A 115,343-nucleotide genomic window follows, 5' to 3' on the forward strand; every position below is an offset into this window, starting at 1 on the left:
TGTCGGCCGTGGCAGCCTGATCACCTTCGGACCCTGCCGAGGACCAGCGCTCATACACCACGTCACGGGACACGACCCACGAAGGCGCCTCATCAAATCAGAAATCTGTGCATCATTCGCGGCGGAAAGGTCCGGCCGATGCGAGCGGGCGACCAGTTCCGCTTCGTTGGTGTCGAGCAATCGTTGCTCACGGCGGCGAGATACGGACATGCACATTCCCTCTGCTGAGACTGTTGCGTCGCCAACAGAATCGCGAGCAATCCGTTGCCTCTTCTTGGCAGCCCAATGACACCGAGGTGCAAGTGCACACAATGAAATCTCTGCCGTGGGATGAACCTGCTTGATCAGCCGTATGACGCCAGCCCGCCCTCGCTTCTGAGATAGTTCAATGGATTACTTTCAGTATCTGATGGTAAAACGAGGATCTAGGTTACAAAACAATCGTGCTTATTGGGGATTTGCCCTCAATTGCCGGCGTAGACAAGCGCGAGAGCTGCCGGCGGCGACAGTCTTATGACGGCGCTTCGTGTGGAGGGAAGAAGATGCCGCTCGGTGTCATCGATTACAAATCCTGCTTCCGAAGCACAGTGCTGCCATCACGCAGCATCACTTCCGGGGCGCTTACGGTGGAATTTTGGATTTCACTTTTGCGCTTCCGATAGGCTGATTCCGTTAAGCCTTAGCGCCGAAGGGTGTCAGTCTTTGATGCGAACACACGGTCATGTTCCGCACTGTCTCTTGCCTGACGGAGCAGCATACCGGCTGGGTGGTGCCGCTCGCGGCGCTCGTCTGCTGGGTGTCGGTCCACACCGCCCTGCGCCTTGTCCGACAATCGCGCGAGGGACGCGACGCCGGTCGCTGGCTGTGGCTCGTGGCGGCCGGCTTCTCGGCCGGCGCCGGAGTTTGGAGCACGCACTTCATCGGCATGCTCGGCTACGATCCGGGCGTCGTGATCGGCTACGATCCGCATCTCACGCTCGCCTCGCTGAGTGTAGCCGTCGTGACGGCGGCAGGCACGTTCGTTCTCTTGAGGCAGGCCACGAGCCCGGCGCACGGGGCGGTTGCGGGTCTCTGCTTCGGCCTCGGTGTCGGGGCCATGCACTTTTCCGGGATGGCAGGGGTTGAGGTTCCCGGTGCCCTTGCCTGGACCGGGCCTCTCGTTGTCGCCTCCCTCCTGATCGGCACCGGCATCGCTGCCACGGCCTTTGCCGTGTTCGCGAACCCGCGGGTGAGGCATTCGAACGCCATCGCCGCCACGCTCCTTTCGGTCGCGATCGCCGGATTGCACTTCACCGCCATGGCGGCGGTCGAGGTGATCCCGGGGTTGAATCACCCGAGCCCAGAACCGGGTCTCCCGCGCCTCGCGCTCGCCTTCGGCGTCGCCGCGGTCATGCTCACCGTGCTCGGCTTTGCGGTGCTCGCCCTATTCGCCGACCGGATGCGCCGGGCCAACCAAGCGCTCAGTGTGAGCGAGCAGCGCTTCCGGCTGCTCGCCGAGAACACCACCGACGTCATCATCTGGTGCCATCTCGACGGCACGCGGGAATATGTCTCGCCCGCTGCCAAGGGGCTGCTCGGCTACGAACCGGGGGAACTCGTGGGCACCCGCCCACTCGACTCCGTGCATCCGGACGAGGCGGACGACTTCCGGGCCGTCCTGAGCGACCTCAGGCACGGCCGCGTCGAGCAGACGACCTGCCAGAAGCGCTACCGGCGCAAGGACGGCAGCTACGTCTGGGTCGAAATCTCCTTCAGCCGGACGAAGGAGGGCGCGACCGGCGGACCGAGTGGCTGGGTCGCCTCGCTACGCGACATCTCAGCCCGCAAGGAGGCCGAGCAACAAATCACTCACATGGCCCTGCACGACGCCCTAACCGGCCTACCCAACCGCCTGGTGTTCCGGGACCGGCTCAACCAAGAACTCGCCAACGCGCGGCGCTACGGCGGCAGCTTCGCGGTGCTTGCCTGCGACCTCGATCGGTTCAAGGCGGTCAACGACACGCTTGGCCATCCGGCAGGTGATCAACTCCTGCGCATCGTCGCCGATCGGCTGATCTCGGTGGCCCGCAATGTCGACACCGTCGCGCGGCTCGGCGGCGACGAGTTCGCGATCATCCTGTCCTGGCTCGAGGAGCCGCAGGTCGTGAGTGCCGCCGCGGAGCGCATCATCGAGTTCGTGGGCCTGCCGATCGATCTCGACGGCAACACCGCCTGCATCGGCATCAGCATCGGCATCGCGATGGGGACGGTGGAGACCGAGGATGCCGACGCCCTGTTCAAGAACGCCGACATCGCGCTCTACCGGGCCAAGGCCGCGGGACGGAACACGCTGAGCTTCTACGAACCCGGAATGGACGAGATCGTCGCCGATCGCAGCGCGCTCGAACGCGACCTGAGCAACGCCGTGCGCGAGGGCGGGTTCGTCCTGCACTACCAGCCGATCATGAACCTCGCGGCCGACAGGCCCAGCGGCTTCGAAGCGCTGATCCGCTGGCAGCATCCCGTCCGGGGCATGGTCTCGCCGGCCGACTTCATCCCGCTCGCCGAGGACACCGGCCTGATCGTGCCGCTCGGCGCCTGGATCCTCCGGGAAGCCTGCCGAGAGGCGGCGGGCTGGCCAGGCGATCTGCGCGTGGCGGTCAACGTGTCGGCCATCCAGTTCCAGAAGCCCGGCTTCGAGCAGGCCGTCATGGGCGCGCTCGCGGCCTCCGGCCTCGCACCGCAGCGGCTGGAACTCGAGATCACCGAGAGCGTCCTGGTCGCGGACGCCGAGGCGGTGATCGCCTGTCTGCACCGCCTGCGGGCACTCGGTGTCCGGATCGCCATGGACGATTTCGGCACGGGATACTCGTCGCTGAGCTACCTGCGCCGCTTCCCCTTCGACAAGATCAAGATCGACCGCTCCTTCATCCGCGACATCGCCGACCCGGATGCGGCGGCGATCGTGCGGGCGATCGTCGGCATCGGCACGCAACTCGGCGCGTCGATCACGGCCGAGGGGGTCGAGACGGACGAGCAGCTCGCCCGCGTGCGCCAGGAGGGCTGCAGTGAGGTGCAAGGCTTCTACTTCAGCCGGCCGCTTCCGGCCCGGGACGCGCTCGCCTTCGTCGCCAAGCTGGCCCAAGCCGCGGCGTAGAGGATTCTATCGCATCGACGCGGGTGAACTGCTCCAAAGGTCAGGCTCCCGCTCGAATCAGGTCAATCATCGACTGCCAGATAGCGAACAACTGCTCCCGAGCAGTCGGCTCCTGAAGCAGTGAAAGCGGCACGTAGGGCTCGCCATCCACCGCACGCTCCCCGTAGCGCTGCCCGAAGGCCTGCTCGATTGACCTGAGCACGTCGCGACGCGCCTCGACATCGTCGAAGGGTGGGCTTTTCCTGATGTAGCACAAGGCCGTCGTCACCCGGCCGTTCGTCCGCATGATTGAGGGCCAGCAATGGCCGCCCCCGTGGACGAACTTGACGATCATCGACGGCTTCTGCGCGGACGTGACCTCGTATCGTCCGCCGCGGGCGACCCACCAGTCGCGGATTTCACGGGCGATCGCCGCCTCGACTGGCCCGCGCTGCTCAGCGAACCAGGAGAACCATTCCTCCTCCGTGAGCTGCGGGCGGGAGTTGGCCGTGGACGAGCCCGAGACGCCCTTGCGTCGCTCGGCTTCCGCCGTGCGTCCGATGAGCCGGGGGACCAACGTCCGCAGGCCTTGTCCGGTGTAGTGCTTGATCTCGAGGGCGATGACCTCAGCCGGACTCATCTGGGCGTTCAGGAACTCGACGATCCGCTTGAGTTCCGGGTAGATCACGTCCGCGACGAACACCATGCGAATGCGGCCCGCCCGAAGGTTCACGTCGACCTTCCGCCAGAACTCGTCCAGATCAGCGTCGATGCGCCCGAGGTGCTCGCGCAGCGCCTCGTCGGCATCGCGCTCGCTCGCCACACAGGTCCGCTCGAACTGCTGCCGGATCACCTCGACCGGCCAGTAGACGACGCCGTTGGCTGCATAGTCGAGCATCTGGGCGACGACCTCGCGGCGCCCCCTCGTGTCGCTCGCGCGCTTGACCTCGACGAGCGTCGGCACGCCGTCCTGATCGACGAAGAGGTGGTCGAGCGACCAACGCCCGGCCCCACCTTCCTCCCCCGGCACAGCCTGCTCGCGCGCGATCAGAAGCCAACGGCGCGGGTTCGTCGGATCGACGGCATCTCCGGCAATCAGGCTCGGATGGGTCGCGAGGAGCTGCTGAAGCAGGTCTTCGCTTTCGAAGGGGCTCGACCGCATCTCGACGAGCGCGTTGTCGTTGCGGACGATGAAAACGCCGTCGGTCATGGGCACCTGCTAAGGGAGATTGTTAAGAATACAAAATTGGTCTGACAGCTCGATATGTTAGGAGCTGCCGCAGTGCCGCCACAGACGGCTCAGGCACTCCTTGTTAGATTTTGGGCATGAAGACCGCTCTCCTCGCCCTCATCGCCGTCCTGAGCCCGCTCTGCGCATCCGCGGCCCCTTCTGTCGAGAAGCCCGGCCCCTACACGCTCAAGCGGGACCAATATGCCTGCCAGAACCTGGCCGACATGCAACAGCTCTACGAGTCGACCGGCCACAACCAGGTCGCCGTAGACGGCTTCCTGCGGCGCCAGGACAACGCGGAGGCCGAAAGCGTCGGCATGGCCTGCACCAAGCTCCCCAAAGGCGCCACGGTCATCGTCCGCAAGCGCTGGATCGCCTTCGAGTGCGTCGAGGTGAAGGGCCGGCCCTCGAGCGCCTGCTTCTACACGGAAAAGGTCTCCAACGTCCGCTACGACGACAAGTCGTCCTGGATCTACGGCGACTACTAGGCCATGCACCCGGCCCGGCTCCGCGCGATGGTGAGCACGGGAAGCCCAGGCCTGATCGACCACGCCGTCAAGATCGCGCTCCGGCACCTCGACGACGAGAAGCCGAGAGCACGTCACTGCAGCCTCTATGCCATCCCGGTCATCACGCATGGCATCGAGAACGCCGATACCATCCTCAACCGCTCCATCTGGCTCCGGCAGGCCTACAGGTCATAGGACACAGCCCGGACAAGATGTCCGCCGGTCGTCCGGCGCCTGTCCAATACGAACGATCCCTCCCCAAGTCGATTTGTCCGCCTAGTGTCTAGTAGACGTCCTACTGGCGTCCGGTTCCTGTCCCTCGCTCCAAGCGAAAGCGCTCGCGAAGGACAAAGTCGCGGGATTCGCTTACACAGTGTCGGCATACGCGCTGAGCATCATTGAGAACGCGCAAAGACAACGAATATGCTTACAGTTATGAGTTGTGGCTCTACGAAGGCAGAGCGTCAGCACGAAGTTTCTCCCATTGATGAGAGGAAATCAGATCGTGCGGGCACCTCCACAATGAAGCCCGCGATATCCATCCACAGCATGCGGGTCGGACGGAAGCACGGGAACGTGGCTGCCGTGCGCCAAACCCGTGTTGCCCTCCCAAAATCCGGAATTCTCCTTGGCGGCGCGCTCGCGGCGTCCTTCAGTGCAGCGCTCGCACGAGGACACCACGACGATGGCGACGATCCGGAAGCTCAGAGGCCGCTGGCAGGCAGCTGTTCGCCGGCGAGGCATGGCGCCTCGCTCGAAGAGTTTCGACAGCAAGGTCGATGCCGAGCGTTGGGCGCGCAGCCTGGAGGCGGAACTCGATCGAACCGGCGAACTGCCAGACACGCGTCCCGCCGAGAACACAACTCTCGCTCAGATCCTCACCCGCTACCGCGACATCGTCTCGCCGACGAAGCGCAGCTCGGTCACTGAGATCGCGCGCATCAACGCCATCCTGCGACGCCCTCTCTGTCACCGGACGTTGACTCGGCTCTCGACCGCAGACCTCGCCGCCTATCGCGATGAGCGACTCAAGATCGTCGCGCCAGCAACGATCATCCGCGAGTTGAATACGATCTCGCATGCAGTCGACACTGCGCGCCGGGAGTGGAACATTCACCTCGCCCAGAACCCTTGCAAGCTCGTCCGTAGGCCTTCACCGCCAAAGGGACGCACGCGGCGTCTGGAAGGCGACGAGGAGCAGCGACTGCTCGCGGCTGCTGATAAGGGCCGAGTGCCGTATCTGCGTCCCTTGATCGAGCTCGCCGTCGAGACCGGCATGCGGCGCGGCGAGCTGTTGAGCTTGACCTGGGAGCACGTGGACCTGGATCGACGCGTCGCCCACCTGCCGCTCACGAAGAACGGATCGAGCCGCGACGTGCCGCTATCGACGCGAGCTGTCGAGACGCTCACGAGGCTCAGGACGGGCGAGAGCGTGAAAGTGTTCAGTGCTGCCCCAAACGCCGTCAGGCTCGCCTGGGAGCGCCTGAGGCGACGCGTGGGGCTCGAGGACCTGCACCTGCACGACCTGCGGCACGAGGCGGTGTCCCGACTGTTCGAGAAGGGGTTCAACGTCGTCGAAGTCGCGTCGATCTCGGGTCACCGCGAGTTGCGCATGCTGCAGCGTTACACCCACCTTCGGGCCGCTGATCTCGCCGAGCGCCTCCGTTAAGCTGGACGCACGCTGAGAGCGAAGTCTTAGAAGGACTCGCGGTGCACCTGCCCCATACCATCTGTGCCCACGAACGCCTCGCTTCAACCCTTGGCGAGCGGGACTGGTCTCGGCCAGCGGCCATTGGACCCAAAGTGAGTGCCCCTGAACCCCGGCGATCGTGAGGTGCCTAAGCTCCGGGCCCAAGTCCAGCGGCCTCACCTCGACCGCTGTCAAGTTCATACAACCTCGTGACTTTTTGGAGAGCCGGGGCGGTTCTTTTGCGAGCAGCCTTCAGGGATCCGGAGCTTCTTCTCGGAGCGCTTCTTCATGTTCCGGGACTCATCCTCATCCCGGAGCCTGGGGTTTGTAACGCGCTCTATAAATATAAATACCTTTGAGAAGCATAATACATTTAGAGAGCGTTACATCGGCGGGAGGAGTCCGACGGACTGCGTTCTACGGGGTCTGAAGGCCTCGGCGAGATCCCCGGCTCTTTGCGCCTATGCGGCCTTGGCAATGGCTCCGGCTACCGGATCACTCGCTGCAGCCTCCGTCAAGCGCTTCTTCTCGCGGTGGCGGCGCACGCGCTCACGCCCAAGCTCCCGGCGATGATGCAGCGTGGGATCTGCCGATCCATAATGCTCCACGACATCGGCGAGCACGTGCTCCGACGCCTTCCGGCACTGGTCCGCGAGCGGACACTTGTTACAAGGCTCGGCTGCAACGTCGAACGGCGCGGGCAGCCCAAAGCAAGAGGGGATGAGCTGCTCCGGCTCGAGCAGTTCGACAGGAGCCGGCCTCCCGATACCCATGCTCCTCTCGCGGGCACGGGCGACGAACTCAGCGCCATGCACTGCCTCGGCCGTCTCGACCGGCAGAACGCGCAGTTCGTCGATCGCCATGCCCAGGGCGAGCGCGCCGTTCGACCGCTTGCGGACCCCGTGTGCCACGTGCTCCTGATGGGCGAACTGAGCGGGCAGCGCGCAATGATTCTCACCGCGATAGTGCGGCAGCTCAGATAGCCAACGGCTGCCGGCGAGTTCCTCCTCCCACCGCTTCTCGATCGCCTGGATGCAGTCGGCCCGGCGCATCTGGCCCGCCCTCAGCAAACGCTTCTGCTTGGCCCGCCGAAGGGCGGTCTCCATCGCGGTGGAGATGTAGACATCGTAGCGCACACCCATAGAGTCGGCATGCACACGAGCATTCCAGAATTCGCTGAACTCCTTGCGGCTATGGAACAGGCCGCCGGTAGCAATGCCACGCTTCTTGCCTGCGTCGGTGGAGTCGAAATGCCGCCTCCACTTGAGACGGAAGACGCGCTGATATTCATCGACGTAGTGGAGCGTCGCCTGAACGGGGGAGAGGAAGCGGTAGTCAAACCACTTCATCTGCGCTAAGTCGCGCTCGACGAGCCAGCACGACGGAGACATATAGAGGGAAGCCGCGAGGATAGCCTCTGCCCGCTGCTCGATAGCACTCTGCTGAAGAAGGTCGAAAGCGCGCACGGGGGTGCATTCAGATGAATGGGTCATCTGTTGAGGTCCTTGTCGAGGTGATTTCGGAGACGCTGCTAGCGTCACGCTCTCTATAGGGACCGGTGCTCGGCTCTTCACAAGAAAATCGCCGTTCCTCGATTAGCTGCGGGCGATTCGCTGGGAGGCTCGCTGGCAGGCGTCTCGGTGTGGGGCCAAACCTCTATCGAGCGGCCCTTTAAGGCGCTCAGCGACGTTCCTGCGGCGTTCTACAGGGTGCTAAACTTGGGGGCGTGTGTTGGGCGTGCGCGCCGTCTGCCCCTACGCCACCGCGCTCCGGTTCAGCGCCTCGATAATTTCGAACAGTCGGCTCGTCTTCACGTCGTCGAAGACCTGCTCCGCCCCATTAGGTGCTACGTCGGTGAGGGAGCTCTCGTAGGGCAGGCCCGGCTCCATGAGGCCCTGGGCGGTGAGGTGATCGACATGGCGAATAGTCCGATGCCGGCACTCTAGATCGTGTCGGCGACGGATGCGCTCGCAGAATCACGGCGGCCACGCTATCGTTGATTGAAGACAGGGCAAGCAGACGATGCGGGGGGGGAGGCAGATGGGAGGGCCAGTTCGCATGCAGCAGCAAGAGGTGAAAGGCTTTCGTGTCCCTAACTCCACCTCCAGGATCGCGGTCTCATCCGTATCATGAGCTACGGCGTTCGGCTGCACGTCTGGGGCGAGCGGGCCTGCTTCACACGGCCCGAGTTGAAGGTCGAGCGCGTCTCCTACGACGTGATGACGCCGTCGGCCGCCCGCGGCATCCTTGAGGCCGTGCTGTGGAAGCCACAGATCCGTTGGATTGTCGACCGCATCCACGTCCTGAACCCCATCCGGTTCCAGTCCTTCCGCCGCAATGAAATCGGCGCCAAGGCCTCCGCTGCCAATGCCGAGCGGGCGATGCGCGCCGGCGCGACGGTCGGGCTCGGGATCGTCGTCGAAGAGCACCGGCAGCAGCGCGCCGCCACGCTTCTGATCGAGGTTGCCTACGTCATCGAGGCCCGCTTCGCCCTCACCGACAAGGCCGGCCCCGACGACACGCCGGCCAAATACCTCAGCATGTTCAATCGGCGCGCCGCCGCCGGCCAGTGCTTCCACCGCCCCTGCCTCGGCACCCGCGAATTCCCGGCCGACTTCGCGCTGCTGCTTCCCGATGCGCCGCCACCGGAGAGCAGGTTGCCGCCCGACCAGCGCGAGCGCGACCTCGGCTTCATGCTGCACGACATCGCCGGGCCGGAGCGGGTCTCGCACTTCTTCAGGGCGCGGCTGACCGGCGGCGTGCTCGACGTGCGTGTCTGCCTCGGCGAAGGCACCGTGACGTGACGATCCTCCAGGCCCTCGACCGCTACTACGACCGCATGGCCGCCCGCGGCGAGGCCGAGGAGGCGGGCACGTCCCGCGAGAAGATCGGGCTGTGCGTGTGCATCGCCTCTGACGGCGCAGTGAGCGAGATCATCGATCTGCACGAGCGCAGCGGGCGCAAGGCGCAACCGCGCCTGCTCGCCGTGCCGGCGGCGGTGAAGCGCACCGTCGCCATCCTGCCGAACCGGCTCTGGGACAAGACCGCCTACGCCCTGGGCCGCACCGCGGGCGCGGGCAGCCGCACGGGCCAGGAGCATGCGGCCTTCAAGGCGCTGCATCGCGACCTCCTGGCCGGCACGAACGATCCGGGTCTCGTCGCCCTCCTGCGCTTTATCGAGACCTGGGACCCGGCCGACCTCGACCGCTTCCCCCATGCGCTCGCGGCACTCGACGCCAACGTCGTGTTCCGTCTCGGCGACGAGCGCGCCTTCCTCCACGAGCGCGAGGCCGCCCGAACCCTGCTCGCGGGTGCCGTGGCCTCGACATCCGCGCAGATCGGGACGACTTGTCTCGTGACGGGGACGACGGCCTCCGCAGCGCGGCTCCATCCGACGATCAAGGGGGTCGCGGGCGCGCAATCCTCCGGCGCCGCGCTGGTCTCGTTCAACCTCGACGCCTTCACCTCCAACGGCAAGGTCCAGGGCGACAACGCCCCCGTGAGCGAGGCGGCCGCCGCCCGCTACGGCGAGGCGCTCAACCGGATGCTCGACCGCGGCAGCCCAAACCGTCTCGCGCGATCCATCGGCGACGCCACCGTGGTGTTCTGGGCCGACATCACGGAGGCCGTGAAGGAGCACGCGGCCCGCGCAACCGAGGATTGGTTCGCCGCGATGCTCGATCCGCCGCCCTCCGACGCGGGCGAGGCGGCCAAGATCGGCGACCGGCTCGATCAGGTCGCCCGCGGGCGCCCGGTCGCCGAGGCGATCCCGGACGTTGTGCCCGGCACTCGCTTCCACGTGCTCGGGCTGGCGCCGAACGCGGCCCGGCTGTCGGTGCGCTACTGGCTGGACGATTCCTTCGAGAGCTTCGCGATCCGGCTCGCCGCCCATCATGCGGCCCTGCGGATCGAGCCCCTGTCCAAGGATTGGGGCGGCGCCCCCTCCATCGCCCGCCTGCTCGTCAAGACGACGGCGCTGGGCGAAAAGTTCGAGAACATCCCGCCGTTGCTCGCGGGCGAGGTCGCCCGCGCCGTGCTCGGCGGCGGTCCCTATCCCCGGACCTGGCTCGCGGCCATCGTCACGCGCCTGCGGGCGGGCGACCGGCCCACGGGCTGGCACGCGGCGGCCCTGCGCGCCGGCCTGACGCGCGGCTCCCTCAGCACAGGAGACATCCCGGTGAGCCTCGCCAAGGACGATCCCCACCCCGCCTACCAGCTCGGGCGCCTGTTTGCGGCTCTGGAGACGGCCCAGCGCCTCGCGCTCGGCCGCGTCAACGCCACGATCCGCGACCGCTATTTCGGCGCCGCCTCGGCCACGCCCGCGGGTGTCTTTCCGCTGCTGCTGCGGGGCGCGCAGAGCCATGTCGGCAAGCTGCGCAAGGAGGGCAAGGACGGCTGGATCGAGCGCGAGATCGCCGAGATCGTCGCCCACCTGCCCTCGTCCCTGCCGCGCAGCTTGAGGCTTGAGGCGCAGGGGCGCTTCGCCATCGGCTACTACCACCAGCGAGAGGCCCAGTTCGCGGGTCGGCCCGCCCTGAAGGCCCAGGTCGAAGCCGAGGCGGATGCCGGCACGGAAGGGGAGAACGGGGATGTCTGAGGCCGTCGCGCGCCGCCACGAATTCGTGCTGTTCTTCGACGTGACGAACGGCAATCCGAACGGCGATCCGGATGCGGGCAACCTGCCCCGGCTCGATCCCGAGACCAACCAGGGTCTCGTCTCCGACGTCGCCCTCAAGCGCAAGATCCGCAACTACGTCGCGCTCGCCCGGCCCGAGGCGCCCGGCCACGAAATCTACATGCGCGACGGCGCGACCCTCAACGTCGAGCACAAGCGCGCCTGGGCGGCGGTGATGCCGGAGATCACCAAGGCGGAGGATCTCAAGAAGGGGCCGAAGGAGGCCGACAAGGCCCGCGCCCTGACCCGTTGGATGTGCGACAACTTCTGGGACATCCGCACCTTCGGCGCCGTGATGACCACGGGGGTGAATGCCGGGCAGGTGCGCGGGCCGGTGCAACTCGCCTTCGCCCGCTCGGTCGAGCCGGTGCTGCCGCTGGAGATCGCGATCACCCGGCTCGCCGCCACGACGGAAGCCGATGCCGAGGCCAAGGGCGGGCGCACCATGGGCCGCAAGCACATCGTGCCTTACGGCCTCTACCGCGTCCACGGCTTCGTCTCGGCCCCCCTCGCCTCGCACCCGATAAAGGGCACCGGCTTCTCGGAGGCCGACCTCGACCTCCTGTTCGAGGCGCTGTCCAACATGTTCGACCACGACCGCTCGGCCGCCCGCGGCGAGATGGCCGCGCGAAAACTCGTGATCTTTCGCCACGCCTCCGCGCTCGGCAACGCCCCGGCCCATACCCTGTTCGAGCGGGTCAAGACGTGGCGCACCTACCAGGGCACCCGCCACGCGATCGGCGCGCCCGAGACCGACAACTGGCCGGTGGCGCGGGATTTTTCGGATTACGCGATCACGGTCGAGCGGGAGGGGTTGCCGGAAGGCGTGGAGGTGATCGAGCGATAGGGGTTATGCCATGCCGCCCCCTGACCCCGCGGCCGAAGACGCCCTCATCCCCCTCTCGGCGCTCCAGCACCACCTGTTCTGCCCGCGCCAGAACGCGCTGATCCATGTCGAAGGGCTGTGGGCGGAGGATGCGGCGACCGCCGAGGGGCGGCTGCTGCACGAGCGGGTCGATGCCGGCGGGGGCGAGGGGCGGCGGGGCGTTCGCGTCGCCCGCGGGCTGGCCCTGCGCTCCTTCGCGTTGGGCGTGGCCGGCAAGGCCGATGCGGTGGAGTTCCGCAGCGAGGGGAGGGGCAAGCCCGCGCGGCCTTTCCCAGTCGAATACAAGCGCGGCAAGGCGAAGGCTCACCGGGCCGACGAGGTCCAGCTCTGCGCGCAAGCCATCTGCCTCGAGGAGATGTTCGGCGGCGCCGTCCCCGAAGGCGCGTTGTTCTACGGCACCACTCGTCGGCGGCAGGCGGTCGCGTTCGATGCCGATCTGCGCCGTCTCACCGCACAGGTCGCGGCGCAGGCTCGCGCCGTCATCGCGAGCGGGATCACCCCGCTTCCGGTGAAGACGCCCGCTTGCCGCCGCTGCTCGCTCGAAGCCCTGTGCCGGCCGGATCGCTTGGCCCGCCCGCCCCAAGTCGCCCGCTGGCTCGCCGCGCAGATCGCCGAGTGAGGACCGCACCATGCGACGGATGCGTAACACCATCTACGTCACCAGCGAGGCGGCGTGGCTGCGCAAGGACGGGGCGAACCTCGTCGTCGAGGTGGAGGGCGCGGAGCGCGGCCGGGTGCCGCTCCACCTCATCGAGGGCGTCGTCACCTTCGGGCGCGCCGGGGCTTCGCCGACCCTGCTCGCAGCCTGCGCCGAGGGCGGGATCTGCGTCTCGCTGCTCGATCCGAACGGCCGCTTCCTCGCCCGCGTGGAGGGCGCGCGCAGCGGCAACGTGCTCCTGCGCCGCGCGCAGCACCGGGTCGCCGACGATCCGGCCCGCGCCGTGCCGATCGTGCGCGGCATCGTGGCCGCCAAAGCGGCCAACCAGCGCGCGGTGCTGCGCCGGGCCCTGCGCGATCACGGCGAACGCATTGGTGCTGCCGGGGTCGCGGCCCTGGAAGCGGCGGAGCGCCGGCTTACCGACGCCGCCCGGCGCACCCTCGCGGCCGAGACGGTCGATGGCCTGCGCGGCATCGAAGGCGAGGCGGCCTCGGCCTACGTCGCCGCCTTCCCGCACTTGGTCCGAGTCGAGGATCAGGCTTTCGCCTTCGACGGGCGCTCGCGCCGTCCACCGCTCGACCGTATCAACGCGCTGCTCTCCTTTCTTTACGCGATGCTTGGCCACGATTGCCGCTCGGCGCTGGAGACGCATGGCCTCGACCCGCAGGTCGGCTTCCTGCATGCCGACCGCCCGGGCCGAGCCGGGCTCGCCCTCGATCTGATGGAGGAGTTACGCCCGGTGCTGGCCGACCGTCTCGCACTCAGCCTCGTCAACCGGCGCCAGCTCACGGCCGCCGACTTCACGGTCGAGGAGGCCGGCGGGGTGCGGTTGATGGAGGAGGCACGCAAGCGCGTGCTGGTGGCGTGGCAGGAGCGCAAGCGCGAGGAGTTGCGCCATCCCTTCCTCGACGAGATGATGCCACTCGGCCTCGTCGGCCACGCCCAGGCCCAGATGCTGGCGCGCCACCTGCGCGGCGATCTCGACGGCTACCCGGCCTTCGTCTGGCGCTGAGGCGATGCGATGCTGATGCTCGTGGCCTACGACGTGAACACCGAGTCCCCCTCAGGACGCCGCCGCTTGCGGCGGGTCGCCCGTGCCTGCCTCGATTACGGCCAGCGGGTGCAGAACTCGGTGTTCGAATGCGAGGTCGAGCCGGCGCAATGGACGGCGTTGCGCGCCCGGTTGGTGGCCGAGATCGACCCGCAGCACGATTCCCTGCGCTTCTACCGCCTGGGTGCCGAAGGACGCCGCCGCGTCGAGCATGTCGGCGCCAAGCCGACCCTCGATCTCGACGGCCCGCTCTTGTTCTAACCGCGGTGACGCGAACCGGGAGCGAGCAGGCCGTTCATCGATGGTTCGCGCAGCCCGTAAGCTGCTGGAACCTCTCGGAATTCGCCCCAGCTCCACAGACGCAGATCCAACGCCCCACGCCGTTTCTAGGCGGTTCGCGCAGATCTCTCGATTTCCTGAACCTGATCAACTTGTTACGATGAGGCCGTCGCTCCCTCACGGGGGCGCGGATCGAAACTTGCCGGGCGCCGGCTGGTAGTACGGCTCCGCCGTCGCTCCCTCACGGGGGCGCGGATCGAAACTCGTTGGCTGCCGCGGCCTGCGCGGTGATGCGGGTCGCTCCCTCACGGGGGCGCGGATCGAAACGTCGGGGAGGAGACCTTCCTGGAGATCGTGTCCGGTCGCTCCCTCACGGGGGCGCGGATCGAAACATGGGTGCGCCTCCTCGCGCATGAGCGGCCGCGGGTCGCTCCCTCACGGGGGCGCGGATCGAAACACGAAGCGATGAAGCGGGTCGTAGGTGCGGAGGGTCGCTCCCTCACGGGGGCGCGGATCGAAACTCGCTCCTCGAGACGGCGCTGCGCCTATCGGGTGGTCGCTCCCTCACGGGGGCGCGGATCGAAACTTGGCCATCGCGGCTACGCCCTCGTAGACGCCATGTCGCTCCCTCACGGGGGCGCGGATCGAAACCTACGTGCGGATGGCCACTGCGAGGCCCCCGGCGTCGCTCCCTCACGGGGGCGCGGATCGAAACCCCTGATCCCAAAGCTGGTCGGAACCCGCTCCAGTCGCTCCCTCACGGGGGCGCGGATCGAAACTTCGTATCTCACGAGCAGGGCGGCGACAGACAGGTCGCTACCTCACGGGGGCGCGGATCGAAACTTGCAGAGATAAAGCCGCCCTTCCCGAAGCCGGGTCGCTCCCTCACGGGGGCGCGGATCGAAACTCCGCGACCTTCTGGACGAGCACAGCAAGAGCGTGTCGCTCCCTCACGGGGGCGCGGATCGAAACAGGCTCATAGCCAAGCCGTGAACGGGCTGCCGGCGGTCGCTCCCTCACGGGGGCGCGGATCGAAACGCTATGCAGATCGGGCTTGGCCGCACCGTCAGCGTCGCTCCCTCACGGGGGCGCGGATCGAAACTATCGCCTCGTCCTCAAGGACAAGGCTGATGTCGTCGCTCCCTCACGGGGGCGCGGATCGAAACGCCGAACAAGCCGGCCGACGAGTCCAAGGCGCCGGTCGCTCCCTCACGGGGGCGCGGATCGAAACTTCGCCAGCCAATCCGAGACGCGGAGCGCCTCCGGTCGCTCCCTCACGGGGGCGCGGATCGAAACGCGCTGGGCGGCAGGCCCGTCGGCCCGGTGACCGCGTCGCTCCCTCACGGGGGCGCGGATCGAAACACGAAGGCCTTGAGGCTTTCCCCGAGAGCCGTCACGTCGCTCCCTCACGGGGGCGCGGATCGAAACGCGCTGATCAACTCCAACCTGACCCGATCCTCGGTCGCCCCCTCACGGGGGCGCGGATCGAAACTGCCCGAGCACGTCGCTTGCCATGCGGATGGCTGTCGCTCCCTCACGGGGGCGCGGATCGAAACACCGATCTGGTCCTGAAGGAGGAGCGCTTCCGCTGTCGCTCCCTCACGGGGGCGCGGATCGAAACTCCTGCTTGTCGCTGATCGTGAAGATGGCTGCGGTCGCTCCCTCACGGGGGCGCGGATCGAAACAAAGTCGCCGAGCATCGCCGTGAAAGGGCTGCGGGTCGCTCCCTCACGGGGGCGCGGATCGAAACTTGTTGAGGTAGACGAGGGCGCCGAGCGCCAGCGGTCGCTCCCTCACGGGGGCGCGGATCGAAACACGGTGGCCATCAGACCGGCCGGCCTCGGATCGTGTCGCTCCCTCACGGGGGCGCGGATCGAAACGAGGGCTATGGCGCCGTGTTCAACACGGTGGACAGGTCGCTCCCTCACGGGGGCGCGGATCGAAACCACATGACAGAAGCTTGAACGGCCCCCATCGCGGTCGCTCCCTCACGGGGGCGCGGATCGAAACACGTCCGATCGCACCTCGGGTGAAAACCTCGGCGGTCGCTCCCTCACGGGGGCGCGGATCGAAACTAGCGGAACGGGATCGTCTGCTAGATGAGCATGGGGTCGCTCCCTCACGGGGGCGCGGATCGAAACGATGAAGCCGGCCGGGGCTTGAGAGGACCAACCCTGTCGCTCCCTCACGGGGGCGCGGATCGAAACAAGCTGCTGCGCATCACGGGCGGCTCGCTGCGCACGTCGCTCCCTCACGGGGGCGCGGATCGAAACAGCTCGAACCGGGCCAACTCCAGCCTAGTGATCCTCGTCCCCTCACGGGGGCGAGGATCAGACGTAGATCTCTGCGGCGGGGAGTGTCTTCCCGCCGCCATCGCCTCTCACCGGGCGCGGATGCGACGGAAGCGAACGGCCCGTCAGCCAATGATGTTGTCCTCGGCCGCCCGGTCGAGGCTGCCGTCGAGGCGCAGCCCAGTTCGGGCGTCGTAGAGGTCGGGTTCGGTCAGGCGCAGCAGGGCGTCGCCGGTCTGCGGATGCACGGGTGCGAGGGTGCCGCGGGCGAGCCAAGCTGCGCGCGTCTTGGGCGGGATCGGCACCATGTAGCCCTGCAGGCGGCGCAGGTCCGCGGCGAGCGGTCGATCCATCGCCGCAATGCGCTCCAGCAGATCTTCGGCCTCGTTGTCCTCGGTTGAGGCCCGCCAGGGCACGATCACCGGCTCCATCGCCGCATCGATGAGACGAAAAGTGCGAGCGATGGATCCGAAGGGAAACGCACCCGTGCTCGCGCGTTTCTCAATCTCCGGAAGGATCGGCCAGACCTGTCCTTCGAGGATCCCGTTATCGAACGCCTCCGCCCCCTTGCGGAAGTAGAGTTCGCGGAAGTAGTCGCGCATGGTGTCTGCCGCAAGCGGATCCTGCGCCCGCCGCAGGATCGGGGCGGCGGCGCGCCAGAACGCCTCGAGGTCGCGCGGCATCCGATGTTCGGCCGGCTCGAATACCACCATCCGTCCGCGCTCGCCACGTCCCTCTCGGTTGCAGCGCCCGGCCGCCTGCGCCACCGCGTCGAGCCCGGCGCAGGCGCGCCAGACCTCGGGCAAGTCGATGTCGACGCCCGCCTCGATCAGCGAGGTGCTGACGATCCGCACCGGCGCCTCGGCCATGCGCAGGCGTTCGCGGGCCGCCTCGAGCACGGCGCGGCGATGGCGCGGGCACATGAGGGTCGAGAGATGGACGGCGCCCGGCAGATCGCGGATTCGCTCAAAGACGGCTGCCGCATGCGCTCGGCTGTTGACGATGCACAGCATCCGCGGGGCCTGAACGAACTGCGCGGCGATCACGGCGTCCTCGACCGGGTCGGCCTTCGTCTCCACCGTCACCCGCCGCAGGGCCGCGTAGAGCCGCGGCGGATCGGGGGCGAGTTCGCGCGTGTCGTCGATCGGCAGACCGTTCGGGAAGCCATCGATGCGGCGCAGGGCCGGCTGGGTCGCGGTGCAGAGCACGATGCTGGTGCCGTAATTGGCGGCCAGTTCTTCGATCGCCGCCAGGCAGGGCCCAAGCAGACGCAGCGGTAAAGCCTGCGCCTCGTCGAGGATGACGACGCTGCTGGCGATGTTGTGCAGCTTGCGCGCGCGCGACGTGCGGTTGGCGAACAGGCTCTCGAAGAACTGCACCGCCGTCGTGACCACCACCGGCACATCCCAGTTCTCGGCGGCCCGGCGCAGGCGCGAGGCGCCATCCGTCCCGAAGCCGGTATCGCCGCCTTGTCGATCCAGGGCTTCCCAATCGAAGCTCGCGTGATGCTCCAGCACGCCCGCATCCGCACCGAGCGCCCGCCGGAACACGGCTGCCGTTTGCTCGATGATCGCGGTGAAGGGCGCGACGTGGATCACGCGCCGTAGGCCGTGCGCCGCAGCATGATCGAGGGCGAAGGCGAGCGAGGCCAGGGTCTTGCCGCCACCTGTCGGCACGGTGAGCGTGAACAGCCCCGGTGGCAGGCCGGCCCGCGCCCGCACATGCGCGAGCACCTCCGCTCGGATGGCGTTGACCCGGCTCAGTTCAGCCCTGTCCCGAAGAGCGCCGAGATGCGCCTCCAGCCGCGCCCGCAGGACGGCGAGATCAGGGTATCCGCCCCGCGCGACCGCTCCGCCCGCGTAGAAGCGCTCCGTCTCCAGGAAGTCGGCATCGACGAGGCAGGAGAACAGCATCCGCGTCCGGAAGGCCCAACTAAAGCCAGATCCGTAGGGTGCGACAGGTTGCCGGGTCGGCCGCAGCGCGGCGACCGGCGGCAGCGGACCGGCCTGGGACGGCCACGCCGTAGAGTCGGGAATTGGATGGGACAGATCGAGCCGGCGATCGAGATCGGCGCCGTCGCTCAGCCCGGCATGATGCCCCGCGACGATCGCCGCGATCATCCGTCCGAGCAGAGTCGGGTAGAGCGCCGCGCCCACCCGCGCCCCGGCGGTGGAATGGTCGCGGCTCGGCCCCTGCCCGTGCAGATAGGCTTGCACCTCGGCCGAGGCTTTGCCGATGTCGTGCAGGAGCCCGGCGGCGCGGGCGGTCTCGGCCCAGCCGAAAAGGCTCGCGAAGGCTGCGGCCCTCGCGGCGACGGCGGCGAGATGATCCGGCAGCGGCTCCCACTCCGCCTCCGGTCGGCCCGGGACGGAATGCGCGTAGAGGATCATGCGAGGCGCCCCCGGAAATCGTCGCCTTGCCAAGACATCATGTTTCGCTCCGCGCCCACAACCTCCAAGCCGAGTCCCGTCGGCCAGAGTGGCGTTTGGTGCGGGGGAAGCCCAACTTTCAGGGCTCCGGCGATGGCACGCCGCGACCGAGCCTATCTGCCATCCAGAACGCGCACGGCGCTCTACCGGCACATCAGCGGCACACGCCGTGCGCCGCCTCCGCGCTGCAACCGAACTCTCCTCGATCGCCGCCCGCTCATTGCGACGGACCCGCGCAGTCCGACACGATTCGAACGGGTGACCGTTGCCTGAGGAGGGCCACGCGTTCATCCCTTTGAGCGGTCAGGATTTTCATTTCTCCCGCTCAGCGGCGTTGCGCGGTAGGGCCGATTGGGCTACTGACGTGGCGGCTTAGCACCCGTAGCTCAGCTGGATAGAGCGTTGCCCTCCGAAGGCAAAGGTCACACGTTCGAATCGTGTCGGGTGCGCCAATATTTTCAATGACTTAGCAGTGTGCTAGCGCCTCGGGCTGAGGCCGGGGCTACAGCGCCGGCGCGTAGCCCTGGCGGCTTGTTGCGGCTCCGCTCGAGCCGTACCTGGATCGCTTCGCCCTGGCAGCCTTCTCCATGCTGGCGGTAAAGTCTGCGCGCACGCAGCCGAGCTGGCGCATGACGTACCCTTGGCTATGCCAGCAACGTCCCCGATGCGCTGGACACCTGGGGCGAACAGGACGCGCGCGAGCCTCTTTCTCTCGGCACCACAGCGGGCGCCGAGCGGATCGCAGGTTAGAGGTGACCGCTTTGAGCCTCGGCCACGGTGTTCCGAGGTGGCGGCAAGCGGGACAACGATGCAGATCGGTCCATGGTGGAATACGTCGGTGGCACTTGTTACGCGGCACCCAGCCTGACGATCTCCGGATCACTTAACGCCTGCGCCCCGCTCCGCGTCGTCCACAGACCGATGCCCACCGAGGAGTGGGATTGCCCCGTTTTTATGGACGGTCAGGGGACTTGGCTGAGTAGGTCTGGTTTTACCGCCTCTGAGGCAGTGTCCTGCTCGTAGACGATGGGTGATCGATAGCCGAGCGCTGAGTGACGGCGCAGCGGGTTGTCGAAGCCTTCGATGTCGCGGAAGACCGCCATCCGGGCCTCTGCCTGCGAGCGGAAGCGCGGCGGACAAGCAGATCGCATTCGAGGGTGGAGAAGAAGCTCTCGGCCATCGCGTTGTCGTAGGCGTCGCCGACAGAGCCCATCGAGGGCCGGACGTCGGCCTCCCGGCATCGGTTGCCGAAGGCCAGGGACGTGTATTGGGAGCCCTGGTCCGAGTGATGGATCACGTCGCGTGGCTTGCGCTGCGTGACGGCCATCTCAAGCGCGTCCAGCACCAACTCCGAGCGCAGATGGTTGGCCATGGCCCAGCCGACGATCCGGCGGCTGAAGGCGTCGAGCACCACCGCGAGGTAGAGGAAGCCGGCCGCGGTGGGCACGTAGGTGATGTCGGCCACCCAGAGCCGGTTCGGCGCCTGAGCCGCAAAGTTGCGGTCGACGGAGATCGGGGGCGGGCCGCACCTCTTGGTCGCGCCGCGTCGTGATGGGGCCACCGCGCCGGTGACTGGCTCCAACAAGGCCGGCCTCACGCATCAGCCGGGCGATGCGTTTGCGAGAGTGCCGCTCATCCTGCTCGCGCAGTTCGGCGTGGACGCGCGGCGCACCATAGGTCTGGCGCGAACCGAGATGGACGGTGCGGATCCGCTTCAGCAGCGCGGCGTCGGCAACGGCCCGCGCCGAGGGCTGCCGGCTGGCCCAGGCGTAGTACCCGGCCTTCGACACGCCGCGCGTGCGCGCCATGACCGTGATCGGGAAGTCGGCCTGGTTCGCGCTCATGAACCGGAAGATCCCGACGGCAGAACCCCGGTCTCCCGCGCAAACCAGGCTGTTGCGCGAGAGAGAATGTCGCGCTCCAGCTTCAGTTGCCGGTTCTCACGGCGCAGCCGGACGAGTTCGTCGCGCTCGGCTGTCGTCAGGCCAGGATCGGCCGTCGATAGCTTGGTCGCCCGCCGGCCCTCACTGCGGTCGGCCTCGGACACCCAGTTGCGGATGGCCTGTGCGGAGGGCTCGAACTCGCGGGCCAGATCGGTCGGATCGCGGCCGGCGCGAACCAGCTCGACCATCTGGCGACGAAACTCGGCCGGGTAAGGGGGACGGCTCCTGGGCGTTGGGAAAACACCTCACGCGAAAGCGCTCTCGGTGTCCACCAAACCGGGGCAATCCCACTCTAGAAGCGTGCCCGAAAGCGGACGCGACAGCGCGGTACGGCTTCAGCCGCTTCCCCATCATCCCGGGCGTGAGGGTATACAGATAGCGGGCCCTCCCGATGCCCTGGACGATCCCCGAGCGGACTCCCGGACCTGCGAGGGCCGCTGCTCGTTGGGACTAGTTGGACCTCGGTAAGGGCGCTTAATGATCAACGCCACTCGGTGCGGCAGCGGCCGCAAGCTCCTCCTGATCCACGGCCTAGGCGGAAGCCAGCGCTCGTGGAGCCCGATTGTCCACGCCCTGAGCGCGGAGCGCGAGGTGATCGCGATCGACATGCCCGGACATGGTGCAAGCCCGCCTGAACCTGATAGCGGCACCTTCGCCGGCCTTGTCGGTAGCGTGCAGCGCTTCATCACCGAGAGCGGCCTTGCCGGCGTCGATCTCGTCGGAAGCTCCATGGGCGCCCGCATCGTGCTCGAGCTTTCCCGGCGTGGTAGCGGGGGGAATGTCGTCGCGCTCGATCCGGGCGGCTTTTGGCGTGGCTGGGAGCGCAGCTATTTCAAGGTCACGATCGGCGCCTCCGTCCGCCTCCTCCGCGCGCTCCGTCCTGCCTTGCCGACTCTGAGCCGCAACACGGCCTCGCGGACGGCGCTTTTGGCGCAGCTCTCGGCGCGACCTTGGGCGCTCGATCCGAACGTCGTCGTAACCGAGCTGAAGAGCTTTGCCGCGACCCCGACCTTCGACGCGCTCGTCGGGGACCTCGCTCACGGACCCGAGCAGGAAGGACCGGCTGCCGCTCCCGAGAACCGGATCACGATCGGTTGGGGCCGGCAGGATCGGCTCTGCCTGACCGGCCAGGCCGCACGCGCCAAAGCGGCGTTTCCGGCCGCGGAACTTCACTGGTTCGAGCAGTGCGGCCATTTCCCGATGTGGGATCAGCCTGCCGAGACGATCCAGCTTATTCTCGCCAGGACTGGGTGACCGCAGTCGCCCTGACACCAGCTCACGTGCCGAATGGGCGTCTGACCGAACGCTTTCGGACGGCGGCATCCCGCCCGGCACGGACGAGCGCTGGTCGAATACACTTGGTTCCGGGTCGCGCCGCGAGCGGTCATTAACCCTTTGCCTGGAAGCAGACGTTCTGCTTTCGACCCCATCCGGACTCTGTGAAACAGCAACCCAGATGTCTGCTTGCGGTCCAGGCTGTGTGAAAACGCGTTGATCTGGTAGAGTAATTTCCGATCTTGGGAGGTCGGGAGGAAGCGCTTCATCGCAGGCGAGGATCGTCAGCAGATCACGCTCCTTCGCGACTGCCTGGACGATTACATCACCGCCGACAACCCGGTTCGCCTCGTCGAAGTGTTCGTCGATGAGCTCGATCTGAACGCGCTCGGCTTCGCGGGCGCGGTGCCGGAGGCGACGGGCCGTCCAGCCTACCATCCGGCGACCCTGCTCAAGATTTACCTCTACGGCTATCTCAACCGGATCCCGTCGAGCCGGCGCCTCGAACGCGAGAGCCAGCGCAACGTCGAGCTGATCTGGCTCACCGGCCGCTTGATGCCCGACTTCAAGACGCTGGCCGACTTCCGCAAGGACAACGGCCCGGCCATCCAGGCTGCTTGCGCGCAGTTCGTGGTGCTGTGCCGTCGATTGAACCTGTTCGGCAAAGCCGTCGTCGCGATCGACGGCAGCAAGTTCAAGGCGGTCAACAACCGCGACAAGATCTTCACCGCCGCCAAGGTCGAAGCCCGGCTGGCGCAGGTCGAGACGAGCATCGGCCGTTATCTTGCGGCGCTGGATCGGGCCGACCGCGAGCCGAGCGACATCGCCGAGGCGCGCACGGTGCGGCTCAACGAGAAGATCGCGGGCCTGCGCGAGCAGATGCAGGCGCTCCAGGCGATGGGTCGGCAGGTCGAGGCCGCCCCCGACGGCCAGGTCTCGCTGACCGATCCCGACGCGCGCTCCATGGCGACCAGCGGCAAGGGCACCGGCATGGTCGGCTATAACGTCCAGGCCGCGGTCGATGCCGAGCATCACCTGATCGTGGCCCACGCCGTGACCAACGTCGGCAGCGACCGGGCGCAGCTCGCGCCGATGGATCTTCTGGCGCAGGCGGCGACGGGATGCGCCACGCTCACGGTGCTGGCCGACCGGGGCTACCTCAGCGGGGAGCAGGTGCTGGCCTGCGAAGGCACCGGGGTGCTGCCCTGCGTGCCCAAGACCCTGACCTCGGGCCACGCCAAGCGTGGCCTCTTCACGGGACAGGACTTCGTCTACGATGCCGAACGGGACCACTACACCTGTCCCGCCGGCCAGCACCTGACCAAGGGGGCCACCCGGTCCGATCGCCGGGCCGAGGGCGACGCGATGGACCACTACCGCAACCTGACGGCCTGTCTCGACTGCGCGCTCAAGCCCCGCTGCACGCCGACGGAGACGCGCCGGGTCAAGCGCCGGGTGCACGAGGGCGTGCTCGATGCGATGCAGGCGCGGCTCGACCGGATGCCGGATGCGATGAAGATCCGTCGCCAGACCGTGGAGCACCCGTTCGGCACGCTGAAGGCCTGGATGGGCGCCACCCACTTCCTGACCCGGACCTTGGGGAAGGTCAGGACCGAGATGAGCTTGCAGGTTCTGGCCTACAACATGAAGCGGACGATCCAGATCTTCGGGGTCGGTCCGCTGCTGGCGGCCATCCGGGCCTGAAGCTCGCCAGTTCGATCTGCCACGCTGCTCCACGCAAACGACCCAAGCCTGACGCATCGGCGTTCTCACACGGCCTAGGTCAGGAGTTAGCATGCCGACTGGTCGGCTACGCGCCATCGGCGGGCATCTGACTTTACGTACGCGAAGGTCCGCTATCGACGTATTAGCAGAACTTGACAACAGTGCGCCGGGATTTAGCGATAACCAAGAGCCAATCACATACTCAGCAATCTGGATAGACATTGCCTAATCGCCATAAATCCGGCCTAAAATCAGCGTGACGACAATAGTCTCTTGTATCTCATTATGGCATGGCGCGGCGTGTTACTATCTCCGCCAGCAAATTACCATCCTCCGTCGATAGGAGCGCACGGTGGCAACAACTCGCCTCGTCGCCCGAAGCCAGTATCCGCACCGAGAGACGGTCACCTATTTCGACGTTCGCGTGGAACAAAGCTCGACGGACACGGGTGGCGTAGTTGCATGATCGCTTTCCGAGGAAGCGCCACTCGGCCCGATCTACGGCTGCGACGAAGCTGCTGAAGTACAAAAGGCCGGCCCCGTTGAAGTCCAGATGGGGACATGGCTCGACGACCAGGGTTCCGAGCTCGCACTCGTCCGGCGCCGCGACAGCCCCCGAAAAGACGTGCTCGATGATGGAAGGCTGACCGAGCAGGGCCGCGAAAGCGGGCATGGCGTGCCCCCGGTCCTCGATTCTTATCCGAGCGATGGAACGGTTCACGCCCTCGGCTTGGCGCCTCACAAAGACGGAGGTCATCTCTACGTCTGCAACCAGCCGGTCCCGGCACGTCGCAAAGTGCCGGCTGATGACCCGGGTCTTCGAGAGGTACGTCACCATCGAGCGCACGTCCAGCGCGTCGTTCTCGCGAACGCCACCGAGGTCGCCGCCCTGCAGGGAGATCCTCCGGAACGCCGCGTAGACGGGCGGCTCGCCCGCCGGCCCGAATCCGGCCTCGGCTCTCCCGAAAGCCTTGGCGATCAAACCCCAGTGGCGGTGCCCCAATTCCTTCCAGAGCCAGTTCTCGGAAAGGCCGCTCGGGCAGAGATGCGGCATGCCCAGGACATGGCAGCTATCATCCTTCAGGGGCTGACTGACCCCTTTTATCCTCATGTGCAGACTCAACGCTCATCTCCTTTGAGAAAGGACGGGACCAGGCGGCGATAGCTGTCGAGACTTGGCCATCCAGTCCCTGTCGAAGTGGACCCTTGGGAAAAAGTTCACCCCGTTCTCGGTCGGGCTCCCGGCGTTACCTTCGAGAGGAAGCCGGGGCCGCGGCATCTGTCGTCAATACTTCCGCACCAGCGCGACCGGCTCGACCACGGCGGCCTTCGGCGGGGTGTAGAGCGGGGCGATGAGGCGGATGAAGCCGTCGGTCGATTCGGTGCCGTTGGTCCGGACGGCGACGTCGCGGGCGACCATGAGTTGCGCGGTGAACGGCCCGAAATCGTAGCCGACCAAGCCGCCGACCGCGAAGCGTCCGGCCCGGGCGTAACCCTGCGCCGCGGCGCGGGCGAAGTCCGCTCCGCCAAGCGGTAGGTCCGTCACCCCGTAGGCCACCGCGCCGATCTCGAACTTGCCGAACTTCTTGGTCGCCGTCAGATCGAGCAGGAGGGCGTCGGCGAGGTAGAGCGGGCCGATCGCCTGCCCGATGGCACCCTCGAACCGGCCCGGGGAGTCATAGAAGTTGTGGGTGAGGTTGGCTGTGAGGTTCCAGCCATCGGCGGTGTAGCTGGCCGCGAAGCCCTGACGATAGGTGTTGGAGGAGAATTGCGGCAGGGCGCGGCCTGCGTTGAGGTCGTTCAGGTGGACTGCGGCGAGGTAGCTGACGCCGAAGCCTCCACCCAGGTCCCAGGCGAAGATCGACCCAACCAGAGTGCCGACGTTGACCGAGAAGTCGCGGTTCGGCACGCCCGGTGGGTTGTTGGGAAACGCGAACACGGTCGGCTGGGCTAGTAGGGGCTGAATGTTGGCGCCGAAGATCTTGTAACCCGTCGACCAGACTAGGACCGGCACGTTGATCGCCGTATCGGTCGAGAACCGCGTGTCGTTCCGGCGGTAGATGAAGGTGTCGATGGCGTAGATGCCCTCGGGCAGCGGCGCGCCGACGGCAAGGCCGACCTGCTCGCCGGGGATCGTAGTGGCCTGGGCGTACGAGGCGGTCGCGCTCAGGGTGACGGCGGCGAACGCTCCCGCCGCGGTCGCGAACTTCTTCAGCATCATCGGTTTCCTTCTCGGACATCGGCCAGCCGCGTCCGTTCACCGAGAAGCATCGGTGGCAAGGGTGCGCGAGCGAGATTTTATGTCTGATTGTCTTGATTGCATGGAAATACATACAATCTGTATGTATTTCCATCAATGCTTATATTCTGCACCGTAACATCACAGAGTCTACTAGTGAATGCTTCAGAGGCTCTCGAAGGGATATCTTGTTGCATGAACGGCACAGGCTTCGACCTACCGGAGCGGTCCGGATTGATGCCGCCATGGAAGGGGCCCGAGCGAGACCGGGTCAGACCACGAATTTCAGGGCGGGCCGCTCGGTGCCGAGGCGCTTCTGGATCACCCCCACGACGTACTCGGCGTCGCGGCCGACGGCGCCGAAGCGGCCTGATCCCCAGGTGTTCAGCCAGGGCAGGCCGATGAAGGAGACGCCCGGCTCGCTCGTGACGCCGCGCTTGTGCTTGGGGCTGCCCGCGCCGTTGAAGACCGAGGCGTCGAGCCAGCGAAAATCCGGCGTGAAGCCGATGCACCAGACGACGCTCGTGATGCCCGATCCCTCTAGCCGGAGGCTGAGGATTGGTTCGCCCGGCACCCAAACTGGGCTGTAGTGCTCCTGTGCCGGGGCCTCGATGCCATTATCAACGATGTATTTGTCGATGGCAGCGTTGATGCCGTTGTAGGTTCGGTCGGCCGAGTCCAATGAGCGTTTGAGGTCGTCCCGGAAACGCAAGCTGCCGTCTTCGTAGTCCTCCATCAGGCCGTAGAGCTTCATGCCCTCAATGGCGAAGCGGCGCAGGTCGATGTCGCGACCGCCGTCGCGGCCGGTCACGTAGTGGTTGGTGTTATCGCGGACGCCGTCGCGCAGCGGATGTTTGTCGACGGTCATCTCGTAGTAGCCCATGTCGGCGAGCCAGGTGACGACGTCGCGACCGCGATAGAAACGGGCGCAGCGGGGCGCGTCGCCGACCGCCAAGTGCACCTTGCGGCCGGCGAGGTGCAGATCCTCGGCGATCTGCGCGCCCGACTGGCCCGAGCCCACCACCAGCACCTCGCCCTCGGGCAGCTGTCCCGGGTTGCGGTACTGGTTCGAGTGGATCTGCGTGATCGAGCCCGGCAGTCGCTCGGCCATGCGCGGGATGATCGGCGTGTGGTAGCCACCGGAGGCGACGACGACCTCATCCGCGGTAAAGTCGCCCTCCGAGGTCTGGACCGAGAAGGTGCCATCCTGGCGCCGCTCGACGCGTGTGACCGCCACACCCTCGCGGATCGGCGGGTTCACCTTGGCGACGAAGGCCTTCAGGTAGGCGACGATCTCGTCCTTCTTCATGAACCCGTCGGGGTCTGGCCCATCGTAGGGGTGGCCGGGCAGGTCGCACTGCCAGTTCGGCGTGACAAGGCAGAAGGTGTCCCAGCGCTGCGTCGCCCAGGTGTGCGCGGCGGTGTTCTTCTCGAAGACGAGGTGCTCGATGCCGCGCTGCTTGAGGTGGTAGCTGACCGAGAGGCCGGCTTGGCCACCGCCGACGACGGCGACGGGGACGTGACGGGTCTTGGGGGGCATGGCTCAGGCTCCGCGAGGGTCCGGAAGGGGCGTCGGCTCAGGATTCGAAGGACTCGACGGTGACTCGGCCACCGGGCGCTTGCCGCTTCGCGGCGGCCTCGATCCGGGCGAGTTGGTCCATCGCGGACGAGCACGCGAAGCCGTACTTCTCGCGCACCCGCTCGCTCGCGATGTTGAGGGCCGTTCGGGACTTCTCGACGAAGTCGTCGAGGGCGTAGCTTTCCCCCGGGGTGAGGAAGTCCTTCACGACGAGGGAGGGCGAGTAGCAGGCCTCTTGCCGGCCGTCGGGCCAACGGACGTGGAAACGCATCTCAGGCATGGATCAACTCCTGTCGGGTGCGGGCGCAGGCCGCGTAGGTATCGAGGTGGCGTCCCGCGCAGGCCCGCCACGAATGGGCGGAAGCCCGCACGAGGCCCGCCGCCCTCAACCGGTCGCGAGCCTGCGAGACAAGGGCCGCCGCCATGGCGTCGGCGATGGCGCATGGGTCTGCTGGATCGACGAAGAGCGCGTCCGTTGCCGCCAGGTACTCGGTGAAGGGTGGCTGCCGGGACACGATGGCGGGCGTGCCGCAGGCCATCGCTTCCAGCACGCAGAGGCCGAAGCCCTCCATCCAGGACGGGAAGGCCAGCATGTCGGCGACCCGATAGAGGGCGGGCATGTCGGCCTGCGGGAAAGGGCCCGTCTCGATGACCGCCGAGCCCCGCCCGACCGTCAGGTTCGCCGATGCCAGGGCTGCGCGGCACCGCGTATGGTAGGCGGTGTGGTCGAGGAGCGAGGCGCCACCGGCGACGACGAGCTGCGCCTGGGGGTGGCGCGCGCGCAACCGGACGAAGGACTCGATGATGCCCAGCGTGTTCTTGCGCTCCTCGAAGCCGCCGACGCTGAGGATCACCGGCCCCCGATCGAGGCCCCAGCGCTCCCGCACAGCCGTGTCCGCCTCTGTTGGTTCATTGCGATAGAACGAGAGGTCTACCCCGTTCCCGACGACGTCGGCCTCGGCCCCGAAGTCGTCCCGGATCCAGTCGGCCCAGGTACGGCTGACGCAGAGCAGGCGCGCGGCCTCGCGGATCGAGCGGTCTTGCCACTCTGCCAACTGCGGATCGGAGAAGCGGTCGACGTGATGGACCGTTCGCACGAAACCCGGGATCAGGCGACGGTGCTTCAGGGTCGCGAGGGCATTGCCGCCAATACCGTCATGGGCGTGGAAGACGTCGAAGTCGCAGGCCGCCGGCGTCGAGAAATGGCGCAGGTAGTCGTTGATGCGGGCCCGCACGAGGTCAACGGTGGAACCGCCGACCGATTGAGCGACCACCGACACGGTTGGGCAATCCGCGTTCCGGAAGAAGCCGCGGCCGCCAGGATCAGGCGCATGCACCACCGCCTCGTGCCCGAGGGCGCACAAGGCCTCGGCGAGCGCGAGGCAGTGGGCGACGCCGCCGCGCGGGTTGATGGAGTGCGTCAGGATGGCGATGCGAAGGCCCGTCATGATGCGTGCCCGCCATCCTTCCCGCAGCCGATGAGCGGGTTGGCAACGAAGTCCCAGACCACGGCCTCCGCACCGGCGGCATCGCACACCCGGGCGACCCGGCTCGCATCGAGCCGGCCGATCGATGCGGCTGTGATGCCGCGTTCCGCGAAGCGCGCGCATACGGCTGGCGTGCGGTCAGGGTGGACGCTGAGGAGGTAACCGAAGCTCGGGAAGGCCGTCAGCCAGCGCGCGAGGGGAACGGGCTCGGGCCTCGGGATCGCGTCGAGGTCGATGACGCCGCCGACGTTCGAACATTCGAGAAGCATCAGCGCCGTGCCGACGACGCCCGCCATGCTGATGTCCTTGGCGGCCCGACACAGGCCGTCCTCAGCGAGCCCGGGCAGCAGCGCGAGGTCGCCGCGCAGCCGCTCACCCGGCGCGCCGGTGGAGGCGTCCCAGTAGGGATGCGGCTCGCGAAAGCGACCGCGCAGGTCGATGGCGGCGACGAGGTCGTCGCCAGGCGTCGCATCGAAGCTCGTCAGCAGGCGCGGCCCCGCCCGACCGAGCACGGCGACCGCGAGGTTGCCGGCATCGGCGCGCCTGTTGGTGTGGCCGCCGACGACCGGCACGCCGTAGAGCGCGGCCGCGTCGGAGAGGCCGGCCAGGATCGCGTCCGCCTCAGCCGCGTCCCGGCTCCAGAGTGCATCGACCACCGCGAGCGGGTGCCCGCCCATGGCGGCCACGTCGCTGAGGTTGACCATGATGCCGCAATAGCCCGCGAAGTACGGGTCGGCGGCGACGAAGCTGCCCAGGAATCCCTCGATGGCCAGCAGCAGGTGGCCGTCGCCGTCGGGAATGGCGGCACAGTCGTCGCCGACCGGAACTGCGGCGTGCCGGCTGCCGAGCCCCAGCCGTGCCACCACGGCGTCGATATCGCGCTTGTGCGCGACGCCTCGCGCGTCCTGGATCTGACGGGCGAGCGCCTGGATGTCGACGGCGGCCGTCATCACGCTGCCCTGCGGAAGGTGACGAGCCCGTGCTCGGGGTCGTGCATCGGCGGGTAGGCGGACAGATCCGCCTGCATCAGGTGATGCGCCCGCCCATGAAGGTCGACGGCGTCGAGGCGTGCCCAGTGCAGGGCCTCGAACAGCGGCACGTTCCGCTCCTGCACGTGGGCGAGGAAGCGGATGCAGCCTCGGGCATGGGCCGAGGCGACCGCGACCTGGATGAGGCCGGCCCCGAGGGCGGCCGTGCCGCGGAAGGCCCTGGCGACGGCGAGCCGCGAGCCCCACCACTCGCCGGGCCGCTCCGCGACCTCGTGGATGCGCACGGTGCCGACGACGCCGTCGGCTTCGCCGCCCATCGTCGAAAGGGCGCAGATCGGGATGGCATGCGCGTCGACGGCGTCGCGGTCGTCGTCGGTGAAGATGCCCTGCTCGGTGCAGAACACCTGCCGGCGAAGCGCCGCGCAGGCGCGCCGCTCCCAGGGCGCGACCGCGAACTTCACGCGGAAGTGGCTCGGCCGATAGGGCGGGACGGGGTCGAATATCATGCTGCCAACCCCGCGCGCTCGTAGGTGGAGAGGGCCGAGCAGGCACCGCAGCGCCCGCAGCCGGCCTTGATGTCGGCCGAGCGCAGGTTCGCTTGCGCCAGCATGTCGGCGAGCGGCTTCAGGATGGCGTGCATGAAGTCCGGGCCCGGTGCCGGGTGACTCTCCAGCGGCGTGCCCGAGATCGGCACGAACGGCACGACGAAGGGGTAGACGCCCATCCCGATCAGCCGCTCGGCCATCGCGAGGATCGCCTCCGGCGTGTCGCCGAGGCCCGCCAGGATGTAGGTCGAGACCTGGCCGCGACCGAAGACCGGCACGGCGGCGGCGAACGCCGCGTCGTAGCGTTCCAACGGCACGCTGGCCTTGCCGGGCATGATCCGGGCGCGCACTTCGGGCGTCACGGCCTCCAGATGCATCCCGAGCGCATCGATGCCGGACGCCTTCATCCGCTCGAACCAGCGGTCGTCGTCGGGCGGCTCGCATTGGGCCTGGATCGGCAGATCGACCGCCGCCTTCACGGCAAACGCGCTCTCGCACAGCACCGCCGCGCCGCGGTCGGTGGCATTCGGCGTGCCGGTGGTCATCACCATGTGCTTGACGCCGTCGAGGAGCACGGCGGCACGGGCGACCTCGGCGAGTTGCTCGGGCGTCTTGTGCGCGACCGTGCGGCCGGCCGCCAGCGACTGGCCGATGGAGCAGAACTGGCAGGTCTTGGCGCGGCTCTGATAGCGGATGCAGGTCTGCAGCACCGTAGTGGCGAGCACGTCCCGCCCGTGCAGCACGGCGATCTTCGAGTAGGGCACGCCGTCGAAGGTCGAGAGGGCGTAGAAGCGCGGCTTACCGGGGAAGGTCGCCTGCCCGATCACCACGCCGTCGTGCTCGATCACCGAGACCCCGTCGGCGTCCGGGCGGCGCACGAGGAAAGGCGAGGCGAAGGCGGTCTCGGTGTGCACCGGCACCATCACGGTGCGGCCCGCGATGGTCATCGCCTTATGATCGGAGGGTCCGGCTCCGCCGCGGCGGCTCGGGGCCCCCGCGCGGCTGTCGGCCAGCCTAACGCCGTAGGACTGCAACGCGTTGATCAGGCGCTCCGTCGGCATCCCGACCAAGCCCGCCACGACCGGCGGACACGAGGGTTGGTTCGTCAGAAGCGGGCTGCTGCTCATGGTCGAGGCTCCGGGAATCGGACGTTGAACGGACCGGCTGGTGCACGAATGAGGCCGGACGGTCGTCGTGGAGGAGGCTAAGGAGTTCGGGCCGAGCGTAGTGGCCGACCGAGTCCATCATCCGCTTGCGCTTGGTCACGAGCGCGAGGTCCATGTCGGCGATCAGGATGCCCTCGCCGGGTCCGAGGGGGGCGGCGAGGTGCTTGCCTTCGGGCGAGACGATGGCGGTGCAGTTACCGCCGCGGCAGGCGCCGCGCAGGCGCTCGTCCGGGCAGACCTGCGCCACCTGGGCGTCCGTCAACCAGCCGGTGGCGTTGACCACGAAGCAGGCCGCCTCCAGGGCGTGGTGGCGGATCGTCACCTCCATCTGGTCGGCGAAGATTTGGCCAACGAGGGAACCCGGAAACTGCGCCGCGTGGATCTCCTCGTGACGCGCCATGAGCGCGTAGCGGGCGAGCGGATTGTAATGCTCCCAGCAGGCCAGCGCGCCGACGCGGCCGGCCGCGGTCTCGACCACGTCGAGCCCGGCGCCGTCGCCCTGACCCCAGATCATCCGCTCGTGGTAGGTTGGGGTGATCTTGCGGCGCTTCAGCTTGAGCGACCCATCGGCGTCGAAGATCAGCTGCGCGTTGTAGAGCGAGCCGTGGTCGCGCTCGTTGACGCCGAGCACGATGACCGCGCCGTGACGGCGGGCTGCCGCCGCGACCGCCTGCGTGACCGGGCCCGGCACGGTGACCGCGCGCTCGTAGAGCTTGAGGTGCTCCGCCCCCTGCATCGCGGGCGGCAGCACGAACGAGAAGTACGGGTAGTAGGGCAGGAAGGTCTCGGGGAAGACCATGAAGCGCGCGCCTTTGCCGGCAGCTTCGTCGATGGCGTTGAGCACGCGCTCTAGGGTGCCGTCCGGCCGGTCGAGGTCCGGCGCGATCTGGACGGCGGCAGCCCGCACGATCCGGTTCTCTGACATGGGTGATCCTCCGGCTGCGACGGCGGCCGCGTCGTGCGCGGCCGCCAGATGCGATGCGCGCGCGTCAGACGGTCCAGGTGTCGAGGATCACCGCGTTGTCGCGCTTGTGCAGGAGGATGCAGTCGAGCACGTCGAGAGGGTTGATCATGCGGATGCCCTCGATGAAGGCGGCTTCGCCGTGGCCGTAGAGCGCCTGGGTCGAGAACCGGCAGGCATAGACCTTGCCGCCCTCGGCCATGAATTTCTCCAGCTGGTTGTTGAAGTTGAGGTGGCCGGGAAACGCCTCGTCGCCGAGCCGCGGGAATCCGCGCTGGACGCCGAGCGTGATGCCGGGGCCGTAGAGCAGGATCGAGGTGTCGAAGCCTTTGCGCTGCAGGCGGGTGGCCTGGAGCAGGTTCACGAGGCCGATCGAGCCCTCGAACGCGACGGTGTGGAAGGTGACGAGCGCCTTCTGGCCCGACTCCGCCTTCACGTCCTCGAAGACCTTCTCCTCGTAGTCGACCAGGAAGTCGCCCTTCTTGTTATGTTCGCGGTTCACGGCAGGCATGGATCTCACTCCTCGATGGATTGGACCGCGGAAGCCTGGCTTCAAGCGGTCACTGGACCATCAGCGCAAGCGGCGTGCCAGAAGTCTGCCGATCAATGTGTCGGTCAATTTGCCGAAGCAATATGCATACAATTACACGATCAATAATCCGAGCCTCGCTGTCACGCATCAATTCGGCCGGCGCTCGTTTTGGAAGCAATTCGTGCGCGTTTCGTGACCACGAAAGGCACGTTCGAGGCGCGGCGATTGCTGGTATTGTATGGATTGCGCGAGCGCTACTTCCGAGGCATCGTTGCGGCATGGCGCTTGCTAGCCATACAATCGAACATTGATCGCATATTGATGGTGCAGGCGCGGAGCGGATGAAGGCGACGAAGAGAGGAGGGACGACGAGCCCTCATGAGGTCACGGCCGGGCACTGGACGCCGGACCTCAAGCGCTGGGGCAAACCGCATTATCTGGCCATCGCGGAGGCCCTGGCGGACGATATCCGGACTGGGCGCCTGACGCCCGGCACGCGCCTGCCGACCCAGCGGGCGCTGGCCGATGCGCTCGACCTGAACTTCACGACGGTGTCCCGCGGGTATGTCGAGGCGCACAAGCGCGGCCTGATCGAGGGTCGTGTCGGCCAGGGCACCTTCGTGGTCGATCCGGCCCTTCCTTCCCGTTCAGGCGCCGCCGGTGCGCCACGGGTGGGGCCGGTCGACTTCACCATGAACCTGCCGCCCGAGCCCGACGCGCCTGCCCTGCAGGCCCGCATGCAGGCATCGTTTTCGGAGCTGTCCGGCGATCTTGCCAATCTTATGCGCTACCAGGGCTTCGGCGGGACCGACGCCGACAAGGAGGCGGCGCTGAAATGGCTGAAGGGCCGCGGAGTCGACACGAACCGGGAGCGGCTGCTGATCTGCCCTGGCGCCCACAGCGCCCTGTTCAGCGTGCTCGGTCAGGTCGCCCGCCCCGGTGACACCATCTGCGCCGAGCGCATCACCTACCCGGGCATCCGCGCGCTCGCGGCGCATCTGGGCTTGCGCCTCGTCGACCTTCCCATGGACCGGCACGGGGTCGACCCCGACGCTTTCGCGGCCGCCTGCACCAAGGTCGCGCCGAAGGCGATCTACCTGAACCCGCTGCTGCAGAACCCGACCACCGCGACCCTCTCCCGCACGCGGCGGGAGGCCATCATCGCGGTGGCGCGGCGCTACGCGGTCAGCATCATCGAAGACGACGCCTACGCGCGCATCTGCCCGGCACCGCCGCCGAGCTTCGCCGAACTCGCGCCGGAGATCACCTACTACGTGGCAGGGGTGGCCAAGTGCCTGGGCGCCGGCCTTCGCCTCGCCTTCCTCGTCGCCCCGAGCGCCCGGTCCACCCTGCCGGTCGCGGGTGCGCTGCGAGCCGCGACCGTCATGGCCTCGCCAATCTCGACCGCTCTCGCGACGCGCTGGATCGTGGACGGCACGGCGGAAGCCATCGTGCAGTTCGTCCGTGAGGAATCGGCCGCGCGCCAGCGCATCGTGGCCTCGCTTCTTCCGGCCGAGACCTACACCGCCGATCCGCACGGCTTCCACGTCTGGATCACGCTGCCGGATGGCTGGACACGCTCGGCCTTCGCCAGCCAGGGGCGGTCGGCGGGGCTTGGCGTGGTCGGCAGCGATCCCTTCTGCGTGGCAGGGACACCGCCGGAGGCGGTGCGCCTCTGTCTCGGCGGCCCCTCAACCCGGCAGCAGATCACGCACGGTCTGGAAGTGCTCGCCCACGCACTCGAAGGGTCGCCGGCACTTGCCTCGACATACATCTGAAACATTCCGGGCACTTACGCTGGCCATCCAGCCTCAGGCAGTTTGTGGCATCAGGCCGAGTAGCATGGATCGACCCGTGCAGGCATCAGGCGGCCATTCGAGGCGCCGCCGATTAAAGTCCGGACAGGGTCAGGAGTTCGCCCCCACCTTGTTCCGTGCCGTCAGGTCCGCGACAGACATCACCAGCCTCGTCGCGCGCCGGCACGTTGGCTGTCCGATCTCCCTCACAAGGAGAGATCGAGCTGCCGTGCTTCGTCATCACCGAACGGCCCCTGCAGCGACGAGAGCGCCGCACCGATCAGCCGCACGCTCCGGCGCAAGGGAAACGCCTCGCGCAGCAGGCCGAGGCTGACCCCCTCCAGCGTCGCGCGGTCCGCTAGCGCGACCGGCAGCGAGCGCGCCCGGGTGATCTGGGTAAAGTCTGAGAACTTCAGCTTCAGCGTCACGGTGCGGGCCACCACCGCCTTCGCGGTGGCCACCGCCCACACCTTGTCGAGGCATGGCTGCAGACGTTCGGCCAGCACCGCGTACTCGCTCGTGTCCTGCGAGAACGTCGTCTCCGCGCCGATCGATTTGCGCTCCCGGTGCGCCCGCACCGGCCGCTCGTCGATGCCACGTGCCACTGAGTGATAATGGTCGGCCGCGCTGCCGAACGCCGCCCGCAGTTCATCGAGCGAGCGTGCCTTGAGATCGGCACCGGTGTGGATGCCCAGGCGCCGCATCTTCGCTTCGGTCGCTGGTCCGACGCCGCGGAACTGACCAATCGGCAGGGTCTCGACGAAGCCCGGCCCCATCGCTGGCGTGATGACGAAGAGCGCGTCTGGCTTCCTGTGGTCGGATGCCACCTTCGCGAGGAACTTGTTGTAGGACACGCCCGCCGAGGCAACGAGCCCCGTTCGCACGAGGATCGTGGCGCGGATGTCCCTTGCAACCTCGGTCGCGGTCGGCAAGCCCTTCAGGTTCTCGGTGACGTCGAGATAGGCCTCGTCGAGCGCGACCGGCTCGATGATGGGCGTGTGCGCCTCGAACACGACGCGAATCTCGGACGAAACGGCCTTGTAGGCCTCAAAGCGTGGGCGCACGAACACGAGGTCGGGGCAGAGGCGGCGCGCGGTGGCCGAGGGCATGGCCGAGCGCACACCGAAGGCCCTCGCCTCGTAGCTCGCCGCCATCACGACGCCGCGCTCCCGCGAACCACCCACCGCGAGCGGACGATCACGCAAGCTCGGGTCGTCGCGCTGCTCGACGGAGGCGTAGAACGCATCCATGTCGATGTGGATGATCTTGCGCATCGGCGTCGAGCTGAGACCACATCCCCTGCAGGCCGCCCACGCGCGGCGCCACCTGCTTCGCGGTTCAGCGTTTGTTCCCATCCGGGCAGGCGTGGTCAAGGGACGCAGACCAGCATCCCCTGCGTTGATCGAGGTGCCCGAGCCCGTCACGGTCGTCGGAGGAGGCGCGGCCGAGAGAACACATCGGCGCATCCCTGCGAAGGGAGCCGGGGCGAGGTGATGTTTCGCGGCTGTCGCCACCACTACATGACGTTCCAAAATCACCCGGCGGACGAGAGGATGAGGAAGCGGCCATCCATCCGCCACAGGCCACACGCCGCCGGCCGCCGGCATCCACCAGCCTGACAGACCGCCGACCAGACGTGCAGCCGACACCCCGCCGCCGCCCGCCGGCTGTGCCGACCCGCCGCCCCACGACGCCCACACGGCCCTGCCGCCCAACCGGACTGACGCCCCCTGACCTGCCGCCGCCCCGGACCCGTGTTCATCCGGATGGACCTACACATCGCGGCCCCTTGACCGGCCGCGGGGGGAGCACAAAACGCGTTGACCGACGCCCCTTCGTCGCCCCGCCTGACAGTTCGCTGGCCGCCGCTGCGGCTGACAGGGACTCGTTTCCCCCAGACCGGTGGCCCGACCAAACCGGCACCACCCACAACACTGCATCACCGTAAGCTGGCCGGTTCCGGCAGCGCCAAGTGTTTGAAACTTGAGCGGTCGCGTCTTGGCCATCAAACACCTTACCCGCCCGCACGGAGCGTATCAGAGGTGTCCGTGAAACCGGGGGAGGATCAGTGCAGAAAACGACCGCTTTCCGCACACGAGCTAACAGCCGCTCCCGGACCCAACTCGGTCATCTCGTGGCCCAACAGCGTCTCCCCAAAGCGGAAGTTGGTCAGTCCCGTTCTTCGACCGGCAGACGGCCGATGGCTGCAGACTGCTGGAACGCCCCCAAAGAAGCAACTTGACTGATCGTTCCAAAACAGCCTAAACACAGCGAATGGCAAGGCCGAAGGCATTCGATACGGAGATCGCGCTCGATGCGGCGATGGGCGTTTTCCGTGAACACGGATACGAGGGCACCTCGGCCGAGATGTTGCTGGATGCGATGAAGATCGGCCGTCAGAGCCTGTACGATACGTTCGGGGACAAGTGGCGGCTCTATCAGGCCACGCTCCGTCGATACTGCCAGCTCGAAGGCCATGGTCACGTTACTGCACTGCGGGGGCAGGACAGAGCTTTCGACGGAATTCGCGCCATGATCGATCGGGTCGTGGCCGATCCTCGTTCGCCCTGTCTAGGCGTGAGTTCTGCCTGCGAGTTCGGACAGACCAAGCCGGAATTGGACGCCATCAAGGTCGCAGCGGACCATGTGCTGCGAACGGCGATGGTCGCGCGCATACAGGAAGCACAGGCTGACGGAGACGTTTCGCCCGACCTGCAAGCTAACGAGATCGTCGATTTTCTCTACGCCTCTTTCGCAGGCATCCGCATCGCCGCACGAAGCGGCGCAGATCATCCGCGGCTGGAGGCGTTGGGAAGGACTACTCTACGCGCGCTTAGATAGGCCGCCCCTTTTTTTGCCCTATTTTTGACCAATCGTTCCAGAAAGCGATGCCGTTATGACACCTCATGTGACACGTCCTTCGAATTCAAAGCGAACTGCACTCGTTTATGGCGGATCGCGTGGTATCGGCGCCGCCGCTGTTCGGCGATTGGTATCGGACGGCTATGCCGTCGCCTTCACCTACGTCTCGCGAGCCGACAAAGCGTACAAAGTCGTGGAAGAGGTCGCAGCCAAAGGCGGAGAAGCCTTGGCAATACGAGCTGATAGCTCCGATCCGGCAGCAATTTGGTCGGCTGTAGCTCAGGCCATCGAGCGCTTCGGGACGATCGACATTGTCGTCGTGAATGCCGGAATCTTTAAACTCGGAGCGATCGACGCCGTCTCGCTGGATGACCTCGATCAGATGCTCGCGATCAATGTTCGTGGCGTCTTTCTATCAATCCAGGCGGCCGTCCCGTATCTAGCCGAAGGTGGCCGGGTCATCACGATCGGAAGCAATACGGCCGTCAGGACGGGCCATGCTGGGGCCAGCGTCTACCAATTCACGAAAGCTGCCGTCGCCGCGATGGTGAAGGGCATTGCTCTCGATCTCGCGCCCCGGCGGATCACGGTCAACAACATCCAACCTGGTCCGACCGTAACCGACATCACAGCAGACTTGGTGGACACGCTTGCTGAGCGGAGCCCGATGAAGCGGATCGCCGATCCTGCGGAAATCGCCGGGCTCGTCTCATACCTTGCACGCAGCGAGGCTGGCTACATCACCGGCGCGAGCCTCACCATTGATGGCGGCTTCTTACTCTGAACCGTCGCGTCTAATTTAGCCGGTTTTTTAACTAGTCCTCCATGACAACCTAAAATGCGGAGGTACTTGCATGTCTGAATCTACGTTATGGGATCGCCGAACGTTGCTGGCGGGTGCTGCAAGCCTCGCCGGGCCGGGACTGACCCTGCTTTCTAGTGCACGGGCCTTGGCAGAAGGGTCTTCCAGCAAGGCTCAGGATACGTCGACGGGTTCAGGCGGCTCGTTCGGATCTCTAAAGCAAGTTCAAGCGGGAGACCTGAATATTGCTTATGCAGAGGCAGGTCCTGCGGACGGAAAGTCTGTCCTCCTTCTGCACGGCTGGCCCTATGACATCTACAGCTATGTCGATGTCGCTCCCGTTCTGGCGGCGGCGGGATACCGGGTCGTCATCCCGTATCTCCGCGGCTACGGCGCGACGCGATTTCTGTCGGAGTCGACTCCGCGCAACGGCCAGCAAGCCGCTCTGGCGGTTGACGCGAAGAACTTCCTCGATGCGTTGAACATCGAAAAGGCGATTGTCGCCGGCTACGATTGGGGCGCGCGTACGGCTTGCATCCTCGCTGCCCTCTGGCCGGAACGCTGCAAGGGATTGGTCTCGGTCAGTGGCTACCTGATCGGGAGCCAAGCTGCGAACGCGATGCCGTTGCCACCAAAGGCCGAACTGCAATGGTGGTATCAGTATTACTTCGCGACCGAGCGTGGCCGGGAAGGGTATGGTCTCTACACCCGCGACTTCGTCCGGCTGATCTGGCAACTGGCATCCCCGCAATGGCGCTTCGACGACGCGACCTTTGCGCGGTCGGCACCGGCGTTCGAGAACCCCGATCACGTGGCGATCTCGATCCATAACTACCGCTGGCGACTGAAGCTGGCGGAGGGCGAAGCCCGCTACGACGAGATCGAGCGCAAGCTGGCGGCTTTCCCAACCATCTCTAGCCCCACGATCACGATGGAAGGCGACGCCAACGGTGCCCCCCACCCCGAGCCGTCTGCTTACGCCAAGAAATTCTCGGGTCGATATGAGCATCGCCTCGTGAGTGGCGGTATCGGACACAACCTCCCACAAGAGGCACCGGGTGCTTTTGCGCAGGCGGTGATCGACGTCGATGGCTTCTGATCGCCGGGCGGCCTTTGCCATCTCTACCGGAGTGCTCGCGCTGGCTGGCTCGATCATAGCGGCGTCAGGGGTTGCGCAATCTTCAGACAAGCCCGCTTCGCCGATCTACGGGGCGACGATCCCCGACGGCTACCGTGCGTGGCAACTCATTGCGCCAGCGCTGGAAGACGCACCGCTGAACGAGTTGCGCGCCGTTGTCGGGAACGAGGTTGCCGTCAAGGCTTACAGCGCCGGGACGTCGCCATTTCCGGACGGAACCATTCTGGTGAAACTCGCATGGGAACGCGTTCAATCGTCGGATTTCGAGTCTGCGACCATCCCGGGGCGAGCAACAACGGTGCAGGTCATGGTCAAGGACACGAAGCGCTATCCCGATACCGGTGGCTGGGGCTTCGGACGCTTCATTGACGGCAAACCGGTCGATGAGGCCCAACATCAGACCTGCTTCGCTTGCCATGAAGCGCGGGTGAAGGATCGTGACTACGTCTTCACGCGGTATGCTCGCTGACGTGCTTGGTCCAACTCAAAGCTGACGATGGGATCGGCTTCCGATTGGCTGAGCAAGAGGCCGATCCTATCCTCAATAGCTCTCGTCCGCGGGACGAAACCGGGCGGGGCCGCCACGTCTGCTTCTCTATCTTGTCGCCCGAAAGCAGACCAGCGGAAGACCACCCCGAGCAGCCATTCCACCTTTCGCCCCCATGTGCAGAAAACGACCGTTTTCCAGCGACTTAAACGCATGCAGAAACTCTGTGGGGAAATCAAATTCTGGGGCACGCAAACGTTTTGTGGCAGGAGCTGGCTCTCGGCCCATGGGCTCGAACCGCTGCTTACGACCCTACTCGGAGCTTCGGATTGTCTGCTTCTCGGCCGTTTTCGTGGACGCAAGCGCAACAAACACGGTTGTCGGTAAGCAGACCGTCCGCTCCTCGTTTGACCTCAAGCTGCGGCGGCGAGCACGCCCCGGAGCTGATCGTCCAAGTCAGCTGCGACGGCGTCGACCTCCCGATTGCTGAACTGTCCGAAGGTGGTGGCCGGGCGGTCGTACTCGAACGCGACGCCGCCCTCTTCATCCTCGCGCAGGAGCACCCGGATCGGCGCGTAGAGGGCGGCGGAGAGGGCGTGCCGGGTCATCCGCGCGGCCGTCAGCGGATTGCCGATGTCGTACTGGACGGCCTTGCAGCTCAGCCCGGCGGTGAGGAGCAGGCCGCCGTGGTCGCGGGCGCCGAAGATCGAGAGCGGCGCCTGCCGTTCGAGGAGATCGCGCGCCGCCTCCACCTTTCCGTCGCGCAGCAGCCCGGCATAGGCGTGGTCGAGGGGCGGCACCGCCGCCTCCAGGGCGGCGCGCACCGCCTCGAAGGTTTTCTGGGACCGCAGCGTCACGTGCTCGACGGTGATGCGGGTCGAAGTGATCTGTTCAGGCATGGTGTCGATCCTCGCTTCTCAGGGGGATGTAGGGCCGCCCCTCAACTGACGGCCGAGAGCTTCGGCTTCACTGTGCGGGCGAGGATGATGTCGGCCCAGGCCTCCGGACGCTCCAGGGCGCTGAAATGCCCCGTCCGCTCGAGAGTGATGATTTCGGGCGAGGGGAGGGCCGCCGCGACCCCGGCGCGGTCCTGCGGATTCGCCCAATCCTTGTCGCCCCAGACCAGCGTGACCGGCGCGGTGACAGACCGATACCGGGCGCGGGCCGCGACGAAGCTCGGAAGCGCCTTGAGCAGCGTCCGCGCCGCCCTGCTGTAGCCGGCCCGACCACCGACCCGGGCATACTCGTCCAAGAGGTCGGAGGGCAGGCTGCGGGGATCGTGGAAGCCGCCCTTCATGATGCCGCCGGTGATCGACCGGTTCTCCAAAGCCGCGAAGATCGGGCCGAGGAACGGCGCCCGCACGCTCTTGATGATGATTGAGGCGAGCAGGTTCGAGCGCTCCAGCCCCGGCAGATAGTCGTAGGTGTTGAAGGCGAAAACCCGCTCGACCGCGTCGCCGAGTTCCGCGGCCAGCGAGAGCGATAGCGTCGCGCCGATGGACTCGCCCGCGAGGATCGGGCGCTCGATGCCGAGGGTCGCGATGAACTCGCGCAGTGCCACCCGCAGGGTGGGCTCGTCCTTTCGGGCGTCCGGCTTCAGGTCCGACCAGCCGAAGCCCGGCAGATCGAGGGCGTAGACCGTAAAGTGGGGCGCGAGCAGCGGGATCACACGCTGGAACAGGTCGAGCTGCGTCCGCACGGTGTGGGTCAGGACGAGGTTCGGCCCGCTTCCGGCCCGGACGTAGCGGATGCGGGTCCCGTCCCGCAGCGTCGCGACGGCGATCTCGCCAGAGGCGAGCCAGCGGCGTGTGTAGTCCTCGGCGTCCCGGCCAAGGGTGGCAATGCTTTGCGTGGTCATGGGACAAACTCCTGCGCGACGGGGCCGGCGCGGTGTGTCGCCCACGCCTGTGCCATCGAACCTAGACGCGCCCCGTCATATCCCATATGTCGAACACCCCACCTTTTCGGACATTCGAAGCGAGTTTCGCCATGCCGTCCATTGGTGTCGTCCTCTTCCCCGGGTTCCAGGTGATGAACCTCGCGCCCCTGACAGCCTTTGAGTTGGCCAACCTGGAGCTCGGCCAGGACTTCTACGACGTGACCTTCCTGTCAGAAGGGGGCGGGCCGATCCGGACCTCCATCGGAATGGTCATAGAGACGGAGCCGTTCTCCGGCCGTCGCTTCGACACGGTCGTCGTGGTGGGCTCGGTCAGGGTCGATGCCTCGTCGCCGGGCCTCGTCGAACGGCTGCGCGAGACGGCGGCCAAGGCGCGCCGCGTCGCCGCCACCTGCACGGGGGCGTTCCTCCTGGCCGAGGCGGGCCTGCTCGACGGAAGAAAGGCGGCGACCCATTGGGCCCATGCCCGCGACCTCCAACGGCGCCATCCCTCAATCAAGGTCGATGACGACCGCATCTTCGTCTCGGACGGCAACGTCTGGACCTCGGCCGGCATGACGGCCGGGATCGACCTGACGCTGGCCCTGGTCGAGGACGATCTGGGGCCCGAGATGTCGAAGGGCATCGCAAGGATGCTCGTCGTCTACCATCGCAGGACAGGCGGCCAGTCGCAGTTCTCCGCGCTCTTAGAGCTGCAACCGCGCTCCGACCGGGTCCAAAAGGTCTTGGCCCATGCGAGGGCCAACCTGAGAAACGAACTTTCGGTGGAGGAACTGGCAGAGGCCGCCCATCTGAGCCCGCGCCAGTTCAGCCGCATCTTCCGGGAGGAGACCGGCCAGTCACCGGCGAAGGCGGTTGAGAACCTCCGCCTGGAGGCCGCCCGGACGATGCTGGAGGACGGCCGGCATTCGCTCGACACGGTGGCGCAGGAGACGGGTTTCGCCGAACGGGAACGGATGCGGCGGGCCTTCCTGCGGGCGTTCGGTCAGCCACCCCAGGTCATCCGACGCAACGTCCGTCATCACGAGCCCGGCCCGACTGCTTGAGCCGTCGATGGGATAGAGTGCGCTGGAGGTGCGGGCCTCTCACTCCAGCGGCTTGCGAGCCGGTGTCGCTAGCCGCCTCGCGCCTTTCTGCCTGAGTTTGCGCCGACTGCTACTCCTCGGACAACCCACCGTTCTTGCAGGCAAACGTCCGCTCACGGGCTCGGCGGCAAAGCCCGCTTTCCACCCTAAGCGGTCCCTCAGCAGTTGTGACTGAGAAACGCGTAACCCGGTCGTACGCCTCTCCCGCCTGCGCCTTCCACGCACCGGCCCAGGACCACCCACGACGCCCCTTCCGCATCTGCCTCCTGCTTCGGACCACGCTAAGTGCCTGAAACTTGAGCGGTTGCGTTGCCCAAATGCTGGCCGGATGGCAGCTATCCACGCCGCCGCGAGCTGTCGCTCAGCCCAACGCACACTGCCGCCCCTTTGCTGTGCGGTTCACCACACCCATCCGGGAAACCCGTTCACGAGGCCGCCCCCTTCGTCGCGGCCGCAACGGAGCCCACTCGGCCATGCCCGCCGACCTGCACGCGCGCGTCACCGCCACCATCCTGCAGCAACTCGACACCGCGGACCCCAACGCCTGGACCCCACCCTGGCATGGCGCCGACCCGCTGCCTCGCAATGCGCTCACGGGCAAACGTTATCGCGGCCTCAACATCCTGGCGCCGTGGTGCGCGGCGCAAGGACACGGCTACGCTGACGCCCGCTGGGCGACCTACCGCCAGTGGGCGGCACTCGGCGCGCAGGTTCGTCGTGGCGAGCGCGGTACCCTAATCCTGTTCTACAAGGACCTGCCAACCACCAACCGAGCCGACACAACGCACGAAACCGGCGCCGACAACGACGCGACCACAGCCCGCTTCGTCGCCCGTGCCTCGACCGTGTTCAACATCGCCCAGGTCGACGCCGCGCCCCAGGCGAGCGCGCCGACGGGACCACCGCCCGCCCCGCAACCCACCTTCGTCACGGTCACGGGCTCCACCATCAACAACGGCGGCACCCGCACCTGCTACATCCCGACCACCGACACGATCCGGATGCCGCCGCGCAGCGCCTTCCGCTCGGCCGAGGGCTACGCCGGCACGTTGGCGCACGAACTCGTACACTGGACGGGCGCCCCCCCCCACCGCCTCGCCCGTGACCTGACCGGCCGCTTTGGACGCCGTGCTTACGCCGCCGAGGAACTGATCGCCGAACTCGGCGCCGCGTTCGTGCTGGCCGACCTCGGGCTCGCACGCACCTCACACCCGGACCACGCCGCCTACCTTGCGTCCTGGCTGCCACGGCTAACGACCGACCCGCGGGCACTGGCGACAGCCGCCGCGGCCGGCTCACGGGCCGCCGACTACCTTGCCGCCCTGCAGCCGCCGGACAACGCGACCCGCGCCGCAAGGCAACACAACGGACAACACAACCCCGCCACCCCGAACTTCATCGCTGACCAACAACCCACAACCGCGACGCCGATCGCTGTACAATCCACCGCCGCGAGTGTGGCATGACCGCGGTGCCGCCCCTCTCCCGCCGCGTGCTCACCGCCCTGCACCCGACCGCGTCGACGACAGGACCGGACAGCGCGGAGCCAACACCGGTCGCCCGCGCCTTCGTGCGCATGGAGGCTGCCCTGGAGGCGCACTTTACCGCCTGGGCCGCCCTCGACCGGATCGAGGCGGCGGTGGTGACCGCCCACGGCTATCCGCGTGTCCCCCTGCCGAACCGGAGCGGGATGCCGGATCACGCTGCCGACGCAGGCGCGATCATGCGACGCCTCGGTCCCGGTCCGGCCGCGCGCCGCCTCACCGCGGAGCTGCGCCGTCGGCAGGCCACCTTCGTGCAGGCCGCGGCAGCGGCCGGCATGGGCATGGCCCGGGCGCAGGAGGCGCGGACCGCGCGGGAACTCAGCGACGCGGCCAGCCACCTTCTGTTGGCACCGACGGAGGCCCACGCCGACCTTGCGCTGAAGCTCACCGTGCTGATCGCGGCCGGCGAGGCGACGGCGGACGACGCGCTGACCTTCCCCTGGCGCCACCTGCGCGCCCTGCATGCCGACCTTGTTGGCGCACCGATATTATGAGTGTTGGGTCGTGCGGTTCGGGGGGGGGCGCCCAGGGGGCAGGCGGTCTCTCAAAACAGGACAACGAGGCCATTCAGCTCATCTTGCGCTGCGTCATCCGGTGTGCATTCAGCGGCCTCCGACGGGAATCGGGTTCATGAGGCAGCGCTACCACACCCATGGGTCCTGTTCTCGCTTTCCGGGCTTCGAGCGACTCAGCTGGACGCCGAACACTTTCTCGACTTCCATCAGGTGCTCGCACTCCAAGCAGAAGAGCGCGAAATCCTCACGATCACCCGGACTCTCGTTAATGGAAGCATCGTGGTCCGTCTTGCATCTGCTGCAGGTGTAATCTGCCATTGAGGGTCACCTGTCTGACACCCCGACCATCACGGTTGTTCAAAGGTTCGGCAAGACCACCCTTGAGCCGCCGACATACAGGCCGAGCCCTGATCAGTCCCCGCTTCGAGGAGCAAGGAAAGCTGAGACGAGATCCGAGACATGGTCGGCGGCGGCCCGCGCCGGATCACGTGCGATGTGGGCGTATCGCTGCGTCGTGTTCGGATCCCTGTGTCCGAGGATCGCGCCGAGCAGGGGCAGACTGCTTCCGGAGGAAGCTCCGACGCTGGCAAAGGAGTGACGGAGATCGTGAAGTCTCACATCCGGGAGGCCGGCGCGCGTTCGTATGCGCTCCCAGACCTTCGACAACTCGACGAAGTGATAGCCTGCGACACCACCAACGAAAACGTGCGGATTTTGATCAAGTCGCGGCTGTGCATCGATCAGGGCCAGTGCCGCCGCTCCGACGGGTATCGCCTTCGCACCCGTCTTGCTCGCCGGAAGGCGAAGGTACCCGTGCTCCCGATCAACATGGGTCCACTTGAGCTGGAGCAGCTCGGACTTCCTGGCCCCGTGAGGAGCAGCCGGCGGATGGTGCCCGTGGCGTACGGGTTCTCCGCATGAGATGAGGCCACAGGTGGTCTCCCATGCCTGCCCCCGGCTTCCCATGCTGCCAGCGCAGATGCGTGCTGGCGCCATGCCTCGTCCGATGCGGCGAGGACCAGCCCGAGTGCCTGCAGTTCCCCTCCCGAGAGGAAACGCTCGTTGCGCCCGTCCTTGAAGCGCTGCACCCCCCGGACCGGATTGTCGGCGCGCATCCGTTTCCGGACGGCGTATGCGAATGTGTAGGGCGGTGACAAAACCATCCACTGGAGCGTCAGCGCAGAGCTGATGCGGGCGGTATAAAAGCCGGCCAATGGAGAGGCTTCTCTTTCGAGAGGGGCCGAGGATGTTCGTCGTGGAAGTCTACGCGGCCGTTCGGCAGTTCGTGTTCATTGGGGGCAACTCTCGGCGTGAAGCGGCTCGGGTGTTCGGGTTGAGCCGAGAGACGATCGCCAAGATGTGCCGGTTCTCGCTACCGCCGGGCTACACACGCTCGAAGCCGGTCGAGAAGCCGAAGCTCGGGCCGCTGCTGTCGGTGATCGGGGGGATCCTGGAGGCGGACCGGTCTGCCCCTGTCAAGCAGCGGCATACGGCCAAGCGGATCTTCGAGCGCCTGCGCGACGAGCACGGCTATGCTGGCGGCTACACGGTGGTGAAGGACCACGTGCGGATCTGCCGGGCGCAGGGGCAGGAGACCTTCGTGCCGCTGGCCCACCCGCCGGGTCACGCCCAGGTCGACTTCGGCGAGGCGGTGGCGACGATCGGCGGCGTGCGCCGGAAGATCCACTTCTTCTGCATGGCCCTGCCGCACTCCGACGCCTGCTTCGTGACGGCGTATCCACGGGAGACCACCGAGGCCTTCCTCGACGGGCACGTCGCCGCCTTCGCCTTCTTCGCGGGCGTGCCGCTGTCGATCCTGTACGACAACACCAAGATCGCGGTCGCCAAGATCTGCGGCGACGGGCAACGCCAGCGCACGCGTGCCTTCACCGAACTGGTGAGCCATTACCTGTTCCGGGATCGGTTCGGGCGTCCGGGCAGGGGCAACGACAAGGGCAAGGTCGAGGGGCTGGTCAAATACGCCCGGTCCAACTTCATGACCCCGGCCCCGGAGGCGGCCTCGTTCGAGGCGCTGAACGCCGATCTGGAGCGACGCTGCCGAGCGCAGCAAGAAGACCGCGCCGGACGGCATGCCGAGACCATCGGGACGCGGCTGCTCGCCGATCGCGCCGTCCTGCGTACCCTGCTGGCCGTGTCGCTGGAGCCGTGCGAGAAGCGGGCCGGACGCGTCTCCTCGACCGCGCTGGTGCGCTACCACGGCAACGACGACTCGGTGCCGACCGCCTACGGCTTCCGGGACGGGCTGGTGAAGGGCTTCGTCGAGGCGGTCGTGATCCTGTGCGGCGGGGTCGAGATCGCCCGGCATGAGCGCAGCTACGGCACCAGCGTATTCGTGTCCTCGTTCAGCCTGCCCGCCGCCCGTGGCCTGGTTTTACTCCGCCACAGCGGCCTGGAATTCAGGGCAATCGGGTGAGTTTGCGCGTGACATCGGGCTGATGTGCTGACTCGGTCGTGCCACCCATCGCCTGAACGAGATCATCCACGGACCGGGTCGAGATGCCCTGGATGTCGGCCTCCTGGATCACGGCCGTGAGCGCCTTCTCGGCCATCCGGCGCGGCTCCAGGAAGCCAGGGAAGTACGAGCCCTTCCTCAGCTTCGAGATGCGCAACTCGGCCGTGCCGGCCCGCGTCTGCCAGTCCCGGTCGCGGGAGCCATTGCGCTGGACCAGCCGCTCGGAGCTCTTCTGGCCGTGGGCCGCCCCGGTCAGGCCGCCCACCTCCCGTTCCATCAAGCGTTCGGCCGCAAAGCCGATCATCTCACGCAGCAAATCCGCGTCGGCGCTCTTCTCCATCAGCCCATGTAGGGTCATCATCTCGTCGGTCATCGGGGGTCTCTCGGGTTCGGGGTTGGCTGTCGCAACCCGACCCTACCCGGCAATCGCCGATGACCACCCCGCAGCTACACCACCGACTGGGACACGACCGCAGCAGGCCACATGTCCCGCCTCCACGATCCGTGGCAAACACGCTAAACTCCCACCGCCCCAGTAGGAATCCCAGCCGAGTCAATCACCCGGAAACGGTATCAGCTACACCACCGCATGGGACACGACCCTCATTCTGAACGCGGACCCCCACGCGGGGCCGATCAGACCCCAGGTCGCCAGAGCCGAACGGCCTAGCCTTTGGGAGACCCGGAACGGTTCCGGTGGGCCGGGCGCTCAAGGCATGCGATACACGCTTCCGGTCGTGGAATTTCGAATTCAAAATAAGGGCCTCTCACAAGGCGCCCCCGATGCCGTCGCGGCCGGAGGGCGAACTCTCGGGAATCGGGAGCTTTGTGAGGCGCTCGACGACGACAGGGAGGGAACGAATGCCTCGCAACATCCTGATTCTGGGAGCCTCCTACGGCTCATTGCTTGCCACCAAGCTGCTGATGGCGGGTCACAACGCGACACTCGTCTGCCGCCGCAAAACGGCGGACCTGATCAACCGAGAAGGCACGGAAGTTCGCATCAAGTTGCGGGATGAGCCCGATCACCGGGCCATCCACTCGCGCGATCTGCCCGGAACCGTCGATGCGAAGGCGCCCGAGAATGTCGATGTGTCCCGATACGACTTGGTCGTCCTGGCCATGCAGGAGCCCCAATATACCAACCATACGATCCGCGTGCTGATGATCAAGATCGCGGCGGCAAAGCTGCCGTGCCTGTCGCTCATGAACATGCCGCCCCTGCCGTATCTCAAGCGCATCCCGGCTTTGGCGGAAATGGATTTGGAAGCGGCCTACACCAATGCGAGCGTTTGGGATCGATTCGAGCCGGGACTGGTGTCGCTCTGCTCGCCGGATCCGCAGGCCTTTCGCCCGCCGGATGAGGGCGCGAACGTGCTCCATGTCGGGCTGCCGACGAATTTCAAAGCGGCGCCGTTCGCCGACGAGGCCCACAATCGCCTTCTTCGCGAGCTCGAGGCCGACATCGACGCGGTGCGCCTCGATGATCAGGATGTCCCGGTCAAGCTGAAAGTGTTCGACTCGCTGTTCGTGCCGCTGGCGAAATGGTCGATGCTGCTGACGGGGAATTATCGCTGCATCACGCCGGACGAGATGCGATCGATTCGTGACGCCGTGCATGGCGATCTGGCGCAGTCACGCGTCATCTACGATCATGTCGATGCCATTGCCCGGCGCCTGGGGGCCGATCCGAAAGATCAGGTGCCGTTCGAGAAATATGCCAAAGCCGCCGAGAGCCTCCTGAAGCCCTCATCGGCCGCCCGGGCTGTCGCGAACGGTGCCCCCTTCATCGAGCGGGTCGACTTGCTGGTCAAACTGATCGCCCACCAGCTCGGAATGCCGAACGCGGAAATCGACGAGACGGTCGAGATCGTGGATCGCAAGCTCGACGAGCGGATCGTCGTGAGCTGACGGACGACGATCGGACGGTTCCGTTCCGGTCTTGCCTTCGACGGGTCGATCGAACGTCGATCGATCCGGTCGGGTGACGTCTCTCACCGTCAAGGGGGGGCGGCGCCCGAGGGCTGCCTGGGAGGAACGGAGCGGGACTGCCCGGCGTGACGCGTGAGAGCAGGGGCGTCTTGATTGGGCCCCTGCTGTTTGTCGGCGCGTTCGAGTGAACGCACCTCGCTGCCGCTGCGAGCGGCTGACCTGGCGCGGCCCCTCGCGGCCTCCATCAGCCAGGGTTTGTCAGCCGCGTGGCGAGCGCATGCCGATGACGGTCGTGAGGCGAGCGCCGAGCGGCCGGACCAGCCAAGACGCGCAGACCCCGGCCGGCCGATGATCCGCGTTTCGGCCCCGCCGAGTGTCTGGATCGCACCGGCGGCGACTGGTCAGGGTTCGGCCCGCAGCCTATGCCTTCGTCCATGACCGCACCGGGCCCCATCGTGGTCTTCGACACCGACTGCCTGCTGTGCAGTGGCATGGTCGCCTTCGTCCTTGCCCATGAGCGCGCGCCCGTCCTGCGCTTCGCGGGGGCCTGGTCGGCGGAGGGGCTCGCGCTTGCGGCCCGCCACGGCTTTTCCCGCGAGGATCTCGACGCGACCTTCCTCGTGGTGGAGGGCGCGACGGTGCTCACGCGCTCGCAGGGCGCGCTGGCGATCGCGCGGCACCTGCATGCGCCCTGGAACTGGCTCGGGCGCCTGCTCGTCCTCGTGCCCCGACCCTTGCGCGACGCCGCCTACGATGCCGTCGCCCGGCGACGCATCCGCTGGTTCGGCCGGCGCGAAGACTGCACCCTCGCCCCATCGGGAGAACGCCACCGCTTCATCGGCGTGCGTTCGCGCCCGGCCGACCCGTGACATCCCTGGGGTCGCGCAGCCCGCGCGGGGCATGAGCGAAGCGGGCGACCGGGGCGCGACCGGCCGGGGGCCGCACAGCGCCGAGGAGGCGCTGCACTCCCTCGGCCAGCTCTCGCCGCGAGCATCGGCTCGAGAGGGGAAACCGGGCCATCGGGAAAAGCCGATGAGGCGCACGCTTTCGGAGGATCGGTCTGGGTTTGATGTCCGAGACGATGGGTCAGGGGGCAAAGCGCCGAGGCATCGGCGAGCGGGTCCGCCGCCGCGGGTCGGATCAGGGTTTCCGGAGGGTTCTCATGGGGTCCCCTCGAGCCGGGTTCCATGCTAGAACAGACGATGAACATGGGGGCTGGTTCGCGGACCGCCGGAGCGGGACGCGGTCGCGACGGGGCCTGTGGCCTCGACGCCGGGGTGCCGCCCTGTGACAGGATCGAAGAAGGGAGCCGAGATGGCCTACAAGCCGAAATCCGCCGCCGAGACGAAGGCGCGCGATCTGGGGCTCGCCCTGGCGCGGCTCGCGGAGAGCGCCGGCACGCCCGCCAGCGTCGGCGTGGACAGCCTGCGTCAGGCGAGCCCGCGGCTGACGCCCCTCGCGATCGGACAGATGGTGCGCAAGCACCGCGATCTCATCGAGGAGACCTTGTCCGAGCGCGGATTGACCCTCGTCGATTACGCCGACGAGGGGCCGGGCTGCGGCATGGCCTTCACGGTCGAGACCGCTCAGTGAGGGAGGGACGGCGCGTGCGGCGCTCCGAGGACGGCCTTCGGATCGTCCAGGCCTGCCCTGGCGCCTGAATCCGCGCCGGCACGGAGACGGCATCCATGGACACGGTCCGGCGGGTCGGCGCCGACCTTCAGGTCCGGGACGGCGACGGATGCCGGCATCTGCTGCGCGTCTCCCGTGTCCAGGCCGTCAGCGACACCGACCTGATGCGCAACGAGACCTTCATCACGGCGGCAGACCGTACGATCCGCGTGCCGCAGCCCCTCGACGAGATCCTGCCGCTGATCGCGCCGGGCGAGCGGCTTCCCGTCGAAGACGAGGCGGAGCCCTGGCCGTTCTGAGCGCCGGACCCGTTCGCCGCTGAACCGATCGCCGCCTCGTGGGATGCCGAGAGGGCCGGGCCGCGATGCCCGGGACCGATCGCAGACGGCCGCATAGGGCCGACACAAGGTGAGCTTTCGAATGCAAGGACCCTCGCGAGACCGCGACGTCGCCCTCGTCCTGAGCGGCGGCAACGCCCTCGGCGCCTATCATGCCGGCGTCGTCGACATGCTGCAGGCCCGGGCGATCCGGCCGAATTGGGTGGTCGGCGCCTCGATGGGAGCGATCACGGGCGCCCTCATCGTCGGCAACCCGCCCGAGGAGCGGATCACCCGGCTCCGACAGTTCTGGGATGCGGCGACCCAGCAGACCGGTCTGGGCGGACCCGCGGGGCTGAAGCCGCGCCAGTATGCCAATGCGCTGCACGCGCTCCTGGCCTTGGCCTGGGGACGGCCCGGGCTGTTCCGGCACCGGTTGCCCGGCCTGTGGTCGGCCCTGCCGTGGATCCCGAACGACATCGCCCTGTTCGATCACGCGCCGCTGCGGAACACGCTGAACCGGCTGGTCGATTTCGAGCGGCTGAATGCCGGCGACATCCGCTTCACCGTCGCCACCGTCGATGTGGCGACGGGCGAGGAGGTCTATTTCGACACCCGCCGCGACACGATCCGGCCCGAGCACCTGCTGGCAAGCGCCGCCATCCTTCCGGCCTTCCCGCCGGTCGAGGTGGACGGCCAGCTCCTGTGCGACAGCGGCTACACCAACAATCTGCCGCTCGATCCGCTCTTCGCGCCGGCGCCGGAGCGCGACCTCCTCTGCATCGCCTCGGACCTGTTCGGTCTGGAGGCGCCGCGCCCGGCCTCGCTCGATGCGGTGCTGGAACGGGCTAACGACCTCATCTTCGCCAGTGCCGGCCGCCGCGCGATCGCCGGCCTGTCCCGCGAATACGCCCTGCGCGAGCAACTCGACCCGCAGGGGCCGACGGTGACGCTGCTTCACCTCGCCCACAAGGCCGGCGCCGACCAATTGGCGGCCAAGAGCGTCGACTTCTCGCCCTCCTCGATCCGGGACCGGTGGGAGGCGGGCGTCCGCGACATGACCCTCGGTGCCGACTGGCTGACGGCGGGACCGGAGGGTTCGGGCCGCTTCCTCTATCGCAGGATCTGACGCCGATCGCCCGCGACGAGGTCCCGGCCGCGGGCCGAGACGGGGCGCCGAGCGGTGTTGGGTCTCGGCGCGGCGTCTGGATCGCGCCCTCGGCGAAATGCCGAAGAGACCGGGAACTTGGGCTGGCACCTGCGGTTCCCGAAGTGCTCAGGTCGAGGGAGCCGTTCAATGTTGGCGATGAACTATCGCGGACCTTATCGAGTCAGGCTCGACCGCAAGCCAATACCTGTCTGTGAGCATGTCGAGGACGCCATCGTGCGCGTCACGCGCACCTGTATTTGCGGGTCGGACCTGCATCTCTACCACGGCATGGTTCCGGACACGCGCGTCGGCTCGACCTTCGGCCACGAGTTCATCGGCGTGGTCGAAGAGATCGGTCCCAGCGTGAAACACCTCGCGGTCGGCGACCACGTGCTCGTGCCGTTCAACATTGCCTGCGGTCGATGCCCTTTCTGCCGGCAGGGCCTGTTCGGAAACTGCCACGAAGCAAACCCCCTGGCGACGGCGGTGGGCGGCATCTACGGCTATTCCCACACGGCGGGCGGCTACGACGGGGGCCAAGCCGAGTATGTCCGCGTGCCCTATGCGGATGTCGGCCCCTGCAAGATCCCCGACACCATGGATCCCGACGATGCGGTCCTGCTGACTGACGTGGTGCCCACCGGCTACCAGGCGGCGGAGATGGCGGGCATCCGGTCCGGCGACACCGTCGTGGTGTTCGGAGCCGGGCCGGTCGGCATCATGGCCGCGCGCTGCGCGTGGCTGTTCGGCGCCGGACGGGTGATCGTCATCGACCATGTCGAGTACCGGCTCGACTTCGCCCGGCGCTACTGCCCCGCCGAGGTCTACGATTTCCGCTCCCTGGGTGATCCGGTGGTGTTCCTGAAGAAGATCACCGATTCCCTCGGTCCCGACGTGTGCATCGACGCGGTTGGCGGCGACGCGGCTGGCAACGCGCTGCACACGCTGTTCGGGACCAAGATGAAGCTCGAAGGCGGCTCCGCCATCGCCCTGCATTGGGCCATCAACGCCGTGAAGAAGGGCGGCATCGTCTCGATCGTCGGGGTCTACGGACCCACCGGCAACCTCATCCCGATCGGCAACGTGCTGAACAAGGGCATCACGATCCGGGCGAACCAGGCGTCGGTGAAGCGCCTCCTCCCGAAGCTGATCGAGCATGTGGAGGCCGGCCGCATCACGCCCCGGGACCTCATCACCCACAAGGTTCCGCTCGAGGAGATTTCGGATGCCTACCACCTCTTCTCGGCAAAGCTCGACGGCTGCATCAAGCCGGTCCTCGTTCCCCCCACGGCGCGCGGTTGAGGAGAGGCAGATGACACACCGGCCCGTCGATCCGTCCACGATTCCCGGCTGGGGCATCGATGCCGATCCCCGCAACGATCCGACCTACCCGATGCGCGATGTCTCCAAGGAGACAGGCGATCCCGGCCGGCCGATGCGCCTGCCCCGGCAGGAGCCCCGGGTCGAGCTGCTCGTTTCGATCGAGCGGACCGACCTGCCGGCGGTGTTCGGCACAACCGTGCCGCCGAGCGGTCTCAGCGGGACGATCCGGCGGTCCGCTTTCCGCTACAGCGAATCGCACTGGGCCCATTGGCTGATGCTGATGGCCGCCGACCGGGTGAACGTCGTTGAGGGCGTGGTGCAGGATCTCGGCCGCGGCCGCATCCCGAACGTTCCGGCCGAGATGGGTGTTCGGGCCGAATGGGCGCACAATCGGACCGGCCTTGTCCAGAAGGTTGCGATCGTCGGCGCCCTCATGGGCCTGGGGTGGCTCCTCCTCCGCCGTCGCGCCCGCTGAACCGGCACAGAGAGGGCCAAATCGGCGGCCGGATCGGGGCCCGGAAGCCGACTTTCGAATGTCGGCGGGTTCGGCTTGACAGGTCCCGGCGCCCCCCCTAAACCCCGCCTCAACGCCGGCCGCGAGGCCAATCCGCCCGGCGATACGCCACGCGGGCGTAGCTCAGTTGGTTAGAGTGCCGGCCTGTCACGCCGGAGGTCGCGGGTTCGAGCCCCGTCGCCCGCGCCACGTTTTCCCAGAACCATGCATGCCCTTCCGCCCATCGGACAATGATGTCCCTCGGCAGGATTCGATGCTGTCTGGACGCTGACCCTCAGTGTTTCGCGCGCACTTCACCGACATTCGTCGTGGCCCTGCCCATATGGGCCTGTGCACCCCGGGCCGCATGGCCAGCGGCAACAGGCATGCAGTGTGAGCGCGGGTGGCGCTCTTGGAATGCATGAATACCCGGACGCTTGCCTGGGCGGCACGCGTCTCCGGTTCCAGGCGCCGGATCGCATGGCCGCATTTTGTCTACAAAATACCACGGGATCGACGGGTGAGGGGCGTGTGAGGGAGCGCCGCTGTCCAAAAACGACCCTGTCCGCGCGGGCCCACCCGGCTCCCGAGGCGTAAGGATCATCGCCGCTGTCAGCGCATCGGCCGTTTGTGCGACGCGCAATACCCTTGTCTCCATCCGGGGTGTCGTCTAAGCCACGCCCGGCGCCAGTCTGGCATTGGAGGAATTCCACCCGGAAGATCCTCCCCCGCCGATCGGGGCGCCCGAGAGGGCCGTTTCATGATCCTCGCGCGCAACGAAACGGGGGGTGCGGCATGACCGGCCTGCTGGCGGATTACCTGCCGCTGATCGTCTTCCTCGGCGTGTCGCTGTTCATCGCGGTGGCGCTGCTGATCGCTCCGTTCGTGGTGGCCTATTCGAACCCCGATCCGGAGAAGCTCTCGGCCTACGAGTGTGGCTTCAACGCCTTCGACGACGCGCGCATGAAATTCGACGTGCGCTTCTATCTCGTCGCGATCCTGTTCATCATCTTCGACCTCGAGGTGGCCTTCCTGTTCCCCTGGGCGATCACGTTCGGGGAGCTCGGCTGGTTCGGGTTCTGGTCGATGATGGTGTTTCTCGGCGTCCTCACCGTCGGCTTCGTCTACGAGTGGCGCAAGGGCGCCCTCGAATGGGACTAAGAGTGCCTCTGGAAGCCTCCGGTCGCCGACCGCGTCCAGCCCGGACGCGGACGGGCTCCAGGGGTTTCGCTCGAGTCACGAGGCGCGGGCCGATCCGCGCTGCCTTCCGTTTCCTCGCTCAGAGGCAGAGATGGCCCTGACCCCGACCTTGTCCCGCGCTCCTGAGATCGCGCCCCAGCCGAAAGGGATCATCGATCCCGCGACGGGTCGCCCGATCGGTGCCAACGACCCGACCTTCCTGTCGATCAACAACGAGCTCGCCGACCGCGGCTTCCTCGTCACCTCCGCCGACGAACTCATCACCTGGGCCCGCACCGGCTCGCTGATGTGGATGACCTTCGGGCTCGCCTGCTGCGCCGTCGAGATGATGCAGATGTCGATGCCGCGCTACGACTGCGAGCGCTTCGGCTTCGCGCCCCGCGGGAGCCCGCGCCAGTCCGACGTGATGATCGTCGCGGGCACGCTCACCAACAAGATGGCTCCGGCGCTGCGCAAGGTCTACGACCAGATGCCGGAGCCGCGCTACGTCATCTCGATGGGCTCCTGCGCCAACGGCGGCGGCTACTACCACTATTCCTACTCGGTGGTGCGCGGCTGCGACCGCGTGGTTCCGGTCGACATCTACGTACCGGGCTGCCCGCCCTCCGCCGAGGCGTTGCTCTACGGCGTCCTGCTGCTGCAGCGGAAGATCCGCCGCATCGGCACGATCGAGCGGTGAGGGGAGCGCGATGAGCGAGGCCATCACCACCAACGGGATCGTCCTGCGGTCCAACGTCGAGGCGGCGCAGGGCGAGGCGAGCCTGCACGCCATGGGCGAGCGCATCGCCGGCGCGCTCGGACCGGCCGTCACCGACTGGACGGTCGCCTTCGGCGAGCTGACGCTGACGGTCCAGGGCAGCGACATCGTCTACGCGCTGACCTACCTGCGCGACGAGCCGGCCTGCGCCTTCCGCTGCTTCATCGACATCTGCGGCGCCGATTATCCGCAGCGCGCACGCCGCTTCGACGTCGTCTATCACCTGCTCAGCCTGCGCCATAACACGCGCATCCGTGTGAAGGTGCAGACCGATGCCGCGACCCCGGTCCCCTCGGCGATCCCCGTCTTCCCGGCGGCGAACTGGTTCGAGCGCGAGACCTACGATCTCTACGGCATCCTGTTCTCGGGCCATCCCGACCTGCGCCGCCTGCTGACCGATTACGGCTTCGAGGGGCACCCGCTGCGCAAGGACTTCCCGCTGACCGGCTTCGTCGAGGTCCGCTACGACCAGGACGAGGCGCGCGTCGTCTACGAGCCGGTGAAGCTGACGCAAGAGTTCCGGAACTTTGATTTCCTCTCGCCCTGGGAAGGCACGGATTACGTGCTGCCCGGTGACGAGAAGAAGTCGAGCTGAAGGAAGCGGGCATGTCCGAACACAACATCCGCAACTTCTCGATCAATTTCGGGCCGCAGCACCCGGCGGCGCACGGCGTGCTGCGCCTCGTGCTCGAACTCGACGGCGAGGTCGTCGAGCGGGTCGATCCGCATATCGGCCTGCTCCATCGCGGCACCGAGAAGCTGATCGAGCACAAGACCTACCTCCAGGCGACGCCCTATTTCGACCGGCTCGACTACGTCTCGCCGATGAACCAGGAGCACGCCTTCTGCCTCGCCATCGAGCGGCTCGCGGGGATCGAAGTGCCGCGCCGGGCGCAACTCATCCGCACCCTGTTCTGCGAGATCGGGCGACTGCTCTCCCACCTCCTCAACGTGACGACCCAGGCGATGGATGTCGGCGCGCTGACGCCCCCGCTCTGGGGCTTCGAGGAGCGCGAGAAGCTCATGATTTTTTATGAGCGCGCGAGCGGTGCGCGGCTTCACGCCAACTACTTCCGCCCCGGCGGCGTCCACCAGGACCTGCCGCCCGCGCTCATCGACGACATCGACGCGTTCTGCGATCCGTTCCTGCAGGTGGTGCAGGACCTCGACGACCTCGTCATGGCCAACCGCATCTTCAAGCAGCGCAACGTCGACATCGGCATCGTCAGCCAGGACGAGGCGATGGCCTGGGGGTTCTCGGGCGTGATGGTGCGCGGCTCCGGCATCCCGTGGGACCTGCGCAAGTCGCAGCCCTACGAAGCCTACGAGGAGATGGAGTTCGACATCCCCATCGGAAAGAACGGCGACACCTACGATCGCCAGGTCATCCGTATGGAAGAGATGCGGGAATCGGTGAAGATCATGCGGCAGTGCTGCGCCAAGCTGCGCGAGCCTGCAGGAGGGGGGCCGATCGCCTCCATCGACGGCAAGTTCGCCCCGCCGCCGCGCCGGGAGATGAAGCGCTCGATGGAGGCGCTCATCCACCACTTCAAGCTCTACACCGAAGGTTTTCACGTCCCCGAGGGCGAGGTCTACGCCGCCGTCGAGGCGCCCAAGGGCGAGTTCGGCGTCTATCTGGTCTCGGACGGCACCAACAAGCCCTATCGCTGCAAGATCCGCGCGCCGGGCTTCGCCCATCTTCAGGCGATGGATTGGATGTGCCGCGGCCACCTCCTGGCCGACGTGTCCTGCGTGCTCGGCACGCTGGACATCGTGTTCGGTGAAGTGGATCGCTGAGGGAACGCGTCGGACGTCATGGCCAACCGCAGACTCGCCCCCGCCGCCGAGCAGCCCCAGAGCTTCGCATTCTCCCCCGAGAACGCCGAGTGGGCCCGCGGCCAGATCGAAAAATACCCGGAGGGGCGTCAGGCCTCCGCCGTGATCCCGCTGCTGTGGAAGGCGCAGGAGCAGAACGGTGGCTGGCTGCCGCAAAAGGCGATCGAGGCGGTCGCCGACCAGCTCGGCATGCCGCATATCCGCGTACTGGAGGTCGCGACCTTCTACACGATGTTCGCCCTGGAGCCGGTCGGGCGATTCTGGATTCAGCTCTGCGGCACCGTGCCGTGCGATTGCTGCGGAGCCAAGGAACTGAAGGCCGCGCTCCAGGCGCGCCTCGGGGCTCCCGGCCATGTCTCGGCGGACGGCAACTTCTCCTGGCTCGAGGTCGAGTGCCTGGGCGCCTGCTGCAACGCGCCGATGGTGCAGATCAATCAGGATTATTACGAGGATCTGACGCCCGAGAGCCTCAACAGGCTCCTGGACGACCTCGCCGCCGGACGCCCGGTCAAGGTCGGCTCGCAGGTCGGCCGGGTCTCGTCCGAACCGAAAGATGCGGTCAACACGCTGACCGACCCGACCCTGTTCGACGGCTCCCGCGTCGGCGCGTGGCGCAAGCGCTTCGAGGCGACGAAGGCCGACGAAGCGATCAAGCAGGACGAAGCGAAGTCCTCCGAGGCGCGGGCCGCCACGGAAGCGAAGCCCGCCCGTCCGCAGGCTGGCCGCCCGGTCGAGCAGGGCACCGCCGACGGCCCGGCCCAGCGCGTCGCCGCGGGTGAGACGCCGCTTCGCGAGTCCGACCGGGCGGACGCCTCGGAGCGGGGTACCTCGCAGGCCAAGACCGCCGCGGCCCGCCCCGGCGACAGCCCGGCGCTCGATTCGCCGGCCGAGCGCGCCGCCGCGGGCGAGCCGCCGGCCAAGACCGGGACGCCCGACGCCAAAACCGGGACGCCCGACGCCGAGACCCGCGCCCTTGCCGAGGACGCCGCGCTCCGCACCGAGCCGCCGCAGCACCCGGCGGCGGCCGGCGACGACGATGCCGTGCCCGAGGCGGAGAACCCGGAAGCGCGGGCCGACGCGGCCGGCGAGCGCCCTCAGGGACTGACGGCCGCCCGCGACGACCGGCCGGACGATCTCACCAAGATCCGCGGCATCGGCCCGGTCAACCAGACCCGGCTGAACGACCTCGGCATCTGGCATTACGACCAGATCGCCGCGTGGTCTCCGCGGGAGGTCGCCTGGGTCGGCGCGTATCTCGCGTTCCCCGGTCGCATCGACCGCGAGCGCTGGGTGAGCCAGGCGGCCGACCTCGCCGGAACGAAGGGCTGAGGACCACACCATGCTCTCCGATCAGGACCGCATCTTCACGAACCTCTACGGCCTGCACTCGCCGGGTCTCGACGCAGCGAAGAAACGCGGCGCATGGGACGGCACCAAGTTCCTGCTCGACATGGGCCGGGACTGGATCATCGACGAGATGAAGGGCTCGGGGCTGCGCGGCCGCGGCGGCGCCGGCTTCCCGACCGGCCTGAAATGGTCGTTCATGCCCAAGAAGTCCGACGGGCGCCCGCATTACCTCGTCGTCAACGCCGACGAGTCGGAGCCGGGCACCTGCAAGGACCGGGAGATCATGCGGCACGATCCGCATCTCCTGATCGAAGGCTGCATGCTGGCCTCCTTCGCGATGGGCGCGCATGCCTGCTACGTCTATCTCCGCGGCGAGTACGTGGCAGAAAAGTTCGCGCTGCAGAAGGCGGTGGACGAAGCCTATGCGGCCCGCCTCGTCGGCCAGTCCAACGTCCATGATTACCCGTTCGACATCTACGTCCACCACGGCGCGGGCGCCTATATCTGCGGCGAGGAGACGGCCCTTATCGAGAGCCTCGAGGGCAAGAAGGGGATGCCGCGGCTGAAGCCGCCGTTCCCGGCCAATATGGGCCTCTACGGCTGCCCCACGACCGTCAACAACGTCGAGTCGATCGCGGTGGCCGGCACGATCCTGCGCCGCGGCGGCGCATGGTTCGCGGGGCTCGGCGGCAAGAACAACACCGGCACCAAGCTGTTCTGCGTCTCGGGCCACGTCAACAAGCCCTGCAACGTCGAGGAAGAGCTCGGCATCACCTTCCGCGAGCTGATCGACAAGCATTGCGGCGGCATGCGCGGCGGCTGGGACAATCTTTTGTGTTCCATCCCGGGCGGTTCGTCCGTCCCGCTCGTTCCGGCCGAGCAGATCATCGACGCCAAGATGGACTTCGACACCCTGCGCAATCTCGGCTCGGGGCTGGGCACCGCGGCGGTGATCGTGCTCGACAAGTCGACCGACATCGTCGGCGCCATCGCGCGCATCTCGTACTTCTACAAGCACGAGTCCTGCGGCCAGTGCACGCCCTGCCGCGAGGGCACCGGCTGGATGTGGCGCGTGCTGACTCGCATGGCCGCCGGCCGCGCGCAGAAGCGCGAGATCGACATGCTGTTGGAGGTCACCAAGCAGGTCGAAGGCCACACCATCTGCGCGCTGGGCGATGCCGCCGCATGGCCGATCCAGGGGCTCATCCGGCACTATCGCTCGGAGATCGAGAAGCGGATCGACCAGTACAGCGCGAACCCGCATTCCGATGCCGTGCCGATGGCGGCGGAGTGACCGCCGCTCCGATGCTCAACGTCGAGATGACACGATGACAAAAATCCTCGTCGACGGCACCGAAGTCGATGTCCCGGCCGACTACACCCTGCTCCAGGCCTGCGAGATCGCGGGCGCGGAGATCCCGCGCTTCTGCTTCCACGAGCGGCTGTCGATCGCCGGCAATTGCCGCATGTGCCTCGTGGAGCTCAAAGGCGCGCCGAAGCCCGTGGCCTCCTGCGCCTACGCGGTGAAGGATTGCCGGCCGGGGCCGAACGGCGAACCGCCCGAAGTCGTCACTCGCTCAGGGCTGACGAAAAAGGCCCGCGAGGGGGTGATGGAGTTCCTCCTCATCAACCACCCGCTCGATTGCCCGATCTGCGACCAGGGCGGCCATTGCGATCTTCAGGATCAGGCGATGGCCTACGGCGTCGATTCGACCCGCTATCACGAGAACAAGCGCGCGGTCGAAGAAAAGTATATCGGCCCGCTGGTGCGCACGGCGATGAACCGCTGCATCCACTGCACCCGCTGCGTCCGCTTCCTGGCGGAGGTGGCCGGCGTGCCGGATCTCGGCGCCATCGGCCGCGGCGAGGACATGGAGATCACGAGCTATCTCGAACAGGCGATGGGCTCGGAGCTTCAGGGCAACGTCGCCGATCTCTGCCCGGTCGGCGCGCTGGTCCACAAGCCGCAGAGCTACAACGTACGCCCGTGGGAGCTGCACAAGACCGAATCCATCGACGTGATGGATGCGGTGGGCTCCGCGATCCGCGTCGATGCCCGCGGTCGCGAGGTGATGCAGATCGAGCCGCGGGTCAGCGAGGAGATCAACGAGGAGTGGATCTCGGACAAGACCCGCCACGTGGTCGACGGCCTGCGCCTGCAGCGGCTCGACCGCCCATTCCTGCGCGAGAACGGGCGCCTGCGCCCGGCCTCCTGGGGCGAGGCCTTTTCCGCGATTGCCGCCAAGCTGAAGGGCGCCGACCCGAAGCGCGTCGGCGCGCTGGTCGGTGACCTCGCGGGCGCGGAGGAAATCTTTGCGCTGAAGGCCCTGATGGGCTCGCTCGGCGTGACCAACCTCGATGCGCGTCAGACCGGCGAAGCGATCGACCCGGCCTGGGGCCGGACCGCCTACACCTTTGGGCCGACGATCCCCGGCATCGAGGCGGCGGACGCGATCCTGCTCGTGGGCACCAATCCGCGCACCGAGGCCTCGCTGCTCAACGTCCGCATCCGCAAGCGCTGGCGCATGGCGCCGCTGGCGGTGGGGCTGATCCTCGACGAGCAGCCGGATCTGACCTATCCCTACACCTATCTCGGCGCCGGAACCGACACGCTGGCCTCGCTCGCCAAGGGCGAGCACAGCTTCCTCGACATCCTCAAAAAAGCCGAGCGCCCGCTGATCATCGTCGGCGAGGGCGGACTGGGCGCGCTCGGCGCGGCGGCCGCGCTGGCGAAAGACATCGGCGCCGTCACCGACGGCTGGAACGGCTTCGGCGTCCTGCACACCGCCGCCGCCCGCGTCGGGGCGCTCGATCTCGGCTTCGTGCCGGGGGAGGGGGGGCGCGGCTTCTCCGCCATGCTGGAGCCGAACGCCCTCGACGTGGTGTTCAACCTCGGCGCCGACGAGCGGGCGATCCCGGCCGGCGCCTTCGTGATCTACCAGGGCACCCACGGCGATACCGGCGCCAGCCGCGCCGACGTGATCCTGCCGGGCGCCGCCTATACCGAGAAGAGCGCGACTTACGTCAATCTCGAGGGCCGGGTTCAGACCACCAACCGCGCCGGCTTCCCCCCGGGGGATGCCCGCGAGGATTGGGCGATCCTGCGCGCGCTGTCCGATGTGCTCGGCAAGCGGCTGCCCTACGATTCGCTCGCCGCGCTGCGCAAGGCGATGTATGCGGAGCATCCGCATCTCGCGGCGGTCGGCGCCGTCGAGCCCTCCGACGCGGCGGCCGCCCTCGAAACGCTCGCGGCACTTCCGGGCCGCACCGAGAAAGCCGCGTTCGCCTCGCCGATCGCCGACTTCTACCTCACCAATCCGATCGCCCGCGCCTCGCGGGTGCTCGCCGAGTGCTCCGGGCTCGCCCGGGGCCGCGCGCTCGAAGCGGCGGAATAAGGGACGGCTTCGATGACCTTCCTCGAGGTGCTCGGCACCGTCCTCCTGATCGCGCTGAAGAGCTTCGTGCTGCTCGCGGCACTGCTGGTCTTCATCGCCTACGCCCTGCTCGCCGACCGCAAGATCTGGGCGGCGGTGCAACTGCGGCGCGGTCCGAACGTGGTCGGGCCCTGGGGCCTGTTCCAGTCCTTCGCCGACCTGCTGAAGTTCGTCCTGAAGGAGCCGGTGATCCCGGCGGGCGCCAACAAGGCGATCTATCTGCTGGCGCCGCTCGTGTTCGCGATGCTGGCTTTGGCGTCCTGGGCGGTGATCCCGCTCGCCGACGGCTGGGCGATCGCCGACATCAATGTCGGCATCACCTATATCTTCGCGATCTCGTCGCTCGGCGTCTACGGCGTCATCATGGGCGGCTGGGCGTCGAACTCGAAATACGCCTTCCTCGGCGCGCTGCGATCGGCGGCGCAGATGATCTCCTACGAAGTCTCGCTCGGCTTCGTCATCATCTGCGTGCTGCTCTGCGCCGGCTCGCTCAACCTCTCGCGCATCGTCATGGCGCAGGACACCGCACTCGGCCTCTTCGGCTGGTACTGGCTGTGGCTGTTCCCGATGTTCGGCGTGTTCTTCGTCTCGGCGCTCGCCGAGACCAACCGCCCGCCCTTCGATCTGCCGGAGGCCGAGTCGGAACTCGTGGCCGGTTACATGGTCGAGTATTCCTCGACGCCGTACCTGCTGTTCATGCTCGGCGAGTACGTGGCGATCATGACCATGTGTGCCCTCGGCACGGTCCTGTTCCTCGGCGGCTGGCTCTCGCCGATCCCGTTCGCGCCCTTCACCTGGGTGCCCGGCGTGATCTGGTTCACGCTGAAGGCCAGTTTCCTGTTCTTCATGATCGCCATGGTCAAGGCCATGGTGCCGCGCTACCGCTACGACCAGCTCATGCGGCTCGGTTGGAAGGTGTTCCTTCCGCTCTCGCTGATCTCGGTCGTCATCGTCGCCTTCGTCCTGAAGCTGACCGGCCTCGCGCCGGGCGCTTGAACCCATCCCTTGTGAGGTCGCATTTCCTTCACGCGAGCCGGTAACCACCTCGCTCGGAAATGCTTCCAACGAATCGGAGATCGCGCCGTGAAGCTCGATCAGGTCGCCAGAAGCCTTCTCCTGAAGGAGTTCGTGTCGGGGTTCATCCTCGCCATGAAATACTTCTTCAAGCCGAAGGCCACGATCAACTACCCCTTCGAGATGGGACACCGGGGCCCTCGCTTCCGCGGCGAGCATGCGCTCCGCCGCTACCCCAACGGCGAGGAACGCTGCATCGCCTGCAAGCTCTGCGAGGCGATCTGCCCGGCCCAGGCCATCACCATCGAGGCAGGCCCGCGCCGCAACGACGGTACCCGGCGCACCACGCGCTACGACATCGACATGGTGAAGTGCATCTATTGCGGCATGTGCCAGGAGGCCTGCCCGGTGGATGCCATCGTCGAGGGGCCGAACTTCGAGTTCTCGGTCGAGACCCGTGAAGAGCTGCTCTACGACAAGGACAAGCTGCTCGCGAACGGCGATCGCTGGGAGCGCGAGATCGCGCGCAACATCGCGATGGACGCACCCTATCGCTGAGGCGCCCCGGCGCGCTGTTGTGCGCCGCAAGGCCGAGTTCTATAGACGGGCCGCCGCCTGCGGCCGAGGGTCCACCGAGGCAGAAGGGAGCCGCCCGCAGGGGCGGCCGATGCTGAAAATCGCATGACCGCAGCCGCCGCCTTCTTCTATCTCTTCGCGAGCCTCACCGTGGCCTCCGGCTTCATGGTGATCGCGGCCCGGAACCCCGTCACCTCGGTGCTGTTCCTGATCCTCGCCTTCGTCAACGCGGCGGGCCTGTTCGTCCTGATGGGCGCCGAGTTCCTGGCGATGATCCTGATCGTCGTCTATGTCGGCGCGGTCGCGGTGCTGTTCCTCTTCGTCGTGATGATGCTCGACGTGGATTTCGCGGCGCTGCGCCAGGGCTTCCAGCGCTACCTGCCGGTCGGCGGTCTGATCGGCGCGATCTTCCTCATCGAGCTCCTGCTCGTCGTCGGCTCGTGGACGATCGATCCGGGCCTCGTTCAGGCGCCCCTCGGGCGGGCCGCCCAAACCGAGCACGTGACGAACACCCAGGCGCTCGGCCGCGTGCTCTACACGGACTACGTCTACTTCTTCCAGATCGCCGGCCTGATCCTACTGGTGGCGATGATCGGCGCGATCGTGCTGACCCTGCGCGACCGCACGGGCGTCAAGCGCCAGAACATCTCGGTGCAGAACGCCCGGACGCAGGCGATGGCGGTCGACACGATCAAGGTGCCCTCCCGCCAGGGCGTGGAGGTCTGAACATGGTCGGTCTGAGCCATTACCTGACGGTCGCCGCGATCCTGTTCACGCTCGGCGTGCTCGGCATCTTCATCAACCGCAAGAACGTCATCGTGATCCTGATGTCGGTCGAGCTGATCCTGCTCGCCGTCAACATCAATCTGGTGGCCTTCTCGACCCACCTCAACGACATCACGGGCCAGGTCTTCGCCCTGTTCGTGCTGACGGTGGCTGCGGCCGAGGCCGCGATCGGCCTGGCCATCCTGGTGGTGTTCTTCCGCAACCGCGGCTCCATCGCCGTCGAGGACGTGAGCATGATGAAGGGCTGACGGCTCGAAAGAAGCGCCGCCCCTTCGTCCGCCTGCTGCGAGGCAACCGAGATCCATGTATCACGCGATCGTCTTCTTCCCGCTGATCGGCGCCCTGATCGCCGGCCTGTTCGGCCGGTATCTCGGCGCGCGGATGAGCGAGCTCGTGACGACGGGCTGCCTCGCCTTCGCCTGCCTTCTGTCCTGGGGCGCCTTCTTCCTCGTCACCGGCGACGGCCGCGCCGAGACGGTGCCGGTGGCGCAGTGGTTCACCGCCGGGGACCTCAGCGTCGACTGGGCGTTCAAGGTCGACACGCTGACGGCGGTGATGCTCGTGGTCGTGACCACGGTCTCGACCCTCGTGCACCTCTACTCCATCGGCTACATGCACGAGGATCCGCACCGGCCGCGCTTCTTCGCCTACCTGTCGCTGTTCACCTTCGCCATGCTGATGCTAGTGACGGCCGACAACCTCGTGCAGATGTTCTTCGGCTGGGAAGGCGTCGGCCTCGCGAGCTACCTGCTGATCGGCTTCTGGTACGAGAAGCCGTCGGCGAATGCGGCGGCGATGAAGGCCTTCATCGTCAACCGCGTCGGCGATTTCGGCTTCTCCCTCGGCATCTTCCTGGTGTTCGTCCTCACCGGCTCCGTCGGGTTCGACGCGATCTTCGCCAAGGCCCCCGAGCTGAAGGACGCGACCTTCCACTTCCTCGGGACTGACTGGAACGCGCTGACCCTTGCCTGCCTGCTCCTGTTCATGGGCGCCATGGGCAAGTCGGCGCAGTTCCTGCTGCACACCTGGCTCCCCGACGCGATGGAAGGCCCGACCCCGGTCTCGGCGCTGATCCACGCCGCGACCATGGTCACCGCCGGCGTCTTCATGGTCGCCCGCCTGTCACCGCTCTTCGAGCTGGCGCCGACCGCGCTCACCGTGGTCACCGTCATCGGCGGCATCACCGCCTTCTTCGCGGCGACCATCGGCCTCGTGCAGAACGACATTAAGCGGGTCATCGCCTACTCGACCTGCTCGCAGCTCGGCTACATGTTCGTGGGCCTCGGCGTCGGCGCCTATGCCACGGGCGTGTTCCACCTCTTCACCCACGCCTTCTTCAAGGCGCTGCTGTTCCTCGGCGCCGGCTCGGTCATCCACGCGATGCACCACGAGCAGGACATGCGGAACATGGGGGGCCTGCGCGCCTACATCCCCTTCACCACCGCGATGATGACGATCGGCACGATCGCCCTGATCGGCTTCCCCTTCACCGCGGGCTATTACTCCAAGGACGCCATCATCGAGGCGGCCTACATGTCTGACCGCCCGGGTCACGTTCTGGCGTTCCTCGCCACCGTGATCGCGGCGCTGATGACCTCGTTCTACTCCTGGCGCCTGTTCTTCCTCACCTTCGAGGGCCCGGAGCGCTGGGCGGCGCATGCCAGCCACGGCCACGAGGCGCATGGACACGATGCGCATGGCCACGACGCACAGGCCCAGGGCGCGCACACCCATGCGGCGACCGCCCACCAGGCCGACGGCGCACCGGGGCATCACGAGGGCGTCGCCCACAACGACAAGGGCCACGACGTCGAGCCGGCCTCGCACAGCGCGGTCGAGCACCACGACCACGCGCCCCACAAGCCCCACGAGAGCCCGCTTGTGATGACGATCCCGCTCGCAATCCTGGCGTTCGGCGCCCTGTTCGCCGGCATCGTCTTCAAGGAGCGCTTCATCGGGCACGACATGGACAAGTTCTGGGGCAACGCGCTCCCGCACGGGTCCGGCAACGACATCATGCACAAGATCCACGACGCGCCGGGCTGGGTCGCGGCCTCGCCGTTCGTCATGCTGGTTCTCGGGTTCCTGCTGGCCTTCTGGATGTATATCCGCCGGCCCGACCTGCCGAACCGGCTCGCGACCTCGCAGCCGATCCTGTACCGCTTCCTGCTCAACAAGTGGTACTTCGACGAAATCTACGACCGGATCTTCGTGCGGCCGGCCAAGAACTTCGGTCTGTTCCTCTGGAAGGAGAGCGACGGTCGCGTCATCGACGGGTTCGGCCCTGACGGCATCTCGGCCCGCGTCGTCGACGTGACCCGCGGCGTGGTCCGCCTCCAGACCGGCTACGTCTACCACTACGCCTTCGTGATGCTCGTCGGGGTCGCCGGCCTGATCACGTGGTACCTCGTCTCCGGCGTGCCGGCGGGCGTGTCCGGAGGAGCGCACTGATGTTCGGCCTCGGCATCCTTTCCGGGCTCCTGATCGTCCCGCTCGCGGGCGCCGCCTTCATCCTGACGCTGGGTGAGGAAAGCGAGAGCGTGAAGCGCAACGCCCGCTGGGCGGCGCTGATCACCACGATCGTCACCTTCCTGCTCTCGCTGGTGGCCTGGGCGCGCTACGACATCGCGAGCCCGAGCTTCCAGCTGGTCGAGAGCCATGCGTGGCTCGCCGAGACGATCCGGTTCAAGCTCGGCGTCGACGGCTTCTCGATGCCGCTCGTCCTGCTGACCACCTTCCTGATGCCGTTCTGCATCGGCGCCTCCTGGCTGTCGGTCGAGAGCCGGGTCAAGGAGTACTTCGTCGCGTTCCTCGTGCTCGAGACGACGATGATCGGCGTGTTCTGCGCGCTCGATCTGGTGCTGTTCTACCTGTTCTTCGAAGCCGGCCTGATCCCGATGTTCCTCATCATCGGCATCTGGGGCGGGAAGCGGCGCATCTACGCGAGCTTCAAGTTCTTTCTCTACACCCTGCTCGGCTCGGTGCTGATGCTGCTCGCCATCATGGCGATGTACTGGGAGGCCGGAACCACGGACATCCCGACGCTGCTCGCGCACCGCTTCCCGGTCGGTCTGCAATGGTGGCTGTGGCTCGCCTTCTTCGCCTCCTTCGCGGTGAAGATGCCGATGTGGCCGGTCCACACCTGGCTCCCCGACGCCCACGTCGAGGCGCCGACGGCGGGCTCGGTGATCCTGGCCGGCATCCTGCTCAAGATGGGCGGCTACGGCTTCATCCGAATCTCGCTGCCGATGCTGCCGGACGCCTCCGCCTCGTTCGCACCGCTGGTCTTCGCCCTCTCGGTGATCGCGATCATCTTCACGTCGCTGACGGCGATGATGCAGACCGACATCAAGAAGCTGATCGCCTATTCGTCGGTCGCCCATATGGGCTTCGTCACGCTCGGCCTGTTCACGCTCAACGAGCAGGGCATCCAGGGCGCCCTGTTCCTGATGATCTCCCACGGCATCGTCTCGGGCGCGCTCTTCCTGTGCGTCGGCGTGGTCTATGACCGGATGCACACCCGCGAGATCGCGGCCTATGGCGGCCTCGTGAAGCGCATGCCGCTCTACGCCGCCGCCATGATGGTCTTCACCATGGCCAATGTCGGGCTCCCCGGCACCTCGGGCTTCGTCGGCGAATTCCTGGCGATGATGGGGGCCTTCAAGGCCAACCCGACGGTCGCCTTCTTCTCCGTGTTCGGCATCATCCTCTCGGCGGGCTACGCCCTGTGGCTCTATGCCCGGGTGATCTACGGGAAGCTGGAGAAGCCCAACCTCCAGGGCATCCTGGATCTCGACTTGCGCGAGAAGATCATCATCGCGCCGCTGGTCGCGCTGACGATCTGGTACGGCGTGCATCCGTCCCCCGTGCTCGACACCTTCGCGCCCGCCACCGAGGCGCTGGTGCAGAACATGCGCACCGCGCTCGGCGCGACGCAGACCGCCGAGGCGGCGGCCAAGGCCGCCAAGATCGCCGCGGCCGAGTCCATGGCTGGGCCCGAGTCCCGAAACACCGTCGAGGCCGCCGCGCGATGACCCCGATCCAGTCCGTCCTGCCGGCGATCACCCCGGTCCTGCCGGAGATCGTCCTGAGCGTCGGCGCGCTGCTGCTCGTGCTCTACGGGGCCTGGCGCGGCGAGCGCTCGTCGGAAGGCGTGAACATCGGCGCGCTGATCCTGCTGATCTTCACGCTCTTCCTCGTGGCGTCCCAGACCGGGCGGGTCACGACCCTGAACGGCGCCTTCATCGCCGATCCGTTCGCACGGGTCATGAAGGTGCTGATCCTGATCGGCTCGTCGGCCACCATCCTGCTCTCGCGCGACTATTTTCAGCGGGAGCGGATCGACCGGTTCGAGTACCCGATCCTGATCGTGCTCTGCACGATCGGCATGATGGTCATGGCCTCGGCCAACGACCTGATCGCGCTCTATCTCGGTCTCGAGCTGCAGTCGCTCGCCGCCTACGTCATCGCCGCCTTCCACCGCGACGACGTGAAATCGACCGAGGCGGGCCTCAAGTACTTCGTCCTCGGCGCACTTTCCTCGGGGATGCTGCTCTACGGCTCGTCGCTGATCTACGGCTTCACCGGTACGGTGTCCTTCCCGGGCATCGTCACGGCGCTGGACGGCCCGGCGAGCTTCGGTCTGGTGCTCGGCATCGTGTTCGTCGCGGCGGGCGTCGCCTTCAAGCTCGCCGCGGTGCCGTTCCATATGTGGACGCCCGACGTCTACGAGGGCTCGCCGACCCCGGTGACGGCCTTCTTCGCCTCGGCGCCCAAGATGGCCGCCATGGCGATGACCGTGCGGGTCTTCATCGGCGCCTTCCCGGACGTGACCGCGGTCTGGCAGCAGATCATCGTCTTCATCTCGATCGCCTCGATGGCGCTCGGCTCGTTCGCCGCGATCGGCCAGCGCAACATCAAGCGCCTGATGGCCTATTCCTCGATCGGCAATATCGGCTACGCCCTGATCGGCGTCGCCGCGGGGTCGGAGGAGGGCATCCGCGGCGTGGTGATCTACATGATCATTTACCTGGCCATGACGCTCGGCGCCTTCGCGGTCCTGCTCTCGCTTCGGCGCAAGGACACGATGTTCGAGACGATCGACGACCTGTCGGGCCTCTCGCGCACCCATCCGTGGCTGGCCTTCAGCCTTGCTGCGATGATGTTCTCGCTCGCCGGCATCCCGCCTCTGGCCGGGTTCTTCGGGAAGTTCTACGTCTTCGCCGCCGCCATCCAGGCGGGATTGGTGAGCCTCGCGGTCATCGGCGTGGTGACCTCGGTGGTCGGTGCCTTCTACTATATCCGCCTCGTCAAGGTGATGTACTTCGACGAGGCCCGTGCCCCCTACGAGCGCATCCCGCCGGGCTCGGCGATCGTGCTCGCGGCGTCCAGCGTCGTCGTGGTGCTGTTCTTCCTCGTGCCGGCTCCGCTGGTCGCTGCAGCGGGCGACGCGGCCAAGTCGTTGTTCTGAGGCGCATGCAGTTCCGGCTGAGCCCGGCGGCGCGGTCCGAGGGACATCGCCTGCACAGCCACGACACGCTCGGCTCGACCAACAGCGAGGCCCTCGACCTCGCACGGGGCGGCGAGACGGGTCCGCTCTGGATCACGACCCGACGGCAGGTGGCGGGCCGGGGCCGCCGCGGCAATGCCTGGAGTTCGCCGGAGGGCAACCTCGCCGCGAGCCTCTTGGTCTCGGTGTCGGGGGTGGCGCCCGAGTTGATCGCCACGATCGGCTTCGTGGCGGGTGTGGCGCTCGTCGAGGCTCTGCGCGACGCAGCCGGTACGGGTCTCTCCCCCGGCGTGCGGGGGATGAGCCGCGGTGAAGCCGGGACCGGCACAGGCGGGAGCGGACCGGCGCCGTCGCCGCAGGCCATTGCCGGATCCCCCCCGGCCATCCATCTCAAATGGCCGAACGACGTGCTGGCCGACGGCCGGAAACTCGCCGGCATCCTCCTGGAGGCCGAGACGTTGCCGGGCGGACGCCGGAGCGTGGTGATCGGTTTCGGCGTCAATGTCGCCTCCGCACCCGACGGTCTTCCCTACCCGACGGCAGCCCTGTCGGCCTTTTCCGCGGCGGATGCGCCGATGCTGTTCGAATTTCTGTCGGAACGATTTGTCGAAGCGGCTCGGATCTGGAACAAGGGGCGCGGATTTGCGGAGATCCGACGGCTCTGGCTGGAGCGCGCGGCGGGGGTGGGCGCCCCTGTCTCGGTGCGCACCGCCGGTGCGACGCTGTCGGGCACCTTCGAGACGATCGACGAGGGGGGGCGGCTTGTGATCCTCGCCCCGGATGGAACACGACGAACCGTGACGGCGGGCGAGGTGCATTTCGGAAGTGCCGCGACGGCGGCCTGAGACTGGATAGACGACAAGATGACGACACGGCAGGACGAGCTCGTCTTCGTGCCGCTCGGCGGCGTGGGCGAGATCGGCATGAATGCGGGCCTCTACGGGATCGGACCCGAGCGGGCGCGCAAATGGATCATGGTCGATTGCGGAATGGGCTTCGCGGGTGAGGAGGGGCTTCCGGGCATCGACCTGATGTTCCCGGATCTGACCTTCATCGAGGAGCGCAAGAAGGATCTTCTGGGCATCTTCATCACTCACGCGCACGAGGACCATATCGGCGCCATCTCGGAGCTGTGGCCGCGCCTCAAGGTGCCGGTCTACGCGACCCGGTTCGCCAAGCAGCTCCTGGAGACCCGGCGCCTCTCCGAGCCCGGCGCGCCGAAGGTCGATCTGCGCGAGATCAAGCCCGGTCGCCGCGTCACCGTCGGCCCCTTCGAGATCGAGTTCGTACCGGTGGCGCACTCGATCCCGGAATCGAACGCGGTGGCGATCCGGACCGAGTTCGGTCTCGTCGTGCATACCGGCGACTGGAAGCTCGACGACACCCCGGTGGCCGGCGACTCGACCTCGCCCGAAGCGTTCCAGGCGCTCGGTGACGAGGGCATCCTGGCGCTGGTGTGCGATTCCACCAACGTCCTGCGCGAGGGCCGCTCGCCCAGCGAGGCCGAGGTTTCGGCGACGCTCCGGCGCATCATCCAGGAATCGCCCCACCGGGTGGCGGTGACGACCTTCGCCTCGAACGTCGCCCGCATCCGCGCCGTCGCCGAGGCGGCGCAGGCCAGCGGACGCGAGGTGATCGCGGTCGGCCGGGCCATGGATCGGGTGATCGATGTCGCGCGCGAATGCGGCTATCTCGACGGCCTGCCCCCGTTCCGCAGCGCGGATTCCTACAGTCATCTGCCCCGCGACCGGGTCGTCTGCCTGCTCACCGGCTCCCAGGGCGAGGCGCGGGCGGCGATGTCCCGGGTCTCGCGCGACGACCATCCGGCCATCGCGCTGACCGCGGGCGACCGGGTGATCTTCTCCTCCCGGGCGATTCCCGGCAACGAGCGCGATGTCGGCGCCATCATCAACGACCTGATCGAGTCGGGCGTGGAGGTCATCACCGACCGCACCGAACTCGTCCACGTCTCCGGCCATCCCCGCCGCGAGGAGATGGTGGCGATGTATGGCTGGACGCGGCCGAAGGCGGTGATCCCCGTGCACGGCGAGGCTTTGCACCTCGACGAGCATGCCCGCTTCGCCCGGGCGCAGGGTGTCGAGACCGTGGTCAAGGCCCGCAACGGGACCGTGGTGCGCCTCGCCCCCGGCAAGCCCGAGGTGGTCGAGCATGTCCGCGCCGGACGCCTCTACAAGGACGGCAACGTCCTGATCGATTCCAAGGATCGGGCGATCCCGGAGCGGCGCAAGCTCTCGCAGACCGGCATCGTCTCGGTCGCGCTGGCCATCGACGAGCGTGGGGCAGTGGTCGGTGAGCCCGCGGTCGACATCATGGGCCTGCCCAATCGCGGCCGCGGTGGCGAGCCCCTGCTCGACACCGTGGTCGATACCGTCAACCGCACGCTCAACGGCCTCTCCCGCGCCAAGATGAAGGACTCGGAGGCGGTCGAGAACGCCGTCGACCGCGCGGTGCGCTCCGCCGTCAACGAGGCGTGGGGCAAGAAGCCCGCCTGCCACGTGCAGGTGGTCGAGGTGTGACAGCGACGGGCGGCGGGGGAGCCCCGCCGCCTCGTCCCTGCGGGTCGCGGTCGACGCTATCCAGGGTGCTGTCCCTTCGGGACGCGCCGCCGGGGCGCTTCGCGCCGATCCGCAAAATGCGGGAACAGCTTCGGGCAGGGAGGAAGACCCAATGATCGGACGGCTCAACCACGTCGCCATCGCGGTGAAGGATCTCGAGGCGGCGACCGCCATCTACCGCGACACGCTCGGTGCCAAGGTCACGGAGCCGCTGCCGCAGCCGGAGCATGGCGTCACCGTCGTGTTCGTGGAACTGCCCAACAGCAAGGTCGAGCTGATGTCGCCGCTCGGCGAGAACTCGACCATCCAGGGCTTCGTCGACAAGAACCCGGCCGGCGGCATCCACCATGTCTGCTACGAGGTCGAGGACATCCTCGCCGCCCGCGATCAGATGAAGGCCGCCGGCGCCCGGGTGCTGGGCAATGGCGAGCCCAGGATCGGCGCCCACGGCAAGCCGGTGATCTTCCTCCACCCGAAGGACTTCCTCGGAACTCTGGTGGAGCTGGAGCAGGTCTGACGGCCTGTCGCCCTGACCCTTCCCGTTCGGGGGAGGGGGCCCGCGGGCAGGGCCGGGGCCAGCGAGACCTTCCCGGGACGGTACCGACGCAACACGCCACGGCACGCTATGACCCCTCTGCGCACCATCGCCGCCTCGACCCCGCTCACCCTGGTGACGGTGGTGGTCCTCGTTGCGATCATGGTGACGATCGCCGTGATGGGCTTCGCCCTCACGGTGGTCGGCGCGCTCGGGCTCTATTTCGTGCTGTGGTGGACTTTCCTGTTCGCGATCCTGCCCTTGGGCAATGCGGCGGAAGCCGATCCGCAACGGCTGGTGCCGGGCCAGGACCCGGGCGCCCCCGCGCTGCCGCGCCTGCGTGAGAAGGCGCTGCTGACGACGGTGGCTGCCGGCTTCGCGCTGTTTGCTGCGATGCTGGTCTTCCCGCTCGCGCGGCTGTGACACCGCCATCGCGTCCCGGAGCGCGACGCCGGGTTCTCCACCCGCGCGACGAGGGCGCCGATCGCGCCTCGTGAACCGCCGCGGCTCTCGTCCGAGAGCCTGCGTTCTCCCCGCTCAGGCCGATGCGCGTCTCGCAATGGACGCCTCTCGGAAACAGGGGCCCAAAAACAAAAAGCAAGGCGCGAAGCCTTGCTTTGAAACAATCAAGTATGCCAGCCTGATTTTTTCGCGCATCTTTTGCGGCGCGTCGGCTGATTATTCCTCCCGAGACTCGGACCGTGCGCCGCCTCTTGCTGGGCTGCGACCATCACGCGGCTGCTTATAGGAACAAGATTTCCCGTTGTCATCAGCCCGCAGAAGGTTTGCGGCGCTTTTTTTGCATGGGTTGCGTCAAACTGCCTCCTGCGCACCGGAGCCGGGTGATGAGCCGGCTTCCATCCCCCCCGGGTCGCGGCGGGGGGCTGTGGTCGGCCGGCGCTTGTCTTTTGCAGGCGCAATGTGTTGTGTGCCTCGCATCCGGTCTGACCCGCCTCGCCGCCGGTCGGTGCCCCGCCGTTCCAAGGTCGTCCGATGCGTCTCTCCCGCTACTTTCTGCCGATCCTGCGCGAGACGCCCAAGGAAGCCGAGATCGTCTCGCACCGGCTGATGCTGCGGGCCGGCATGATCCGCCAGGAGGCCGCGGGCATCTATGCGTGGCTGCCGCTCGGTCTGCGGGTGCTGGAGCGGATCTGCAAGGTGATCCGGACCGAGCAGGACCGCTCGGGTGCCGTCGAGATCCTGATGCCGACGATCCAGGCCGCCGACCTCTGGCGGGAATCCGGCCGCTACGAGGCCTACGGCAAGGAGATGCTGCGCTTGAAGGATCGCCACGACCGCGACCTTCTCTATGGGCCGACCGCGGAAGAGGTCGTCACCGAGATCTTCCGCGCCAGTGCCCGCTCCTACAAGGACCTGCCGAAGAACCTCTACCAGATCTCGTGGAAGTTCCGCGACGAGGTGCGTCCGCGGTTCGGCACCATGCGCTCGCGCGAATTCCTGATGAAGGACGCCTACTCGTTCGATCTCGACCAGGCCGGGGCGCGCCACGCCTACAACAAGATGTTCGTCGCTTATCTGCGCACCTTCGAGACCCTCGGCCTTCGGGCGATCCCGATGCGGGCCGAGACCGGGCCGATCGGCGGCGACCTGAGCCACGAGTTCATCATTTTGGCCAAGACCGGCGAGAGCGAGGTGTTCTGCGACCGCGCCTATCTCGACATGCCGGTGCCGCCGCCCTCGGTCGATTTCGACGACGTGGCGGGGCTCCAGGGCGTGGTCGACGCCTGGACCTCGCACTACGCCGCCACCGACGAGATGCACGACGAGGCGGTCTTCGCCGAAGTGCCGGAGGCCTCGCGTCTCTCGGCCCGCGGCATCGAGGTCGGGCACATCTTCTACTTCGGCACGAAGTATTCCCAGCCGATGAAGGCGGTCGTCACCGGCCCCGACGGGCAGGAGCGGCCGGTCCATATGGGCTCCTACGGCATCGGCCCGAGCCGGCTTGTCGCCGCGACCATCGAGGCGAGCCACGACGAGGCCGGCATCATCTGGCCGGACGCGGTGGCTCCGTTCGACGTGGCGTTGATCAACCTGAAGGTCGGCGATGCCGCCTGCGACGGCGCCTGCGCCGAGATCCAGGCGACCCTGGAGACGGCGGGACTGTCCGTTCTCTACGACGACCGGGACGAGCGTCCCGGCGCCAAGTTCGCCACCGCCGACCTGATCGGCCTGCCCTGGCAGGTCATCGTCGGGCCGAAGGGGTTGGCGGACGGCAAGGTCGAGCTGAAGCGCCGCGCCAGCGGCGAGCGCGAGACCCTCGACCCCGTCGATCTGCCCGCTCGGCTGCGGCGCATCTGAGGATCCAACGCAGTGGCGCGCGCGCTCGGTATCTGGAAGGGCGTTCTGGCGCGGGTGGGCAATGCCCGGCGTGCCGCCTCGACGCCGCCTTTCGCGGGCTTCGAATGGCTCATCGCCGGGCGCTACCTGCGGGCGCGTCGTCGGGGTGGCGGCGTCTCGGTGGTGGCCCTGTTCTCGGTGCTCGGCATCGCGCTCGGCGTGGCGACCCTCATCATCGTGCTCTCGGTGATGAACGGCTTCCGCACGGAGCTCCGCTCCAAAATCATCGGCCTCAACGGCCACGTCTTCGCCGCCCCGATTGATCGGCTGTTCACCGATTACGTGGATCTCTCCGAGCGGCTGGAGAAGGTGGCGGGCGTGCGCGCCGTGGTTCCAATGGTGCAAGGCCAGGCCTTCGCCTCCTCGCCCTATGGCGGTTCGGGCGTGCTGGTGCGCGGCCTGCGCGAGACCGATCTCGCCAAGGTTCCCGCCGTGTCCAGCGCCATCAAGAGCGGCACGCTGGAGGGCTTCGACGACGGCACGGGCATCGCGCTGGGCAAGCGGCTTGCCGATTCCCTGGGGCTGCAGGCAGGCGATCAGGTCACGCTGCAGACGCCGAAGGGGGCGAGCACGCCCTTCGGCACCGCGCCGCGTACCAAGGCCTACACCGTCAAGGCGATCTTCGAGATCGGGGTGACGGATTTCGACACGACGATCGCCTTCATGCCGCTCGCCGAGGCGCAGGCGTTCTTCAACCGCGACGGCGACGTCAGCATGATCGAGATCTACCTCGACGATGCCGACACGGTCGCCGAGATGCGCGAGCCCCTGGAACTCGCCGCCGAGCGACCGGTCCTGCTCACCGATTGGCGCCAGACCAACCGCACCTTCTTCGGCGCCCTGGAGGTGGAGCGGAACGTGATGTTCCTCATCCTCAACCTCATCGTCATCGTGGCGACGCTCAACATCGTCTCGGGGCTGATCCTGCTGGTGCGCGACAAGTCGTCCGACATCGCGATCCTGCGCACCATGGGGGCGACGCCGGGCACGATCATGCGGGTCTTCCTCATCAACGGTGCGATGATCGGGCTCGTGGGTACGGCGCTCGGATTCGCCGGCGGCGTCCTGTTCACCCTCAACATCAAGCCGATCCAGCGCACGCTGTTTCCCGGCGCCTGGGACCCGACCGTGCGGTTCCTCGCCGAGATCCCGGCGGAGATGAACACCAGCGAGATCGTCGTGGTGGTCGTCACCTCCTTCCTGCTGTCGCTGGTCGCGACGCTTTATCCTTCCTGGCGTGCCGCCCGGCTCGATCCGGTCCAGGCCCTGCGCTACGGCTGACGGACACTCCATGGCACAGACGCAAGCCGGCGCCGCGCAGCCGGTGCCGGCCCTGTTCTTCGCGGGCGTGCAACGCCGCTACGCGCAAGGGGAGGGCGCGCTCGAAATCCTGCGCGGCACCGATCTCGCCATCTGGCCGGGGGAACTCGTCGCCCTGGTGGCGCCCTCGGGGGCGGGCAAGTCGACGCTCCTGCACGTCGCGGGCCTCCTGGAGCGGCCGGACGGCGGCGAGGTCTATATCGGCGGCCAGCCGACCGCGGCGATGTCGGATGCCGAGCGGACCCGCCTGCGGCGGGAGGAGATGGGCTTCGTCTACCAGTTCCATCACCTCCTGCCCGAGTTCTCCGCGCTGGAGAACGTGGTGCTGCCCCAGCTCATCCGCGGCCTGTCCCGGAAGGAGGCCGAGACCCGCGCGGCCGAACTCCTGAGCTTTCTCGGCCTCAAGGACCGGCTGCCGCACCGGCCCGCCGAGCTCTCGGGCGGTGAGCAGCAGCGCGTCGCCATCGCCCGCGCCGTGGCCAACGGACCACGCCTGCTTCTCGCCGACGAGCCCACCGGCAACTTGGATCCGCAGACCTCCGGCCGCGTGTTCAGCATCCTGCTTCAGCTCGTGCGCGCTTCCGGGCTCGCCGCCCTGATCGCGACCCACAACATGGAGCTCGCCGGCCGGATGGACCGCCGGGTGACCATCCGCGACGGGATGATCGAGCAGCTCGGTTAGGCGCGCGATCGCGCGCCGCACGCGCGCTCCCGGTCGACCCGGCAATGGGACGGCCTCGGGCGCGGATGGGCCCATGGGCCTGGCCGCCATCCCCCGCCGTGGCGCCGGTAACACATCCTTCACCCTGTCGGCGCGTCCCGTCGGAATTCGGCTTTACAAGGAACAAAACAAGAACAAAGATCGCTTCATCACAAGGGAGCGACGAGATGACCAAGCGCCTGTTCCTCACCAGTGTCGTCGAGTTCACCGCCTTCGGGCTTCTCTTCGGCGCGGTCGCGCTCTGGGCGGTAGCTTTGGCGCCCATTCACTAACCGTTCGCGTCCGGACGCGGTTTGTTCCAGCCAGGTGCGGGTTGCGCACAGGATAAGGGACGGGGGCCGCCCGGTCGGCGGCCCGTTGATCCTGGGAGTGCGGCCCTGGGGATACGATCAGTGGATATCACCCGGGACGGGACGGCGGACTGTCGACTCTTGGGGCTGGAGTCCGGATCCTGCCGGGCTTCGCGGCGGAACGACCCCGCCGCGCCCGGTCACGATGAGTCCGCTGGTGCGCACCCTGAAAGAAGTCGGCTTCGTCCACCTCCACGTCCACTCGTCGTACTCGCTGCTCGAAGGCGGGGTGAAGGTTGCCGACATCGTGAAGGCCGCCGCCGCCGACCGGCAGCCCGCGCTCGCGCTCACCGACACCAACAACCTGTTCGGAGCCCTCGAATTCTCGGAGAAGGCCGCGAGCACCGGCATCCAGCCCATCGCGGGCCTCCAGCTCACGGTCTGCTTCGAGGCCCCCGACCCGATGGCGCGCCTGCCCCAGGCAGGCTGCGCCAACCTCGTGCTGCTCGCCCAGGACGAGACCGGCTACGGCAACCTGCTGCGGCTCGCGAGCCGGGCCTATTTCGACGGCATGCTCGGGGCGCCCCCCTGCGTCGCGGCCTCGGCCCTCGAAGGCGCGGTCTCGGGCCTGATTGGGTTGACCGGCGGCTTCACGGGGCCGCTCGACACGAGCCTGCGCGCTGGCCGGAGTGAGCAGGCGGCCCGCCGCCTGGAGGTGCTCAAAGGGGCCTTCGGCGAGGACCGGCTCTATGTCGAGATCCAGCGCCACGGTCTCGACGACGGCCCCGCCGTCGAGCGCGAGCTGGTGCGGCTCGCCGATCGCAACGGCCTCGGCCTGGTCGCCACCAACGAGCCGTTCTTCGCCAAGCCCGACGATTACGCGGCCCACGACGCCCTCCTGGCCATCGCGGAGGGGCGCCTCGTCTCCGACGAGCGCCGCCGCCGGCTGACGCCGCGCCATGCCTTCACGACCCGCGCCGCGATGATGGAGCTGTTCCGCGATCTGCCGGACGCGCTCTCGGCCACCGTCGAGATCGCCATGCGCTGTTCGTACCGGGCCCGCACCCGCAAGCCGATCCTGCCGAACTTCTCCACGGTGGCCGCGGGCGAGACGCCGCCGATGGCCGAGGTTCTGGCCGAAGCCGCCGAGGCGCCGGTTCAGGCGGTCGCGGCCGACGAGCCGACGGAGCTGTGCCGGCAGGCCGAGGCCGGGCTGGAATTGCGCCTGAAGCAGCATGGCACCGCGCCGGGCTTCACGGAGGACGATTACCGCAAGCGCCTGACGTTCGAGCTCGACGTCATCGTCAAGATGAAGTTCCCGGGCTATTTCCTCATCGTCTCGGACTTCATCAAATGGGCCAAGGACCACGACATTCCGGTCGGGCCCGGCCGTGGCTCGGGCGCGGGCTCGCTGGTGGCGTGGTCGCTCCTGATCACGGACCTTGACCCCCTACGGTTCGGCCTGCTGTTCGAGCGCTTCCTCAACCCTGAGCGCGTCTCGATGCCGGATTTCGACATCGATTTCTGCGTCGAGGGCCGCGAGCGGGTGATCCGCTACGTGCAGCAGCGCTACGGCGAGGCCCAGGTCGGGCAGATCATCACCTTCGGTACCCTGCTCGCCCGCGGCGTGCTGCGCGATGTCGGCCGGGTGCTGGAGATGCCCTACGGCCAGGTCGACAAGCTGACCAAGCTCGTGCCGCAGAACCCGGCCAACCCCGTCACCCTGGTCCAGGCGATCGAGGGCGAGCCCAAGCTCCAGCAGGCGATCGAGGAGGAGCCGATCGTCGCCCGGCTCATGGAGATCTCGAAGAAGCTGGAGGGCCTGCACCGCCACGCCTCGACCCACGCGGCGGGCGTGGTGATCGGCGACCGTCCCCTCGAAGAGCTGGTTCCGCTCTACCGAGACCCGAAGACCGGCATGCGGGTGACCCAGTTCAACATGAAGTGGGTCGAGCAGGCCGGCCTCGTGAAGTTCGACTTTCTGGGCCTGAAGACGCTCACGATGCTCCGGTGCTGCACCGACCTGCTGAAGCAGCGCGGCATCGAAGTCGACCTGGCGCAATTGCCGTTCGACGATGAGAAAACCTACGTGCCGATGGGCCGGGGCGAGACCGTCGGGGTGTTCCAGGTGGAATCCGTCGGCATGCGCAAGGCGCTGTGCGAGATGCAGGCCGACCGGCTGGAGGACATCATCGCGCTCGTGGCGCTCTACCGGCCGGGCCCGATGGCCAATATCCCGGTCTATTGCGAGCGCAAGCTCGGGCGGGATGCCGGCAACGAGGCGAGCTGGTACCCGCACGAGCGGCTGGAGCCGATCCTGAAGGAGACCTTTGGGATCATCGTCTACCAGGAACAGGTGATGGAGGTCGCCAAGGTCCTCGCCGGCTACACGCTGGGCGAGGCCGACATGCTTCGTCGCGCCATGGGCAAGAAGATCAAGGCGGAGATGGACGCCCAGCGCGACCGCTTCGTGAAGGGCTGCACCGAGGGCGGACTGACCAGGGCCAAGGCCGACGAGATCTTCGATCTGCTGGCCAAGTTCGCGGATTACGGCTTCAACAAGTCCCACGCGGCGGCCTACGCGCTGGTCACCTACCAGACTGCCTATCTGAAGGCGAATTATCCGGTCGAGTTCCTGGCCGCGGCCATGACCCTCGACATCGACAACACCGACAAGCTCGCCGAATTCCGCCAGGACGCGCAGCGTCTGAAGATCACCGTCGAGCCGCCCTCGGTGAACACCTCAGGCGTGGTGTTCGACGTGAAGGAGGGGCGCATCCTCTACGCGCTCGCCGCGATCAAGGGCGTCGGCCGCGCGGCGGTGGAATCGATCGTCGCCGCGCGCGGCGACAAGCCGTTCAAGGATCTCGCCTGCTTTGCCCGGCGCCTCAGCCCGCGCCACGTCAACAAGCGCACCCTGGAGAACCTGATCGCGGCGGGCGCTCTCGATTGCATCGAGCCGGACCGGGCCCGGGCCTGGGCCGCGGTCGAGCCGATGATGAAGATGGCGCAAGGCGCGGCGGAGGCCGAGACGTCGGGCATCACCGACATGTTCGGCGGCGTCGCCTCGGTGGACGTCTCCCTGCGCATCCCGCCCCACGAGTTCTGGGCGCTCACCGATAAGCTCAAGCGGGAGTGCGACGCCGTCGGCTTCTTTCTCTCGGGCCATCCCCTCGACGAGTACGGGTCGATCCTGACGAAGCTCCGGGTCCAGTCCTGGGCGGATTTCGGTCGGGCGGTGCGGGCGGGCTCGGCGAGCGTCGGACGGGTGGCGGCCTCGGTGCTCGACCGTTCGGAGCGGCGCACCAAGAGCGGCAACAAGCTCGGGATCGTCACGCTCTCGGACCAAACCGGCCATTTCGAGGCGATCATCTTCTCGGAGGGGCTCAACCAGTACCGCGACATCCTCGAGCCGGGCCGCCCGCTGGTGCTGACCCTGCAGGCGAATCTGGAGGGCGAGGACGTGCGCGCCCGCATCACCACCGCCGAGCCCCTCGACCAGGCCGCCGCCCGCCACCAGAAGGGCATGCGCATCTTCCTGCGCGACGACCGCCCGATCGGCTCGGTGCACCGGCAATTGTCGCTGCGGGGCGAGGGCGAGGTTTCCCTGATCCTCATCCTCGACGGCGGCGAGCGCGAGGTCGAGGTGAAGCTCCCGGGCAAGTATCAGGCGACCCCGCAGGTGGCGGGGGCGCTCCGCGCGGTGCCGGGCGTGGTGCAGGTGGAGATGAACTGAGCCGATCGCGGGGCCCGGGCCCAAGGGCGGCGGGAGCGTCGCCGCGCTCCCGTCCGTGATCCGCGATGCCAAGGCGGTTGCGCCTCACGGCAGGCGCTCCGGGTCGGCCTCGAGGCGCGCCTCGGTTCGGCGATGATCGCTTCGACCGCGTCGATCGGAAGGGTGTCCGGTTCGGACGGCCTCCCCCGGAAGGTCGGAGGAGGCCCCCAGGGCGATCAGCCCTCTTCGTCGCCGTCGGAATCGTTGTCGATCAGGTCGGAGACGTCGTCGTCGCCATCCTCTTCTTCCAGGAACGTGTCGTCGTCGCCGGTGGTGGTTTCGCTGCTCTCGTCGTCATCCACGTCGACGCTGATATCGCTCTCGTCCTCGGTGGTCTCCGCCTCGTCGAGGGAGACGAGCTCGGGACCCGTCTTCTCCTCCTCGTCCTCTTCGTCTTCCTGGGCACGGCTGGCGATCGGCGGCGCGACGCGGCTCGAGGCGACCTGATAGACCGTGCCGCATTTCGGGCAGGTCGCCGGATCGCGGTCGAGATCGTAGAACTTGGCACCGCAATTCATGCACTGGCGCTTGACGCCGAGTTCCGGTCTAGCCACGGCAACGAACCTCTGGGCACATGTCGAAGGAAAGGGGGGCGGGGAAGCGGCCCCGTTAGTCGTAGCCTCCGCCCATGTCAAATGGGTCCGCGACGGGGATCGCGCCGGGTGCTTCGCCCGCGGCCCGCCGCGCGGTGCAGGCGACGAAAAAGGAAGGCGCGCCATCGCCGGGATGCACGCGCCCTCAGGGGGTTCCGGGTCTCAGGAAGGAACTGCCTGTTCCGCTATCGGATTCGCTCCGCCCGCGCTGTGTCGGACCGATCACACCGCCACCGGCCACCGCCGTCATCGGAATGTCACGGGGGCGTCGGGTTCGCCGTATCGGCCCTGCGGGAACGGCACCCCACCTCCACCGCCGGCCGGATGTCCCCGGCCCTGGCCGGGCCGACCCCGTACGGATCTGCCCGCCTCGCCCATGCGCCGGGCAGAGCGGTGCTGGCGGCGATCCACACAGACGCGCAGGAATCGACTGAGCGGCGCGCCCGCATCCTGCCGGCGCTGTTCGTAGCCCTGAAGGACGGCTTCGAGGGCGACGATGCGCTCGCTCGCCCGCGGATACGCCGTCTCCAGCTCGTCCAGCGCTTGGCACACCTGCTCGGCCAAGTCGCAGTCGGGGAGAGAGGCGGCAGCGTCCACCTTGCTGAGGCATCGGCGCACGGGGTTCATGGCGCCACCTCTGCATCATAGGTTAACTCTTGTCGAGTCTCCCGGCGGCACGATCCCCTGAAAGGGACTGTGGTGCACGATCCTGCCGTATTCCGGGCTTGAGGCGCTCCACGCGCGCCGCCTCCGGATGACGCGGCCCGATCCGCATGGTAACGGGCCGCCTCATCCGGCCCGCTCCTGCGGAGGCCCCGTCCGTCCTCTCGCCCGAATCCCCGCCGTGTCGCACGCCACCGAACCGCATCCCCTCAGCGCCCGCCCGGGCCATCCCCTGACGGGCGTCGTGAAGCCGCCCGGCGACAAGTCGATCTCGCACCGGGCGATGATCCTCGGCTTGCTGTCCATCGGCGAGACCCGGGTCGAGGGTCTTCTCGAGGGCGACGATGTGCTGCGCACGGCCGCCGCCGCCCGGGCGCTCGGCGCCACGGTCACCCGCGAGGGGGAAGGGCGCTGGCGGGTCGTCGGCGTCGGCCTCGGCGGTCTCCAGGACCCGGCCGAGGTGCTCGATTTCGGCAATGCCGGCACCGGCTCCCGGCTGATGATGGGCGTGGTCGGTGGCCAGCCGGTCACCGCGACCTTCGACGGCGACGCCTCCCTGCGCCAGCGACCGATGCGCCGCATCCTCGACCCGCTGCTGCAGATGGGGGCCCAGGTGCTTTCGGAGGCCGAAGGCGGACGCGTGCCCCTGACCCTCAAGGGCCCCCGCGAGGCCATTCCGATCCGCTACGCGCTGCCGGTGGCTTCGGCGCAGATCAAGTCGGCGGTGCTGTTTGCCGGACTCAACGCTCCGGGAATCACCACGGTGATCGAGCGCGCCGCCTCCCGCGACCACACCGAGCGGATGCTGCGCCTGTTCGGGGCCGAGGTGCGGGTCGAGCCGTCCGGCGAGGGGGGGCACGGCCGCACCATCGCGCTCACCGGTCAGCCGACCTTGCGCGGCACCGCCGTGATCGTGCCCGCCGACCCGTCCTCGGCGGCGTTCCCGCTGGTGGCGGCGCTGATCGTGCCGGGGTCCGACGTGACCCTGCGCGGCGTCATGATGAATCCGCTGCGCACCGGGCTGATCACCACGCTGATCGAGATGGGTGCCGAGATCGAGCGCCTGGACAGCCGCGAGGAGGGCGGCGAGACGGTCGCCGACCTGCGCGTGCGCGCGAGCCGCCTGCGCGGCGTCGACGTGCCCGCGGAGCGCGCCCCCGCGATGATCGACGAATACCCGGTTCTCGCGGTCGCCGCCGCCTTCGCCGAGGGCACGACCCGAATGAACGGCCTGCACGAATTGCGCGTGAAGGAATCCGACCGCCTCGCCGCGGTCGCGGCCGGGCTGTCCGCCAACGGCGTCGCGCACGCGATCGAGGGCGACGACCTGATCGTGACGGGCGACGGCGCGCCGCCCGCGGGCGGCGGCTGCGTCGCGACCCATCTCGATCACCGCATCGCCATGGCGTTCCTCGTCATGGGAATGGCCGCGCAGCGGCCCGTGGCCGTGGATGATGGGGCGATGATCGCCACGAGCTTTCCGAGTTTCCGGCCGGCCATGACGGCTCTCGGCGCGGACATCGTTGACGGGGTGGTCCAGGCATGAGCGCTCTTCGCGACGGCGCCCTCGTCATCGCCATCGACGGCCCGGCGGCCTCGGGCAAGGGCACGCTGGCCAAGCGCCTGGCCGCGCATTTCGGACTGCCGCATCTCGATACCGGCCTGCTCTATCGGGCGGTGGCCCTGGCGCTGGTCGATGCCGGCACCGACCTCGGCGACGAGCGGGCCGCGGCGGAGGCCGCCGCGGCGCTCTCGGCGGAGGGACTGGCCGATCCGCGCCTGCGCGAGCGGGCCATGGGGGAGGCCGCCTCGCGGGTCTCCTCGGTGCCGCAGGTGCGCGCCGCGCTCCTGTCGTGGCAGCAGCGCTTCGCCGGAGGCCCGGAAGGGGCCGTCCTCGACGGGCGCGACATCGGCACCGTGGTCTGCCCGGGCGCGCGGGTGAAACTGTTCATCACGGCCGCTCCCGAGGAGCGGGCCCGGCGGCGCCACCGCGAACTCGTCGGCCGCGGCGAGACGGTGAGCCTGGACGCGATCCTCGAGGATATCCGCGCCCGGGACGAACGCGATTCGAGCCGCGCCGCCGCCCCGCTCCGGGCGGCCCCGGACGCCGTGCAACTCGACACCACCGAACTCGACGCCGAGGCCGCCTTCGCCGAGGCCCTCGCCATCGTCACGCGCCTCAGCGGCGCGCGCCGGTAGCCGCGCCGGTCCAGGCCTCGATCCGTGCGGCAAGCGCGGCGGGGTCGCCGCTCAGGCGCAGCCGCTTGGTGCGCGACGCCTCGCTGGCGGCAAGCGCCACCTCGGCCCGGCGCAGGCCGAGGCTGCGCGCGACGAAGGCCACGAGCGCGGCATTGGCCGCCCCCTCCACCGGCGGGGCCGCGACCCGCAGGCACAGCACCGGCCGACCCTCCGCGTCGGCGCGAATCCCGTCGAGCCCGTCCCGTCCCGCCCGCGGCGTCAGGCGCACGGCAAGGACGAGACCGTCGCCGTCGGCCGTATAGGGCTTGGGTGTCATGGGCATCTCCGCCGACCTGCGGCCCTGGACCGCGCCCCTCGCATGCCGCCGACCTCGCCTGCGTCGTTCCGGCAAATCCGCAGCCCTGTGCGGAACGGGGCCGTGCTTGCACCGCCTCGGAGGGGCTGCTAGAGCCGTGTCCGACGCGACTGCCTGCAGTCGGCGTCTCTTGACCCTTGTCCAGACGCATTCTTCCGACGAACCGGTCGCCGTTTCCTGGGAATCCGTTCAGACACACGTGCAAAGCCGGTTTAGCTCAGTTGGTAGAGCAACCGCCTTGTAAGCGGTAGGTCGCGAGTTCAAGTCCCGCAACCGGCACCATTCTCCCTCACCGCCTTGCCTGACGTTGATGCGCGGGCCCGACCTGCGTCGCCGACTGGCGCGCTGGCATCCGCTCCCGTGGGAGACGGACGCCAGGCAACAGCCCGCCCTCAGTTCAGGATCAGCTCGCGGGCGGGACCACCGGTTTCCTGGCCCCGCGATTGCGCGTAGTCCGGCAAGGCGGGGTTCTGGACGTTGCTGCTGTCGGTGTCCCGGCCGCCGAGCCAGTCCGCGGATTGCGGCGGCGGCAGGATCGCGCCGGTGATCGCCGGACCGTCGATCCGGTGCGGGACGGTCCGAGCCTGAGAGGCTCCGGTCAGGATCGCAAACGTGCAGAGGGACGCGAACGCCGTCGTCGAAACAGTCTTGATCGTCGTCATGTCAGGTCTCCGGTGTGTCCTGCCTGATCCAACGGCGTCGGGCAGGGATGCCGGACAGACGACGTCTTCGTCTGCGTATTCCTGGTCTCGGCGAAAAATTCGGGTCTTGTGGTCGAGACCCCGTCGCCGGGAGCCGGCCCGCGATAGGAGGCCGCGAGAGATCGCTGCGCATCTGAAAAAAATCGCTGCGCGCTTGGAATAAGGCGGACCTCGCAGCGTCCATGCCTCAGTCGCCGGGCCTGAACGGGTTCGCCCCGGTCGGCCCGCACAGGGAGGGGCGCGCCATGCCAGGAGAGCGGACATGACGGACATGATGCGCCTCATCGAGCCGCTGATCCCGGCCTTGCGCCGCTATGCCCGGGCCCTCCTGCGCAACCCGACCGATGCGGACGACCTCGTGCAGGATTGCCTGGAGCGCGCCGTCGGCCGCTGGCACCAGCGCCGGCCCGACGGCGACGCGCGGACCTGGCTCTTCGCCATCGTCCACAACCTCGCGGTCACGCAGTTGCGCCAGCGCGCCCGTCGCGGGGCCCACCTGCCGATCGAGGATACGGCGGAGGTCAGTCTCGCGGTGGCGCCGACCCAGGAGAGCGGCCTGCGCCATCGCGACCTGATGAGCGCGCTCGACGCCCTGCCAGAGGAGCAGCGCAGCGTCCTCCTCCTCGTGACGGTGGAGGGCCTGTCCTACGCCGAGACGGCCGAGATCCTCGCCATCCCGGCCGGGACCGTGATGTCCCGCCTGTCCCGGGCGCGGGACCGGATGATCCTGCTGATGGACGGTACCGAGGCAACGGCTCCGGCCAAGCGCGCGCTCCTGCGGAGGGTGAAATGAGCATGCGTCCGATCGGCGAGGACGATGTCCAGGGCTTCGTGGACGAGCGGCTCTCGCCTGCGCGACGGCGCGAGGTCGAGGCCTATCTCGGGGACCATCCCGAGGCGCAGGCGCGGGTCGCGCGCATGATCGCCCTGCGCGACGACATGCGGGCCGCCTTCGCGCCCATCGCCGCCGAGCCGGTACCGGCCCGTCTGAACCTGGCGCGGATCGTCGAGGTCCGCCGTCGCGCGGTGCGGCCGGCCTGGCAGGTGATGGCGGCGGGCGTGCTGCTCCTGCTCGGCGGGGCCGGGGGCTGGGGCCTGCGCGAGGCGGTCTCGCCCGTGCCCAGCGGGATCGACGCCCTGGCCCAGGCCGCGAGCATGAACTACGCGGTCTACGCCCCCGACCATACCCGGCCCGTCGAACTCGCCGCCGCGGACCGGGACGAGCTCGCCGGCTGGTTCTCGGCTCGGCTGAGGCGGACGGTCGGCGTGCCGGACCTCAGCGGCGCGGGCTACCGCCTCATGGGCGGGCGCCTCGTCGCGACGCCCCAAGGTCCGGCCGGGCTGCTGATGTACGACGACAGTCACGGTGCCCGGTTCGTCATGCTCATGCGCCCCATGACCGTGCCCGGCGACGCGCCGATGCGCCCGCACGCGACGGCGACGTCGAACGGCTACGCCTGGGCGCAGGACGGACTGGGCTACAGCCTCGCCGGGGCCGCCGATCCGGCCGTTCTGCACCCGCTGGCCGACACGATCCGCCGCGCCACCGCCAAGTCTCTTTGAAGGCCCGCCATGCCTCGTCTGAACGACCTCGCCGGGGCCGGTCCGGCCTCGAATGCGCGCGCCATCCTCCTGCGCCTCGGCGCCATCGGGGGGCTCGTCGCCGGCCTCGCGGGCACCTTCGCCTATGCGGGCGGCTGGCTTTCGCCGGGCGCGCTGACCCAGGCGCGGATCGTCGACCACTTCGAGCGGGTCAACGGGCCCCATCCGGGCTTCCGGCGCAATCACGCCAAGGGGCTCTGCCTCGCCGGTCGCTTCGAGAGCAGCGGGCAGGGGGAGCGCCTGTCGCGGGCGTCGCTGTTTGCGGCCGGCCACGTCACGCCGGTCACCGGACGCATCGCGCTCGCCGGCGGCCAGCCCTACGCGGCGGATGCTTCCACGACGGTGCGCAGCCTCGCGCTGCGCTTCCACCTCCCCGACGGTGAAGAATGGCGCACCGGCACCAACGACATCCCGGTCTTTCCGGTGCGCGATCCCGCGGCGTTCGACGCGCAGCTGCGCGCCGCCAAGCCCGACCCGGCCACCGGCAAGCCCGATCCCGAGGCGCTCAAGGCGTTCTTCGCCGCGCATCCCGAAAGCGCGAAGGCGGCATCCCTGATCAAGGCGCGCACGATCACCTCAGGTTTCGCCGACGACACCTTCCGCAGCCTCAACGCCTTCCGGCTCGTCGCCCGGGACGGCACGACAACGCCCGTGCGCTGGGCATTCGTGCCCGAGCAGGCCGCCACGGCGCAGAGCCCCGCCCAGGGCGCGCGCCCGGACACGAACTTCCTGTTCGACGATTTCGCGGCCGCGGTCCGTCGGGCGTCCGTGCGCTGGCACCTCGTCGTGACCCTTGGTGCCCCCGACGACCCCACCGCCGACGCGACGCGTCCCTGGCCGGCCGAGCGGCCAAGCCTCAACGTCGGAACCGTGATCGTCGCCGAAACGGCCGCCGAGGCGGACGGCAATTGCCGTGACGTGAACTTCGACCCCCTCGTCCTGCCCGCCGGCCTCGCCGGATCGGACGATCCCCTGCTCAGCGCCCGCTCGGCGGCCTACGCGCAATCCTTCACGCGCCGCGCCGGCGAGCCGAAGGCGCCGAGCGCCGTCCACGACACCCCTGCTTCGGGAGCCGGATTGTGAGCCGCACCCCCTCATTCAACCGGCCGGCCCGGCTCCTGCACTGGATCATGGCGGGCCTGATTCTCGCCATGCTGTTCATCGGCGTCGCGATGGTGACCTCGCTCGCCCACTATGACGCCCTCGTGGCGCTGCACCGCCCCCTCGGCATCGCCATCCTGGTCCTGGCGGTGGTGCGCATCGTCAACCGCTGGCGCCATCCGCCGCCCGAACTGCCGGAGGACCTTCCGGGCTGGCAGCGGCAGGCGGCGCATGCCTCGCACCTCCTGCTCTACGCGCTGATGCTCGGGCTGCCGCTGCTCGGCTGGGCGATGCTGTCGGCGGCCGGCTATCCGATCGGGCTCGCGGGCGCCCTGGTGCTGCCCCCGATCCTGCCCCGGGATCCGTCGTTCTACGCGTGGCTCCGTCCGCTCCACACAATCCTCGCCTACGCGCTGTTCGGCCTGATCCTGGCGCATCTGGCTGCGGCCCTCATGCACGGGCTGATCCGACGCGATGGGGTGTTCTCCAGCATGACCCTGCGTCTGAGGGCGTTCCGGGCTCGATGACGGCGACGCGGGCGTCCTGGCCGCCCGCGATCCGCTCCCGGTGTGGCGAGCACCGACGGCCACCGCTTGGGCCGGCGCGCTCGGGCCGTCCCATTCGATCGGCAGCTAGATCTCATCAGAACGATGCGTTTCCCTCGATCATCGCCGCGGGGCATCCTTGCGGCGCGGTTCGAGGTCGCCCGACGGCCTCGAGCATCGGCAAGCTCTTGAAGGTCACGCGTGTCATGAACGAGCCGGGATCGGCGGCCTTCCCTCGGCAGGGCGGTCGCCCTGCGCGTTTCACCATCGTCCGTCGAGCTGGCTGGCCTTCGCCCTGGGCGGCTGCGTGACCGCCGCCCCCCGCGTGAGGCCGTCGCGCCAGCGCCGAACGTGGCCTTCACGGCCACGGACGGCGCGCAGCCCGACGAGCGCGTCCCCCTCCCGGCGACCGAGATCGGCCGCGTCGATCCCTGCTACGTCCGCCAGGAGGCCGCCTATCTCCGCACTGATCCGCCGGGCACGCTGGTCGTCGATCCGGGCCGCAAGTTCCTCTCCCTCGTTCGCGAGAACGGCCGCGCCCTGCGCTACGGGGTCGGCGTCGGTCGGGCCGGCTGGGAGCGGGTCGGCGCGGGTGGGCCGCAAGGCCGAACGGCCGCGCTGGACCCCGACGGCGGACATGATCGCGCGGGAGCCGGTCCGCAACGGGCCCTGGCGCAGCGGCATGGCCGGGGGCCCCGGCAACCCACTCGGACCGCGGGCGCTCTACCTCTGCGAGGGGCCGCGCGATACGCTGGGCCGCATCCACGGCACCACCGAACCGCAGACCATCGGCACCGACGTCTCCTCCGGCTGTATCCGGATGTTCAACCAGGACCTCATCGACCTCTACGGCCGCGTCCCGGTCGAGACGCAGGTCGTCGTGCTGCCGGCCGATGAGCATGTCGAGATCGCGGTCGCTCACTCGGCCTCCCCGTCGATCGGGGGATGACGTCCCGGGCCCATGAGTCCGGCGGCTGAGAGACGGTCGCGTGACTTCGCGAGAGGGGATACGGCAAAACCATGCGATACCCGGATCTGGAGCTCGATCTGCTACGAGCCTTCGTGGCGGTCGCCGAGACCGGCAGCTTCACGGCGGCCGCCGACGTGGTTCATCGCTCGCAATCGGCGGTGAGCCAGAAGGTGCTGCGCCTCGAAGAGATCCTGGGCCGGCGGGTGTTCGACCGGACCAGCCGCATGCTCGGGCTGACGCCGGACGGCGAGCGGCTACTGGTCGCGGCCCGCCAGATGCTGGAGTTCAACGACCGGTTCCTGCGCAGCTGGCGGGAGCCGGCCGCGAGCGGCACCCTGCGGCTCGGCGTGTCGGAGGACTTCATCCCCGGCCAGTTGCCGAAGCTGCTGGCGCGGTTCGGCCGGCTCTATCCCGATGTCCACATCGTGCTCATGACGGGCCTGAGCTGCACCCTCCTCGAAGCCTACGACGCGGACCGGGTCGATGCGGTGATCGTCAAGCGCAGCGGCGCGCAGGCGCGGGGGCGCGTGATCTGGCGCGAGCCCCTCGTCTGGCTCGCGTCCGCCGATTACCAGCTCGATTTCACCAAGCCCGCGCGCCTGGTGATGCTGGCTCCCCCGTGCAGCTATCGCGAGTCGATGATCGCGGCCCTCGATTCCGTGCGCCGCGACTGGGTGGCGGCCTGCACGGCGAGCAGCCTGACGGGCGTCCAGGCGGCGGTGGCGGGCGGGCTTGGAGTGACGTTGCTCGGCCGCTCCTTCGTGCAGGAGGGCATGCAGATCCTGCGCGCGCCCGACCTCTGGCCCGCCCTGCCGATGACGGAGGTCAGCGTGCTCGGCGAGGACCGGGCGCCCGACCTCGTCGAACCGCTGATCACGTTCCTTAGCCAGAGCCTCGCCAGCCATGACGGGCTCACCATCGCGGCCTGAATGTCCGGCGGCTGGTGAAGCGCGGGTCGTGCACGACGCCGATCGGGGTCACGACACCGTCGAGGGCGATCGTCCGGCGCACCCGGGCGCCCGCGATGTCGATTCACGGCATCCGGCAGGGTGACGGCCATCGTGGGACCGCGCAGGCCGCCTCGGCGTCCCCTCCGCGGAACAGCAACAGCGCCGCACCGGCGCCCACCCGGCAGGGGCGCCGGTCGAGGTCCGATCCTCCGGTCATGCCCAGCCCTCCAGAACGATCTTGCCCTTGGCCCGTCCGGTCTCGATCAGGGCGTGCGCGCGGCGCAGGGTGGCGGCCGAGATCGGGCCGAACCGCTCGGCCAGGGTGGTCTTCAACTGGCCCGCATCGACGAGGCGCGCCACCTCGTTCAGGAGCTGGCCCTGCGCCGCCATGTCCATGGTCGCGAACATCGAGCGCGTGAACATGAACTCCCAGTGGGTCGACACGCTCTTGCGCTTGAAGGGCACGATGTCGAGGCTCTCGGGATCGTCGATCAGGGCGAAGCGGCCCTGTGGCGCGATCAGCTCGGCGATCTCGGCGCGGTGCCGGTCGGTGCCGGTGGTCGAGAACACGAAGCCCGGTGCGCCCAAGCCCAACCCCGCGATCTCGGCGGCGAGCGGTCGGGTGTGGTCGACGACGTGATGGGCGCCGAGTTCGCGGCTCCAGGCGGCGGTCTCGGGGCGCGAGGCGGTGGTGATCACGGTGAGGTCCGTCAACTGGCGGGCGAGCTGCGTCGCGATCGAGCCGACGCCGCCTGCCCCGCCGATGATCAGGATCGACCGGGCGGCCCCCGGAACCGGCTTGCCGACGTCGAGCCGGTCGAACAGCGCCTCCCAGGCCGTGATCGCGGTGAGCGGCAGGGCCGCGGCCTCCGCCGCCGAGAGCATGGCGGGCTTGCGGCCGACGATGCGCTCGTCGACGCAGTGCAGCTCGGCGTTGGTGCCGGGCCGATCGAGGGCGCCGGCATAGAACACGGCATCCCCGGGCCGGAACAGCCGGACCTCGGGACCGACCGCCTCGACGCGGCCGACCGCATCGTAGCCGAGAATGTGCGGCTGCCCCTCGGCCGGCGTGACCCGGGCGCGGACCTTGGTGTCGACCGGATTGACCGAGACCGCTTCGACCCGGATGAGCAGGTCGCGGGGGCCGGGCGTCGGGGTCGGCAGGTCGAGATCGACCAGGGACTCCGCGTTCGCGATGGGCAGGGAGGTGTGGAAGCCGACGGCCTTCATGGGGATGCTCCGCGTTAGGGGTGGGTGTCAGGAACGGGACGGGTGCGCGCTCGCGGCGATGCCCAGCACGATCGCGACGGCGCCGACGATCAGGTCGAGGCTCGGCACCTCGTGCAGGGTGGCCGTGGAGAGGGCGAGACCGGTGACTGGCACCGCCATCATCAGGGTCGCCGTCATGCTGGCCGGCAACCGGGTGCTCGCGGCGTTGACCGCGCAGAAACAGAAAGCCGTGGCGACGGGCCCGACGAAGCCGAGGCAGGCCCAGAAGGTCGCCGTGCCGTCGCCCGTGAACGGACCTTCGACGGCATAGGCCAGCGGGGCCAGGACCAGTGCGGCGAGCAGCATCTGCCAGGGCGCGAGCTGGATCGCCGAGGCCGAGGCGCCCCCGTAGCGCAGGTGCAGGATGCAGACGGCCCAGGCAAGCGAGGCCGCCACCAGCATCGCGTTCGCGCCGACGACCTGCCCGTTCCCCCAATCGACCGCGTGCGGGTTGAGCAGGACGAGAACGCCGAGCCCGGCCAAGCCGAGACCGGCCCAGTGCCGCCGCTCGATCCGTTCGCCGAACACCAGGACCGCGACCGGGAGCACCCAGAGGGGCGTGGTGTAGCTGAGGATCGCCGACCGCCCCGCCGGCAGATGCGTCAGCGCCACGGTGCCGAGCGCCGTGAACAGCATCATCTGAAACAGGCCGATCGAGGCGACGCGCGGCAGGTCCCTGGCCTGGGGCCGATGGATTCCGCCGCGCAGGGCCTGCCAGGCGAACAGGCAGCCGGCCCCGCTGGCGAACCGGGCCGCAGAGAACCACAGGGGCGAGACATGGCCGAGGCCGAGCTTCATCACCGGCCAATTCGTCCCCCAGAGCAGGATCGCGCCGCCGAGCAGGAGCACCGAGCCGCCCCGCGCCCGAACGGTCTGCACCGCCCGCCCTGCGGGACGGAAGTAAGCGCGCCCCACCGCGGGGGCCCGGTCGCGAAGGGCTGGATGGTCAGCGGCGATCGCTGAGGCGGGCATGACGGGCCTCTTCCGGCGCGAGGGATCAGGGTCGGTCGCGTGCCCTCCCGGGGCCCGCGGCGCCGAGCCTCATGGCCGGCGCATCCTCACGATGCCCCCCAATGCCTGATCCGATAAGCGCATAGTTCCGATGGATACGATCGGTAAATCGACTAGATACGGGCCCGACTGCCGCAGGACGGTTCGCCGCGCGACGGCATCCGCCCGGCCCCTATCGCCGGGGTGATCCCGTCGGCAGGATAGCGCCCGGCCCATCCGGAGAGCGCCTCTCATGTCCAACCCTGTCGGCTCGGCCCTTCGCGCCGTGGCAGAAGGCGGCGTCGCGCTGGTGGCGGCCTGCAATCGCTGGCGGCTGCCCCGGACCCCGAACCCCTTCGCGAGCGGCATCCACGCGCCGATGGGCGAAGAACTGACCCTCTCCGATCTCCCCGTCACCGGATCGATCCCGGCGGGGCTCGAGGGCCGCTACCTCAAGATCGGGGCCAACCCCGTCCGTCCCGCGTCCCGGGGGCATGAATGGTTTCTCGGCGACGGCATGGTGCATGGCCTCGCCATCGGCGACGGCCGCGCCCAGTGGTATCGCAACCGCTGGGTCGGCTCGCGCATCGCCGCCGCGGCCCTGGGTCGGGAGCCCGCACCCGGACCGCGCCGAGGGCGCAACGACACCGTCAACACGAACGTCGTCGAGATCGGCGGCCGCGTCTTCGCCGTGGTGGAGGCCGGAAGCTTTCCCGTCGAGCTGTCCGAAACCCTGGATGCGCAACGCTACAACCCGTTCGACGGCACGCTGGCCGGGTCCTTCACGGGTCACCCGCATCGCGACCCGGTCACCGGCGAGACCCACGCGATCGCCTATGACGGAAGCATCTGGGACAGCGTCCGCCACGTGGTCCTCTCGCCCGCCGGCCGTGTGGTGCGCGACGTGGCGATCCCGGTCGAGCACGGCCCCTGCATCCACGATTGCGCGCTCACCGCGCGCTTCGCCCTCGTCCTCGACCTGCCCCTCACCTTCTCGATGCGGGCCCTGCTCGCCGGCTATCGCCTTCCGTTCCGCTGGAATCCCTCGCACCGCGCCCGCGTCGGTTTGCTCCCTCGGCACGGCCGCGCGGCCGACATCACGTGGTGCGATGTGGAGCCGTGCTACGTCTTCCACGTCGCCAACGCCTTCGACGAGACGGACGGCCGGGTGATCCTCGACGTGATCGCCTACCCGACGATGTTCGCCTCAGTAGGCGGTGGCTTCGACGCCCCGGGCCGGTTCGAGCGCTGGACCGCCGACCCCGCGACGCGGCGGGTCGAGCGGCAGGTGATCGACCCCACGCCGCAGGAGTTTCCCCGAATCGACGAGCGCCGGTTCGGGCAGCGCCATCGGTACACCTACACGGTCTCGGTCCCGCCCGATGGCGATCCGCAGCTCACCGGCGCGACCTGCCTCTACAAGCATGATGGCGAGACCGGAGAGCGCCAGGTGCACGAGTTCGGTTCCGATCGTGTCCCCGGCGAGTTCGTGTTCGTGCCCGCCGCGTCCGGCTCAGGCGAGGACGAGGGCTGGCTCCTGGGGCTCGTCATCGACCCAGCGAACGATACGACGGACTTCGCCATCCTCGACGCACGGGCCTTCGCGGCCCCGCCGGTTGCCACCATCCGGCTGCCGCACCGGATCCCGCCGGGCTTTCACGGCAACTGGTTTCCGACCCGCTGACCCAGGATGGCCGCGCATTCTGGCGCGACGGGCTGATGCCCGGCGCACCGGTGGGCTGAAGGCACCGCCCGGGGAGCGGCCTCAGGCCGACGATCGGCGCCTTCCGCGGGTCGGGGATGCTCGGTGCGAGCCCTTGCCGGACTCGGCACCGCGCCTGCAAACCCGCGCGTGCCCAGATCGAGGTCATCGACGCACACGTCGACGAGGCGAGCTGGGTTGTCGGCGGTGATGCCGTCGTCCAGGCAATCGGGACGGAGCGTGGTCTGCCGACGATCCTCGCTTCCGAGGAAGCGCTTCATCCCGATCTTCCCGGATCGAGCCATGCTCCATCGGATCGGCGCGTTTTCACCTGGAGCCGTGCCCGATCATGTTGAAACGTGAGCACGGCTCTCAGTCTTTGTTGTGTCGCGCTCTCTGAAGCCGAACCGGGTTCCACTTCGGCGGAGAGCGCTCCAGCTCCCCACTCAACAGCTCTTTACCCACGCGCGGCTGGAGCATTGAGCGGCGGGAAGCGGGTGGGGGGACGCAGCCGTCGCCACACAGGCCGTGGAACACGGCCGCGCTTCGGACGGAATCGTTCCCTTGCGGAGCGTGTGCGTTGGTACGTCACGCCGGCAAACCGGTCCCCATATGAAGTCTACGCAAGACGACGAAGCTTAGGGTGACCTGGGCGCGCTGCGTTCAAGGAGTTGTGAGATCCCCATGATGACCCGTGTTGCCGTCGCCATTGCCGCTATTGCTCTTGGCATTGCTGCTCCGGCTTCGTCCGCCCTGGCTTTCGGCGAAGACGCGCCTGCAGGACGCTCCGTGTCGACGATGCCCTACGACGTGGCGACGACGGGCTCGATCACCAGCTCCGATGGCTTGCTCTATGATCACTGCCCGATGAGTTCGGCGGCCGAGGGCAACGCCAACCAGCAGAACTTCCCCGTCAAGCAATACGGCCAGACCTCGGGCGGCTACCGCTGCTAACCGGCAGGCCACGAGGAGAAAATCCAATCCTGAAGGCCTTTTCGTACGGCAGGATCGGCGTCTTCGTGAGGGGCCACGCCATGACGGTGGCGGGCTCGGCCCAGCTGCTGATCGGCCTCTGACGAGGCGGACGAACGGATGATGAAACGGCGGGGCGCAAGTCCCGCCGTTTTTTTCTGTGCCCAGCCCCGGGCCGGTCAAACGGCCACCCGGCGCGTGCCCCGCGTCATGAATTCGATCGCTGGCCTCGCCGTCACCGCCTGGGCAGGCCAGCCGAGGGCGTCATGCGCCGCTCCGACGCCTCGGCCCTGCCATCATGCACGTTATCGATAATAACTATGAAATCATCCCATTTGATTCATGGGGCTGGCTTGCGCACATTCCTCCTCACGAAGCGACGGGATCACCGCCGCCAGAACGACAAAGAGGCTGAACTGATGTCCAAGCAGATCATCGCGCGTACCGTCACCGGCCTGGCGCTCACCGTCCTCGCCACGGCTGCCTTCGCCAGCGAGCCGGCCAGCATCCACAACACCAAGACGGTCGGGGCGATGATCCTGGCGACCCAGGGTCTCGCCACCAGCATGGGGGCCGTCCACCGCCAGGGCGGCTACGCGCTCCCCGGCGCGGTCCAGTGGATCAAGGTCCCGGCGACGGACGATCGCGTCAAGCAGGCTGCTGCCTTCTGACAACGCTTCACGGGATTCCCGGCTTGCGCCGGGAGCCTCCCCCGGGTTTGCCGGAGCGGCGGGAATTCCGTGAAAGCGCACCACGAACGAGCGAGCGAACGGCCCCTGGAGCCGGCACGCGGCTGGGCCTGTCTGGCCTCACCCGCGTTCCGGCAACCGGGCCGTGAGCAGCCTCATTCTCCTCGGTATGTCGGGTCGGCGTCGGCGCGGCTTGAGCCGCCCTCCGTGCCCTGTCGGCGTTACGATCTGACCCGAAGCACGATCTTCCCCTTCACCCGCCCCTCCTCCGCGCGCGCATGCGCGCCGGCGACTTCCGCGAGGGGAAGCTCCAAGCCGACTTGCGGCACCACAAGGCCGCGTTCGAGGAGCCTCGTGAGGGCATCGAGCTTGCCGGCACTCTGGCGCGAGAAGACGAAGTGGTAGGTGGCGTTCCGGCCCCAGGCGTCGATGAGGTTCTGGGGTGTCGCGGTATCGACCAGGCTGACCACCCGCCCATCCTCGCGAAGGAGGCGCGGGGAGCGCGAAAGCGTGTCGCGTCCGAGCGTATCCAGCACGACGTCGACGCCCGGGCCTTCGGTCAGGCGATCGACGGCCTCGCCGTAGTCCTCGCGCTCGAAATCAATGACCTCTGAGGCGCCGAGCCGTGCGACCCGCGCCGCGTCGCTGCCTCGCGCCGTGGCGAGAACCCGCGCCCCGATCGCTGTCGCGACTTGGACGGCGATGGACCCGACGCCCCCGGCACCCCCGTGGATCAGGACGGTCTCGGTCACCTGCAAGCGGGCCCGCTGCACCAGCGCTTCCCAGACGGTCACCCCGACGAGGCTGACGCTCGCCGCCTCGGAATGGGTAAGGTTGGCCGGCTTTCGCGCCACGATGTCGGTGTCCGCCACGTGGTATTCCGCGTAGGATCCCGGCCCCCCGAAGATGCGCGGTGTGTAATAGACCTCATCTCCCTCGCGGAACCCGGTCACGCCGGATCCGATCTCATCGATGACCCCGGAGACGTCGTGCCCGATGATGGCCGGCAGGGCGACCTGGTCGGCGTAGTCGCCGCGGCGGATCTGGATGTCGAGCGGGTTGATCGAGGTCGCATGCACCGCCACGCGGACCTGCCCGGGGCCCGGCCGTGGGTCGGGCAGGTCCTGGCGCGCGAAGCTGTCCGGCCCGCCGAAGCTCGTCAACACCATCGCTTTCACGGGAGCCTCCTGTCCTTGGCAGCTGTCCTTGGCAGCTGTCTTTGGCAGGTGTGCTTGTGTCAGCGGGGAAGCGGGATGACGAACGCGTTCTCCTCACGCAATGGATGAGCTACCATCAGCCATGATGGCGCGGCGATCGCTTCCCCCGCTGGCGTCGCTGCGGGCCTTCGAGGCGGCGGCGCGCCGCCTGAGCTTTCGCGGCGCCGCCGACGAGCTGGGGGTCACGGCGACCGCCATCAGCCATCAGATCCGGCTCCTCGAACAGACCCTGGGGCTTCGTCTCTTCCACCGCGAGACGCGACGGGTCCGGCTGACCGCCGAGGGCGCCGTGCTGCTGCCGGTGCTGCGCGCGGGCTTCGACGCCTTCTCCGACGCCATCGACCAGATCCGCAGCCGGCCCTCGGCCCAACTTCTGACCATCTCGGCGCCGACCGCCTTCGTCGCGAAATGGCTGGTGCCGCGGCTGGCCGACTTCCGTGCCGCGCATCCCGGTTGCGACCTGCGCCTGCACGCCTCCGACAGTCTGATCGACTTCGCCCGCGATGGCGTGGACCTCGCGGTCCGCTACGGGCCCGGTCCCTTTCCTGATCTCACGGCTCACCGGCTGGTGATCGACCGGGTCGCCCCCGCCTGCAGCCCGCGCCTCGCGGTTCGATCCGTGGGGGACTTGTCCCAGCACCCGCTGCTGCATTTCGAGTGGCCCCACCTGACCGACGCGACGCCGACCTGGACGGCTTGGCTGCGGAGGGCCGGGATCGCCTACGTTCCTGGCGGCGCGGGCCTTCACTTCAGCGACGAAGGTCACGTCATCCAAGCCGCGATTGCCGGGCAGGGGATCGGGCTCCTGTCGCTCGTGCTGGCCGCCGACGACCTGGCGAGCGGCGCGCTGGTTCAACCCTTCGGGCCGATCCTCGACGCCGACCCCTACTGGATCGTCCACCCGCGACACCCGGCCCGGGCGGCCGATGTCGGGCGGCTGGTCGACTGGCTCCGCGCCGCAACCCTGTGAGCGGGCTGGCCCGCGTTTGTTCCCTCGTCCGTCCCGGATCGCGTGCCACACCGACGGGCGACGGAGCCACCGGGCCGACCGTCCGCGGAAATCGGCCGCGAAGGAACGTCCCGTCCGCGCCTCCGTTCGGAGTGGACCCATCGGGCGCGTTCGCCGAGCGGAGGGGGTGACGAGACGCTCACGGGCGTCACATCGGGGGCCTGTCGGCGGGCTAGACAACCTTGACCCTTGCGGCCGCGCCCGATCAATTCAGCCGGGTGATTCTGACGCACGGAGTGTCACGAAGCCTTGCGATCCAGTTCGATGGGTGACTCGCCCGACCTGCGCCTCGATCCGCAGACCCGGGCAACGCGGCGATGAAGGTTGTCCGTTCGGTCCGCCTGCATCTGCGAGAGGGGACCTTGGACAAGGTCTTCGAGGTGGACCTCGTCGAGAATCACGGGCTTGCAACCCCCGCACGCTTCTTCGTCAACGTGCGACACGGGCGCCGCGGCGCCGTCCTGCGCGAAGGCACCCGAACACCGCAGCCGGTGCCCGACGCGGCGGCGGAGGCGATCTTCGAGAGCGTCGTCGTCTCCAAGATCAATGCCGGCTATCGGCGCATCGAACGGGGCGCGACGGGGGCGGGCGCGCCCGCGGGGCGCGAGGGCGTCCTGCTCGCGCGGCTCGCGGCCTGTCGGCGTGAGGACTGGCCGGAACGGGACCGCGAGCGTCTGCTCTGGCGCATCGGACAGTTGCGGATCGCCCGGGCCGGGCCGGACCTCATCGGCCTGGCGCAAGATCTCGGACCGGCCCGGGCCAGCTATTCCCTGGTCTGGGCCCTCGCCCGATTGGCCGGGGCCGAGGCGCGGCCGACGCTGGCGGCCGTCGCCGCCGCCACGGGCAGCGTCGTGATCCGCGATCTCGTCCGCTTCGCCCTGGCGGCGCCTGACCTTGATGAGGCCCACGAGACCGGCGGCGCGCCCGATCTGCCCGCCACGGTGGCGCATCCGGCCGAGGCCGGCGATTGCGATGGCCTATGTGCGGCCCTCGACGCACTGGCCCGGCACGAGCCCGGCCGGGTCGGTCCGGCGCTGGTGGCGCTCGGGCGCCGCGCCAGACGGGCGCCGGTCCTCCACGCCACCCTCTGCGCCGCAATTCTGCGGTTGCCGCCGCAGCCTCCCTACCTGATCGGGCTGCGCCGCCTGTTTAAACACGCCGAGATGGCCGACGATCCCGGTCTCTTCGGTGCGACCGCGCATCGGTTCGAGTCCGTGAGGCCCGTGTCCTCGGGCGTCGGGCGTCCTCTCTTCCTCCCGGAACGCGGGCGAATCGTCCCCGCGGCGAGGCTCCGGCACGGCCCCGACGCGACGGTCGGGCTCTCGGTGGCGACCTGGCTCTACCTGCGGCGCCGGATCTGGCGCATTCTGCGCAAGCGCGGCGACGTGGGCGATCCGGCCTTCGCGGAGATGGCCACCGGCTTCCTGCTGACCCTGCGTCCGGAGGACCTCGACACCCGCATTGCCTGGACCGCCCAGATGCGCCGGCCGGACGGGACCTGGGGGGGCGAAACGCGGGCGCGCGGGCGCCTCGGGCAGAACTGGACCGCGAGTCAGCTCCTCTATCGGCATGCCCCCGGAGCGGTGCCGCAGCCCTGGAAGCTGACGTTCCTGGAATGCGCCGAGCCCGATCCGAACCGCCGCGACGAGGCGTTTCCCGATCTCTGGAGGGCCCGGCCCGATTTGGCGCTGCGGCTCGCGGCCGAGGCGGCGGTCGAGCCTGCGGCCCTACTCGGCGTCCGTGTCCTGCGGGCCGATCCGCTCGCCCGGGAGGCCTGGACGACCGCCGAGATCGCACGCCTTCTCAAGGCGCTGGCCGTCCCGGCGCAGCAACTCGGCTTCGAGGCCGCCCGCGATCGTCTCGCCCGCGGACCCGCCGATCCCGACCTTCTGGCCGCCCTGATCGCCAGCGATCTGCCCGAGGCGCGCGCGCTCGCGCTGCTGCGGATCGAGGCCGATCCACCGCTGCCCTGGTCGCGCGCCGCGCTCGCCTTCGCGCTGCTGACGAGCCCCGCCCCGGATGTCGCGGCGGCGGTCCTGCGCTTTGCCGACCGCGCCAAGCCGGAGGCGGAGGCGGCCGCTCTCGGCCGACGACTGACGACGTGGCTCCTGGCGCGGCCGACCTCCCTCGGCCCGGCGGATGCCTCCGCGATTCGGGCGATGCGCAGCGGCCTCGAAGCCCTGTGGCCGGGCCGCGACATGCCGGAGGCCGAGGGGGCCGTGGCCCTGTTGCGCCATCCTGCGCCCGAGGTGGTGGCGGCCGGCCTCGATTTCCTGTCGCGCGCCGGCGTCGATCCCGGCCGCCTGTCCCCGGATCTCTGGGCGTCCCTGATCGGATCGGCCTCCGAAACGATCCAGGAAGCCCTCCTCCGACTGTTGGCGTCCGCGGCCGATGCGCGGCTCGCCGCCCAGGCCGATGTCGTGCTCGCGCTGGCGAACGGCCCCTCGCCGGTCCTGCGGATCGCGGCGCGGCCCCTGGTCGTGCGCCTCGCCGCCGCCGATCCGGGCCTCGCCGAGCGTCTCGCCGGCGACCTGATCGCCTCCCTGTTCCGCACGGCCCCCGACGCGACCGCCGACGCCGACACGGTGGCGCTCCTGACGGAGGCGATGCCGGGCGCCCTCGCCGCCCTCGATCCCGGCACCCTGTGGCGGCTGCTCCAGGCGAAGGCCAAGGGGGCGCAGCGCCTCGGGGCCACGCTCCTGCCCGGGCGGGCGCCGGATGCGTTCAGCGTGCGCCAGATCGCGCGGCTCGGCGGCCATGCCCACGCCGCCGTCCGCCGCTGGGCGATGGCCGCGTTCGCGGCCGAGCCCGCCCGTTTTCAGGCGGAGGCGGCCGAGGCCGTGCTCCTGATCGAGAGCCCGTGGCCGGAGGTGGTCGCCTTTGCCCAGTCGCAGTTCGAGACCTGGCCGGACGAGACTTGGACGCCGCCCGTGCTGGCGCTCGTCACCGACAGCGTCCAGCCGGACGTGCTCGCCTTCGCCCGTCACCTCCTGCGCAGCCGGCTCCGCCCCGGCGACGTGGAGGCGCATCTCCCGCGCCTCCTCGAACATCCCTCGCCCTCGATGCACCTGCTGATCACGGAAGTGCTGACCGAGGCGGCGGTCGCGAGCGAGGCGGCCTTCGCCCGGCTGATCCCGCTCGCCCGCATGGTGATGCTTCAGGTGCTCAAGGGCCGCATCGCCAAGGACCGGATGGCGGCCTTCCTGCACGCGGAGGCCTTGCGCAGCCGGGCCAGGGCGGAACGCCTCATGCCCCTGTTCGCCGATCTGTCGCTGAGCGGCACCGCCCGGGACCGTGCCGCCGCGATCCTGACGCTGCGCGACATCGCCGAAGCCCATCCGGGCCTCGGCACGCCGCTTGTCCGCCTTGCGACGGAGGCGCGGACGGCACGCGCGGAGTCCGCCCGATGAATGTCGTCCACCGCTATCTCGGCGAAAGCCTGGCCGTCTCCGATGCGGCCTCGACCCGGCTCGGCTTCGTGCCCGACGCCCTGCGCGCGCCGACCTACTTCACCGGCACAGTCGCCCGCCACCTGCCGTTCCGTGAGGCGATCTCGGCCCTCCACCACGTCGTCGTGTCCGATCTGCGCTTCAAACCGAAGGACCGCACCGCCTATCGCGCCTGGCTCGAATCCCATGAACGGCAACTCCTCGCCGAGGCGCTGGGCGAGAACGACGCGATCCGGGCGGAGATCGACGCCCTCGGCGCCGAACTCCGGGATATCGATCGCCAGACCACCAAGATGCTGAGCCCGTACTATACGGCGCAGAGGCACTACTTCAGCCATCTCTACAAGGAGAATTTCGACGCCTGGCAGGTGCTCGATCCGGTCATCACCGTCCATCCGGACGAGATCTTCTTCGAGTGCTTCAGCCTGGACGAATCAAGCTACGGCCGCCTGTCCTGCGACCACGATACCTTCGAGCGGGTCGGCGCCATGGCCTGCGGCACCACCAACATCGACTACAGCCACGCCCTTCACGACGAATTCCAGAAGATCCGCAGCGACCGCGACACCGAATTGTCGATCGATCCGAGCGGCTTCGAGGTACAGACCGGCGGCGCGGCGGCCTATCGCGAGGACAAGATCGAGCTGCCCGATTCCTGGATGCGCGGTTTCCTCCAGGTGTCGAGCGCGATGGCGCAGCCCGCCTTCACCGTCGATCTCCACCCGGTCGACATGCACGCGATCCTGACGCGGCTCGGCGCGCGCCGGGAGCGCCACGGCCCGCGCTCCCTGCGGTTCCTGCTGGAGCCCGACCGGCCGGTCTCTGTCCTGATCGAGCCGTGGAACGAGCGGCTAACCTTCCGCCGATCGATCTACCGGGGCCCCACCGGCGCCGAGATCCGGCTGTGGGGCCGGCGGCGGCTGGCGATCCTCGCCCGCGCCCTGCCACTGGCGAAGTCCGTGCGCCTGCATCTGCTCGGCACCGGGATGCCCGCCTTCGCGGTGGTGGATTACGGGGGCTTGCGCTTCACCCTCGGCCTGTCGGGCTGGACGGCCAACGACTGGTCGCGCGCCGGGCAATTCGACCTGCTGGCACCCCGCACCGAGGTCGACGGCGATACCGCCGCCCGCGTCTTCGCGGCGCTCGGGCGGCGCCATTTCGCCAGCGCCGAGGTGCTCGCCACCGACACCGGCCTGACCCGCGCGACCGTGGAGGCCGCACTCGGCGGCTACGTCCAGGCTGGCCGCGCCATGTTCGATCTCGACAAGCGCGTGTTTCGCCTCCGCGAGCTGACCCGCGAGCCGCTCGATGCGGGCGCGCTGCGCTTCGCCTCCGAGCAGGAGGCCAAGGCCGACCGCTTCCTGGCCGCAAGGCTCGTCGGCCTCGATCCCGTCCGGCATGCCGACGGCCTGCTCTGGCTCTCCGGAACCGTGCTCGACGACGGAACGATGCTCCGCCCGACCGTCGAGATCGACGCCGACGACCGCATGGTCGGCGGGGCCTGCGGCTGCGGGTTCTACCGCCGCAACCGGCTGATGCGCGGCCCCTGCGAGCACATGCTGGCCCTGCGCCGCCTCTTCCATGGCCAAGTTGAAGGCAAGGGCCAGTTCGAGGGCAAGGGCCAGTTCGAGGGCAAGCCGATGAGGCCCCAGGCGTGAGCGGGAATCGATTGATGCCGGCCCGCGCCCGGTCTAGGTTCATCGGCACGAGGGGCGTCGTCCGGGGCGGACCTTGCATCCTGGGCGGCGTTTCGCCGTCCCTGCACCCTGCCCGGCAAAGCGTCACCGGCCCGCTCTTCACTGGGCCGGCACTGACCACCCGGCTCCGTTCGCGGTTTGGGTTCGCTGAACCCAAACGGTGCCGGGTGGTCGTGCCGGCATCGAGTGGAGCGGGCCGGTCCCGAGACTTGACGAAGGCATCCCGGCCGGCGTCCCTCGTCCCATGCCGGCGGAGCCGCCCATGAGCGCGCAGCCCGGCTCGCTGACCCGCCAGCAGCTCTACGACCGCATCCGCGAGACCTCGAAGGACGAGGTGATCCTCGAGGAAATGGTCCGGCTCGGCTTCTGGCCGGACGGGGCGGAGCGGCCCAACCTGCCCGACGCGCTGATCCGCCGCCGCGGCGAGATTGTCCGCACGCTCGGCGAGCTGCACCTGCGCGAGGCCCTCTGGAGCGATCCCGACGCGGCGCTGAAGGAGATGCATCGCCGCCGCAAGAAGGCGGCCCTGGAGCGCCGCCGCGAGACCAAGCTGCGCAACGCGCGGGGTCGGCACGAGCGGGCCCTCGCGTGGCATGCGCGCCGCGACGAGGACCTGTTCCATCTCGGCGAGGGTGTCTCGGCCGGTCTTTCGGCCCCGGACGCCGCCGGACACGCCCCGGCCCCGGGCCTGCCGGCTCTGGCGAGCCCCAAGGCCCTGGCCGACGCCATGGGGATCGGCATGGGCGAGTTGCGCTTCCTCGCGTACGACCGCGCGCTCACCGCCGTCAGCCACTACCGGCGCTTCACGATCCCGAAGAAGGCCGGGGGGGAACGCCTGATCTCGGCACCGATGCCGCGGCTGAAGCGGGCGCAGTACTGGGTGCTCGACGCGCTGCTCGCCCATGCGCCGGTCCACGAGGCCGCCCAAGGCTTCGTCCCCGGTCGCTCCATCCTGACGAACGCGCGGGCCCATGTCGGGCGGGACGTGGTGGTCAACCTCGATCTCAAGGATTTCTTCCCGACGCTCGACTATCGCCGGGTCAAGGGCAAGTTCCGCGGTCTCGGTTACGCGGAGCCGGTCGCCACCGTACTGGCGCTGCTCTGCACCGAGCCGGACGTCGATGCGGTGGAGATCGACGGGCAGCGCCTCTACGCGGCGCGGGGTCCCCGCCGCCTGCCGCAGGGGGCGCCGACGAGCCCCGCCCTCACCAACCTGATCTGCACCCGCCTCGACCAGCGCCTCTCCGGGCTCGGCCGCAGCCTCGGCTTCACCTACACGCGCTATGCCGATGACCTGACCTTTTCGGCTTCCGGCGAAGCGGCGGGCCGGGTCGGCCCGCTTCTCAAATATGTCGGCGAGATCGTCGCGTCGGAGGGCTTCACGGTCCATCCGGACAAGACCCGCGTGATGCGGCGGGGCCGCCATCAGGAGGTGACCGGGCTGACGGTCAACGAGCAGGTCGCCGTGCCGCGCGAGACCCTGCGCCGGTTCCGCGCCCTGCTGCACGCCCTCGAACGACACGGCCCTACCGGTCGCCGCTGGGGCCGGAGTGCCGACGCGGGCGTCCCGCGGGCCGCCCTCGGCTTTGCCCGCTTCGTCGCCATGATCACGCCCGAGGCCGGGGCCCCGCTTGTCGCCCAGGCCCGGCGTCTGGCCGAGCGGCACCGGGCCGGGGCGGCGATGGCCCGCCCGGTGATCCCGGTGTTCCGCAGCCGGGCCGCACAGGGGGCGGCGCCCTGGGAGCCCTGGTGGAGGCCGGCGAAGCCGCAGGCCCCGACGCCCGACCCGATCCTGATCGAAGCCGAAGCCGAGGCGGCCGCGCTCCGAGAAACCGAGGGCGACCGCCCTCGGCGCCGGACCTCGGCTCGGAGCTGGCTTCCCTCGATCGGCCGATCGACCGATACGGCTCTCGCGGGAACGGGCCGCGCGCCGATGAAGCCCTGGATGATCGCGCTGGGCGTGTTCGTCCTGGTCCAGGCCGCCACCGTGATCCATCCGGCTCTCGGCGGGCTGGTTCTGATCGCGGCACTGGGCGTCGTCCTGTGGCGCTGGTTCCGCCGCCGTTAGTTCAGCGGCGGGAGACGGGAGACGCCGGCTTCGACACAAAACGGCTGCGACGCCGGCGTTTCGAGCCTGGACCCGCCGCCTCGACCCAGCCGCCCCCGCGCGGCCGGCCGGCCGGGAGGCCGAGGCGCAACGCTGCGCGTACCTTGAACGGCAGCCGAAAAAAATTGCCGGGATCCCGGAACCTGACTGACTTTGAGACGTTTCGCGCATGCGAGGCCTGAACGGGCTCGCTTGTTGGGCGCCGGACCGGGTGTCCGGCGGCTCTCGTCATCACGTTGCTCAAGGGAGGATGTGGTTATGAGGAGTCTCGATTTCGCACCCCTGTACCGTTCCACCGTCGGCTTCGACCGCCTATTCTCGCTCCTCGATCAGGCCGCCCGCGTCGAGCCCTCGACGCAGTGGCCGCCCTACGACATCGAGAAGGTGGCCGACGACCAGTACCGCATCACCATGGCGGTCGCCGGGTTCGCCCCCGACGAGATCGAGCTGACCCAGCACGACACTGCGTTGCTCGTCACGGGTCAGAGAAAGGACAGGGACGGCGAGCGCGCCTACCTGCATCGCGGCATCGCCAGCCGGGGCTTTCGGCAGACCTTCAATCTGGCCGACCACGTGAAGGTCACCGGCGCGTCCATGGAGAACGGTCTGCTGATCGTGGAACTCAAGCGCGAGGTGCCTGAGGCGTTCAAGCCCCGCCGCATCGCGATCGGCGGCAGGCAGGCGGCCCTGGGCCAGGACAACGCGGCGGCGGCCCAAGTCGTCGATCACGCGCGGGCTGCCTGAGCCCCGCAAGCATACTTTTGACGCACGAAGTTCCGGAGGCCGTGCGCGCTCGCCGCCGAGCTGTGGCCGGCTCGGCGAAGACAACTTGGCCTCCGGAAGAACCTTGCTGATCCAACCCTCCGAACCTTCAGGGAGGATGACCCATGTCGATGATGGAGACCCATCTCACCCATTCCGGCCCGATGAACCCGCCCGCGGGTCCGCCCGCCTCGTTCGAGGCCTGGCAGGCGCTCGTCGCACCCGGCGACGTGTTCCGGCACCCCAGGGAGGTCCTCGCGCATCCGCTGCTCTCGCCGGCGGAGAAGCGCGCGATTCTGGCGTCCTGGGCGTCGGATGCCAGCGCCCTCGACAGTGCCCCCGGCCTGCGCTGCCTGGCGGGATGCCGGGCCGAGCCGGTCTCGGTCGATGTCGTGCTCGGCGTCCTGGCCGAACTCGACGGATCGGCCGCCCGGGAGGCGCGTCCGGCTCAGCCGGTCCGTGCCACGCCACGCCGTCCGCGCCGGCTGCCGTTCCCGCACCGTCACGTCCCCCGCCGACGGCGCGACGACGACGACGATCCGCCGCCCTGCCCGGCGATGGCGATGCCGCGCCCGCGGATACCACCGAACGTGACCCTGGCCCTCGCGCTGCCGGCGTGAGGGGCGGTCGGCCCTTTGGAGGATCGTCCCGGGCAACCGGATCCGGGACGATCCGCTCAACGCCTGGGCCGCATCAGCTTTTGGAGAGAGCGGGCGTCCACCGCCGAGGCCGATGCGCCGGAGACGGCTCCCGAGGTGTTTCGCCCGGTCCTTGTGCCGCATCGCCGTTTCCCGGGCGCCGTCCACCTTGCGGGGCGGGACTCTGCGAACGCGCAGCGGGAGCGGGCGCCGCCCGCCGCGATGCAGAGGGTGACGGCACCGATGGACAAGCTCTCCTACTACCTCCTCGCCGCGATCGAGTCGGTGCTTGGCGTCTTCGGCGTGCGAACGCTCTACGAGCAGCCCGATTACAGCGTCGTGCGCCGGCTCGACCAGGGCGTCGAGATCCGTGCCTATGAACCCCGGCTTGCCGTCGAAACCGACGCGAAGCGGCAGGGCGACGCCGAGGCGTTCGGGCGGCTGTTCCGCTACATCGCCGGCGCGAACCGGGAGGCCGGCCGCATCGCCATGACGGCCCCCGTCGAGATCGCCGGAACGCGCATCGCGATGACCGTCCCGGTCGAGCGGAAGGCGGGCGGCACGATGCGGTTCTTCCTGCCGCGCGCGGTCGTCGAAGCAGGGGCGCCGGAGCCGACCGAGGCCGGTGTCCGTCTTGTCCAGGTGCCCGCCGAACGTGTGGCGGCGCTGCGCTTCTCGGGCCGCATCTCGCCCGAGGCGCTGGCCGAGCAGGAGCGCATCCTGGCCCGCGCCCTGTCGGCCGCCGGTGCCGACGCGAGCGAGGCCCCGATGTTCATGGGATACGATCCGCCCTTCGCCCTCCCGTTTCTGCGCAGGAACGAGGTGGCAGTCCGGCTGCGCGCGTCTTGAAAAGCGGCGCCGACGCCGTGAGCCTGCATCCCGCCTTTCGGCCGTGACGCTGCCACCGCTCCCGGCTTCTCAGGCTGTCCGATCGGCCTCGGGAGCGATCGCGGCCCTGCGGACCAGGCCGCCCTCGGCCGCCGCCGCGTAGATGAGGAACTCGGCGGTGCCGAGATTGACCTCCTCGATCGCCTCCGGCGCGATGCGCTCGAGCTGCACGAGCAGGGCGCGCAACGAGTTGCCGTGGGCCACCACGAGGACCGACGCGCCGTCCCGGAACCGCGGCGCGATGCGTCCCTCGAAGAACGGCCAGACCCGTGCCGCTGCCATCGCAAGGCTCTCGCCGCCCGGCGGCACCGCCTCGTAGGACTTGCGCCAGGAGCGAACCTGATCGCCGCCGAAGCGCGCCCGGGCCTCCGTCTTGTTCAGGCCGGCCAATTCTCCGTAGTCGCGCTCGTTGAGGGCCGCGTCCTTCTCCACGGATAGGTCCGGCTGACCGAGTTCGCCCAGCATGAGCGCCAGGGTGTCCTGGGCCCGTCGCAGCCGGCTCGTGAACGCCACGTCGAAACGCAGCCCCAGCGCCTTCAGGGACCGGCCGGCCGCCCGGGCCTCCTCGACGCCGCGCGGCGTCAAAGCGGGATCGCGCAGGCCCGAGAACAGGTCGCGGGCGTTGTCCTCGCTCTGCCCGTGGCGCATCAGCACCAATGCGGTGTCGGCCGTTGCCCTGTCCATCCGATCTCCCTCGACGACTTTGCGTCCACGCCGCGCGTTCTTGCTTCGTCGCGCGTTCTTGCCTTGCCGCGGCCCACCCGGCGAGGGGCAAAGCGGCCACACCCCCCCCGCCGTGATGGTCGACCCCTCATCGCCCCGGATCGCGGAGATCGCGCACGACACGGGACGGGCGGGACGTGGACGATCCGGAAAACAGGGAGCGATCGGGGGCGGGCCGAGGCCCATCGTCGTCTCGAAATGACGGGGCTTCTGAGCCCGTTGCCCCCGCTGCAAGGCCGGCTCAGGATAAGGATATGATAAGATCGGGTTCAGTTTGTTGAGTGCGCTTTGTCTTCGTAAAACTGAAAAACCTCTGAAAATCTGCCTCGAACACATCATGCATGGGCTTGTCGAGCAACGGGATTTGGATTTCTGCCGATTCCGATTGACCGGTCTTGCCTCGAGTGAGATGAGGATTGGGACGGTTCCCCTCGGGGGACGCAAAAGGGAACGGGGTGAGGGCGAAAGCCCGATGCCTCGGCTGCCCCCGCAACTGTAAGCGGCGAGCCTTTCGCCACCTGCGAGCGCCTTGTGACGGGCCCGGATACCGGGTCTTGCGCAAGAGACGCTCAGTCACTGGATGGGCCTCATCCGGGAAGACGGTGGCAAGGCAATGACCCGTGAGCCAGGAGACCTGCCGTCAGCCGTGGTCACACGCGAAACGCGTCGGGCGGGGTGCTCCGATGGGTGTCGAAGCGCTGCGAATCCCGTGGGGCGCGGCGGCTGAGGCCTCGTTCGCGGTGACGTGCCACTGCCGTCGCCCGAGGTCGCCTGTTCCATGCCGTTCGTCCCCCGTTCCGCTCTGCGGTTCGCGCTGGTTTTGTCCTGCGCGGCCGCGACCCTCGCCTCAGGGCCGGCCCCGGCGCAGCAGGCCGCAGCCCCCCGTATCGGGCCGAAGGATCCGCCGGCCGGCGCCCCGGCGGCCACGACGCTGGAGGAGATTTCGGTCAGCGCCACGGGCGTGCCGACGCCGACCGGGCAGGTGGGTTCGAGCGTCACGGTCCTGACCGCGCCGATGCTGGAGCAGCAGCAGCGCCGCACTGTCCCGGACGCGCTCCAGCAGGTGCCCGGCCTCAACGTCGTGCAGACGGGCGGACCGGGTGGCCAGACCTCGGTCTTCATCCGCGGCGCGAACGCGAACCACACCAAGGTGCTCATCGACGGCATCGATGCGACCGATCCGTCGAGCCCGAACGGTGCCTTCGACTTCGGCCAGTTGCTCACCGACGACCTCTCCCGCATCGAAGTGCTGCGCGGACCCCAGAGCGGCCTCTACGGCTCGGATGCCATCGGCGGCGTGATCGCCTTCACCACGAAGCGCGGCGAGGGACCGGCGCGGGCGAGCCTGCGCGTCGAAGGCGGCACGTTCGGGACCTTCAACCCGTCCGGACGGATCAGCGGCGCCGAGAATGGCTTCGACTATTCGGTCACGGTCTCGCATGTCCGGGCCGCCGCGACGCCGGTGACTCCCCTCGACCTCGTGCCCCTCGGCGGACGCCGCTTTCCGAACGCCTACGACAACACCACCGTCTCGGCGAAGCTCGGCTATCAGATCACCGACACGCTCCGATGGAACGCGGTGACCCGCTTCACCGGATCCAAGCTGCTGATCTCCCTCGACGATTATAGCCTGTTCCCGAGTCCGGTCCGGTTCGGTGCGTTGCGCGGGCAACAGGATGTCGAGCAGATCTTCACCCGCAACGAACTCGAATGGACACCGTTCGCCGGATTTCACAACATCCTGGCATTCAATTACTCAAATCTGTCCAGCCGGAATCAGTCGGATATCGATAACCCGCTTGCGCTGCTCCCCATCGAGAACACCGGCGAGCGGATGCGGTACGAGTACCGTGGCGACTATCGGTTCTCGCCCGGCAATCTGATTCTGTTCGGCGCGCAGCGCGACGAGGAGCGCCTGTCCAACGCCGACCCCAACCCGTTCGGCGCCGGCACCGTGAACGCCCGCAACGGCAACACGGCGGGCTACGCCGAAGCGCAGCTGACGCCCTTCGCGCGGGCCTTCCTCGTGGCCAATGTCCGCCACGACGTGAACGACGCATTCGGACCCGCCACGACGTTCCGGGTCGCACCGAGCTACATCCTGCCGTTCACCGAAACACGGCTGAAAGGCAGTGTCGGGACAGGCTTCAAGTCCCCGACTCTCTACCAGCTCTTCGTCGACATCCCCTCCTTCGGTCAGATCGCCAATCCCGGGCTCAAACCGGAAGAAAGCTTCGGCTATGATGCTGGCTTCGAGCAGCCCTTGGGTGATCGGGTCCTCGTCGGCGCGACCTATTTCCAGAACGACTACAGGAACCTCATTCAGACCGAGTTTCTGCCCGGCTTCCAGTACCGGTACGAAAACGTCGGCCGGGCGAACTCCTACGGCGCCGAATCGTTCGTGGCCGTGCAGATCAGCGACACCCTGTCGGGACGCATCGATTACACGAACACGGTGACGAAGGATGAGATCCGCGACCAGGAATTGCTGCGCCGCCCGCGTCACAAGGGCAGTGCGACGGCCCTCTGGACGCCACTGCCCGGGCTGACCGTCAGCGGCACCCTGGTCGTCCTCGGCTCGTTCGTCGACGGAAACCGCGACTTCTCCGTCCCGCGGTTCCGGGCGCCGGGCTTCACCCTCGTCAACCTCGCCGTCACCTACGACGTGTCGGAGACGGTCAGGGTGTTCGGGCGCATCGATAACCTGTTCGATCGGCGCTACGAGAATCCGACCGGCTTTCTCGGCCCGGGCCTCGCCATCTATGGCGGCGTCCGCGTGACCGCGTTCTGAACCGAACTCCGGCAGGAGAACGATGCCGTTGCGAAGGGCCCTCGCCGTGCTCGCCGTCCTGATGGTTCCGCCGGCCGTGGTGGCCGCGCCGGCGCGGGTCGTCTCGATGAATCTGTGCGCCGACGAACTGGTCCTGCGGCTTGCCGACCGGACCCAGATCGCCGCGGTGACCGATCTCGCCCGCGATCCCCGCGGCTCGACGGTGGCCGCGGCCGCCCTCGGCCTGCCGGTCACCCGCGGTCTGTCGGAGGAGATCGTCGCGCTTGCGCCCGATCTGGTCATCGCGGGCGCCTTCACCACCCGCCAGACGGTCGGCCTGCTCAAGCGCATCGGCATCCCCGTCCTCGAACTCGGCGTCCCCACCGACCTCGAGGGGGTGCGCGATCAGATCCGCATTGTGGCGGTGGCCCTCGGACAGCCGGAGCGCGGCGCGGCGATGGTCGCCGACCTCGATGCCCGGCTCGCCGCCGTGATGCCCGCGCCGCGTGCCCTGCGCGCCCTGGTGATGCGCCCGAACGCCTTCACGGTGGCGCCGGGCGGTCTCGGGGACGCCCTGATCCGGGCCGCCGGGCTCGTCAACGTGGCCGCCGAACTCGGGCGAGACCGGTTCGGGCAGGTGCCGCTGGAGGCCGCCGCCTTCGCCGATGCCGACCTCCTCGTGGTGGATGCGGGGATGCCGGGCCACCCGTCCCTGGCCGATGCGGTCCTGCACCATCCCGTCGTCCGGTCGTTGCATCGCTCGGGCCGGACCGTCGCGATTCCCAATCGGTTCTGGACCTGCCCCGGTCCGCAGATGGCGGAGGTCGTGGCCCGGCTCGCCGCGGCGGCGCGCACCCGGAGCGGAGGACCATGACCACACTTGTTCCATCCGGCGCCGCGGGCATCCGAGGGCGCCGCCTCGTGGCGGGGCTCGCCGCTTCCGTCCTCCTGCTCACTGGCGTATCGGTCGCGGTCGGCTATGCCGCCTTCGACGTCACCGCGGCCTTTGCCGATCTCCTGTCCGGGCGCACCACGCTTCCCGCCCTGGTCCTGTGGGAGTTGCGGATCCCGCGGGCGCTGCTCGGCGGCCTCGTCGGGTTCAGCCTCGGCCTCACCGGGGCGGCGATGCAGGGCTACCTGCGCAATCCCCTGGCCGATCCCGGCATCCTCGGACTCTCCTCGGCCGCGGCGCTGGGCGCCGTCATCGTGTTCTATGGCGGGTTCGCCGCCTCGCTCGCGCTGGCCCTGCCGCTCGGCGGCATCGCGGGCGCGGCACTCGCGGCCGGGCTCCTGAACGCGCTGGCCGCCCGCGGCAGCGGCACCCTGGGCCTGATCCTGGCCGGGGTCGGCCTGTCGAGCCTGGCCGGCGCGCTGACGGCGCTCGCCCTCAATCTGTCGCCGAACCCCTACGCGGCGCTGGAGATCGTGTTCTGGCTGATGGGATCGCTCAGCGACCGCAGCATGGACCATGTCCTGCTCTGCCTGCCGCTGATGGCGCTGGGCTGGGCACTGATGCTCTCGACGGGCTCGGCGCTCGACGCGCTGAGCCTCGGCGAGGACACCGCGGCGAGCCTCGGCGTCTCCCTCGTCTCGGTGCGGCTGCGGCTCGTCACCGGGGCGGCACTCGCGGTGGGCAGCGGGGTCGCGGTCAGCGGCGCCATCGGCTTCGTCGGACTGGTCGTGCCCCATCTCGTGCGCCCGCTCGTCGGATCGCGCCCCGGAGCGAGCCTCTGGCCCAGCGGGCTCGCCGGCGCGGTGCTGGTTCTGGCCGCCGATATCGGCGTGCGCGCCCTCGCCACCCGGCCCGAACTGAAGCTCGGCGTGGTGACGGCGCTGGTGGGCGCGCCGTTCCTGATCGTCCTGCTCCTGCGCAGCCGCGGAGGGCGGGTATGAGCCTCGAGGCGCGCGGCCTCGCCCTCCGGCTTGGCCGCCGATCCCTCCTGTCCGGCATCGACCTCGCGCTGGCGCCGGGCCGCTTCGTGGCGCTTGTCGGGCCGAACGGGGCGGGCAAGACCACGCTGCTCCGCGGGCTCACCGGACTGCTCCC

Annotated in this window: 96 protein-coding genes, 3 tRNA genes, 4 pseudogenes, 1 CRISPR repeat array and 1 riboswitch (1 of these 105 running past the window's edge); of the genes and pseudogenes, 75 read left to right on the forward strand and 28 right to left on the reverse strand. The window is 68.4% G+C overall.

What is annotated here, in order from left to right; genetic code table 11:
• The first annotated feature begins 721 nt into the window (after positions 1-721).
• On the forward strand, positions 722-3,136 hold the full coding sequence (locus LW587_RS00005; RefSeq protein ID WP_232627629.1) for an EAL domain-containing protein: 2,415 nt from the start codon (positions 722-724) through the stop codon (positions 3,134-3,136).
• Between the two features lie 40 nt (positions 3,137-3,176).
• On the opposite strand, the gene LW587_RS00010 is transcribed toward LW587_RS00005, so the two are convergent.
• Positions 3,177-4,325: a hypothetical protein gene (locus LW587_RS00010; protein WP_232627630.1), complete on the reverse strand. Its 1,149-nt coding sequence runs from the start codon at positions 4,323-4,325 to the stop codon at positions 3,177-3,179.
• 116 nt (positions 4,326-4,441) lie between these two features.
• On the opposite strand from LW587_RS00010, the gene LW587_RS00015 reads away from it, so the two are divergent.
• From LW587_RS00015 to LW587_RS00025, 3 genes are all read left to right on the forward strand, one after another.
• Positions 4,442-4,834 (forward strand): hypothetical protein, encoded by a 393-nt coding sequence (locus LW587_RS00015; protein ID WP_232627631.1) that lies wholly within the window; start codon positions 4,442-4,444, stop codon positions 4,832-4,834.
• A gap of 27 nt (positions 4,835-4,861) precedes the next feature.
• Positions 4,862-5,050 (forward strand): hypothetical protein, encoded by a 189-nt coding sequence (locus tag LW587_RS00020; protein ID WP_232627632.1) that lies wholly within the window; start codon positions 4,862-4,864, stop codon positions 5,048-5,050.
• A gap of 490 nt (positions 5,051-5,540) precedes the next feature.
• Complete coding sequence (locus tag LW587_RS00025) at positions 5,541-6,524, forward strand: integrase (protein ID WP_232627633.1); 984 nt, start codon at positions 5,541-5,543, stop codon at positions 6,522-6,524.
• A gap of 482 nt (positions 6,525-7,006) precedes the next feature.
• Here the strand turns inward: LW587_RS00025 and LW587_RS00030 are convergent, their stop codons facing one another.
• The gene (locus LW587_RS00030) at positions 7,007-8,011 is read right to left on the reverse strand and encodes a hypothetical protein (protein ID WP_232627634.1); all 1,005 of its coding nucleotides are present in this window, start codon (positions 8,009-8,011) and stop codon (positions 7,007-7,009) included.
• Between the two features lie 663 nt (positions 8,012-8,674).
• On the opposite strand from LW587_RS00030, the gene cas5c reads away from it, so the two are divergent.
• The 6 genes from cas5c to cas2 are packed head-to-tail and all read left to right on the forward strand — an operon-like array spanning position 8,675 to position 14,076.
• Positions 8,675-9,349, forward strand: a complete 675-nt coding sequence (gene cas5c, locus LW587_RS00035; protein ID WP_232627635.1) for a type I-C CRISPR-associated protein Cas5c — start codon at positions 8,675-8,677, stop codon at positions 9,347-9,349.
• Positions 9,346-11,142 (forward strand): type I-C CRISPR-associated protein Cas8c/Csd1, encoded by a 1,797-nt coding sequence (gene cas8c / locus LW587_RS00040; RefSeq protein ID WP_232627636.1) that lies wholly within the window; start codon positions 9,346-9,348, stop codon positions 11,140-11,142. The genes cas5c and cas8c overlap by 4 nt, the downstream gene beginning before the upstream one ends.
• Positions 11,135-12,067, forward strand: a complete 933-nt coding sequence (gene cas7c / locus LW587_RS00045; protein ID WP_232627637.1) for a type I-C CRISPR-associated protein Cas7/Csd2 — start codon at positions 11,135-11,137, stop codon at positions 12,065-12,067. Before cas8c ends, cas7c begins: the two co-directional genes overlap by 8 nt.
• Before the next feature lie 10 nt (positions 12,068-12,077).
• Positions 12,078-12,725, forward strand: coding sequence for a CRISPR-associated protein Cas4 (gene cas4 / locus LW587_RS00050; protein ID WP_232627638.1), 648 nt, complete (start codon positions 12,078-12,080; stop codon positions 12,723-12,725).
• A 10-nt stretch (positions 12,726-12,735) separates the two neighbouring features.
• Positions 12,736-13,776, forward strand: coding sequence for a type I-C CRISPR-associated endonuclease Cas1c (cas1c, locus tag LW587_RS00055; RefSeq protein WP_232627639.1), 1,041 nt, complete (start codon positions 12,736-12,738; stop codon positions 13,774-13,776).
• Between the two features lie 9 nt (positions 13,777-13,785).
• The gene (gene cas2, locus LW587_RS00060) at positions 13,786-14,076 is read left to right on the forward strand and encodes a CRISPR-associated endonuclease Cas2 (RefSeq protein ID WP_232627640.1); all 291 of its coding nucleotides are present in this window, start codon (positions 13,786-13,788) and stop codon (positions 14,074-14,076) included.
• 186 nt (positions 14,077-14,262) lie between these two features.
• Positions 14,263-16,367: a CRISPR direct-repeat array (repeat unit 31 nt; unit sequence GTCGCTCCCTCACGGGGGCGCGGATCGAAAC).
• Positions 16,368-16,510: 143 nt separating this feature from the next.
• Here the strand turns inward: cas2 and LW587_RS00065 are convergent.
• Positions 16,511-18,775 (reverse strand): CRISPR-associated endonuclease Cas3'', encoded by a 2,265-nt coding sequence (locus tag LW587_RS00065; protein ID WP_232627641.1) that lies wholly within the window; start codon positions 18,773-18,775, stop codon positions 16,511-16,513.
• Positions 18,776-19,189: 414 nt separating this feature from the next.
• Here LW587_RS00065 and LW587_RS00070 point away from each other — a divergent pair.
• Positions 19,190-19,266 (forward strand) — tRNA-Arg (locus tag LW587_RS00070).
• Positions 19,267-19,776: 510 nt separating this feature from the next.
• Here the strand turns inward: LW587_RS00070 and LW587_RS00075 are convergent.
• A pseudogene (locus LW587_RS00075) lies at positions 19,777-20,945 on the reverse strand (IS3 family transposase).
• A 289-nt stretch (positions 20,946-21,234) separates the two neighbouring features.
• Between LW587_RS00075 and LW587_RS00080 the strand changes: the two are divergent.
• Positions 21,235-22,011: an alpha/beta fold hydrolase gene (locus tag LW587_RS00080; protein WP_232627642.1), complete on the forward strand. Its 777-nt coding sequence runs from the start codon at positions 21,235-21,237 to the stop codon at positions 22,009-22,011.
• Between the two features lie 288 nt (positions 22,012-22,299).
• Positions 22,300-23,736 (forward strand): IS1182 family transposase, encoded by a 1,437-nt coding sequence (locus tag LW587_RS00085; protein ID WP_232627762.1) that lies wholly within the window; start codon positions 22,300-22,302, stop codon positions 23,734-23,736.
• A 304-nt stretch (positions 23,737-24,040) separates the two neighbouring features.
• On the opposite strand, the gene LW587_RS00090 is transcribed toward LW587_RS00085, so the two are convergent.
• From LW587_RS00090 to LW587_RS00135, 10 genes are all read right to left on the reverse strand, one after another.
• Complete coding sequence (locus LW587_RS00090; RefSeq protein ID WP_232627643.1) at positions 24,041-24,880, reverse strand: Pnap_2097 family protein; 840 nt, start codon at positions 24,878-24,880, stop codon at positions 24,041-24,043.
• Between the two features lie 162 nt (positions 24,881-25,042).
• Complete coding sequence (locus LW587_RS00095; protein ID WP_232627644.1) at positions 25,043-25,975, reverse strand: transporter; 933 nt, start codon at positions 25,973-25,975, stop codon at positions 25,043-25,045.
• A 292-nt stretch (positions 25,976-26,267) separates the two neighbouring features.
• On the reverse strand, positions 26,268-27,536 hold the full coding sequence (locus tag LW587_RS00100) for an MSMEG_0569 family flavin-dependent oxidoreductase (RefSeq protein ID WP_232627645.1): 1,269 nt from the start codon (positions 27,534-27,536) through the stop codon (positions 26,268-26,270).
• A 37-nt stretch (positions 27,537-27,573) separates the two neighbouring features.
• On the reverse strand, positions 27,574-27,855 hold the full coding sequence (locus tag LW587_RS00105) for an MSMEG_0570 family nitrogen starvation response protein (RefSeq protein WP_232627646.1): 282 nt from the start codon (positions 27,853-27,855) through the stop codon (positions 27,574-27,576).
• A complete protein-coding gene (locus LW587_RS00110; protein WP_232627647.1) occupies positions 27,848-29,023 on the reverse strand; it encodes an MSMEG_0565 family glycosyltransferase in 1,176 nt (391 codons plus the stop codon). The genes LW587_RS00105 and LW587_RS00110 overlap by 8 nt, the downstream gene beginning before the upstream one ends.
• On the reverse strand, positions 29,020-30,012 hold the full coding sequence (locus LW587_RS00115; RefSeq protein ID WP_232627648.1) for a sll0787 family AIR synthase-like protein: 993 nt from the start codon (positions 30,010-30,012) through the stop codon (positions 29,020-29,022). Before LW587_RS00115 ends, LW587_RS00110 begins: the two co-directional genes overlap by 4 nt.
• Positions 30,012-30,557, reverse strand: coding sequence for an MSMEG_0567/Sll0786 family nitrogen starvation N-acetyltransferase (locus LW587_RS00120; RefSeq protein ID WP_232627649.1), 546 nt, complete (start codon positions 30,555-30,557; stop codon positions 30,012-30,014). The genes LW587_RS00115 and LW587_RS00120 overlap by 1 nt, the downstream gene beginning before the upstream one ends.
• Complete coding sequence (locus LW587_RS00125) at positions 30,554-31,657, reverse strand: MSMEG_0568 family radical SAM protein (protein WP_232627763.1); 1,104 nt, start codon at positions 31,655-31,657, stop codon at positions 30,554-30,556. Before LW587_RS00125 ends, LW587_RS00120 begins: the two co-directional genes overlap by 4 nt.
• Positions 31,611-32,687, reverse strand: a complete 1,077-nt coding sequence (locus tag LW587_RS00130) for a Nit6803 family nitrilase (protein WP_232627650.1) — start codon at positions 32,685-32,687, stop codon at positions 31,611-31,613. The genes LW587_RS00125 and LW587_RS00130 overlap by 47 nt, the downstream gene beginning before the upstream one ends.
• A gap of 64 nt (positions 32,688-32,751) precedes the next feature.
• Entirely contained in the window at positions 32,752-33,234 is a 483-nt protein-coding gene (locus LW587_RS00135; protein WP_232627651.1) for an MSMEG_0572/Sll0783 family nitrogen starvation response protein, read from the reverse strand.
• A 362-nt stretch (positions 33,235-33,596) separates the two neighbouring features.
• On the opposite strand from LW587_RS00135, the gene LW587_RS00140 reads away from it, so the two are divergent.
• Complete coding sequence (locus LW587_RS00140; protein ID WP_232627652.1) at positions 33,597-35,033, forward strand: aminotransferase-like domain-containing protein; 1,437 nt, start codon at positions 33,597-33,599, stop codon at positions 35,031-35,033.
• Positions 35,034-35,257: 224 nt separating this feature from the next.
• Here LW587_RS00140 and dinB read toward each other — a convergent pair whose 3' ends face one another.
• Entirely contained in the window at positions 35,258-36,325 is a 1,068-nt protein-coding gene (gene dinB / locus LW587_RS00145) for a DNA polymerase IV (RefSeq protein ID WP_232627653.1), read from the reverse strand.
• Between the two features lie 1,000 nt (positions 36,326-37,325).
• On the opposite strand from dinB, the gene LW587_RS00150 reads away from it, so the two are divergent.
• The 4 genes from LW587_RS00150 to LW587_RS00165 all read left to right on the forward strand — a co-directional run bounded on the left by LW587_RS00150 (position 37,326) and on the right by LW587_RS00165 (position 40,322).
• Complete coding sequence (locus LW587_RS00150) at positions 37,326-37,892, forward strand: TetR/AcrR family transcriptional regulator (RefSeq protein WP_232627654.1); 567 nt, start codon at positions 37,326-37,328, stop codon at positions 37,890-37,892.
• A 67-nt stretch (positions 37,893-37,959) separates the two neighbouring features.
• Positions 37,960-38,697 (forward strand): SDR family oxidoreductase, encoded by a 738-nt coding sequence (locus LW587_RS00155; RefSeq protein ID WP_232627764.1) that lies wholly within the window; start codon positions 37,960-37,962, stop codon positions 38,695-38,697.
• Positions 38,698-38,767: 70 nt separating this feature from the next.
• Entirely contained in the window at positions 38,768-39,814 is a 1,047-nt protein-coding gene (locus tag LW587_RS00160; RefSeq protein WP_232627655.1) for an alpha/beta fold hydrolase, read from the forward strand.
• On the forward strand, positions 39,804-40,322 hold the full coding sequence (locus tag LW587_RS00165) for a cytochrome P460 family protein (RefSeq protein WP_232627656.1): 519 nt from the start codon (positions 39,804-39,806) through the stop codon (positions 40,320-40,322). Before LW587_RS00160 ends, LW587_RS00165 begins: the two co-directional genes overlap by 11 nt.
• A gap of 431 nt (positions 40,323-40,753) precedes the next feature.
• On the opposite strand, the gene LW587_RS00170 is transcribed toward LW587_RS00165, so the two are convergent.
• Both LW587_RS00170 and LW587_RS00175 read right to left on the reverse strand, forming a co-directional pair.
• Positions 40,754-41,239: a DUF302 domain-containing protein gene (locus tag LW587_RS00170; protein ID WP_232627657.1), complete on the reverse strand. Its 486-nt coding sequence runs from the start codon at positions 41,237-41,239 to the stop codon at positions 40,754-40,756.
• Positions 41,240-41,280: 41 nt separating this feature from the next.
• The gene (locus LW587_RS00175; RefSeq protein ID WP_232627658.1) at positions 41,281-42,198 is read right to left on the reverse strand and encodes an alpha/beta fold hydrolase; all 918 of its coding nucleotides are present in this window, start codon (positions 42,196-42,198) and stop codon (positions 41,281-41,283) included.
• Positions 42,199-42,329: 131 nt separating this feature from the next.
• On the opposite strand from LW587_RS00175, the gene LW587_RS00180 reads away from it, so the two are divergent.
• From LW587_RS00180 to LW587_RS00190, 3 genes are all read left to right on the forward strand, one after another.
• Complete coding sequence (locus LW587_RS00180) at positions 42,330-43,283, forward strand: GlxA family transcriptional regulator (protein WP_232627659.1); 954 nt, start codon at positions 42,330-42,332, stop codon at positions 43,281-43,283.
• Positions 43,284-43,795: 512 nt separating this feature from the next.
• Entirely contained in the window at positions 43,796-44,788 is a 993-nt protein-coding gene (locus LW587_RS00185) for an ArdC family protein (RefSeq protein WP_232627660.1), read from the forward strand.
• Positions 44,785-45,360 carry a hypothetical protein gene (locus LW587_RS00190; protein WP_232627661.1) on the forward strand — a complete coding sequence of 192 codons (576 nt, stop codon included), beginning with the start codon at positions 44,785-44,787 and terminating at the stop codon, positions 45,358-45,360. The genes LW587_RS00185 and LW587_RS00190 overlap by 4 nt, the downstream gene beginning before the upstream one ends.
• Before the next feature lie 432 nt (positions 45,361-45,792).
• On the opposite strand, the gene LW587_RS24185 is transcribed toward LW587_RS00190, so the two are convergent.
• Positions 45,793-46,377 (reverse strand): site-specific integrase, encoded by a 585-nt coding sequence (locus LW587_RS24185; protein WP_442919070.1) that lies wholly within the window; start codon positions 46,375-46,377, stop codon positions 45,793-45,795.
• Positions 46,378-46,627: 250 nt separating this feature from the next.
• On the opposite strand from LW587_RS24185, the pseudogene istA reads away from it, so the two are divergent.
• Positions 46,628-47,740 (forward strand): annotated as a pseudogene (gene istA / locus LW587_RS00200) (IS21 family transposase); the annotation flags it as partial.
• Between the two features lie 94 nt (positions 47,741-47,834).
• Here the strand turns inward: istA and LW587_RS00205 are convergent.
• Positions 47,835-48,227, reverse strand: a pseudogene (locus LW587_RS00205) (transposase); the annotation flags it as partial.
• A gap of 488 nt (positions 48,228-48,715) precedes the next feature.
• Here LW587_RS00205 and LW587_RS00210 point away from each other — a divergent pair.
• From LW587_RS00210 to dnaE, 30 genes are all read left to right on the forward strand, one after another.
• Positions 48,716-49,765, forward strand: a complete 1,050-nt coding sequence (locus LW587_RS00210) for a ketopantoate reductase family protein (RefSeq protein ID WP_232627663.1) — start codon at positions 48,716-48,718, stop codon at positions 49,763-49,765.
• Between the two features lie 455 nt (positions 49,766-50,220).
• Positions 50,221-50,655: a thiol-disulfide oxidoreductase DCC family protein gene (locus LW587_RS00215; RefSeq protein ID WP_232627664.1), complete on the forward strand. Its 435-nt coding sequence runs from the start codon at positions 50,221-50,223 to the stop codon at positions 50,653-50,655.
• Between the two features lie 445 nt (positions 50,656-51,100).
• Positions 51,101-51,379 carry an adenylosuccinate synthase gene (locus LW587_RS00220; protein ID WP_232627665.1) on the forward strand — a complete coding sequence of 93 codons (279 nt, stop codon included), beginning with the start codon at positions 51,101-51,103 and terminating at the stop codon, positions 51,377-51,379.
• Between the two features lie 95 nt (positions 51,380-51,474).
• Positions 51,475-51,717, forward strand: a complete 243-nt coding sequence (locus LW587_RS00225; RefSeq protein ID WP_232627666.1) for a hypothetical protein — start codon at positions 51,475-51,477, stop codon at positions 51,715-51,717.
• A gap of 121 nt (positions 51,718-51,838) precedes the next feature.
• The gene (locus LW587_RS00230; protein ID WP_232627667.1) at positions 51,839-52,864 is read left to right on the forward strand and encodes a patatin-like phospholipase family protein; all 1,026 of its coding nucleotides are present in this window, start codon (positions 51,839-51,841) and stop codon (positions 52,862-52,864) included.
• A 255-nt stretch (positions 52,865-53,119) separates the two neighbouring features.
• Positions 53,120-54,187 (forward strand): zinc-dependent alcohol dehydrogenase, encoded by a 1,068-nt coding sequence (locus LW587_RS00235; RefSeq protein ID WP_232627668.1) that lies wholly within the window; start codon positions 53,120-53,122, stop codon positions 54,185-54,187.
• A 10-nt stretch (positions 54,188-54,197) separates the two neighbouring features.
• Positions 54,198-54,683 (forward strand): hypothetical protein, encoded by a 486-nt coding sequence (locus tag LW587_RS00240; RefSeq protein ID WP_232627669.1) that lies wholly within the window; start codon positions 54,198-54,200, stop codon positions 54,681-54,683.
• Between the two features lie 151 nt (positions 54,684-54,834).
• Positions 54,835-54,911, forward strand: a tRNA-Asp gene (locus tag LW587_RS00245).
• Positions 54,912-55,496: 585 nt separating this feature from the next.
• A complete protein-coding gene (locus LW587_RS00250) occupies positions 55,497-55,862 on the forward strand; it encodes an NADH-quinone oxidoreductase subunit A (protein ID WP_232627670.1) in 366 nt (121 codons plus the stop codon).
• 130 nt (positions 55,863-55,992) lie between these two features.
• Positions 55,993-56,580, forward strand: a complete 588-nt coding sequence (locus tag LW587_RS00255; protein WP_232627671.1) for a NuoB/complex I 20 kDa subunit family protein — start codon at positions 55,993-55,995, stop codon at positions 56,578-56,580.
• A gap of 10 nt (positions 56,581-56,590) precedes the next feature.
• Positions 56,591-57,253 (forward strand): NADH-quinone oxidoreductase subunit C, encoded by a 663-nt coding sequence (locus LW587_RS00260; RefSeq protein WP_232627672.1) that lies wholly within the window; start codon positions 56,591-56,593, stop codon positions 57,251-57,253.
• An 11-nt stretch (positions 57,254-57,264) separates the two neighbouring features.
• Entirely contained in the window at positions 57,265-58,455 is a 1,191-nt protein-coding gene (locus LW587_RS00265) for an NADH-quinone oxidoreductase subunit D (RefSeq protein ID WP_232627673.1), read from the forward strand.
• An 18-nt stretch (positions 58,456-58,473) separates the two neighbouring features.
• Positions 58,474-59,823 (forward strand): NADH-quinone oxidoreductase subunit NuoE, encoded by a 1,350-nt coding sequence (nuoE, locus tag LW587_RS00270; protein ID WP_232627674.1) that lies wholly within the window; start codon positions 58,474-58,476, stop codon positions 59,821-59,823.
• 10 nt (positions 59,824-59,833) lie between these two features.
• Complete coding sequence (gene nuoF / locus LW587_RS00275) at positions 59,834-61,135, forward strand: NADH-quinone oxidoreductase subunit NuoF (RefSeq protein WP_232627675.1); 1,302 nt, start codon at positions 59,834-59,836, stop codon at positions 61,133-61,135.
• Positions 61,136-61,169: 34 nt separating this feature from the next.
• Entirely contained in the window at positions 61,170-63,236 is a 2,067-nt protein-coding gene (nuoG, locus tag LW587_RS00280; protein WP_232627676.1) for an NADH-quinone oxidoreductase subunit NuoG, read from the forward strand.
• 12 nt (positions 63,237-63,248) lie between these two features.
• Positions 63,249-64,271 (forward strand): NADH-quinone oxidoreductase subunit NuoH, encoded by a 1,023-nt coding sequence (nuoH, locus tag LW587_RS00285; protein ID WP_232627677.1) that lies wholly within the window; start codon positions 63,249-63,251, stop codon positions 64,269-64,271.
• 87 nt (positions 64,272-64,358) lie between these two features.
• A complete protein-coding gene (gene nuoI / locus LW587_RS00290) occupies positions 64,359-64,847 on the forward strand; it encodes an NADH-quinone oxidoreductase subunit NuoI (RefSeq protein WP_232627678.1) in 489 nt (162 codons plus the stop codon).
• Between the two features lie 123 nt (positions 64,848-64,970).
• Positions 64,971-65,591 carry an NADH-quinone oxidoreductase subunit J gene (locus LW587_RS00295; protein WP_232627679.1) on the forward strand — a complete coding sequence of 207 codons (621 nt, stop codon included), beginning with the start codon at positions 64,971-64,973 and terminating at the stop codon, positions 65,589-65,591.
• A gap of 2 nt (positions 65,592-65,593) precedes the next feature.
• Positions 65,594-65,899: an NADH-quinone oxidoreductase subunit NuoK gene (nuoK, locus tag LW587_RS00300; protein ID WP_232627680.1), complete on the forward strand. Its 306-nt coding sequence runs from the start codon at positions 65,594-65,596 to the stop codon at positions 65,897-65,899.
• A gap of 55 nt (positions 65,900-65,954) precedes the next feature.
• The gene (gene nuoL, locus LW587_RS00305; RefSeq protein ID WP_232627681.1) at positions 65,955-68,102 is read left to right on the forward strand and encodes an NADH-quinone oxidoreductase subunit L; all 2,148 of its coding nucleotides are present in this window, start codon (positions 65,955-65,957) and stop codon (positions 68,100-68,102) included.
• On the forward strand, positions 68,102-69,685 hold the full coding sequence (locus LW587_RS00310; protein ID WP_232627682.1) for an NADH-quinone oxidoreductase subunit M: 1,584 nt from the start codon (positions 68,102-68,104) through the stop codon (positions 69,683-69,685). Before nuoL ends, LW587_RS00310 begins: the two co-directional genes overlap by 1 nt.
• Entirely contained in the window at positions 69,682-71,121 is a 1,440-nt protein-coding gene (gene nuoN / locus LW587_RS00315; protein ID WP_232627683.1) for an NADH-quinone oxidoreductase subunit NuoN, read from the forward strand. Before LW587_RS00310 ends, nuoN begins: the two co-directional genes overlap by 4 nt.
• A 5-nt stretch (positions 71,122-71,126) precedes the next feature.
• Positions 71,127-72,005, forward strand: coding sequence for a biotin--[acetyl-CoA-carboxylase] ligase (locus LW587_RS00320; RefSeq protein ID WP_232627684.1), 879 nt, complete (start codon positions 71,127-71,129; stop codon positions 72,003-72,005).
• Between the two features lie 18 nt (positions 72,006-72,023).
• Positions 72,024-73,697: a ribonuclease J gene (locus LW587_RS00325; protein ID WP_232627685.1), complete on the forward strand. Its 1,674-nt coding sequence runs from the start codon at positions 72,024-72,026 to the stop codon at positions 73,695-73,697.
• A gap of 151 nt (positions 73,698-73,848) precedes the next feature.
• On the forward strand, positions 73,849-74,253 hold the full coding sequence (mce, locus tag LW587_RS00330; protein ID WP_232627686.1) for a methylmalonyl-CoA epimerase: 405 nt from the start codon (positions 73,849-73,851) through the stop codon (positions 74,251-74,253).
• 108 nt (positions 74,254-74,361) lie between these two features.
• Positions 74,362-74,694, forward strand: coding sequence for a DUF1467 family protein (locus LW587_RS00335; RefSeq protein WP_232627687.1), 333 nt, complete (start codon positions 74,362-74,364; stop codon positions 74,692-74,694).
• Between the two features lie 570 nt (positions 74,695-75,264).
• Complete coding sequence (gene proS, locus LW587_RS00340) at positions 75,265-76,590, forward strand: proline--tRNA ligase (RefSeq protein WP_232627688.1); 1,326 nt, start codon at positions 75,265-75,267, stop codon at positions 76,588-76,590.
• A gap of 30 nt (positions 76,591-76,620) precedes the next feature.
• Positions 76,621-77,910 carry a lipoprotein-releasing ABC transporter permease subunit gene (locus LW587_RS00345; RefSeq protein ID WP_232627765.1) on the forward strand — a complete coding sequence of 430 codons (1,290 nt, stop codon included), beginning with the start codon at positions 76,621-76,623 and terminating at the stop codon, positions 77,908-77,910.
• A 10-nt stretch (positions 77,911-77,920) separates the two neighbouring features.
• On the forward strand, positions 77,921-78,631 hold the full coding sequence (locus tag LW587_RS00350) for an ABC transporter ATP-binding protein (protein ID WP_232627689.1): 711 nt from the start codon (positions 77,921-77,923) through the stop codon (positions 78,629-78,631).
• Positions 78,632-79,174: 543 nt separating this feature from the next.
• Positions 79,175-82,696, forward strand: a complete 3,522-nt coding sequence (gene dnaE, locus LW587_RS00355; RefSeq protein ID WP_232627766.1) for a DNA polymerase III subunit alpha — start codon at positions 79,175-79,177, stop codon at positions 82,694-82,696.
• Between the two features lie 215 nt (positions 82,697-82,911).
• Here the strand turns inward: dnaE and LW587_RS00360 are convergent, their stop codons facing one another.
• A complete protein-coding gene (locus LW587_RS00360) occupies positions 82,912-83,289 on the reverse strand; it encodes a TIGR02300 family protein (RefSeq protein ID WP_232627690.1) in 378 nt (125 codons plus the stop codon).
• 285 nt (positions 83,290-83,574) lie between these two features.
• Positions 83,575-83,955, reverse strand: coding sequence for a hypothetical protein (locus tag LW587_RS00365; protein ID WP_232627691.1), 381 nt, complete (start codon positions 83,953-83,955; stop codon positions 83,575-83,577).
• Positions 83,956-84,172: 217 nt separating this feature from the next.
• Between LW587_RS00365 and aroA the strand changes: the two genes are divergently transcribed.
• Positions 84,173-85,537, forward strand: a complete 1,365-nt coding sequence (aroA, locus tag LW587_RS00370) for a 3-phosphoshikimate 1-carboxyvinyltransferase (RefSeq protein WP_232627692.1) — start codon at positions 84,173-84,175, stop codon at positions 85,535-85,537.
• Positions 85,534-86,190, forward strand: coding sequence for a (d)CMP kinase (gene cmk, locus LW587_RS00375; protein WP_232627693.1), 657 nt, complete (start codon positions 85,534-85,536; stop codon positions 86,188-86,190). The genes aroA and cmk overlap by 4 nt, the downstream gene beginning before the upstream one ends.
• Here the strand turns inward: cmk and LW587_RS00380 are convergent.
• Positions 86,171-86,506: a DUF167 family protein gene (locus LW587_RS00380; RefSeq protein WP_232627694.1), complete on the reverse strand. Its 336-nt coding sequence runs from the start codon at positions 86,504-86,506 to the stop codon at positions 86,171-86,173. The genes cmk and LW587_RS00380 overlap by 20 nt on opposite strands.
• Before the next feature lie 245 nt (positions 86,507-86,751).
• On the opposite strand from LW587_RS00380, the gene LW587_RS00385 reads away from it, so the two are divergent.
• Positions 86,752-86,827 (forward strand) — tRNA-Thr (locus LW587_RS00385).
• Between the two features lie 110 nt (positions 86,828-86,937).
• Here LW587_RS00385 and LW587_RS00390 read toward each other — a convergent pair.
• Positions 86,938-87,207, reverse strand: coding sequence for a hypothetical protein (locus LW587_RS00390; protein ID WP_232627695.1), 270 nt, complete (start codon positions 87,205-87,207; stop codon positions 86,938-86,940).
• A 301-nt stretch (positions 87,208-87,508) separates the two neighbouring features.
• Here LW587_RS00390 and LW587_RS00395 point away from each other — a divergent pair, with 301 nt between their 5' ends.
• From LW587_RS00395 to LW587_RS00420, 6 genes and pseudogenes are all read left to right on the forward strand, one after another.
• A complete protein-coding gene (locus tag LW587_RS00395; RefSeq protein WP_232627696.1) occupies positions 87,509-88,039 on the forward strand; it encodes an RNA polymerase sigma factor in 531 nt (176 codons plus the stop codon).
• Positions 88,036-88,809, forward strand: coding sequence for an anti-sigma factor family protein (locus tag LW587_RS00400; protein ID WP_232627697.1), 774 nt, complete (start codon positions 88,036-88,038; stop codon positions 88,807-88,809). Before LW587_RS00395 ends, LW587_RS00400 begins: the two co-directional genes overlap by 4 nt.
• A gap of 9 nt (positions 88,810-88,818) precedes the next feature.
• A complete protein-coding gene (locus LW587_RS00405) occupies positions 88,819-89,931 on the forward strand; it encodes a catalase family peroxidase (RefSeq protein ID WP_232627698.1) in 1,113 nt (370 codons plus the stop codon).
• Complete coding sequence (locus LW587_RS00410) at positions 89,928-90,476, forward strand: cytochrome b (protein WP_232627699.1); 549 nt, start codon at positions 89,928-89,930, stop codon at positions 90,474-90,476. Before LW587_RS00405 ends, LW587_RS00410 begins: the two co-directional genes overlap by 4 nt.
• A 224-nt stretch (positions 90,477-90,700) precedes the next feature.
• Positions 90,701-91,443 (forward strand): annotated as a pseudogene (locus LW587_RS00415) (L,D-transpeptidase).
• Positions 91,444-91,514: 71 nt separating this feature from the next.
• Complete coding sequence (locus tag LW587_RS00420) at positions 91,515-92,393, forward strand: LysR substrate-binding domain-containing protein (protein ID WP_232627700.1); 879 nt, start codon at positions 91,515-91,517, stop codon at positions 92,391-92,393.
• A gap of 234 nt (positions 92,394-92,627) precedes the next feature.
• Here LW587_RS00420 and LW587_RS00425 read toward each other — a convergent pair whose 3' ends face one another.
• Positions 92,628-93,644, reverse strand: a complete 1,017-nt coding sequence (locus tag LW587_RS00425; protein ID WP_232627701.1) for a zinc-binding alcohol dehydrogenase family protein — start codon at positions 93,642-93,644, stop codon at positions 92,628-92,630.
• 27 nt (positions 93,645-93,671) lie between these two features.
• On the reverse strand, positions 93,672-94,532 hold the full coding sequence (locus tag LW587_RS00430) for a DMT family transporter (RefSeq protein WP_232627767.1): 861 nt from the start codon (positions 94,530-94,532) through the stop codon (positions 93,672-93,674).
• A 394-nt stretch (positions 94,533-94,926) separates the two neighbouring features.
• On the opposite strand from LW587_RS00430, the gene LW587_RS00435 reads away from it, so the two are divergent.
• Positions 94,927-96,357 carry an 8'-apo-carotenoid 13,14-cleaving dioxygenase gene (locus LW587_RS00435; protein WP_232627702.1) on the forward strand — a complete coding sequence of 477 codons (1,431 nt, stop codon included), beginning with the start codon at positions 94,927-94,929 and terminating at the stop codon, positions 96,355-96,357.
• Here LW587_RS00435 and LW587_RS24190 read toward each other — a convergent pair.
• A complete protein-coding gene (locus tag LW587_RS24190) occupies positions 96,330-96,656 on the reverse strand; it encodes a hypothetical protein (protein WP_442919071.1) in 327 nt (108 codons plus the stop codon). The two genes, LW587_RS00435 and LW587_RS24190, sit on opposite strands and share 28 nt — an antisense overlap.
• A 403-nt stretch (positions 96,657-97,059) precedes the next feature.
• Between LW587_RS24190 and LW587_RS00445 the strand changes: the two genes are divergently transcribed.
• Together LW587_RS00445 and LW587_RS00450 are read left to right on the forward strand one after the other, a co-directional pair.
• The gene (locus tag LW587_RS00445; RefSeq protein ID WP_232627703.1) at positions 97,060-97,329 is read left to right on the forward strand and encodes a hypothetical protein; all 270 of its coding nucleotides are present in this window, start codon (positions 97,060-97,062) and stop codon (positions 97,327-97,329) included.
• 437 nt (positions 97,330-97,766) lie between these two features.
• Complete coding sequence (locus LW587_RS00450) at positions 97,767-98,018, forward strand: hypothetical protein (protein WP_232627704.1); 252 nt, start codon at positions 97,767-97,769, stop codon at positions 98,016-98,018.
• A gap of 239 nt (positions 98,019-98,257) precedes the next feature.
• On the opposite strand, the gene LW587_RS00455 is transcribed toward LW587_RS00450, so the two are convergent.
• Positions 98,258-99,214: a zinc-dependent alcohol dehydrogenase family protein gene (locus LW587_RS00455; RefSeq protein WP_232627705.1), complete on the reverse strand. Its 957-nt coding sequence runs from the start codon at positions 99,212-99,214 to the stop codon at positions 98,258-98,260.
• Between the two features lie 121 nt (positions 99,215-99,335).
• On the opposite strand from LW587_RS00455, the gene gcvA reads away from it, so the two are divergent.
• The 7 genes from gcvA to LW587_RS00490 all read left to right on the forward strand — a co-directional run bounded on the left by gcvA (position 99,336) and on the right by LW587_RS00490 (position 109,764).
• Entirely contained in the window at positions 99,336-100,223 is an 888-nt protein-coding gene (gene gcvA / locus LW587_RS00460; RefSeq protein ID WP_232627706.1) for a transcriptional regulator GcvA, read from the forward strand.
• A 401-nt stretch (positions 100,224-100,624) separates the two neighbouring features.
• The gene (locus LW587_RS00465; protein ID WP_232627707.1) at positions 100,625-103,672 is read left to right on the forward strand and encodes a hypothetical protein; all 3,048 of its coding nucleotides are present in this window, start codon (positions 100,625-100,627) and stop codon (positions 103,670-103,672) included.
• Positions 103,669-105,369, forward strand: coding sequence for an SWIM zinc finger family protein (locus LW587_RS00470; RefSeq protein ID WP_232627708.1), 1,701 nt, complete (start codon positions 103,669-103,671; stop codon positions 105,367-105,369). Before LW587_RS00465 ends, LW587_RS00470 begins: the two co-directional genes overlap by 4 nt.
• Before the next feature lie 301 nt (positions 105,370-105,670).
• Entirely contained in the window at positions 105,671-107,476 is a 1,806-nt protein-coding gene (locus LW587_RS00475) for a reverse transcriptase family protein (RefSeq protein WP_232627709.1), read from the forward strand.
• Positions 107,477-107,773: 297 nt separating this feature from the next.
• Positions 107,774-108,259: an Hsp20 family protein gene (locus LW587_RS00480; RefSeq protein ID WP_232627710.1), complete on the forward strand. Its 486-nt coding sequence runs from the start codon at positions 107,774-107,776 to the stop codon at positions 108,257-108,259.
• Between the two features lie 143 nt (positions 108,260-108,402).
• Positions 108,403-108,897, forward strand: a complete 495-nt coding sequence (locus tag LW587_RS00485; RefSeq protein WP_232627711.1) for a hypothetical protein — start codon at positions 108,403-108,405, stop codon at positions 108,895-108,897.
• 15 nt (positions 108,898-108,912) lie between these two features.
• Complete coding sequence (locus LW587_RS00490; RefSeq protein ID WP_332839813.1) at positions 108,913-109,764, forward strand: SOUL family heme-binding protein; 852 nt, start codon at positions 108,913-108,915, stop codon at positions 109,762-109,764.
• Between the two features lie 69 nt (positions 109,765-109,833).
• Here the strand turns inward: LW587_RS00490 and LW587_RS00495 are convergent, their stop codons facing one another.
• Positions 109,834-110,487: a 2,3-bisphosphoglycerate-dependent phosphoglycerate mutase gene (locus LW587_RS00495; RefSeq protein WP_232627712.1), complete on the reverse strand. Its 654-nt coding sequence runs from the start codon at positions 110,485-110,487 to the stop codon at positions 109,834-109,836.
• A 444-nt stretch (positions 110,488-110,931) separates the two neighbouring features.
• Positions 110,932-111,182, forward strand: a riboswitch (cobalamin riboswitch).
• A 122-nt stretch (positions 111,183-111,304) separates the two neighbouring features.
• Here LW587_RS00495 and LW587_RS00500 point away from each other — a divergent pair.
• The 4 genes in view from LW587_RS00500 to LW587_RS00515 are tightly spaced (at most 22 nt apart) and all read left to right on the forward strand, a layout consistent with a single transcriptional unit that may run on beyond the window.
• Positions 111,305-113,317: a TonB-dependent receptor plug domain-containing protein gene (locus LW587_RS00500; RefSeq protein WP_232627713.1), complete on the forward strand. Its 2,013-nt coding sequence runs from the start codon at positions 111,305-111,307 to the stop codon at positions 113,315-113,317.
• A 22-nt stretch (positions 113,318-113,339) separates the two neighbouring features.
• The gene (locus LW587_RS00505; protein WP_232627714.1) at positions 113,340-114,170 is read left to right on the forward strand and encodes an ABC transporter substrate-binding protein; all 831 of its coding nucleotides are present in this window, start codon (positions 113,340-113,342) and stop codon (positions 114,168-114,170) included.
• The gene (locus LW587_RS00510) at positions 114,167-115,189 is read left to right on the forward strand and encodes a FecCD family ABC transporter permease (RefSeq protein WP_232627715.1); all 1,023 of its coding nucleotides are present in this window, start codon (positions 114,167-114,169) and stop codon (positions 115,187-115,189) included. Before LW587_RS00505 ends, LW587_RS00510 begins: the two co-directional genes overlap by 4 nt.
• Positions 115,186-115,343 carry the start of an ABC transporter ATP-binding protein gene (locus tag LW587_RS00515; RefSeq protein WP_232627716.1) on the forward strand. 658 nt of this gene lie beyond the right edge of the window, so the window shows 158 of its 816 coding nt (coding positions 1-158); it begins with the start codon at positions 115,186-115,188; its stop codon lies beyond the right edge, outside the window. The genes LW587_RS00510 and LW587_RS00515 overlap by 4 nt, the downstream gene beginning before the upstream one ends.

It is taken from the genome of Methylobacterium sp. Leaf118 (genome assembly GCF_920984675.1).
Classification (GTDB): Bacteria; Pseudomonadota; Alphaproteobacteria; order Rhizobiales; family Beijerinckiaceae; genus Methylobacterium.

Coding starts and splice junctions, on each gene's coding strand:
- LW587_RS00190 (WP_232627661.1), top strand. CDS start 44,785: ATGACCGCGGTGCCGCCCCTCTCCCGCCGCGTGCTCACCGCCCTGCAC.
- LW587_RS00400 (WP_232627697.1), top strand. CDS start 88,036: ATGAGCATGCGTCCGATCGGCGAGGACGATGTCCAGGGCTTCGTGGAC.
- LW587_RS00295 (WP_232627679.1), top strand. CDS start 64,971: ATGACCGCAGCCGCCGCCTTCTTCTATCTCTTCGCGAGCCTCACCGTG.
- LW587_RS00320 (WP_232627684.1), top strand. CDS start 71,127: ATGCAGTTCCGGCTGAGCCCGGCGGCGCGGTCCGAGGGACATCGCCTG.
- LW587_RS00130 (WP_232627650.1), bottom strand. CDS start 32,687: ATGTCAGAGAACCGGATCGTGCGGGCTGCCGCCGTCCAGATCGCGCCG.
- proS (WP_232627688.1), top strand. CDS start 75,265: ATGCGTCTCTCCCGCTACTTTCTGCCGATCCTGCGCGAGACGCCCAAG.
- LW587_RS00495 (WP_232627712.1), bottom strand. CDS start 110,487: ATGGACAGGGCAACGGCCGACACCGCATTGGTGCTGATGCGCCACGGG.
- LW587_RS00365 (WP_232627691.1), bottom strand. CDS start 83,955: ATGAACCCCGTGCGCCGATGCCTCAGCAAGGTGGACGCTGCCGCCTCT.
- LW587_RS00310 (WP_232627682.1), top strand. CDS start 68,102: ATGTTCGGCCTCGGCATCCTTTCCGGGCTCCTGATCGTCCCGCTCGCG.
- LW587_RS00255 (WP_232627671.1), top strand. CDS start 55,993: ATGGCCCTGACCCCGACCTTGTCCCGCGCTCCTGAGATCGCGCCCCAG.
- LW587_RS00220 (WP_232627665.1), top strand. CDS start 51,101: ATGGCCTACAAGCCGAAATCCGCCGCCGAGACGAAGGCGCGCGATCTG.
- LW587_RS00500 (WP_232627713.1), top strand. CDS start 111,305: ATGCCGTTCGTCCCCCGTTCCGCTCTGCGGTTCGCGCTGGTTTTGTCC.
- LW587_RS00480 (WP_232627710.1), top strand. CDS start 107,774: ATGAGGAGTCTCGATTTCGCACCCCTGTACCGTTCCACCGTCGGCTTC.
- LW587_RS00125 (WP_232627763.1), bottom strand. CDS start 31,657: ATGCCGACGGAGCGCCTGATCAACGCGTTGCAGTCCTACGGCGTTAGG.
- LW587_RS00505 (WP_232627714.1), top strand. CDS start 113,340: ATGCCGTTGCGAAGGGCCCTCGCCGTGCTCGCCGTCCTGATGGTTCCG.
- mce (WP_232627686.1), top strand. CDS start 73,849: ATGATCGGACGGCTCAACCACGTCGCCATCGCGGTGAAGGATCTCGAG.
- LW587_RS00390 (WP_232627695.1), bottom strand. CDS start 87,207: ATGACGACGATCAAGACTGTTTCGACGACGGCGTTCGCGTCCCTCTGC.
- LW587_RS00150 (WP_232627654.1), top strand. CDS start 37,326: ATGGCAAGGCCGAAGGCATTCGATACGGAGATCGCGCTCGATGCGGCG.
- nuoL (WP_232627681.1), top strand. CDS start 65,955: ATGTATCACGCGATCGTCTTCTTCCCGCTGATCGGCGCCCTGATCGCC.
- LW587_RS00165 (WP_232627656.1), top strand. CDS start 39,804: ATGGCTTCTGATCGCCGGGCGGCCTTTGCCATCTCTACCGGAGTGCTC.
- LW587_RS00175 (WP_232627658.1), bottom strand. CDS start 42,198: ATGACCACGCAAAGCATTGCCACCCTTGGCCGGGACGCCGAGGACTAC.
- cas7c (WP_232627637.1), top strand. CDS start 11,135: ATGTCTGAGGCCGTCGCGCGCCGCCACGAATTCGTGCTGTTCTTCGAC.
- LW587_RS00420 (WP_232627700.1), top strand. CDS start 91,515: ATGCGATACCCGGATCTGGAGCTCGATCTGCTACGAGCCTTCGTGGCG.
- LW587_RS00225 (WP_232627666.1), top strand. CDS start 51,475: ATGGACACGGTCCGGCGGGTCGGCGCCGACCTTCAGGTCCGGGACGGC.
- LW587_RS00260 (WP_232627672.1), top strand. CDS start 56,591: ATGAGCGAGGCCATCACCACCAACGGGATCGTCCTGCGGTCCAACGTC.
- LW587_RS00485 (WP_232627711.1), top strand. CDS start 108,403: ATGTCGATGATGGAGACCCATCTCACCCATTCCGGCCCGATGAACCCG.
- LW587_RS00185 (WP_232627660.1), top strand. CDS start 43,796: ATGCCCGCCGACCTGCACGCGCGCGTCACCGCCACCATCCTGCAGCAA.
- LW587_RS00510 (WP_232627715.1), top strand. CDS start 114,167: ATGACCACACTTGTTCCATCCGGCGCCGCGGGCATCCGAGGGCGCCGC.
- cas5c (WP_232627635.1), top strand. CDS start 8,675: ATGAGCTACGGCGTTCGGCTGCACGTCTGGGGCGAGCGGGCCTGCTTC.
- nuoG (WP_232627676.1), top strand. CDS start 61,170: ATGACAAAAATCCTCGTCGACGGCACCGAAGTCGATGTCCCGGCCGAC.
- cas4 (WP_232627638.1), top strand. CDS start 12,078: ATGCCGCCCCCTGACCCCGCGGCCGAAGACGCCCTCATCCCCCTCTCG.
- LW587_RS00475 (WP_232627709.1), top strand. CDS start 105,671: ATGAGCGCGCAGCCCGGCTCGCTGACCCGCCAGCAGCTCTACGACCGC.
- LW587_RS00265 (WP_232627673.1), top strand. CDS start 57,265: ATGTCCGAACACAACATCCGCAACTTCTCGATCAATTTCGGGCCGCAG.
- LW587_RS00230 (WP_232627667.1), top strand. CDS start 51,839: ATGCAAGGACCCTCGCGAGACCGCGACGTCGCCCTCGTCCTGAGCGGC.
- LW587_RS00240 (WP_232627669.1), top strand. CDS start 54,198: ATGACACACCGGCCCGTCGATCCGTCCACGATTCCCGGCTGGGGCATC.
- LW587_RS00100 (WP_232627645.1), bottom strand. CDS start 27,536: ATGCCCCCCAAGACCCGTCACGTCCCCGTCGCCGTCGTCGGCGGTGGC.
- cas1c (WP_232627639.1), top strand. CDS start 12,736: ATGCGACGGATGCGTAACACCATCTACGTCACCAGCGAGGCGGCGTGG.
- LW587_RS00010 (WP_232627630.1), bottom strand. CDS start 4,325: ATGACCGACGGCGTTTTCATCGTCCGCAACGACAACGCGCTCGTCGAG.
- LW587_RS00425 (WP_232627701.1), bottom strand. CDS start 93,644: ATGAAGGCCGTCGGCTTCCACACCTCCCTGCCCATCGCGAACGCGGAG.
- LW587_RS00435 (WP_232627702.1), top strand. CDS start 94,927: ATGTCCAACCCTGTCGGCTCGGCCCTTCGCGCCGTGGCAGAAGGCGGC.
- cas2 (WP_232627640.1), top strand. CDS start 13,786: ATGCTGATGCTCGTGGCCTACGACGTGAACACCGAGTCCCCCTCAGGA.
- LW587_RS00110 (WP_232627647.1), bottom strand. CDS start 29,023: ATGACGGGCCTTCGCATCGCCATCCTGACGCACTCCATCAACCCGCGC.
- LW587_RS00135 (WP_232627651.1), bottom strand. CDS start 33,234: ATGCCTGCCGTGAACCGCGAACATAACAAGAAGGGCGACTTCCTGGTC.
- LW587_RS00065 (WP_232627641.1), bottom strand. CDS start 18,775: ATGATCCTCTACGCGCATTCCGTCCCGGGCCGACCGGAGGCGGAGTGG.
- LW587_RS00250 (WP_232627670.1), top strand. CDS start 55,497: ATGACCGGCCTGCTGGCGGATTACCTGCCGCTGATCGTCTTCCTCGGC.
- LW587_RS24185 (WP_442919070.1), bottom strand. CDS start 46,377: ATGGCGCCAGCACGCATCTGCGCTGGCAGCATGGGAAGCCGGGGGCAG.
- cmk (WP_232627693.1), top strand. CDS start 85,534: ATGAGCGCTCTTCGCGACGGCGCCCTCGTCATCGCCATCGACGGCCCG.
- LW587_RS00210 (WP_232627663.1), top strand. CDS start 48,716: ATGCCTCGCAACATCCTGATTCTGGGAGCCTCCTACGGCTCATTGCTT.
- LW587_RS00380 (WP_232627694.1), bottom strand. CDS start 86,506: ATGACACCCAAGCCCTATACGGCCGACGGCGACGGTCTCGTCCTTGCC.
- LW587_RS00170 (WP_232627657.1), bottom strand. CDS start 41,239: ATGCCTGAACAGATCACTTCGACCCGCATCACCGTCGAGCACGTGACG.
- LW587_RS00005 (WP_232627629.1), top strand. CDS start 722: ATGTTCCGCACTGTCTCTTGCCTGACGGAGCAGCATACCGGCTGGGTG.
- nuoH (WP_232627677.1), top strand. CDS start 63,249: ATGACCTTCCTCGAGGTGCTCGGCACCGTCCTCCTGATCGCGCTGAAG.
- LW587_RS00215 (WP_232627664.1), top strand. CDS start 50,221: ATGACCGCACCGGGCCCCATCGTGGTCTTCGACACCGACTGCCTGCTG.
- nuoE (WP_232627674.1), top strand. CDS start 58,474: ATGGCCAACCGCAGACTCGCCCCCGCCGCCGAGCAGCCCCAGAGCTTC.
- dinB (WP_232627653.1), bottom strand. CDS start 36,325: ATGCGCAAGATCATCCACATCGACATGGATGCGTTCTACGCCTCCGTC.
- LW587_RS24190 (WP_442919071.1), bottom strand. CDS start 96,656: ATGAAGCGCTTCCTCGGAAGCGAGGATCGTCGGCAGACCACGCTCCGT.
- LW587_RS00140 (WP_232627652.1), top strand. CDS start 33,597: ATGAAGGCGACGAAGAGAGGAGGGACGACGAGCCCTCATGAGGTCACG.
- LW587_RS00105 (WP_232627646.1), bottom strand. CDS start 27,855: ATGCCTGAGATGCGTTTCCACGTCCGTTGGCCCGACGGCCGGCAAGAG.
- LW587_RS00470 (WP_232627708.1), top strand. CDS start 103,669: ATGAATGTCGTCCACCGCTATCTCGGCGAAAGCCTGGCCGTCTCCGAT.
- LW587_RS00095 (WP_232627644.1), bottom strand. CDS start 25,975: ATGCTGAAGAAGTTCGCGACCGCGGCGGGAGCGTTCGCCGCCGTCACC.
- LW587_RS00115 (WP_232627648.1), bottom strand. CDS start 30,012: ATGACGGCCGCCGTCGACATCCAGGCGCTCGCCCGTCAGATCCAGGAC.
- LW587_RS00160 (WP_232627655.1), top strand. CDS start 38,768: ATGTCTGAATCTACGTTATGGGATCGCCGAACGTTGCTGGCGGGTGCT.
- LW587_RS00405 (WP_232627698.1), top strand. CDS start 88,819: ATGCCTCGTCTGAACGACCTCGCCGGGGCCGGTCCGGCCTCGAATGCG.
- nuoF (WP_232627675.1), top strand. CDS start 59,834: ATGCTCTCCGATCAGGACCGCATCTTCACGAACCTCTACGGCCTGCAC.
- LW587_RS00395 (WP_232627696.1), top strand. CDS start 87,509: ATGACGGACATGATGCGCCTCATCGAGCCGCTGATCCCGGCCTTGCGC.
- LW587_RS00020 (WP_232627632.1), top strand. CDS start 4,862: ATGGTGAGCACGGGAAGCCCAGGCCTGATCGACCACGCCGTCAAGATC.
- LW587_RS00325 (WP_232627685.1), top strand. CDS start 72,024: ATGACGACACGGCAGGACGAGCTCGTCTTCGTGCCGCTCGGCGGCGTG.
- LW587_RS00015 (WP_232627631.1), top strand. CDS start 4,442: ATGAAGACCGCTCTCCTCGCCCTCATCGCCGTCCTGAGCCCGCTCTGC.
- LW587_RS00080 (WP_232627642.1), top strand. CDS start 21,235: ATGATCAACGCCACTCGGTGCGGCAGCGGCCGCAAGCTCCTCCTGATC.
- gcvA (WP_232627706.1), top strand. CDS start 99,336: ATGATGGCGCGGCGATCGCTTCCCCCGCTGGCGTCGCTGCGGGCCTTC.
- nuoK (WP_232627680.1), top strand. CDS start 65,594: ATGGTCGGTCTGAGCCATTACCTGACGGTCGCCGCGATCCTGTTCACG.
- nuoN (WP_232627683.1), top strand. CDS start 69,682: ATGACCCCGATCCAGTCCGTCCTGCCGGCGATCACCCCGGTCCTGCCG.
- LW587_RS00350 (WP_232627689.1), top strand. CDS start 77,921: ATGGCACAGACGCAAGCCGGCGCCGCGCAGCCGGTGCCGGCCCTGTTC.
- LW587_RS00335 (WP_232627687.1), top strand. CDS start 74,362: ATGACCCCTCTGCGCACCATCGCCGCCTCGACCCCGCTCACCCTGGTG.
- LW587_RS00450 (WP_232627704.1), top strand. CDS start 97,767: ATGTCCAAGCAGATCATCGCGCGTACCGTCACCGGCCTGGCGCTCACC.
- LW587_RS00120 (WP_232627649.1), bottom strand. CDS start 30,557: ATGATATTCGACCCCGTCCCGCCCTATCGGCCGAGCCACTTCCGCGTG.
- LW587_RS00025 (WP_232627633.1), top strand. CDS start 5,541: ATGGCGACGATCCGGAAGCTCAGAGGCCGCTGGCAGGCAGCTGTTCGC.
- LW587_RS00445 (WP_232627703.1), top strand. CDS start 97,060: ATGATGACCCGTGTTGCCGTCGCCATTGCCGCTATTGCTCTTGGCATT.
- LW587_RS00180 (WP_232627659.1), top strand. CDS start 42,330: ATGCCGTCCATTGGTGTCGTCCTCTTCCCCGGGTTCCAGGTGATGAAC.